At 60.5% G+C, this 115343-nt stretch carries 104 protein-coding genes; 59 read left to right on the top strand and 45 right to left on the bottom strand.

The genetic code is table 11. The features are described 5' to 3' along the window. Window positions 1-253 precede the first annotated feature (253 nt). Both trxA and rho read left to right on the top strand, forming a co-directional pair. Window positions 254-580, top strand: a complete 327-nt coding sequence (gene trxA, locus QQJ86_RS14570) for a thioredoxin TrxA (protein WP_284321685.1) — start codon at window positions 254-256, stop codon at window positions 578-580. A 317-nt stretch (window positions 581-897) separates the two neighbouring features. Further along, entirely contained in the window at window positions 898-2676 is a 1779-nt protein-coding gene (gene rho, locus QQJ86_RS14565; protein WP_284321684.1) for a transcription termination factor Rho, read from the top strand. Between the two features lie 195 nt (window positions 2677-2871). Here rho and QQJ86_RS14560 read toward each other — a convergent pair whose 3' ends face one another. Beyond that, window positions 2872-3213, bottom strand: coding sequence for a zinc ribbon domain-containing protein YjdM (locus QQJ86_RS14560; RefSeq protein ID WP_284321683.1), 342 nt, complete (start codon window positions 3211-3213; stop codon window positions 2872-2874). Between the two features lie 135 nt (window positions 3214-3348). Here QQJ86_RS14560 and QQJ86_RS14555 point away from each other — a divergent pair, with 135 nt between their 5' ends. The 4 genes from QQJ86_RS14555 (at window position 3349) to QQJ86_RS14540 (ending at window position 7678) form a co-directional block, all read left to right on the top strand. Beyond that, complete coding sequence (locus QQJ86_RS14555; RefSeq protein WP_284321682.1) at window positions 3349-4014, top strand: response regulator; 666 nt, start codon at window positions 3349-3351, stop codon at window positions 4012-4014. A gap of 14 nt (window positions 4015-4028) precedes the next feature. Next, entirely contained in the window at window positions 4029-5540 is a 1512-nt protein-coding gene (locus QQJ86_RS14550; protein WP_284321681.1) for a sensor histidine kinase, read from the top strand. A gap of 135 nt (window positions 5541-5675) precedes the next feature. Continuing rightward, on the top strand, window positions 5676-7043 hold the full coding sequence (locus QQJ86_RS14545; protein ID WP_284321680.1) for a glutamate--cysteine ligase: 1368 nt from the start codon (window positions 5676-5678) through the stop codon (window positions 7041-7043). After that, complete coding sequence (locus tag QQJ86_RS14540) at window positions 7040-7678, top strand: LysE/ArgO family amino acid transporter (RefSeq protein WP_284321679.1); 639 nt, start codon at window positions 7040-7042, stop codon at window positions 7676-7678. Before QQJ86_RS14545 ends, QQJ86_RS14540 begins: the two co-directional genes overlap by 4 nt. A gap of 59 nt (window positions 7679-7737) precedes the next feature. Here the strand turns inward: QQJ86_RS14540 and QQJ86_RS14535 are convergent, their stop codons facing one another. Further along, window positions 7738-8199: a DoxX family protein gene (locus tag QQJ86_RS14535; RefSeq protein WP_284321678.1), complete on the bottom strand. Its 462-nt coding sequence runs from the start codon at window positions 8197-8199 to the stop codon at window positions 7738-7740. Window positions 8200-8452: 253 nt separating this feature from the next. Between QQJ86_RS14535 and bufA2 the strand changes: the two genes are divergently transcribed. From bufA2 to QQJ86_RS14510, 5 genes are all read left to right on the top strand, one after another. Beyond that, window positions 8453-8725, top strand: a complete 273-nt coding sequence (gene bufA2 / locus QQJ86_RS14530; RefSeq protein ID WP_284321677.1) for a BufA2 family periplasmic bufferin-type metallophore — start codon at window positions 8453-8455, stop codon at window positions 8723-8725. Window positions 8726-8787: 62 nt separating this feature from the next. Further along, window positions 8788-9636, top strand: a complete 849-nt coding sequence (bufB, locus tag QQJ86_RS14525; protein ID WP_284321676.1) for an MNIO family bufferin maturase — start codon at window positions 8788-8790, stop codon at window positions 9634-9636. After that, window positions 9633-10406: an HvfC/BufC N-terminal domain-containing protein gene (locus QQJ86_RS14520; RefSeq protein ID WP_284321675.1), complete on the top strand. Its 774-nt coding sequence runs from the start codon at window positions 9633-9635 to the stop codon at window positions 10404-10406. The genes bufB and QQJ86_RS14520 overlap by 4 nt, the downstream gene beginning before the upstream one ends. A gap of 58 nt (window positions 10407-10464) precedes the next feature. Further along, the gene (locus QQJ86_RS14515; RefSeq protein WP_284321674.1) at window positions 10465-11421 is read left to right on the top strand and encodes an AraC family transcriptional regulator; all 957 of its coding nucleotides are present in this window, start codon (window positions 10465-10467) and stop codon (window positions 11419-11421) included. Window positions 11422-11592: 171 nt separating this feature from the next. Further along, window positions 11593-12378, top strand: a complete 786-nt coding sequence (locus QQJ86_RS14510) for a FadR/GntR family transcriptional regulator (RefSeq protein WP_284321673.1) — start codon at window positions 11593-11595, stop codon at window positions 12376-12378. Window positions 12379-12450: 72 nt separating this feature from the next. Here the strand turns inward: QQJ86_RS14510 and QQJ86_RS14505 are convergent, their stop codons facing one another. Continuing rightward, on the bottom strand, window positions 12451-13578 hold the full coding sequence (locus QQJ86_RS14505; protein WP_284321672.1) for a glycoside hydrolase 5 family protein: 1128 nt from the start codon (window positions 13576-13578) through the stop codon (window positions 12451-12453). A gap of 111 nt (window positions 13579-13689) precedes the next feature. After that, window positions 13690-14832: an aldose epimerase family protein gene (locus QQJ86_RS14500; RefSeq protein WP_284321671.1), complete on the bottom strand. Its 1143-nt coding sequence runs from the start codon at window positions 14830-14832 to the stop codon at window positions 13690-13692. Between the two features lie 325 nt (window positions 14833-15157). On the opposite strand from QQJ86_RS14500, the gene QQJ86_RS14495 reads away from it, so the two are divergent. From QQJ86_RS14495 to QQJ86_RS14465, 7 genes are read left to right on the top strand one after another with little or no spacing between them, the layout of a single operon-like run. After that, on the top strand, window positions 15158-15871 hold the full coding sequence (locus QQJ86_RS14495; protein WP_284321670.1) for a FadR/GntR family transcriptional regulator: 714 nt from the start codon (window positions 15158-15160) through the stop codon (window positions 15869-15871). Next, window positions 15868-16824 carry a 2-dehydro-3-deoxygalactonokinase gene (locus tag QQJ86_RS14490; protein WP_284321669.1) on the top strand — a complete coding sequence of 319 codons (957 nt, stop codon included), beginning with the start codon at window positions 15868-15870 and terminating at the stop codon, window positions 16822-16824. The genes QQJ86_RS14495 and QQJ86_RS14490 overlap by 4 nt, the downstream gene beginning before the upstream one ends. Next, window positions 16821-17456, top strand: coding sequence for a 2-dehydro-3-deoxy-6-phosphogalactonate aldolase (locus QQJ86_RS14485; protein ID WP_284321668.1), 636 nt, complete (start codon window positions 16821-16823; stop codon window positions 17454-17456). Before QQJ86_RS14490 ends, QQJ86_RS14485 begins: the two co-directional genes overlap by 4 nt. After that, entirely contained in the window at window positions 17453-18601 is a 1149-nt protein-coding gene (dgoD, locus tag QQJ86_RS14480) for a galactonate dehydratase (RefSeq protein ID WP_284321667.1), read from the top strand. Before QQJ86_RS14485 ends, dgoD begins: the two co-directional genes overlap by 4 nt. Before the next feature lie 26 nt (window positions 18602-18627). Then, window positions 18628-19386, top strand: a complete 759-nt coding sequence (locus QQJ86_RS14475; protein ID WP_284321666.1) for an SDR family NAD(P)-dependent oxidoreductase — start codon at window positions 18628-18630, stop codon at window positions 19384-19386. After that, the gene (locus QQJ86_RS14470; protein WP_284321665.1) at window positions 19383-20273 is read left to right on the top strand and encodes an SMP-30/gluconolactonase/LRE family protein; all 891 of its coding nucleotides are present in this window, start codon (window positions 19383-19385) and stop codon (window positions 20271-20273) included. The genes QQJ86_RS14475 and QQJ86_RS14470 overlap by 4 nt, the downstream gene beginning before the upstream one ends. 12 nt (window positions 20274-20285) lie before the next feature. Further along, entirely contained in the window at window positions 20286-21755 is a 1470-nt protein-coding gene (locus QQJ86_RS14465; protein ID WP_284321664.1) for a sugar porter family MFS transporter, read from the top strand. Window positions 21756-21864: 109 nt separating this feature from the next. Here the strand turns inward: QQJ86_RS14465 and dcp are convergent, their stop codons facing one another. The 8 genes from dcp to QQJ86_RS14425 form a co-directional block, all read right to left on the bottom strand. Next, window positions 21865-24075 carry a peptidyl-dipeptidase Dcp gene (gene dcp / locus QQJ86_RS14460; RefSeq protein WP_284321663.1) on the bottom strand — a complete coding sequence of 737 codons (2211 nt, stop codon included), beginning with the start codon at window positions 24073-24075 and terminating at the stop codon, window positions 21865-21867. Between the two features lie 122 nt (window positions 24076-24197). Continuing rightward, window positions 24198-25307 carry a glycosyltransferase gene (locus QQJ86_RS14455; RefSeq protein ID WP_284321662.1) on the bottom strand — a complete coding sequence of 370 codons (1110 nt, stop codon included), beginning with the start codon at window positions 25305-25307 and terminating at the stop codon, window positions 24198-24200. Window positions 25308-25331: 24 nt separating this feature from the next. Continuing rightward, window positions 25332-26474 (bottom strand): adenosyl-hopene transferase HpnH, encoded by a 1143-nt coding sequence (gene hpnH / locus QQJ86_RS14450; protein WP_284321661.1) that lies wholly within the window; start codon window positions 26472-26474, stop codon window positions 25332-25334. Window positions 26475-26615: 141 nt separating this feature from the next. After that, complete coding sequence (gene idi, locus QQJ86_RS14445) at window positions 26616-27215, bottom strand: isopentenyl-diphosphate Delta-isomerase (protein WP_284321660.1); 600 nt, start codon at window positions 27213-27215, stop codon at window positions 26616-26618. Beyond that, window positions 27208-29490 carry a hydroxymethylglutaryl-CoA reductase, degradative gene (locus tag QQJ86_RS14440; protein ID WP_284321659.1) on the bottom strand — a complete coding sequence of 761 codons (2283 nt, stop codon included), beginning with the start codon at window positions 29488-29490 and terminating at the stop codon, window positions 27208-27210. The genes idi and QQJ86_RS14440 overlap by 8 nt, the downstream gene beginning before the upstream one ends. Window positions 29491-29584: 94 nt before the next feature. Continuing rightward, window positions 29585-30676, bottom strand: coding sequence for a mevalonate kinase family protein (locus tag QQJ86_RS14435; RefSeq protein ID WP_284321658.1), 1092 nt, complete (start codon window positions 30674-30676; stop codon window positions 29585-29587). Beyond that, the gene (gene mvaD, locus QQJ86_RS14430; RefSeq protein ID WP_284321657.1) at window positions 30676-31704 is read right to left on the bottom strand and encodes a diphosphomevalonate decarboxylase; all 1029 of its coding nucleotides are present in this window, start codon (window positions 31702-31704) and stop codon (window positions 30676-30678) included. Before mvaD ends, QQJ86_RS14435 begins: the two co-directional genes overlap by 1 nt. A 55-nt stretch (window positions 31705-31759) precedes the next feature. After that, window positions 31760-32305, bottom strand: coding sequence for a DUF2147 domain-containing protein (locus QQJ86_RS14425; protein WP_284321656.1), 546 nt, complete (start codon window positions 32303-32305; stop codon window positions 31760-31762). Window positions 32306-32387: 82 nt separating this feature from the next. Between QQJ86_RS14425 and hpnI the strand changes: the two genes are divergently transcribed. The 5 genes from hpnI (at window position 32388) to QQJ86_RS14400 (ending at window position 38028) form a co-directional block, all read left to right on the top strand. Further along, the gene (gene hpnI, locus QQJ86_RS14420; RefSeq protein ID WP_284321655.1) at window positions 32388-33539 is read left to right on the top strand and encodes a bacteriohopanetetrol glucosamine biosynthesis glycosyltransferase HpnI; all 1152 of its coding nucleotides are present in this window, start codon (window positions 32388-32390) and stop codon (window positions 33537-33539) included. A 74-nt stretch (window positions 33540-33613) separates the two neighbouring features. Continuing rightward, window positions 33614-35041 (top strand): hopanoid biosynthesis associated radical SAM protein HpnJ, encoded by a 1428-nt coding sequence (gene hpnJ / locus QQJ86_RS14415; protein WP_284321654.1) that lies wholly within the window; start codon window positions 33614-33616, stop codon window positions 35039-35041. Between the two features lie 121 nt (window positions 35042-35162). Further along, window positions 35163-36002, top strand: a complete 840-nt coding sequence (gene hpnK, locus QQJ86_RS14410; protein ID WP_284321653.1) for a hopanoid biosynthesis-associated protein HpnK — start codon at window positions 35163-35165, stop codon at window positions 36000-36002. Then, the gene (locus tag QQJ86_RS14405; RefSeq protein WP_284321652.1) at window positions 35999-37024 is read left to right on the top strand and encodes a flippase-like domain-containing protein; all 1026 of its coding nucleotides are present in this window, start codon (window positions 35999-36001) and stop codon (window positions 37022-37024) included. The genes hpnK and QQJ86_RS14405 overlap by 4 nt, the downstream gene beginning before the upstream one ends. Next, window positions 37021-38028, top strand: coding sequence for a ferritin-like domain-containing protein (locus QQJ86_RS14400; protein ID WP_284321651.1), 1008 nt, complete (start codon window positions 37021-37023; stop codon window positions 38026-38028). Before QQJ86_RS14405 ends, QQJ86_RS14400 begins: the two co-directional genes overlap by 4 nt. Before the next feature lie 136 nt (window positions 38029-38164). Here the strand turns inward: QQJ86_RS14400 and hpnA are convergent, their stop codons facing one another. Then, window positions 38165-39145 (bottom strand): hopanoid-associated sugar epimerase, encoded by a 981-nt coding sequence (hpnA, locus tag QQJ86_RS14395; RefSeq protein WP_284321650.1) that lies wholly within the window; start codon window positions 39143-39145, stop codon window positions 38165-38167. 395 nt (window positions 39146-39540) lie between these two features. On the opposite strand from hpnA, the gene QQJ86_RS14390 reads away from it, so the two are divergent. The 7 genes from QQJ86_RS14390 (at window position 39541) to QQJ86_RS14360 (ending at window position 48907) form a co-directional block, all read left to right on the top strand. Continuing rightward, window positions 39541-40710: a phytoene/squalene synthase family protein gene (locus tag QQJ86_RS14390; protein ID WP_284321649.1), complete on the top strand. Its 1170-nt coding sequence runs from the start codon at window positions 39541-39543 to the stop codon at window positions 40708-40710. After that, complete coding sequence (shc, locus tag QQJ86_RS14385) at window positions 40707-42680, top strand: squalene--hopene cyclase (RefSeq protein ID WP_284321648.1); 1974 nt, start codon at window positions 40707-40709, stop codon at window positions 42678-42680. The genes QQJ86_RS14390 and shc overlap by 4 nt, the downstream gene beginning before the upstream one ends. After that, window positions 42677-43414, top strand: a complete 738-nt coding sequence (locus tag QQJ86_RS14380) for a phosphorylase family protein (protein ID WP_284321647.1) — start codon at window positions 42677-42679, stop codon at window positions 43412-43414. The genes shc and QQJ86_RS14380 overlap by 4 nt, the downstream gene beginning before the upstream one ends. A 21-nt stretch (window positions 43415-43435) precedes the next feature. Continuing rightward, window positions 43436-43801 carry a copper resistance CopC family protein gene (locus QQJ86_RS14375; protein ID WP_284321646.1) on the top strand — a complete coding sequence of 122 codons (366 nt, stop codon included), beginning with the start codon at window positions 43436-43438 and terminating at the stop codon, window positions 43799-43801. 112 nt (window positions 43802-43913) lie between these two features. Then, on the top strand, window positions 43914-45569 hold the full coding sequence (locus QQJ86_RS14370) for a copper resistance D family protein (RefSeq protein ID WP_284321645.1): 1656 nt from the start codon (window positions 43914-43916) through the stop codon (window positions 45567-45569). A gap of 134 nt (window positions 45570-45703) precedes the next feature. Next, a complete protein-coding gene (locus QQJ86_RS14365; protein ID WP_284321644.1) occupies window positions 45704-46609 on the top strand; it encodes a polyprenyl synthetase family protein in 906 nt (301 codons plus the stop codon). A 147-nt stretch (window positions 46610-46756) separates the two neighbouring features. Beyond that, a complete protein-coding gene (locus QQJ86_RS14360; protein WP_284321643.1) occupies window positions 46757-48907 on the top strand; it encodes a site-specific recombinase in 2151 nt (716 codons plus the stop codon). Window positions 48908-48979: 72 nt separating this feature from the next. Here QQJ86_RS14360 and QQJ86_RS14355 read toward each other — a convergent pair whose 3' ends face one another. The 3 genes from QQJ86_RS14355 to QQJ86_RS14345 form a co-directional block, all read right to left on the bottom strand. Beyond that, on the bottom strand, window positions 48980-49330 hold the full coding sequence (locus tag QQJ86_RS14355; RefSeq protein WP_284321642.1) for a hypothetical protein: 351 nt from the start codon (window positions 49328-49330) through the stop codon (window positions 48980-48982). Window positions 49331-49391: 61 nt separating this feature from the next. Then, the gene (gene bioD, locus QQJ86_RS14350; RefSeq protein ID WP_284321641.1) at window positions 49392-50066 is read right to left on the bottom strand and encodes a dethiobiotin synthase; all 675 of its coding nucleotides are present in this window, start codon (window positions 50064-50066) and stop codon (window positions 49392-49394) included. Then, entirely contained in the window at window positions 50063-50767 is a 705-nt protein-coding gene (locus QQJ86_RS14345) for a TMEM175 family protein (RefSeq protein WP_284321640.1), read from the bottom strand. The genes bioD and QQJ86_RS14345 overlap by 4 nt, the downstream gene beginning before the upstream one ends. 77 nt (window positions 50768-50844) lie before the next feature. On the opposite strand from QQJ86_RS14345, the gene QQJ86_RS14340 reads away from it, so the two are divergent. Further along, window positions 50845-51336: a GAF domain-containing protein gene (locus QQJ86_RS14340; RefSeq protein WP_284321639.1), complete on the top strand. Its 492-nt coding sequence runs from the start codon at window positions 50845-50847 to the stop codon at window positions 51334-51336. Window positions 51337-51407: 71 nt separating this feature from the next. Here the strand turns inward: QQJ86_RS14340 and yihA are convergent, their stop codons facing one another. After that, entirely contained in the window at window positions 51408-52064 is a 657-nt protein-coding gene (yihA, locus tag QQJ86_RS14335) for a ribosome biogenesis GTP-binding protein YihA/YsxC (protein WP_284321638.1), read from the bottom strand. A 320-nt stretch (window positions 52065-52384) separates the two neighbouring features. On the opposite strand from yihA, the gene QQJ86_RS14330 reads away from it, so the two are divergent. From QQJ86_RS14330 to QQJ86_RS14310, 5 genes are all read left to right on the top strand, one after another. Then, complete coding sequence (locus QQJ86_RS14330; protein ID WP_284321637.1) at window positions 52385-53197, top strand: c-type cytochrome; 813 nt, start codon at window positions 52385-52387, stop codon at window positions 53195-53197. Between the two features lie 115 nt (window positions 53198-53312). Further along, window positions 53313-54212: a thiol:disulfide interchange protein DsbA/DsbL gene (locus QQJ86_RS14325; protein WP_284321636.1), complete on the top strand. Its 900-nt coding sequence runs from the start codon at window positions 53313-53315 to the stop codon at window positions 54210-54212. A gap of 91 nt (window positions 54213-54303) precedes the next feature. Then, complete coding sequence (locus QQJ86_RS14320; RefSeq protein ID WP_284321635.1) at window positions 54304-54963, top strand: thiol:disulfide interchange protein DsbA/DsbL; 660 nt, start codon at window positions 54304-54306, stop codon at window positions 54961-54963. Between the two features lie 120 nt (window positions 54964-55083). Then, the gene (locus QQJ86_RS14315; RefSeq protein ID WP_284321634.1) at window positions 55084-55866 is read left to right on the top strand and encodes an endonuclease/exonuclease/phosphatase family protein; all 783 of its coding nucleotides are present in this window, start codon (window positions 55084-55086) and stop codon (window positions 55864-55866) included. Then, window positions 55863-56288, top strand: a complete 426-nt coding sequence (locus QQJ86_RS14310; RefSeq protein ID WP_284321633.1) for a hypothetical protein — start codon at window positions 55863-55865, stop codon at window positions 56286-56288. Before QQJ86_RS14315 ends, QQJ86_RS14310 begins: the two co-directional genes overlap by 4 nt. Here QQJ86_RS14310 and QQJ86_RS14305 read toward each other — a convergent pair. After that, window positions 56199-57797, bottom strand: a complete 1599-nt coding sequence (locus QQJ86_RS14305) for a glycoside hydrolase family 17 protein (protein WP_284321632.1) — start codon at window positions 57795-57797, stop codon at window positions 56199-56201. The genes QQJ86_RS14310 and QQJ86_RS14305 overlap by 90 nt on opposite strands. A gap of 163 nt (window positions 57798-57960) precedes the next feature. On the opposite strand from QQJ86_RS14305, the gene QQJ86_RS14300 reads away from it, so the two are divergent. The 3 genes from QQJ86_RS14300 to QQJ86_RS14290 all read left to right on the top strand — a co-directional run bounded on the left by QQJ86_RS14300 (window position 57961) and on the right by QQJ86_RS14290 (window position 62385). Then, complete coding sequence (locus QQJ86_RS14300) at window positions 57961-60054, top strand: transglycosylase SLT domain-containing protein (RefSeq protein WP_284321631.1); 2094 nt, start codon at window positions 57961-57963, stop codon at window positions 60052-60054. A gap of 131 nt (window positions 60055-60185) precedes the next feature. Further along, window positions 60186-61136 (top strand): complex I NDUFA9 subunit family protein, encoded by a 951-nt coding sequence (locus tag QQJ86_RS14295; RefSeq protein WP_284321630.1) that lies wholly within the window; start codon window positions 60186-60188, stop codon window positions 61134-61136. Window positions 61137-61158: 22 nt separating this feature from the next. Then, the gene (locus tag QQJ86_RS14290; protein ID WP_284321629.1) at window positions 61159-62385 is read left to right on the top strand and encodes a multifunctional CCA addition/repair protein; all 1227 of its coding nucleotides are present in this window, start codon (window positions 61159-61161) and stop codon (window positions 62383-62385) included. Between the two features lie 40 nt (window positions 62386-62425). Here the strand turns inward: QQJ86_RS14290 and QQJ86_RS14285 are convergent, their stop codons facing one another. The 5 genes from QQJ86_RS14285 to QQJ86_RS14265 form a co-directional block, all read right to left on the bottom strand. Then, entirely contained in the window at window positions 62426-63634 is a 1209-nt protein-coding gene (locus QQJ86_RS14285) for a class I SAM-dependent methyltransferase (RefSeq protein ID WP_284321628.1), read from the bottom strand. After that, on the bottom strand, window positions 63631-64392 hold the full coding sequence (tatC, locus tag QQJ86_RS14280; protein ID WP_284321627.1) for a twin-arginine translocase subunit TatC: 762 nt from the start codon (window positions 64390-64392) through the stop codon (window positions 63631-63633). Before tatC ends, QQJ86_RS14285 begins: the two co-directional genes overlap by 4 nt. After that, on the bottom strand, window positions 64379-64741 hold the full coding sequence (gene tatB / locus QQJ86_RS14275) for a Sec-independent protein translocase protein TatB (RefSeq protein ID WP_284321626.1): 363 nt from the start codon (window positions 64739-64741) through the stop codon (window positions 64379-64381). Before tatB ends, tatC begins: the two co-directional genes overlap by 14 nt. A gap of 330 nt (window positions 64742-65071) precedes the next feature. Then, window positions 65072-65323 (bottom strand): Sec-independent protein translocase subunit TatA, encoded by a 252-nt coding sequence (tatA, locus tag QQJ86_RS14270; protein WP_284321625.1) that lies wholly within the window; start codon window positions 65321-65323, stop codon window positions 65072-65074. Window positions 65324-65412: 89 nt separating this feature from the next. Next, on the bottom strand, window positions 65413-66099 hold the full coding sequence (locus QQJ86_RS14265; protein ID WP_284321624.1) for a lipid-binding SYLF domain-containing protein: 687 nt from the start codon (window positions 66097-66099) through the stop codon (window positions 65413-65415). A gap of 271 nt (window positions 66100-66370) precedes the next feature. Between QQJ86_RS14265 and hemH the strand changes: the two genes are divergently transcribed. Together hemH and QQJ86_RS14255 are read left to right on the top strand one after the other, a co-directional pair. Further along, window positions 66371-67426, top strand: a complete 1056-nt coding sequence (hemH, locus tag QQJ86_RS14260) for a ferrochelatase (protein WP_284321713.1) — start codon at window positions 66371-66373, stop codon at window positions 67424-67426. After that, complete coding sequence (locus QQJ86_RS14255; protein WP_284321623.1) at window positions 67426-68286, top strand: alpha/beta fold hydrolase; 861 nt, start codon at window positions 67426-67428, stop codon at window positions 68284-68286. The genes hemH and QQJ86_RS14255 overlap by 1 nt, the downstream gene beginning before the upstream one ends. 71 nt (window positions 68287-68357) lie before the next feature. Here the strand turns inward: QQJ86_RS14255 and QQJ86_RS14250 are convergent, their stop codons facing one another. The 5 genes from QQJ86_RS14250 to QQJ86_RS14230 are packed head-to-tail and all read right to left on the bottom strand — an operon-like array spanning window position 68358 to window position 72654. Then, window positions 68358-69533 (bottom strand): ABC transporter permease, encoded by a 1176-nt coding sequence (locus QQJ86_RS14250; RefSeq protein ID WP_284321622.1) that lies wholly within the window; start codon window positions 69531-69533, stop codon window positions 68358-68360. Then, window positions 69530-70264 carry an ABC transporter ATP-binding protein gene (locus QQJ86_RS14245; RefSeq protein ID WP_284321621.1) on the bottom strand — a complete coding sequence of 245 codons (735 nt, stop codon included), beginning with the start codon at window positions 70262-70264 and terminating at the stop codon, window positions 69530-69532. Before QQJ86_RS14245 ends, QQJ86_RS14250 begins: the two co-directional genes overlap by 4 nt. Next, the gene (locus QQJ86_RS14240) at window positions 70261-71841 is read right to left on the bottom strand and encodes an alpha/beta fold hydrolase (RefSeq protein ID WP_284321620.1); all 1581 of its coding nucleotides are present in this window, start codon (window positions 71839-71841) and stop codon (window positions 70261-70263) included. Before QQJ86_RS14240 ends, QQJ86_RS14245 begins: the two co-directional genes overlap by 4 nt. Window positions 71842-71848: 7 nt before the next feature. Further along, complete coding sequence (locus QQJ86_RS14235) at window positions 71849-72046, bottom strand: helix-turn-helix transcriptional regulator (RefSeq protein ID WP_284321619.1); 198 nt, start codon at window positions 72044-72046, stop codon at window positions 71849-71851. Window positions 72047-72051: 5 nt separating this feature from the next. Next, window positions 72052-72654 carry a hypothetical protein gene (locus QQJ86_RS14230; RefSeq protein ID WP_284321618.1) on the bottom strand — a complete coding sequence of 201 codons (603 nt, stop codon included), beginning with the start codon at window positions 72652-72654 and terminating at the stop codon, window positions 72052-72054. Window positions 72655-73165: 511 nt separating this feature from the next. Here QQJ86_RS14230 and QQJ86_RS14225 point away from each other — a divergent pair. From QQJ86_RS14225 to QQJ86_RS14210, 4 genes are all read left to right on the top strand, one after another. Next, window positions 73166-73696, top strand: a complete 531-nt coding sequence (locus QQJ86_RS14225) for a fimbrial protein (protein WP_284321617.1) — start codon at window positions 73166-73168, stop codon at window positions 73694-73696. Between the two features lie 95 nt (window positions 73697-73791). Beyond that, the gene (locus QQJ86_RS14220; protein ID WP_284321616.1) at window positions 73792-74535 is read left to right on the top strand and encodes a fimbrial biogenesis chaperone; all 744 of its coding nucleotides are present in this window, start codon (window positions 73792-73794) and stop codon (window positions 74533-74535) included. 23 nt (window positions 74536-74558) lie between these two features. Further along, a complete protein-coding gene (locus QQJ86_RS14215) occupies window positions 74559-77309 on the top strand; it encodes a fimbria/pilus outer membrane usher protein (protein ID WP_284321615.1) in 2751 nt (916 codons plus the stop codon). A gap of 11 nt (window positions 77310-77320) precedes the next feature. Further along, on the top strand, window positions 77321-78430 hold the full coding sequence (locus QQJ86_RS14210) for a fimbrial protein (protein ID WP_284321614.1): 1110 nt from the start codon (window positions 77321-77323) through the stop codon (window positions 78428-78430). A 79-nt stretch (window positions 78431-78509) separates the two neighbouring features. Here the strand turns inward: QQJ86_RS14210 and QQJ86_RS14205 are convergent, their stop codons facing one another. After that, window positions 78510-78908 (bottom strand): hypothetical protein, encoded by a 399-nt coding sequence (locus tag QQJ86_RS14205; RefSeq protein ID WP_284321613.1) that lies wholly within the window; start codon window positions 78906-78908, stop codon window positions 78510-78512. A gap of 435 nt (window positions 78909-79343) precedes the next feature. Beyond that, window positions 79344-80090, bottom strand: coding sequence for an FAD-binding oxidoreductase (locus tag QQJ86_RS14200; protein ID WP_284321612.1), 747 nt, complete (start codon window positions 80088-80090; stop codon window positions 79344-79346). Window positions 80091-80189: 99 nt separating this feature from the next. Between QQJ86_RS14200 and QQJ86_RS14195 the strand changes: the two genes are divergently transcribed. From QQJ86_RS14195 to QQJ86_RS14185, 3 genes are all read left to right on the top strand, one after another. Continuing rightward, the gene (locus tag QQJ86_RS14195; protein WP_284321611.1) at window positions 80190-81140 is read left to right on the top strand and encodes an ABC transporter ATP-binding protein; all 951 of its coding nucleotides are present in this window, start codon (window positions 80190-80192) and stop codon (window positions 81138-81140) included. Then, window positions 81137-81916: an ABC transporter permease gene (locus QQJ86_RS14190; RefSeq protein ID WP_284321610.1), complete on the top strand. Its 780-nt coding sequence runs from the start codon at window positions 81137-81139 to the stop codon at window positions 81914-81916. Before QQJ86_RS14195 ends, QQJ86_RS14190 begins: the two co-directional genes overlap by 4 nt. 72 nt (window positions 81917-81988) lie before the next feature. After that, window positions 81989-82708, top strand: coding sequence for a pseudouridine synthase (locus QQJ86_RS14185; RefSeq protein WP_284321609.1), 720 nt, complete (start codon window positions 81989-81991; stop codon window positions 82706-82708). Window positions 82709-82741: 33 nt separating this feature from the next. Here the strand turns inward: QQJ86_RS14185 and QQJ86_RS14180 are convergent, their stop codons facing one another. Then, the gene (locus QQJ86_RS14180) at window positions 82742-84292 is read right to left on the bottom strand and encodes an MDR family MFS transporter (protein ID WP_284321608.1); all 1551 of its coding nucleotides are present in this window, start codon (window positions 84290-84292) and stop codon (window positions 82742-82744) included. A gap of 77 nt (window positions 84293-84369) precedes the next feature. Here QQJ86_RS14180 and QQJ86_RS14175 point away from each other — a divergent pair, with 77 nt between their 5' ends. Then, complete coding sequence (locus QQJ86_RS14175; RefSeq protein WP_284321607.1) at window positions 84370-85071, top strand: TetR/AcrR family transcriptional regulator; 702 nt, start codon at window positions 84370-84372, stop codon at window positions 85069-85071. 232 nt (window positions 85072-85303) lie between these two features. Here QQJ86_RS14175 and iolG read toward each other — a convergent pair whose 3' ends face one another. Together iolG and QQJ86_RS14165 are read right to left on the bottom strand one after the other, a co-directional pair. Further along, window positions 85304-86311: an inositol 2-dehydrogenase gene (gene iolG / locus QQJ86_RS14170; RefSeq protein ID WP_284321606.1), complete on the bottom strand. Its 1008-nt coding sequence runs from the start codon at window positions 86309-86311 to the stop codon at window positions 85304-85306. Continuing rightward, complete coding sequence (locus QQJ86_RS14165; protein ID WP_284321605.1) at window positions 86304-87170, bottom strand: MurR/RpiR family transcriptional regulator; 867 nt, start codon at window positions 87168-87170, stop codon at window positions 86304-86306. The genes iolG and QQJ86_RS14165 overlap by 8 nt, the downstream gene beginning before the upstream one ends. Before the next feature lie 191 nt (window positions 87171-87361). Here QQJ86_RS14165 and QQJ86_RS14160 point away from each other — a divergent pair, with 191 nt between their 5' ends. From QQJ86_RS14160 to QQJ86_RS14120, 9 genes are all read left to right on the top strand, one after another. Next, window positions 87362-88402 (top strand): sugar ABC transporter substrate-binding protein, encoded by a 1041-nt coding sequence (locus tag QQJ86_RS14160; protein WP_284321604.1) that lies wholly within the window; start codon window positions 87362-87364, stop codon window positions 88400-88402. A gap of 15 nt (window positions 88403-88417) precedes the next feature. Continuing rightward, window positions 88418-89563 (top strand): ABC transporter permease, encoded by a 1146-nt coding sequence (locus QQJ86_RS14155; RefSeq protein ID WP_284321603.1) that lies wholly within the window; start codon window positions 88418-88420, stop codon window positions 89561-89563. Window positions 89564-89573: 10 nt separating this feature from the next. After that, a complete protein-coding gene (locus tag QQJ86_RS14150; RefSeq protein WP_284321602.1) occupies window positions 89574-90371 on the top strand; it encodes an ATP-binding cassette domain-containing protein in 798 nt (265 codons plus the stop codon). Window positions 90372-90390: 19 nt separating this feature from the next. Then, on the top strand, window positions 90391-92334 hold the full coding sequence (locus QQJ86_RS14145; RefSeq protein WP_284321601.1) for a bifunctional 5-dehydro-2-deoxygluconokinase/5-dehydro-2-deoxyphosphogluconate aldolase: 1944 nt from the start codon (window positions 90391-90393) through the stop codon (window positions 92332-92334). Beyond that, window positions 92331-94226, top strand: a complete 1896-nt coding sequence (gene iolD / locus QQJ86_RS14140) for a 3D-(3,5/4)-trihydroxycyclohexane-1,2-dione acylhydrolase (decyclizing) (protein ID WP_284321600.1) — start codon at window positions 92331-92333, stop codon at window positions 94224-94226. The genes QQJ86_RS14145 and iolD overlap by 4 nt, the downstream gene beginning before the upstream one ends. After that, window positions 94216-95133: a myo-inosose-2 dehydratase gene (gene iolE, locus QQJ86_RS14135; protein WP_284321599.1), complete on the top strand. Its 918-nt coding sequence runs from the start codon at window positions 94216-94218 to the stop codon at window positions 95131-95133. Before iolD ends, iolE begins: the two co-directional genes overlap by 11 nt. Next, window positions 95130-95927 carry a 5-deoxy-glucuronate isomerase gene (gene iolB, locus QQJ86_RS14130; RefSeq protein ID WP_284321598.1) on the top strand — a complete coding sequence of 266 codons (798 nt, stop codon included), beginning with the start codon at window positions 95130-95132 and terminating at the stop codon, window positions 95925-95927. Before iolE ends, iolB begins: the two co-directional genes overlap by 4 nt. A gap of 24 nt (window positions 95928-95951) precedes the next feature. Then, the gene (locus QQJ86_RS14125) at window positions 95952-97475 is read left to right on the top strand and encodes a CoA-acylating methylmalonate-semialdehyde dehydrogenase (RefSeq protein WP_284321597.1); all 1524 of its coding nucleotides are present in this window, start codon (window positions 95952-95954) and stop codon (window positions 97473-97475) included. Between the two features lie 282 nt (window positions 97476-97757). Next, the gene (locus QQJ86_RS14120) at window positions 97758-99071 is read left to right on the top strand and encodes a carbohydrate porin (RefSeq protein ID WP_284321596.1); all 1314 of its coding nucleotides are present in this window, start codon (window positions 97758-97760) and stop codon (window positions 99069-99071) included. A 135-nt stretch (window positions 99072-99206) separates the two neighbouring features. Here QQJ86_RS14120 and QQJ86_RS14115 read toward each other — a convergent pair whose 3' ends face one another. From QQJ86_RS14115 to QQJ86_RS14105, 3 genes are all read right to left on the bottom strand, one after another. Then, complete coding sequence (locus tag QQJ86_RS14115) at window positions 99207-101636, bottom strand: protease pro-enzyme activation domain-containing protein (RefSeq protein WP_284321595.1); 2430 nt, start codon at window positions 101634-101636, stop codon at window positions 99207-99209. A 675-nt stretch (window positions 101637-102311) separates the two neighbouring features. After that, window positions 102312-103010 (bottom strand): ArsR/SmtB family transcription factor, encoded by a 699-nt coding sequence (locus QQJ86_RS14110; protein WP_284321594.1) that lies wholly within the window; start codon window positions 103008-103010, stop codon window positions 102312-102314. A gap of 26 nt (window positions 103011-103036) precedes the next feature. Next, the gene (locus QQJ86_RS14105; RefSeq protein ID WP_284321593.1) at window positions 103037-103987 is read right to left on the bottom strand and encodes a LysR family transcriptional regulator; all 951 of its coding nucleotides are present in this window, start codon (window positions 103985-103987) and stop codon (window positions 103037-103039) included. Window positions 103988-104077: 90 nt separating this feature from the next. On the opposite strand from QQJ86_RS14105, the gene QQJ86_RS14100 reads away from it, so the two are divergent. Continuing rightward, complete coding sequence (locus QQJ86_RS14100; protein WP_284321592.1) at window positions 104078-105025, top strand: NAD-dependent epimerase/dehydratase family protein; 948 nt, start codon at window positions 104078-104080, stop codon at window positions 105023-105025. Between the two features lie 65 nt (window positions 105026-105090). Here QQJ86_RS14100 and hrpB read toward each other — a convergent pair whose 3' ends face one another. The 9 genes from hrpB to QQJ86_RS14055 all read right to left on the bottom strand — a co-directional run bounded on the left by hrpB (window position 105091) and on the right by QQJ86_RS14055 (window position 115331). Then, a complete protein-coding gene (hrpB, locus tag QQJ86_RS14095; protein ID WP_284321591.1) occupies window positions 105091-107592 on the bottom strand; it encodes an ATP-dependent helicase HrpB in 2502 nt (833 codons plus the stop codon). A gap of 122 nt (window positions 107593-107714) precedes the next feature. Then, window positions 107715-110114, bottom strand: a complete 2400-nt coding sequence (gspD, locus tag QQJ86_RS14090) for a type II secretion system secretin GspD (RefSeq protein ID WP_284321590.1) — start codon at window positions 110112-110114, stop codon at window positions 107715-107717. Between the two features lie 3 nt (window positions 110115-110117). Further along, window positions 110118-110846, bottom strand: a complete 729-nt coding sequence (locus QQJ86_RS14085; RefSeq protein WP_284321589.1) for a general secretion pathway protein GspN — start codon at window positions 110844-110846, stop codon at window positions 110118-110120. Next, on the bottom strand, window positions 110843-111505 hold the full coding sequence (gene gspM / locus QQJ86_RS14080; protein WP_284321588.1) for a type II secretion system protein GspM: 663 nt from the start codon (window positions 111503-111505) through the stop codon (window positions 110843-110845). The genes QQJ86_RS14085 and gspM overlap by 4 nt, the downstream gene beginning before the upstream one ends. After that, window positions 111502-112665, bottom strand: coding sequence for a PilN domain-containing protein (locus QQJ86_RS14075; protein ID WP_284321587.1), 1164 nt, complete (start codon window positions 112663-112665; stop codon window positions 111502-111504). Before QQJ86_RS14075 ends, gspM begins: the two co-directional genes overlap by 4 nt. Beyond that, a complete protein-coding gene (locus tag QQJ86_RS14070; RefSeq protein ID WP_284321586.1) occupies window positions 112662-113537 on the bottom strand; it encodes a type II secretion system minor pseudopilin in 876 nt (291 codons plus the stop codon). Before QQJ86_RS14070 ends, QQJ86_RS14075 begins: the two co-directional genes overlap by 4 nt. Continuing rightward, the gene (locus QQJ86_RS14065) at window positions 113534-114274 is read right to left on the bottom strand and encodes a prepilin-type N-terminal cleavage/methylation domain-containing protein (RefSeq protein ID WP_284321585.1); all 741 of its coding nucleotides are present in this window, start codon (window positions 114272-114274) and stop codon (window positions 113534-113536) included. The genes QQJ86_RS14070 and QQJ86_RS14065 overlap by 4 nt, the downstream gene beginning before the upstream one ends. After that, window positions 114271-114744: a type IV pilus modification PilV family protein gene (locus QQJ86_RS14060; protein ID WP_284321584.1), complete on the bottom strand. Its 474-nt coding sequence runs from the start codon at window positions 114742-114744 to the stop codon at window positions 114271-114273. The genes QQJ86_RS14065 and QQJ86_RS14060 overlap by 4 nt, the downstream gene beginning before the upstream one ends. 143 nt (window positions 114745-114887) lie before the next feature. Further along, a complete protein-coding gene (locus tag QQJ86_RS14055) occupies window positions 114888-115331 on the bottom strand; it encodes a GspH/FimT family pseudopilin (protein ID WP_284321711.1) in 444 nt (147 codons plus the stop codon). Between the last annotated feature and the right edge of the window lie 12 nt (window positions 115332-115343).

Below are 115343 nucleotides of genomic sequence, written 5' to 3'. Positions count from 1 at the left end.
AGGATGGCTACACCCCTCCGGCATAGGTGAAGCGGCTTGTGAAGCGGGCTTCACCTATGCCGGCCGGGCGGTGGCTGGGGTGCCCTTGAATCGCTTGAATCGCGTCCCGACTTACGCTGGAATGAAAGACATGCCGCAACGGCACTGACTCCACTTCCCGGATCGACCCGCGCCCCATGGGCACTTCCACTAGTGTAACTGATGATTGGCACGCGGTCTTAACCCCACCCCGCCTTAGCCCTGGAGACCCACGGTGAGCGAATTGATTACCCATACGAGCGACGACAACTTCGACCAGGAAGTGCTGAAGTCCGATACACCCGTATTGCTGGATTTCTGGGCCGAATGGTGCGGCCCCTGCAAAGCCATCGCCCCGGCGCTGGACGAGCTGGCGAAGGAATATGACGGCAAGCTGCGCGTGGTGAAGCTGAACATCGACCACAACCAGAAAACCCCCCGCACCTATGGCGTGCGCGGCATTCCCACGCTGATGGTGTTCAAGAACGGCAAGGTGGAAGCCACCCAGATCGGCGCGGTGAGCAAGGGGCAGCTCAAGCAGATCATCGACAAGACGATCTGAGAGTTTGTCTATGGCCTATGAGTGGCTCACGTTGTGTTTGAGCGGTCGTCAGGTGGTAGCGCGTGGCGCAGCGCCAGACTGGCTGTCTGGTCAAGCCGCGCGCTGCCGCATGGCGACCGCTCAGGCGCAACGCGAGTCGCTCATGGGTCATAGGCGGACTCTGAGAACCGTCGCATAAACCGTCGCTGCAGCCGCCCTTTACGGCGCTGCGCGACGGGTGTTAGATTCCTTCCCATCGGGGCTGTCCGGCCCTCTGCGCGTTCCGCGCAACGCTCGTCCTCCCTCCTGTCATCAACGGCGCCCCGTGAGGTTTGCCCGTGTCCGATATCGAAAGCAAAGATTCTTCCGACGCCATTCGCGCCGACTCAAAGCCTGTGACTGAAACGCCTACCCGTACTCGTTCGCCACGCCGATCCGCCGCTCCAGCCGGTGAAGCAAGCCCGCCTAGAGAGAGAACCAGCGAGGCGCCGGCACCCGCCGTCGAGCGCCAGCCCCCTCCCGCCGAAGCGCGCTCCGAGGCCCCCCCTGCTTTTTCACCCACGCAGGAACCGCTGCGCTACGGCAACGGTCAGAGCAGCGAAGCGCAGGAGCCGCGCGACAACGCCCAGCAACAGGGTGGCAACGGCAATGGCGGCGGGCAGCAACAGAGCCAGGGCCAGCATGGCCAAGGCAACGACCGCCGCAATGATCGAAACGACCGCAACGACCGCAACCGCCGCCGCCGTCATGAGCGCGGCCAGCGTCCGCAGGGTCCGGGCGGTGGCGGCCCGCCGCGCAATCCGCATGGCCTGCCGGTGGATGACGAAAATGCCGACATCGGCAGCAACGACCGCGTCATCAACCTGACTGAGCTTAAGCGCAAGAATCCGATTCAATTGCTGGAATTCGCCGAATCGCTCGGCATCCAGGAAGGCGTCGCGCGCCAACGCCGTCAAGACGTGATCTTCAACATCCTGAAGGCTCACGCCCGCTCGGGCGGTGGCATCTGGGCCGAAGGCGTGCTGGAAATTCTGCAGGACGGCTTCGGCTTCTTGCGTTCGGCCGACGAGTCGTACCTGGCCGGTCCTGACGACATCTACGTGTCGCCCAGCCAGATTCGCCGCTTCAACCTGCGCACCGGCGACTACATCACCGGACGCGTGCGTCACCCGAAGGAAGGCGAGCGCTACTTCGCGCTGCTGAAGGTCGACGACATCAACGGCGATCCGCCGGAAGCATCGAAGAACAAGATGCTGTTTGAGAACCTGACGCCGCTGTTCCCGCGCAAGGCTTTCCACCTGGAACGCGGCAACGGTTCGACCGAAGACATCACCGCCCGCATTCTCGACCTGGTCGCGCCGATCGGCCGCGGCCAGCGCGGCCTGATCGTGTCGCAGCCGAAATCCGGTAAAACGATGATGCTGCAGAACATCGCGCATGCCATCCAGTACAACCATCCGGACGTGCACCTGATCATCCTGCTGGTCGACGAGCGTCCGGAAGAAGTCACCGAAATCGCCCGCACCGTGCGCGCCGAAGTGATCAGCTCCACCTTCGACGAACCGGCCGTGCGTCACGTGCAGGTTGCCGAAATGGTGATCGAGCGCGCCAAGCGCCTGGTCGAACATAAGCGAGACGTTGTGATCCTGCTCGACTCGATCACCCGTCTAGCCCGCGCCTACAACACCGTGGTGCCGAGCTCCGGCAAGGTGCTTACCGGCGGTGTGGATGCGAACGCACTGCAGCGTCCGAAGCGCTTCTTCGGCGCCGCACGTAACGTGGAAGAAGGCGGCTCGCTCACCATCATCGCCACCGCGCTGATCGACACCGGCAGCAAGATGGACGAGGTGATCTACGAAGAGTTCAAGGGCACCGGCAACATGGAAGTGCACTTGTCTCGCCGTATCTCCGAGAAGCGCGTGTATCCGGCCATCGACATCAATCGCTCCGGCACGCGCCGCGAGGATCTGCTGATCGAACCCGATCTGCTCGCCAAGATCTGGATCCTGCGCAAGCTGTTGCATCCGATGGATGAACTGGCTGCGATGGAGTTCATGCTCGACAAGATGAAGAACACCAAGTCGAATGACGAGTTCTTCAATTCGATGAAGCGTTGAGCATTGTGTAAAAGCTCTCACGAAAAAGCCGCCTACAGGGCGGCTTTTTCGTTAAGCAGGATGACCACCTTTACCTTGCCGTCATCCCATTGGCGAAAGCTGGGATCCAGTGACTTTTCCACATCAAAGGCGCTGGACCCCAGCTTTCGCCAATGGGGTGACGACACTGTAATTACTTGAATCCGCTCTAGCCCCTCAAGCCTTCTTCAAAAAGCAGACCTTGAGCACCAGATCCTTGATCTTGTCGGAATGCCCTTCAATGTGTTCCGAATCGCCATCGATCAAGCGGATGTTGCGGATCACGCTGCCCTGCTTCAGCGGAATCGACGCGCCCTTCACCTTCAGATCCTTGATCACGATGACGCTATCGCCGCTCTTCAGCACATTACCGTTCACGTCGCGCACGATCTGCTCGGCTTCTTCATGGGCTGTGGCTTGCTGCAGCCATTCATGCCCGCAATCCGGACAAATGTAGAGATCGCCATCGGGATAGGTGTGTTCCTTGCGGCAAATCGGGCAAGCAGGGATCTCGGACATGGGGCACGGCGCTACTGATTTTTAGGGTGCGCATTGTAGCGCCCGGTCGATACGGTCTGCGGTTGCTCCTATTACATGACAGATAAATGCGGCATTAGCTGATAGGATTTTGCGACCTAATACTTCGTCGGTCGTATGCGCATACTGCTCGTTGAAGACGATCCCTTGGTTTCCGATGCCATCGTGCGCGGCCTGGCTACCGCTGGCTACGTAGTCGACCCGGTAACCGATGCCGAATCCGTACAAAGCCGCCTGGACGTCACCCACTACGATCTCGCCATCGTGGACCTTGGTCTGCCCGGCGAAGATGGCTTGACCCTGGTGCGTCGCCTGCGCCGCGATGGCAGCGCGTTGCCGCTACTGATCGCGACGGCACGCGATGGCTTGGACGATCGCGTCAACGCGCTGGATCTGGGCGCGGACGACTACATGGTCAAGCCTTTTGCCCTGCCCGAACTGGCGGCGCGTTGCCGTGCACTGATCCGCCGTGCCACCGCTGCCACCGCCAACGAAATGGTGGTGGGACGCCTGCGCATCGATCTTGCCGGCCGCCGCGCCATCGACGACGGCGGGCGTGTGCTCGAGCTCACCCGCCGCGAATGGTCCATCCTCGAATGCCTGGCCCATCACAGCGGCCGAGTGGTGAGCAAGGAACGGCTTATCCAGGCCATCGTGAGCTGGGACGAGGAAATCTCCGGCAACGCGATCGAAGTACACGTGTCCCGTCTGCGCGCGAAACTGGGCGAAGCCGCCACTGTGCGCGGTATACGTGGCCTGGGATATCGCCTCGACGACACTTAAGACGCAGCCGGCGCATGTCTACGGGGTCCAAACTCAGACGCGCGCCGAGTATTCGCGGCCGCTTGCTCGGCTATCTGCTGCTGCCGTTGCTGCTGCTGCTGATCCTCAGCATTTGGGCGGATCATCGAACCTACGTCACCCCGATGTACGACGCCTTCGATCGCGCACTCTCGCGTGCGGCGGCGGCGATTGCGGCGCATCTGAAACGTGCGCCAGATGGGCAAATTTATCTCGAAAAACCCGATTTCGGCCCGTTGCCACTGCATCCGCCCGGCACGGAACCACCCCCGGCGGCGCCGCCTCCTGACGATATTGGCGAGAGGCCGCCGATGGGTTTCGATCCCAACGGCCGGCCAACGGTATGGGCGCACTTGTTTCCCGGCGCACGGGACAACTTTCTCTATCGCGTCAGTCTGCCTGATGGCCACACCCTGGCTGGCGATCAAAACCTGCCGATCGCACAGGGCACCGGCACCCTCAGCTATACCGACGTCACCTACGAACAATTGGCGCTGCGCGTCGTCAGCTATCGCACGCAAGTGAGTGGCGAGCCGGTCATCGTCACTGTGGGCGAAACCGTGCATCGCCGCGATCGTGGCGTGCGCCGGCTGGATACGGTCATTGGCATAAGCGATGGCATCCAACTCGTACTGGTGCTGGGCTTGTGCCTGCTGGGCATCACTGTCGCCTTGCGTCCGATCAATCGCCTGCGCGAACGGATCACGCACCGGCAACCGCAATCACTGCAGCCGCTGCCGCTGGAACCGATTCCGAACGAAGTGCGCCCGCTGGTGCAATCGCTCAACACGCTGCTGCTGACAGTGCGCGACGCGGCGCAGGCTCAACAGCATTTCCTCACCAACGCCGCGCATCAATTGCGCACGCCGCTGACTGGCCTGAAGGCGCAATTGGAAGTCCTAGGCAGCGAAACCAGCGACGAAGCCCAGCAGGAGCGCATCGCACGCCTGCAGGACAGCGTGGATCGCCTGGCGCACACCGCCAACCAGTTGCTCGCCCTTGCGCGCGCCGAACCTTCCGCGCACAACCCCGGCGATTTCGCCGACGTGCAGCTCGAAGCATTGATCGGCACCGTGGCCGATTCCATGCTGGATCGCGCGATCGCACGCAACATCGACCTGGGTGCGGAATGCGAGCCTGCCCAGGTGCATGGCGTGCTTTGGCTGCTGCATGAATTGCTGATCAACCTGCTCGACAACGCCATCCGCCACACGCCGGACGGCGGCCGCATCACGCTGCGTTGTGGTCGACACGACGGCGCCGCCTATTTGGAAGTGGAAGACAGCGGCCCCGGCATTCCCCCTGCCGAACGCGAGCGCGTGCGCGAGCGTTTCTATCGTGCTGCCGGCAGCGACGGACAAAGCAGCGGCCTGGGGCTGGCGATTGTCGAAGAAATCGCCCGCAGCCATCGTGCGCGATTCGAAATCCTGGATGCTCATGAAGGGACAGGAGCGCGGATGCGCGTGACATTTCTGGAAGCGGGCGATGAGGAACAGGGAACAGGCTAACGATTCGCGCTGAGGCCATCTCGACGCTGTCTATTCTTTAGCTGTACCGTCCCGTACAATTTTTTCATCCCCGCCCCCTTTTTGCGGCGTTGCACTGCCTCCATAGTCGGGGGCTCTTCCCGTGAGGCTTGCCCCGTGTCCATACCCAGTGCCGTCAAAAGCACCCCGATCTACGGTCGCCAGCAATTGATCGACTATCTCGCTGCCGGCGAAAAGCCGCACGAAGCGTGGCGCATCGGCACCGAGCATGAGAAGTTCGGCTTTCGCACCAACGATTTAAGCCCGCCGACATTCGAAGGCGAGCACGGCATTCGTGCGTTGCTCGAAGGCATTGCCGAACGCTACGGCTGGGACATCGCCCGCGAAGGCGAGATACCCGTGGCGCTGATACGCGACAAGGCCAACATCACGTTGGAACCGGCCGGCCAGCTGGAGCTTTCCGGCGCGCCGCTGGAAACCATCCACCAGACCTGTTGCGAAGTGAACACCCACCTGGAAGAAGTGCGCTCCGTAGCCGATGGTCTCGGGCTCGGCTTCCTGGGCATGGGTTTCCAGCCCAAGTGGCGACGCGATGAAATGCCGTGGATGCCCAAGGGGCGCTACAAGATCATGCGCGAGTACATGCCCAAGGTCGGTTCGCTCGGCCTGGACATGATGACCCGCACCTGCACCGTGCAGGTGAACCTCGATTTCGAAAGCGAAGGCGACATGGTGCGCAAGTTCCGCACCAGCCTCGCCCTGCAACCGATCGCCACTGCGCTGTTCGCCGATTCGCCGTTTACCGAGGGCAAGCCGAACGGCTATCTGTCCTATCGCTCGCACGTGTGGACGGATACCGACGCGGATCGCACCGGCATGCTCGATTTCGTCTTCGAAGACAGTTTCGGCTACGAGCGCTATGTCGATTACATGCTCGACGTGCCGATGTACTTCAGTTACCAGGATGGCCACTACATCGATCTGGCCGGCAAGGATTTCAAACGCTTCATGGCCGGCACGCTCGAGGAATTGCCTGGCGTGCGCGCCACCATGAAGGACTGGGGCGACCACCTCACCACCGCCTTCCCCGAAGTGCGCCTGAAGCAGTACCTGGAAATGCGCGGTGCGGATGGCGGCCCCTGGAATCGCCTGTGCGCACTGCCGGCCTTCTGGGTCGGACTGCTCTACGACGACGAGGCGCTGTATTCGGCCTGGGAACTGGTGAAGGATTTCACCCGCGAAGAACGCCATGCCCTGCGCGATGGCGTGCCGAAACACGCCATCAAGCTGCCGTTCCGCGGCGGCACCGTGCGCGACTTGGCGCGCGAAGCGCTGCGTATCGCCGCACATGGACTCAAGCGCCGCCATCGGCTCAATCGCAACGGCGTGGACGAAAGCATCTTCCTCGAACCGCTGATCGAAATCGTGGAAGCCAACCAGACACCTGCCGAACGCAAGCTGGAGCTGTTCCACAGTGAATGGAACGGCAGCGTGGACCCCGTCTTCAAGGAGTTTGCGTATTGATCGCAGCAGCCTCTTCGCACGCACCGCTTCTCGCCGGGCTGCTGCTCGGCGCTTCGCTGATCATCGCGATCGGGGCACAGAACGCCTTCGTGCTGCGGCAGGGCTTGCTGCAATCGCATCGGTTTCCGGTAGCGCTGTTTTGCGCACTATCCGATGCCGTGCTGATTGCGGCCGGTGTGGGTGGTTTAGGTGCGGCCGTTGGACAGCACCCGCGACTACTGATGGTCGTGGCGTGCGTGGGTGCGTTGGTGTTGGCGTGGTACGGCATCAAGGCATTGCGGCGTGCCTTCCATCCGGAAGTGCTTACTGCCGACGCGCATAACGATACCGGCAGCGTATGGCGGGTGCTTGCCACGTGCGCTGGTTTTACCTGGCTCAATCCACACGTCTATCTCGATACGGTGCTGCTGATCGGCAGCCTGGCCGCGCCATGGCCCGCACCGTGGCCGCGTGCGTTTTTCGGCATCGGTGCAGCCACAGCTTCGTTCATCTGGTTCTTCGGCCTTGCATATGGCGCGCGCCTGCTGGCGCCGCTGTTCCGCAAGCCGATGGCGTGGCGCGTGTTGGACGTGCTCATTGCCTTGGTGATGTGGGGCATTGCAGGCAAGCTGCTGCTTTCGTTCCTTGAGCATTGACGTTGGGTTACCCCCGGATCAAGTCCGGGGTAACCCAACCTACGTCACCGCGTCACCGATCACTCGTACGTGCGGATGTGTAGCCAGCGCGCAATCAGCGTATCCAGGCTCACCTTCCCCGGCCCCGCGATCAGGAACCAGAAAAAGATCAGCGAGTAGACCACTTCGTCGGCTTCGACGTAGTCGTCCAATCCCATCAGGTTGGTCGATACCACCAGCGTTACCGCCACGATCATGTTGATGATCATCGGGATGGTGACCAATCGGGTGAACAGGCCCAGCATCAGCAGCAGTCCGCCGACCAGCTCCGTCCAGGCCGACAGGGCCGCGCTGAAAGCCGGATGAGGGATGCCCCAGCCCACGAAGCGCTGGGTGAAACCATCCAGGTTATGCACCTTGGCGATGCCGGTTTCCAGCCAGAAGTAGCCGAATACCAGCCGCACCACCAACGGACCCAGCCAGCGCCAAGCATGCAGGATGCCAAGCAGACGCGAAGCGGTCGTAGCCACGTAATGACGCATTGCACATATTCCTGCTCTTGAAGTAAGCGCATGATGCGCGGGCTCGCCCACGCCCACCATATCCAGACGTCCAGACTTTCTTGCCAGGCATCCACTGGACGATCGGGCATAAATGCGGGATGCACGGGTGCAGCGACCGATGGATCGGAGCAGCACAATGTGAGGCGTCCGGAATCGCAGTTCCCCTGCGTGGCGGACGAATTATTTCCCCTGTGCCGCCTTGCGGCGTCTACAACTTCTTGGAGCCATAGATATGAACATCAAGACAGTCAATGCCAGCGCCATGGCCGTAATGGTGGCCGGTCTGTTCGCCGCCGCTGCAGTTTCGGCCTCACCAGTCGGCAGCACACCCGCCGGCGACAACGCGATGGTCAAGTGCGTGAATTCGTCCTCGTGCAAAGGTCAGGGCGCCTGCAAGCAGGCCACCAATTCGTGCAAAGGCCAGAACTCGTGCAAGGGCCAGGGCTTCACCATGCAGAAGACTCAGGCTGATTGCGAAGCAGCACAGGCTGCCGTGAAGAAGTGATGTGACGTCACTCTCCCTCTCCCTTTCGGGGAGAGGGAGAGGTGCCGACAACGAGCCATGCCATGACAGCAGCACGCACCCACGCACTCCCCTACCTCGGTTATGGACTTGGCCTGCGCGTTGAGCACTACGAAGCACTGCTCGAACAACCAGCGCAGGTCGAATGGCTGGAAGTGGTATCGGAAAACTACATGGTCGACGGCGGCTTGCCGCTGGTGTGGCTCGATCGCTTCCGTGAACGCTATCCGCTGGTGATGCACGGCGTATCGATGTCGATCGGCAGCACCGATCCGCTCGACGAAGACTATCTCACGCGACTGGCCGCGCTGGCGCAACGCGTGGAACCGGCCTGGGTTTCCGATCACCTTTGCTGGACCGGCGTGCAAGGCATCAACCTGCACGATCTGATGCCGCTGCCGTATACGGAAGAGGCGCTCGACCACGTCGTCGGCCGCGTGAAGCAAGTGCAGGATCGCCTCAAACGCCGCATCCTGCTGGAAAACGTTTCGAGCTATGTGAGCTTCGCGCAATCCCAGCTCACCGAATGGGAATTCCTCGCCGAAGTCGCCGAGCGCGCCGATTGCCTGCTTTTGCTCGACGTCAACAACGTCCATGTCAGCGCGATGAATCACGGCTTTTCGTCGCTGGATTATTTGCGCGGCATCCCCGTTTCGCGCGTGCAGCAGTTCCACCTCGCCGGTTACGAACAAGGCGAACGGCTGATCGTCGATACGCACGATGCACCTGTTTCCAACGCTGTGTGGGATCTCTATCTGGAAGCAGTGCGCCGTTTCGGCCGTGTTTCGACCATGATCGAACGCGACGATCACTTCCCGCCGCTGGCCGAATTGCTGGCCGAACTCGAACACGCCCGCGCGCTGGCCGAACCCTTGTTGCGGGATGCAGCATGAGCACGTTGCAAGCCATCCAGCAGCAGATGCAGCAAGCCGTGCTTACTGCACAAACCTCACCACTATCCTCTGTCCGCAGCGATGCCATTGCCGACGTACACAGCCGGCTGGCGGTTTATCAGCATGGCTACCGCATACGTCTGCGCGACGCCTTGAAGAACGAATTTGTCGGGCTGAGCAGCATGGTCAGCCGTGGCTTTGATGCGTTGCTCGATACGTACGTGGAAACGCATCCATCCAACCATTTCAACATCCGCTGGTATGGCACCGGTTTGGCAGGCTTTCTGGAAAACAAGCGCCACGACAAACCGCAGCTTGCCGAGATGGCCCGGCTGGACTGGGCCATTTCCACCGCGTTCGATGCAACCGATGAACCGAGCATCGACATAACGCAGCTTGCAACCATTCCGCCGGAAGCATGGGCGACCCTGCAATTGGTACCGCAAGGCAACCTGCAAGTGCTGTCCTGCGCGTACAACGTGGATACCTTTCGGCGCGCGGCTGATCATGGAACCACGCGGCCACACCTGCGCCGCTACGCAAAGCCTCGCCGCATCCTGGTGTGGCGCCATGCCATGTCAATCCACTATCGCCGGCTGGAGGAGGACGAATCGCAGGTGCTGACCGCTGTCCAGCGTGGCGAATCCTTCGCCACGCTATGCGCCATCCTCGCCGAATATCACGGCGAAACCGCCGCCATGAGCCGCATGGTGGCACTCCTGCAAGCCTGGGTCGGGGCCGGCCTGCTGCGTGACCTGGGGACGATGTAACCGCGGCAATGCTTCGCCCGAATAGCTGGCATAGCGTCCAGCACGGAAGTATTGCCTCATGTACATCGAGCATACCTGCACTTTCTCCAGCGAAGCCTGTTCACCACGGCTGGAACCGGCCCTGGAAGCGCTGCTCAATCAGTCGATGCTGCGGGTCGACGTGATGGACGAGCTGTATCAATGCGGCTCCCGTTTCATCGACGAACCGCGCTTTCCATATGGGGTGTTCCACCTGATCGGCGCCGGCCAGTGCGAGGTCGAAAGCGACGTGCTGGATGCTTCCCTGCTGCTGGAACCTGGCGACCTGGTCGTATTTCCGCACGGTGATCCGCACCAACTGCGCGCCACGCCGAACGGCGACATCCGCAGCACCAGCATGATTTGCGGTGAACTGCACTTTTCCAGCCACGCCCAGCATCCGCTCAAGCACGCCCTGCCGCCCTGTTTCGTCGTCCGCGCCGCTCAGGCCGATATGCTGTTTCGCAACCTGTCGGCCATGATGATCGCCATCACCGGAAGCGGCGTACCCGGTCGCCAGGTGCTTTTGAACAAGCTGGCCGATACCCTGTTCACGCTGGCGATCTGCGACTACGCCCAACGCAACGCCGACCGTCGCGGTCTGTTCACAGCGCTTGGCGACGCGCGCATCTGCAAGGTGCTGCAGGCCGTGCACCAGCACCCCGGACATCCATGGACCATGCAGGCCATGGCCTCGCTTGCGTGCATGTCGCGCTCGGCCTTCGCCGAGCGTTTCGTGCAATTGATGAAGATGCCGCCCATGCAGTACGTCACCCAGTGGCGAGTCAGTGTTGCCGAACGCCTGTTGCACGACCGGCAGTTGTCGGTGGCCACCATCGCGGAACAACTGGGTTACCGCAGCGAGGCTGCATTCCGGCGACTGTTCAAACGAGTCAGCGGTATCTGCCCGGGCCGCATCCGTGCCTCCGTAAACCTTTACCCCGGCATCCCGTTGCACTCGCCGACAGCCGGCCGTTCGTTGCGCCCCGCTGCCTGATAGGTCCTTCACATCAGCCGGTTGTAGCCGCTTCCTGGAAACGTGTCATCATCTCCGTCAGAGTTGAAAAAACCGCTCAGACTGGCGCAGTTCCGCTGCGATTATTGAACGGTCTGGTTTGTCTATCGGGCGGACCCATTCCACGGTGTGGCACTGAAGGAGATCGGCTGAATGGCATCTTTTCGAGGCGGCAGGGATGGCAACGCCACCAGAACCGCTCGTCCCGTGCTTTCGCGGCGCATTCGCAACGGCGCAGGCCCCATGACGGCGCGCAATCTGCATGGGCACGTCGTGCAGGTGCTCGGGCAGCGCATCGTCAGCGGTGCGATCAAGCAAGGTGAAGTGCTACCGCCCGAAGCCACCATGGCCGAAGAGATGGACGTAAGCCGCACCTCCCTGCGCGAGGCGATGAAGGTGCTATCGGCAAAGGGACTGGTGGAAGCGCGGCCCAAGGTCGGCACCCGCGTACGCGATGCGCGTTTCTGGAGCCAGCTCGACGCAGACGTGCTGGCATGGCGCTGCGCTTCGATGCCCACCGCGGACTTCGTGCAGAAGCTCTCGGAGATGCGCGAGATCATCGAACCTGCTGCTGCGGCGAGCGCAGCCAGCCACCGCAGCGTCGCGCAATTGAAGCGCATGCAGACCGCTTTCGACGCCATGGAAGCGGCCCACGATCCGGAATCCTGGACCACCGCCGACATCGATTTCCACGAAGCGATTCTCGCCGCCACCGGCAACGAACTGCTGATTTCGCTGTTCTCGGTGATCGAAACCGCGCTGAGCAGTTACTTCACGATGTCAGCGCATACAGCAGTCAATTTTAAATACTCGCTGCCACAACATCGCGCGGTGCTGCAGGCTATTCGCGAGAAGGATTCCGAGGCGGCACACAAGTCGATGCAGAAGGTGATTTCCGATACGAAGGAAAACCTGAGCAGTAAGCGTCGGAAAGTGTGAATGCACGTAAGGTTGGGGTTTGCACTCCAACCTACGAGAGCAGGGTCGAATTCAACGTTCACCGCACTGCGTTCATGGCATGACGGCATTCGCTGGCACCACGCCCTTCGGTGCAGCGCTCAACGCACGAAAGATATCTGCTTCGCGTTGGCGATACGGCGTACCTTCGGGATTGAACAGATCGTGGAACCAGATCACTGGCGGTTGCAGCGTGTACGGTTTCTGCCAGGAATCCCACGGAAAAATCGTCTGCGTCTTGCCTGACACGAAACCCCAGTTGATCATGCCCACGTCGAGTTTCTTGCCAACCGGCGTCACGCCATCCACGGTCGAGCCTGCGCTACGTGCCATGTATTCTGTGCAGATCAATGGACGGCCATACGTGCGCAGCTGCTGCACGCGACGCAAGAAGTCTTCCGGGAATTCGTAGTTGTGGAACGTGATGATGTCGGACTGGGTAAGCTGCGTCCGCTCGATCGCATTGAGTTCGCCGAGCTTCGACCAATCACCGTCATGCCACATACCGCTGGTCAACGGCTGAACCGGATGCTGGCTGCGCGCCCAGGCGAATACCTGTGGCAGCAACTGTTCGACGCGCTGGAATTTGTCCTTGGGCTCCTGCGCCGCGTAATTGCCACCGCCGTCGTTGTCTGGCTCGTTCCATAGGTCCCAGGCAAGAATGCGTTCGTCGTGCGCGAAGCTGCCGACGATATCCTTCACATAGGCTTCCAACTGCGGATACTGCGAAGGATCATCCAGCACCTTCGTGCCTGGCGCCTGCACCCAGCCGGAGTTGTGCACGCCGGGAATGGGCGGATGCTGGGGTCCGAGCGCGGGATCGGGATCCCAGCACGAGTCGAACAGTACGAAGATCGGCTTGATGTGATGCTTCGCGGCGATCGTCAGGAACGTATCGATGCGCTTCTTGAAGCCTTCGCGATCCTGATCCCACAACAGGTTGTGCAGGAACACGCGCATGGTGTTCATGCCTATGCTTTGCGCCCAGCCAAGCTCCTGATCGATGCGCGCCGGATCGAACGTGACGCTCTGCCACATTTCCAGCTCGTTGATTGCGTTGGAGGGAATGTAGTTGCTACCGACCGGCCACGGCTGCTTTGCATACCAGGCATTGGCTTGAGTCGTCGTCCAGCGCTTCGTCTCCGCGGCATGCACCACGGAGACGCCGAGCAGCAGCGCCAAAGTCAGGCACCCTAGCCGTCTCGTCCGCATCATTGGCATCCACCCTTTGATTTTTTGCAACAACGGTCCAGCGCGTTACTGCCTCACTGCCGATTCGGTTTGACCCGATTCTTATTTCCCAGTGTGATCGATGCCGAAACGGTAGACGATCACGTTCCGATAGATTTGCCCCGGCGCCAATCGCGCCGAACCGAAATCCGGATGATTGGGTGTATCCGGAAACAGCTGCGGCTCCAGTACGAAGGCATCGCCTTGGCGATAAACGTGGTGGTCTTTGCCTACCGTTGTGCCGTCGAGGAAGTTGCCTGAGTAAAACTGCAAACCCGGCTTGCCTGACCATACCGTCATCACGCGGCCGGATTGTGGATCCTCTGCGCGCGCCACGACGTGCGGCTCGATTTCCTTGCGGCTGAGCACCCAGTTCATGTCATAGCCATGGCCGAACAACAGCTGTTGCGAACTGCCGTCGCGAATATCACGGCCGATCGGCTTGGCCATGCGAAAGTCGTAAGGCGTACCCGCTACAGGAACCATTTGGCCAGTCGGTATCGCCGCTGCATCGCTCACCGGCGTGATTGCGTCGCCTGGAATCATCAACGCCTGATCCATCACCGTGCCGGAACCCTCGCCCGCAAGGTTCCAATACGTGTGATTGGAGAGATTGACGATGGTCGGTTTGTCCGTGGTTGCGAGGTAGCTGATCTTGAGCTGGTTATCGTCGCTCAGCGTGTAGTTGGCCTTGATCGTCAGCGTGCCTGGATAGCCCTGATCGCCATCCGTGCTGACGTATTCCATCGTTACGCTGGGCTGCGCGCCGGCCTTTACGTCGAGCACCTTCCACACCCGCATGTCGAAACCCTTCGCGCCGCCATGCAGCGAATTCGGGCCTTCATTCAAGCTGAGACGATATGACTTGCCGTCCAGTGTGAATTTGCCGTGCGCAATGCGGTTGGCATAACGCCCCACTGTGGCACCGAAATATTGGCGGTGATCGAGATAGCCCTGCAGCGTGTCGTAACCGAGCACTACGTCGGCGAGTTTGCCGTTGCGGTCCGGCACCCACAGGGATTGCAACGAAGCGCCGTAGCTCATGACGCGCGCACGCACACCATGGCTATTGGTAAGCGTCACGATCTGTACGTCCTGACCATCCGCCGTGTGACCGAAGGAAGCACTGGTCGCCTGGCCGGCCATCGCGGCAAGCGGCATAGTCATTGCCGCGAAGATGGAGCCGAACAGGACAGCAGGTTTCACTAAGCAAATCCCCTTGCGAAACCAGGCAGCCATTTGGCCTGTCGCTTCTGAGCATATTGTATGATTATATAGACGAGCGGCCACTGGAACTTTACGCGCTGCAGCATGACCGTCGAAAGAAGACAGCGGGGACGTGATGGTTGGGGTTCGCATACTTGAGGTTGGTGTTGAGGGTGTTGAAAACACAGGTGTTATAAGCGAGCGAGATGACAAATAAGCCATCCCGCCCACGCGTTGAAGACATCTGTGATCGGCAAACCGTACGCAGCAGCACTTTCGCATTGCAACACAATCTTCTCCTTTCCGTCACCGAATACGAGAGCCCATGAGAGTTGCCAACGCCCGCAATTTGCACGGCCATGTCACCCAGCAACTGGGGATAAGGATCGTGAGCGGCCAGCTCCAGCCGGGCGAAGCACTACCGCGTGAAGAGGCCCTTGCCGAGCAAATGGAAGTAAGCCGCACCGCGCTGCGCGAAGCAATGCGTGTGCTGTCTGCCAAGGGCTTGGTCGAGGCGCGCCCGAAAGTGGGTACGCGTGTGCGCGAGGAACGTTACTGGCATCAGCTCGATGCCGACGTGCTGGCGTGGCGCTGTGCCTCCATGCCGCCGGCGGATTTCGTGCAGAAGCTGGGGCAGATGCGCGAAATCTTCGAGCCCGCCGCTGCGGCTTTTGCTGCGCGTCGTCGCGACGCTGCACAGCTCAAGGAACTGGAATTGGCCTATCGCGCCATGGAAGCCTCACGCAACACCGACGAATGGGCGGAAGCGGATCTGCAATTCCATGAGGCCGTGCTGGTCGCCACCAACAACGAATTGATGATCTCCTTGTTTTCCATCGTGGAAACCGCTTTGGGTTCTTTTTTTGTGCAGTCCGCACGCAAAAGCCGCGATTTCAAATACTCGTTGCCCTATCACCAACAAGTATTTGAAGCGATCCGGCGGCGTCAGCCTGAGGTGGCGCGTGACGCCATGCAGAAGATGATTGTGGATTCGCGCGCCAACATGACAGGCAAGCGCCCCACAAGGAAATCGGCATGAAGGCGGACGTGCGGCTGATTGGACTCGATTGGGGCACCAGCAGTCTGCGCGCTTATTTATATGACGCTGACGGCAAAGTGGTGGCCTCGCGTCGGGAAGGATGGGGTATCCGTCACCTGCCTGAAGGTGGATTTACCGCGGCATTGCATGCGGTGACGGCCGATTGGCCCGCCTGCCGGATCGTCGCTGCCGGCATGGTCGGTAGCCGCCAGGGCTGGCTTGAAGTGCCTTATGTGGACCTTCCGGCTGATGCCACAAGCATCGCGCACGGCATGCTGCGCTTGGACGCTTGTGATAGTCACGAACTGTGGATCGCGCCTGGTCTGCGCCGACATGTACCTGCCGACGTCATGCGCGGCGAGGAAACGCAGATCATCGGCGCGCTCGCCTTGCAGCCGCTTTGTCAGGCGAACACACGCTTCGTATTGCCTGGCACGCATAGCAAGTGGGCCACCGTCGTCGATGGCCGCATCGTCGCATTCGACACGGTGATGACAGGCGAGATGTATGCGCTACTGATCAAGCACTCCATTCTCGGCGCCGGGCTGCCTGACTTCGCCGCATCATCGTTTGTTGAACGCGCCTTCGTTCGCGGCGTGCATACGGCGCGGGACAGCGGCGCGGAAGGTGTATTCGGCCGACTGTTCTCGACGCGTGCGCTGATGCTGGCTGGCGAACTGGCCGCGACGGATGTTCCTGATTTCCTGTCGGGCCTGCTGATCGGTGAGGAATTTCGCATTGCCCTGCAACGCGACAACGGCGTGATTGCACCGCTGTGCTTGATCGGCGAAGCAGCGCTTTGCCAGCGCTACACCTTGGCAGCGCGACAATTCGGCTATGCCGTACCCGCTGTACTCGAAGATGCCTCCGTACAAGGGTTATGGCAGTTGGCCTCTGCCGCAGGCCTGCTTACCGACGCAAGACTTCATTCGTATTCCGGAGTAACACCATGATTCGCGCGTGGCTTGATTCCCTTCCTCTGGTGGCGATTCTTCGCGGCCTTCGGCCGGAAGAAGCGGTCGACATAGGGCGTGCACTCGCTGCGGAAAGCTTTACCGTCATCGAAGTACCGATGAATTCGCCGGAACCGCTGGACAGCATTCGCGTGCTATCGGCGGAACTGGGGCAGCGCTGCCTGATCGGCGCGGGGACAGTGTTGCAGCCCGAGCAGGTGTCGCAAGTCGCTGCCGCAGGCGGCCGACTGATCGTGATGCCGCATGCGGACACGCGCGTGATCACTGCTGCCAAACGCGAGGGCATGTATTGCATCCCCGGCGTCGCCACGCCCACCGAAGCCTTCGCCGCGATCCAGGCCGGCGCCGACGCGATCAAGCTGTTCCCTGCCGAACAGCTGACGCCGATCGTGCTCAAGGCATGGCGCGCGGTGCTGCCGCGAGATCTGGCGGTACTGCCGGTCGGCGGCATCACGCCAGAAACCATGGCCCCCTATATCGCCGCGGGCGCCAACGGCTTCGGCCTCGGCTCCGCGCTCTACGCACCCGGCCGCACTGCGGACGACGTCGGTCGTCGTGCCCGTGCTTTCACCCAAGCCTGGAAGACTCTCGCTCAAGGAAATAACGCATGAAGATCACCCGTCTCACCACCTTCCTCGTTCCGCCGCGTTGGCTGTTCGTACGCATCGACACCGACGAAGGCATTAGCGGTTGGGGCGAGCCAGTCGTGGAAGGTCGCGCGCATACGGTCGCAGCGGCCGTCGACGAACTGTCCGATTACTTGGTCGGCAAGGATCCGCGCCACATCGAAGATCACTGGAACGTGATGTATCGCGGCGGCTTTTACCGCGGCGGGCCGATCCTGATGAGCGCGATTGCAGGTATCGACCAGGCGCTATGGGACATCAAGGGCAAGCATTTAGGTGTACCTGTGCATGCTTTGTTGGGCGGACCGGTGCGCGATCGCATCCGTGTGTATTCGTGGATCGGCGGCGATCGTCCCTCCGATACGGCCAAGGCCGCGAAGGACGCCGTTGCGCGTGGTTTCACCGCGGTGAAGATGAATGCCACTGAGGAAATGCATTTCGTTGATACGCACGCCAAGGTGCAGCGTGTACTGGAGAACGTGCAGGCCGTGCGCGATGCGGTAGGTCCGGACATCGGCCTCGGCCTGGATTTCCACGGCCGCGTGCACAAGCCGATGGCCAAGGTGCTGATGCGCGAACTGGCGCCGTTCAAGCTGATGTTCATCGAGGAACCGGTGCTTTCCGACCATCTGGAATGCATCCCCGAGCTCGCCTCGATTTCGCCTGCACCGATCGCACTGGGCGAGCGCCTGTATTCGCGCTATGACTTCAAGCGCGTATTCACCACCGGCGGCGTCGATATCATCCAGCCTGATCCCTCGCACGCGGGCGGCATTACCGAAACACATAAGATCGCGATGATGGCGGAAGCCTACGACGTGGCGCTGGCGCTGCACTGTCCGCTGGGCCCGATCGCGCTGGCGGCCAACCTGCAGCTGGATGCGATGTGCCACAACGCCTTCATCCAGGAACAAAGCCTGGGAATTCACTACAACGCTGGCAACGACCTGCTCGATTACATTACCGATCGCAGCGTATTTGCCTACGAGAACGGTTATGTTTCCATGCCGACCGGACCGGGGCTGGGTGTCGAGGTGAACGATGCCTACGTCGCCGAACGCGCCGCCGTGGGACACCGCTGGCGCAATCCGATCTGGCGTCACGACGACGGCAGTGTGGCCGAATGGTAATTTCTTCCAAGAGACCGAACACATCCATGTTTGCCACCTATCCCAGCTTGGTCGACCGCTCGGTGCTGATCACCGGCGGCGCTACCGGCATCGGCGCCGCGTTCGTTGCGCATTTCGCGCAGCAAGGCGCGCGCGTGGCTTTTTTTGATATCGACGAAAAAAGTGCGGCGGCGCTCAACGCGTCACTGACGGATGTTCGCCACGCGCCGTTGTCCCTGCCCTGCGACGTCACCGACATCACGGCATTGCGCAAGACGATTGCCGCAGCCAGCCAGGAAATCGGTGCGTTCAGCGTATTGATCAACAATGCCGCCAACGATCGACGCCACCGCCTGCAAGACACCACGCCGGAAGAGTTCGAGCAGAGCATCGCCGTAAACCTGCGTCATCAATATTTCGCGACGCAGGCCGTGGTGCCTGGCATGCGCGAACTCGGTGGTGGCTCGATCATCTGCCTGGGCTCCACTGGCTGGATGATCAAGAACGCCGGCTATCCGATGTATGCGATGGCAAAGTCGGCGGTGCGTGGCTTGGTCAACGGATTGGCACGTGAACTTGGCCAGGATCGCATCCGCATCAATGCACTGGTCCCCGGCTGGGTGATCACCGAGAAGCAGCGCGAGTTGTGGCTGGATGAAGCGGGTGAAGAGGAAATCCGCCGCAAGCAGTGCATGCCCGGTCATCTCGGTGCAGATGATCTTGCACGCGCGGCATTGTTCCTTGCTGCCGATGACAGCCAGATGTGCACGGGCCATGACTTCATCGTCGACGGCGGCTGGGCATGAGCCTGCAAGCGTCTCTGGTGCTGGATGCGCAAAACACGCTCGGTGAAGGTGTGACGTGGTGCGCGCGCAGCCAGTCGCTATATTGGACGGACATCCATGCCTCTGTGCTGTGGCGCTATCGCCCAGCAGACGACAGTACACATCATTGGCCGATGCCCGAGCGTCTGGCTTCGTTTGCACTATGCGAAGACGATGGCTGGCTGCTGCTTGGACTCGCCAGCGGGCTTGCGTTCTTTCACGAAGCGAGCAGCAAGCTGATCCGCATTACCGACGTCGAAACCGGTTTGCCGACACGCCTCAACGACGGCGCTTGCGATCGGCAGGGGCGCTTTGTGTTCGGCACACTGCACGAACCCGTTGGTGGTGAAGCGCGGCGCGCAGCTGGCGCTTTCTACCGTCTGCACGCCGACCTGCAGCTCGAGCAACTGCCGCTGGGCCACGTAGCCATCAGCAACAGCATTGCCTTCAGTCCTGACGGCGCGACGATGTACTACTGCGATTCGTGGACGCGCGTCGTGCATCGCTGCAGTTATGGCGATAGCGTGACGGGGCCGCAGGTACATATCGATCTCTCGCACCAGCAAGGTGAGCCGGACGGCTCCGCAGTAGATAGCGAAGGCGGCTTGTGGAACGCTGAATGGGGTTCCGGCCGTGTGGTGCGCTACGACCGCAACGGCAAGGAAGATCTCATCATCACCGTGCCAGCTAGCCAGCCGACGCGCGTCGCTTTCGGTGGCGAACGATTGAATACGCTTTACATCACCAGCGCCCGCGATGGTCTTTCTGCGGAAGCGTTAGCAAAAGAACCGCATGCCGGCGGGCTGTTCGCCGTCGAGGTGCCCTTCACCGGCATGTCCGAACCACGTTTTGCAGGCCGGCCCACGTAAGCCGGCTTTTTTATGCGTTGGGAAGAAGATGAAGACATCCGCACAACGCAACCGACCGGGGAGTCATTCATGAGTGCCAATACCTATTCACCACCTGTTACCACGCACGCGCATGCCAAGCCTCACGCCAAAGCCACCGCCATATTCACTTGCGTGCTCGCCGCGCTTGCGGGGTTGATGTTTGGTTTGGATATTGGCGTCATTTCCGGCGCTACGCAGTTCATCCAGCATGACTTCGGCGTCTCCGACCATCAGATCGAATGGATCGTCAGCGGCATGATGTTCGGTGCAGCGGTTGGCGCTTTGGCAGCCGGCTGGATGTCGTCTGCGCTGGGTCGCAAGCGCTCGCTGATTCTCGGCGCCGTGCTGTTCGTGGCCGGATCGCTGCTGTGCGGATTCGCCTGGTCGCCCGAAACCTTGATCGCCGCACGCGTGGTGTTGGGCCTGGCGATTGGCATTGCCACGTTCACCGCCCCGCTGTATCTGGCCGAAGTGGCGCCGGAGTACATCCGCGGCGCAATGATTTCGCTGTATCAGCTGATGATCACCATTGGCATCCTGGTGGCCTTCCTCTCCGACACTGCCTTCAGCTACAACGGCAACTGGCGCTGGATGCTGGGCATCATCGCGATTCCCGGTGCGCTCTTCCTGTTCGGCGTGATGTTCCTGCCGGACAGCCCACGCTGGCTGTTGATGAAGCAGCGCGATGCGGAGGCGCTGGACGTGCTGCAGCGTCTGCGTGGCAATCCCGAAATCGTCGAACGCGAAGCGAACGACATCCGTGAACAGCTGCGCACGCCGCAGCGTGGCTGGCATCTGTTCCAGGAAAACAGCAATTTCCGCCGCTCCGTCGGCTTAGGGATTCTGTTGCAGCTGATGCAACAGTTCACCGGCATGAACGTGGTGATGTACTACGCGCCGCGCATCTTCAAGGACATGGGCTACGACACCTCCGCGCAGATGTGGTTTACGGCGATCGTGGGCCTCACTAACGTGCTGGCGACCTTTATTGCTATCGGCCTGATCGACCGCTGGGGCCGCAAGCCTATCCTCTATACCGGCTTCACCGTGATGACGATCGGTCTTGGCGTGGTCGGCTTCATGATGGGCACCGGCACGACGGCACACGGCGCACAGCTGTTCACCGTGGGCATGCTGCTGGTCTTCATCGTGGGCTTTGCGATGTCTGCCGGTCCGCTGATCTGGACGTTGTGCTCGGAAGTGCAGCCGCTGAAAGGACGCGATTTCGGCATTGGCTGCTCCACCATGACCAACTGGATCGCCAACATGATCGTTGGCTTTACCTTCCTGAGCTTGCTCAACAGCATTGGCCACACCGCCACGTTCTATTTGTATGCGGCACTCAACGCGGTCTTCATTGTGCTGACTTTCTGGCTGGTGCCGGAAACCAAGGGCATCACGCTGGAGCAGATTGAGCGCAATCTGATGAGCGGTAAGCGGCTGCGCGATATCGGCAACTGATAGGCTTTATCTTTTCGTAAAAGGGGAACTCTAGGCCGACAAATCGGCTCCCCACAAACAAGAAGGGCCGGCGTAATGCCGGCCCTTCTTGTTATATAAGCCGAATCGCTTACTTCGTCGGCTCTTGCTTCAACCCACGATTGACCAGCATTGGTTCGATGCTCGGATCATTGCCGCGCCAATCCTTGTACAGCTTGGCCAGTTCTTCCGTATTGCCACGCGAGAGGATCATGGCGCGGAAGCGATCACCATTCTCGCGAGTCAGGCCGCCGTGATCTTTGAAGCCTTGGAAAGCATCGTCGGCAAGCATCTGCGTCCACGAGTAGGCGTAATAGCCAGCTGAGTAGCCGTTGCTCCAGATATGCAGGAAGTAACTGGAACGATAACGCGGCGGCACGTAGGAGAGGTCGGTACCGTCTTTCTTCAATGCAGTGGTTTCGAAGGCATCGACATCTTGCTTCGGCTCATCGGCGGTGAGCATGTGCCAGTTCATGTCGAGCATGGCTGCGGAAACCAGTTCGGTCATGTCGTAGCCCTTGTTGAACAGCTGGGCCTTTTTGATCTTCTCAACCAACTCTTGCGGCATCGGCTGATGCGTCTGGTACTGCTTGGCGTAGTTGGCGAACACCTTCGGATCGAATGCCCAGTGTTCGTTGAACTGCGAGGGAAATTCGACGAAGTCGCGCGCGGTCTGCGTGCCTGACAGCGTCGGGTATTGCTCGTCAGCAAACAGACCGTGCAGGCCGTGGCCGAACTCGTGGAACATGGTGATCACGTCATCCGTCGACAGCAGCGCCGGCTGACCAGCAGCGGGCTTGGTGAAGTTGGCGACGTTGTAGATCACCGGCTTGGTGCCGAGCAGCTTGGACTGCTGCACGAAATTGTCCATCCACGCGCCACCGTTCTTGTTGTCGCGCTTGAAGTAGTCGAAGTAGGCCAGCGCCATCGACTTGCCGTCCTTATCGAACACTTCGAACACGCGCACGTCGGGGTTATAGACGGGGATGTCCTTGCGTTCCTTGAAGGTGAGGCCGTAGAGCTGGTTAGCCGCGTAGAACACGCCGTTCTGCAGCACGTTATCCAGTTCGAAGTACGGCTTGATCTGCGATTCGTCGATGTCGTATTTCGCCTTGCGCACTTCTTCGGCGTAGTGCTCCCAGTCCGACGGCTCGAGCTTGAAGGTCGGTTGCTTGAGCGCAGCCTGGTCTTTGTCGATTTGCTTTTGGATGTCGGCAGCTTCCACCTTGGCGCGTGCGACGGCTGCCGGTGCAAGCTTCTCCATGAAGCTCATCACGGTCTCCGGCGTCTTGGCCATCTGGTCTTGCAGCGTCCATGCGGCAAAGTTGGGGAAGCCGAGCAGCTTCGCCTGCTGCGCGCGCAACTGGGCAAGGCGCGCAACGATGTCGCGCGTGTCATTGGCATCGCCCTTCTCGGCGCGTGTCCATGAGGCCTGGAACAGTGCCTGGCGCGTGGCGCGATCGGTCAGATCCTGCAGCAGCGGCTGCTGGGTTGTGTTCTGCAGCGTGAGCACCCACTTGCCATCGAGATGGCGATCCTTCGCGGCCTGTGCGGCGGCGTCGATGTCCTCATTGGAAAGGCCAGCCAGCTTGCTCTTGTCGTCAACCACCAAGGCACCCGCCTTCGCGGCAGCCAGTAGCTTGTTGTTGTACTGCGCCTGCAGCCCGGCAGCTTCCTTGTTGTAATCCTTGAGCTTGGCTTTGTCAGCGTCGGACAGCTTGGCGCCTGCCATCACGAACTGGCGATACACCACTTCGACCAAGCGCTGGGATTCCGCATCGAGCTTGAGCGAATCGCGCTGGTCGTAGACGGCCTGGATGCGCTGGAACAATTTGCCGTTGAGATGGATCGCATCCGAATGCGCTGCCAGCTTCGGCGCTTCTTCTTCCTGCACTTTTTGCAGTGTGTCGTTGGTGTTCGCTGCGGTGACCGCATTGAACACCGCCATCACGCGGTTGAGCAGCATGCCGGATTTCTCCAGCGCCACATACGTGTTCTCAAACGTCGGCGCCTCAGGATTGTTGGCGATCTTGTCGACCTCGTCCTGTTGCTGCTTCATGCCCTCTTCGATCGCCGGCTGGTAATCGCCATCCTTGATCTTGTCGAACGGTGGTGCCTGGTACGGCAGCGTGCTGGCGGTGAAGAATGGATTGTTCACCTGTGCCTCCGTAGCGGCCGTGGTCGAGGCTTTGGCTGGAGCGGTGCTGGAAGCAGCCGGCGCATTGCCGTTTTCGTTATGGGATTGCGAACAGGCGGCGAGCGCAACGGACATGGCGATCGCAAGAAGACGGAGACGAGGCATAAAGGCTCCCCAAGGAGTGGGCCGCCGGTAGGCAGGCACGTGAAAGATTAGCTCCCGACTGTAGCCAGAGCCTTCCCATCTTCCAAGCCTGCCGGACGGCACAGGGGGCCGTGGAGAGCACCTCAAGTGCTGTAGGTACGGTCCTTCCAGCGCGAACGGACGCCGCGCCAGTAGCGGATCGCGGAACTCCAGGTCATGCCCAGGTACAGCACGGCGCCGAGCGGCAGCAGCAGCGCCCAGGCCAGGCGCATGTGGTAGTAGCGCAGCATGGGCAGGTAGCTCAGCATCATCGCCACCAAGGCGATCAGGCCCAGTCGCCAGGTAGCCGGTGACGCCAGCAGCACGAAAGGCAGGCCATAGGCGATGGCAAACAGCGCCGTAACCACTACCAACAACAGCGTGGAATAGCCGAGCTGGGTGAAGGCTGAGCGCGCGACCATGTCGTGAATGGAACCCAGGCTGCCGTAGGGGCGCAGGCTCACCACGCCACGGCTGAGGCCGAGCCAGATGCGGTAGCCGGCATTCTTCACCTGTCGTGCGAGCGTGCAATCGTCGATCAGCGCATTGCGCAGGCTGGCGAAGGCGCCTGCATGCTGCAGCGCTTCGGTATCGACCAGGATGCAGCCGCCTGCAGCCGCGGCAACCAGGCGCGATGACGAATTGGAAACCGAAAACGGGTACAGAAGCTTGAAGTAGTAGACGAACGCCGGCAGCAGGAGGCGATCCCAGAAGCTGGTCCGCCGTAGATCCGCCATCAGCGATACGAAGTGGCGATTCTCGCGTTGCTTGTGCGCGAGCAATGCCGGTAGCAATCCCGGCTGCAACTGGATGTCTGCGTCCAGCAGCAAGGTGATTGGCGTGTGCACGTGCGCCTTGCCCTGCTCTAGCGCCCACAGCTTGCCTGCCCAGCCTTGCGGTAGAGCCTGACCGCTGATCACACTTACATTCGGGAAGGAGGCGGCGATTTTTGCCGTGTCGTCGGTGGATTGATCATCCACCACGATTACTTGCAGGCCATTGCCTTGTGCTTGCAGGCCGGCAAGCGTGAGGCCGATGACATCGGCCTCGTTACGTGCGGGAATCAGTACCGTAATCTGGCTGAGGTCGACCGACCCGGTATGCGGGTCGGCCTCGATGCGCTCACGGGTGCTCCAGGGTCGCCACGGTACCAGCAGCAAACCCACCCACATTAGCGCCGGCAACGACGCGGCAACCCATTGCACTATGCCCATCGTTGTCGACGCTTTCTTTGACGCTTAATGGTTCGCTTCGGTACCCGTCTCTGCGCTGCGGCGCTGGATCGAGCTGATCGGAATGTGGATCGCGGTGGCGTCAGCGCGATTGCCGTACTTCACCGGCAGATCCGGCGCCATCGGGCCATCGGTGCGCGGACCGAACATCGACACCTTCAGCGCCTTCAAGGGATGCGCGAACATGTCGTTCACGGCCGTACCTTCGAACCCGCAGTGCGCCATGCAGTTGTCGCACTTCGGATTGATGCCTACACCGTATTTCTCCCACTCGGTGTCTTCCATCAATTCCTTGTAGGTCTTGGCGTAGCCTTCATCGACCAGCAAGTAGCACGGCTTCTGCCAACCGAAGATGTTGTAGGTCGGGTTGGACCACGGCGTGCACTGGTAGCTTTGATTGCCCGCGATGAAATCCACGAACATCGCCGACTGGTTGAACGCCCACTTGCGCTTGCGTTCCTTGCCAATCTTGAAGATGTCGCGGAATAGCTGCTTGCTCTCGGTGCGGCCCAGGAACACGTCCTGGCGCGGTGCGTGCTGATAGCTGTAGCCTGGCGACACAGTGATGCCTTCCACACCCAGTTCCATCGCATAGTCGAAGAAGTCGGCGACTTCTTCCGGCGGCTCGCTGTTGAACAGCGTGCAGTTCACCGTCACGCGGAAGCCCTTCGACAGCGCCAGCTTGATTGCAGTGACAGCTTTCTCGAACACGCCATCCATGCACACGGACTTGTCATGTTGCTTCTCGAGGCCATCCAGATGCACGGACCAGGTGAAGTACGGCGACGGCTTGTATTCGTCGATGTGCTTGGGCATCAGGATCGCGTTGGTGCACAGGTACACGAACTTCTTGCGCGCGACGATGCCTTCGACGATCTTCGGCAGATCCTTGTGGATCAGCGGCTCGCCGCCGGGAATCGAAACGACCGGCGCATCACACTCGTCCACCGCAGCCAGCGCCTGTTCGACGCTCATGCGCTTTTGCAGGATTTCCTTCGGTTGATCGATCTTGCCGCAACCCGCGCAAGCCAGATTGCACTGGAACAACGGCTCCAACATCATCGCCAGCGGGTAGCGCTTTTGACCGCTCAGCTTCTTCTTGATGATGTATTGAGCGATGGTGGTCTGTTGAATAAGAGGGATACCCAAGGGATTTCTCCGGAATGTCAGTACGCCTGATGCTGGCTGCCGGACTAGGCGGGCGCTTGCAATGGCGGCGTTGGAAATCTTACCTGTTCAGTACAGTATAAGTCACTCGAACGGGACGGCATGGCCAGCCCCGCTCGGCCGTTAACCTTTGAGCGGTGCGAACACTTCGGGATGTTCGCGACGAATCCGTTCCCACTCGATCTTGAACCAGGGCGTGAAGGCTTCAGGTTTCGCTGCGATCTCCGCGTCCAGCGCATCCGGTGCGATGTAGTGGAGACCTGAAATCTCATTCACGTTCACCGTCGGCGCATCGTTGCTGCGACCGGCATACACCCAGCACAGCTCGTGCTCGGCACCGTCCGCATCGAATTGCGCCTGGTACTCGAACTTGAACAGGTACTGCAGCGGACAGGCCAGCCCCAGTTCTTCCTTCAAACGACGATGGATCGCGGTGTCGATCGTTTCGCCACGGCGCGGATGACTGCAACAGGTGTTCGACCAATAACCCGGCCACAAACGCTTGCCCGGTGCACGCTGCTGCAGCAGCAATTCGCCTTTGGTGTTGAACACGAACAGCGAGAACGCGCGATGCAACGTGCCCTTGCCGACGTGCGCCGATGCCTTGTCGAGGAAACCGATCTCGCGATCGTCACTATCGACCAGCACCAACGGCTCGTCGTCGAACGACACCACCTCATTGGAATCACGCCACTCCTGGCGTTCCAGTTCTGTGTTATCCAATGTCGACCTCCATCGCCTGGTAGCCGGCATCGCGAATCGCTGCCGCTACCTTTTCGCGGTTCTGCGGGCACAGTGCGACGATCGAACCGCCGCCACCACCACCCGTAAGCTTGGCGCCCAGCGCGCCATGTTCGCGCGCGATTTGCACCAGTTCTTCCACTTCCCAGCTCGATACGCGCAACGCGTTGAGCAGGCCGTGGCAGATGTTCATCAGATCACCCAGGCGTTCCAGATCGTATTGCTGCATCGCCTCCACGCCTTGCAGCGTGAGTGCGTCGATCTGCTGGAAGATGCCGTCGTACAACGCAGGATTGCGCTGCCACGCCGTACGTACCTTGCCGACCGTCACCGCGGTAAGGCTTTCTTTGCCGCTGATGCCGATCACCAATGGGATGCGCTTGGGCAGATGCAGTTCCTGCACCATCGGCGCTTCGCCCTTCTTGCCGGCGCGCTTATACAGCAGAGGCTTGCCGTAGGTAGCAACCGTGTTGTCGATGCCCGAGGCCGAACCGTGCGCAACTTCCTCGCAGCGGAAAGCCAGGGCATTGATCTCTTCATCGCTCAAGTTCAGCTTGTAGTGCTGATCGAGCGCACGGATCACGGCGACAGCCATCGCCGCCGAACCACCCAGACCCATCGCACGCGGCACATTCGGGAACACTTCGATACGCATCGAGCGATCGGTGAGCTGCAGCTCATCAAAGATGATGCCGAGTGAGCGCTGGAACGAATCGCGGTGCGCCGGATCGCGGTGCAGGCGGTATTCCACGCCCCAGCGCGGAATGAACATGTCGACGCCGCCTGACTTGGTGTCTTGCGCCACTGCACGCACCGCTAGCGGCACTGGCGCGGCTACGGCATGGCTGCCATACACCACTGCGTGCTCGCCGAGCAGGATGATCTTGCCGTGACCGCAAGCACGGTGATCGACCGATGGATGCTCAGCCGTTGTGGCCGGCACGCCGCGCGACTCCTTGCGCACCTGTTCGACGATCTCCTGCGCCTTCCAGATCTTGATCTCGCCAGTTTCCACCAAGCGCTCCACGACCGTGTCGAAGATTTCCGGCGTGGCGCCTGCCGCCACGGCAACGCTGCGTGCATGCAGCGTCATGTGACCCTGCTGAATACCTTCGGTGACCAGCGCGCGCAATGCCGAGAAGTTCTGCGCGAGGCCCACCGCACCCATGATTTCGGCCAGCTCGCGCGCAGTCTTCACACCGAGCAGGCGCAGATTGAGCGCCACCGTGGCATTGGACTGCAGCGGACCGCCGACCGTGCCGACCTTCATGGGAATGTCGAGTTCACCGATCAGCTCGCCCTTCTCACCCTTGTACCAGCGCGTGAGCGACGTGTAACGGCCACCGCGCGCGGCATAGGCATGTGCCGCCGCTTCAATCGCGCGCCAGTCGTTACCCGTGGCGAGCGCCACGGCATCCACGCCGTTCATGATGCCTTTGTTGTGCGTGGCTGCGCGGTACGGATCGATGCTGGCGAATTCGTTTGCGAGCACGATACCGTCGCGAACTTCCTCACCTTCGAAACCTTTGCCGGTGAGTTGGTCCGCAGGAATCACGCAACGCGCGCGCACCATCGATCGGTCGGTAAGGTTGGACAGGATGCGCAGAAAGACGCGCCCGCCGGTCATCGTTTCCACCAGCGAGGCGATGCCTTCGCACATGGTATTGACCAGGTTAGCGCCCATCGCGTCGCGCGTATCGACCAGCAGGTGCAGCACCAGCATATCGCCGCCTTCTGGGCGCGGATGCACGTGCACTTCCAGATCCTGTGCGCCGCCGCCGCGCGCCACCATCTGCGGGTGCAGGCTGTTGGCGAGGTTGAGGATTTCATCCTTACGCTGCAGCAGCGCCGATTTGGCGTGCGCCAGATGCGGCACGTCCACCACCTGTACCTGGCCGATCAATACCGGTTCTGTGCTTTCAACGGTGAAGCCACCAGTGCCGCGCACCAGTTTCGCAGCGGATGAAAGCGCAGCAACGATGGAGGGCTCTTCCACCACCAGCGGCACGATGTAATCGCGGCCGTTGACGAGGAAGTTGAGACCAAGACCAACCGGCAGACCCATCACGCCGACGACGTTCTCGATCATCTTGTCGGCTTTGTGGATCTTCAGCGTGTGCTCGCCGGAGACGAGCGCTTGATAATCCTCGGCCGACAGCCAGCCACGCTCATGAATGATGCGTACGCGGTCGGATACCGAGAGTTTGTAGAAAGCGGGAAATCGGGACCGTTCGGCACTCGAAGATTCGGCGCTCATAGCCTTAAGCACTCCGTGATAGGTCGAAAGTCACAGGCTCTGCGTTACGACTTGGCATACGGCACACGCGCCATAACGCAGTGGGGGGCTGTGATCACGTCAAAATCCTTGCGGGGGAAAAGGTCGCATCCGGGCGCATATGGCAACTAACCCCACAGGAATCAAGCCCCAGGGGTACGACGTGCATACCGGCCGAAACAATGACGCGTCCAAATGTCGCCAACCTTTCCGCGTTTTCGGCAAAAACAACTCCGAAGTCGCCGCCCGCGCCGCAAGGCTTATAGCTGACATCGGTGCCGGAAGCCATATCGGCCAGCTGTTTTTGTGCGGGAGAATAGATTTCCAGACCACACGCGGCACCAAAACGCTGCAACCCCAGGGCGTATTCTTTTGTAAGGCCAATGAAAGATGGCATGTCCTGCCGCTTCAGCGCATCGATCGCAGCCACGGAAACGGTGCTCAGTTCGTTCATATGCGCGGCATATTGGTCCGCATGGCCTTGACGCCATTGCGCCAGCCGCAGCAACGAATTGCTGGTGGACACGGACTGGCCCGACCACACGAACAGGCAATGCAGGCCATCCGTCGACATGGCTTCGTAAGTGGGCTCGCGCGCCTGACCAACCAGCTGATAGCCGATCAAGCCACCCGCCACGCTTGCCGCCACATCGACACCACTGCCGCGGCCACCTTGCCAATCGCCATGCATGTGCAGCAGCCGGCGCATCCATTGCGTGCGATCGGCGATCACCTCATCGTGACCGGCATACGTTGCCAAGGCTGAAGCAAGCGCCACGGTCAGCGCGGCGCTCGAACCAAGCCCGAGCTTCGAGACGCCGTCCGTATGAAAGAAGCCGGACGTATCAAGATGCAGATCGAAACCTTTGCCCGACGTCGGCACGAGGCCTTCGCGCAGCATGCCATGCCACACATGATCGACCAGCGTCAGCTTGGCCTTGCTTGCTTCATCGCACTGCCACTGCCACTCGCCGTTCTGATCGATCAGTGCACGCGCGCCGTGGATGCCAAGATCGGGTGCATACACGTCGCATGCATGATCCTCGCGCGCAACGATACGTACGTTGGCGCGACGATCCACGGCCTGTACCAGTGCGCGCGCGCCTTCCAGTACCGCGTAATCGCCGAGGAGAACCAGCTTGGCGGGAGCGCTGGCGGTGACTTCCATCACGCCTCCACGAGATCCGCGGCGATCGCGCGCGCGCCTTCGCCCAGACCGGTATCGAGCACTTCAAGTACGCCAGGCACATCACGCAGTGCCGCTTTCACCTGCTCGATGGCCGACGGTGCGCACACAGCCTTTACTTGGGGGCCTGCATCGACGGTAAAGAACACCGGCACGCCTTGCTGACGTAATGCACGCACGCGATGCATGCACTCCACCGTTGCACCGTTCCAGTAAAGCAAGCCCGGCTGCGCGGCCAATGCCAGCGCGTGCATCTTCAGGCAGCTGTATTCGGAGATCTGCGCCAGCGCGTCGAAATCGCGCGCAAGAATCGCATTGCGCGCCACGCTCAAATCGGCTTCTTGCGTATCGATCCATGCGGATTGATACGGCGAGGTTTCCGCCGTGCGACGCATACCCTCGGTGGAGCCTACTTGCTTGGCTGCCGTGGAAGTAATCGCCACGGCAACACGCAACGGCCATGCTTCTGAATCCAGCAAGGGACGCGCGACAGAATCGGCCCCATCGGCGAGCTTGCCGTGCGCCCATTCCACGTAGCCGCCAAAAATGGAACGCGCTGCGGAACCGGAGCAACGGCGTGCCAGCACCGACTGCTCTTCCAGACTCAAATCCAGACCTAATGCACGTGCGCCGGCATGTACCAACGCCGCAAAACCCGATGCAGAAGAAGCCAAGCCGGCAGCGGTAGGAAAATTGTTGCGGCTCGCGACTTCAGCACCGTAGTCGACCCCGGCACACGCGCGCAGCAAATCAAGGCACTTGGTGATGCGCTTGGCTTCGGCCTCATCACTGCGGCCGTTGAGGCTGACCTGATCCTGCTTCTGCCCCGGCACGAAGCGCACGTCGGTGCGCGTCCACAGGCTATCCAGCGTGATGGAGAGGGAACCGACCACGGGCAGGTTCAGCGCAGCATCGCGCTTGCCCCAGTACTTGATCAGGGCGATGTTGGGCTGCGCTTGGGAAGCAGCACGCAATTCACCGGATGCATCGGTGCGTGGTTCGCAGGTCATGACGTCTCGCTGGGGAAAGAAACTCGGTACTCGTTCGTATGGACAGCCGGATGCGTTACTTGTCCGGCGTATCCGGCACGAACGGCAATTGGCCTGAAGCGGGCGTCCTCATGGTGACCCGACTCCACACGGTACTGCCGCCGAACAGGCTGATACCGATGTAGCCATGCAGCTGCAACCGGTTCAGGCTGCGCAGCCGAACCCAACAATTATAAATGCGGCCATCGTCCGAGTTATAGACATGGCCGTGCTCCCACTTTTCGCTGTCCGGCTCGAACTTGAGGCCGGTAAGTAACCTGAGCCCGGTCAACGGCCTCGCACGCAGGGCCGGATTGGGGTTATTGCGATCGGTAACGATCTTGCCATTGAGCGCCGGGCCATCCTCCGGGCCGTAGGTATCATGCAGCTGCCAAAGGATGTAGCCCTGGTATTCGTCACCGACCTGTTCGATGTGGATGACGGCGTCGCGGCTTTCCACCAGCCAATCACCGACGATGTCTGACGGTGTCGGCGCATAAGGGGCCGCATTGCCATGACCAGAGAGGCTGCACAACAGCACAAAAACCAGCGCACCCGCCCACGTACGGCATCGCCCACTCATCGCGCGCCCTCTTGCATGATCGAGGAACGGCCCCCATGTGGGCACGCTTCGTGTCGACTGATTGCCGGTAGCATTAACGTCTATGTCCTTGAGTTGGTTGGTCGACACCTTGCCTCGTGCATTAGGCATCGCACTCGCATTTGCCGCGACAGGCTATGCCTGGGTCGCGCTATGGGCTGCGATGAAAGGATTGCGAAAGGCACGCCAAGCTCCCACTGCCAACCCGCCGCAGCCGGCGAGTGTACTCAAGCCGCTGCATGGTGCCGAGCCCAGGCTGTACGAAAACCTGCGCAGTTTCTGCCTGCAGACGCATCCGGATTACCAACTGGTGTTCGGCGTGCGCGATCCGGATGATTCGGCTATCGCCGTGGTCGAGCGCCTGCGCCTGGAATTCCCGCAGCGTTCCATCGCCTTGGCCGTCGATCCGCGCGTGCATGGCGCGAACTTCAAGGTCAGCAATCTCATGAACATGCTGCCGCATGCACAACATGATTTGCTGGTGCTGGCCGATGCAGATATCCATGTAAGGCCCGACTATCTGACGCGTGTCACCGCACCGCTGGCCGATCCCGGCGTGGGTATCGTTACCTGCCTCTACTACGGCATCCCAACACCTTCGTTCTGGTCGCGGCTCGGCCGTCTATTCATCGACGACTGGTTCGCACCTTCCGTGAAGCTTTCACATGCATTCGGTTCCACGCGCTTTGCATTCGGCTCGACCATTGCCCTGCGTCGCGATGTGTTGCAGACGATTGGCGGTTTCGAAGCACTGCGCGACACGTTGGCCGACGATTTCTGGCTGGGCGAGCTGACCCGCCGCGCCGGATTGCGCACGGTGCTGTCGGATGTGGTCGTCGGCACGGATGTCGGCGAAAGCAAGCTGAAAGATTTGTGGTCGCACGAACTGCGCTGGCTGCGCACCATCCGTTCGATTGCACCCGCCGGTTTCGCCATGACGTTTGTGTGTTTTACGTCACCGTTATTGCTGCTGGGACTATCCCTGGCACCAGGGCCGATCACCGCGGGGTTAACTCTGCTCGGTGGCGCCGCGCGGGTTTTGCTACACTTTTTGCAGCGGCGCATCAGCGATCAAGCCTTCGCCTGGCATGAAGTCCTGTTGATTCCCCTCCGCGACACCTTATTGCTGATGGAATGGGCAGCCGCCCTCGCCGGTTGGCAGGTAAGATGGCGCGGTCAGGTATTGCATGCACGTGGCGACGGTTCAGCGCCGTAGACTATTTAGCCGATTGAATGTCTGAACTATCTGCTGTCCCCGGGCACTGAACGCCCCCGCAGGAGTCTTCCGTAATGAAAACGCTTTTTCTGCAAGCTCCTTCCTTCGATGGCTTTGATGGCGGCGCCGGTTCGCGCTACCAGGCCAAACGCGAGATCAAGAGCTTCTGGTATCCCACCTGGCTGGCGCAGCCGGCGGCAATGGTCCCCGACTCGCGCGTGCTCGATGCGCCTGCCGACGAGATCTCGGTGGAAGACAGCTTGAAGATCGCCGAGGGTTACGACCTGGTGATCATCCACACCAGCACGCCTTCGTTCCCCACCGATGCCAAGTTCGCCGAGCTGCTCAAGGAGCGCAAGCCGAACGTACTGATCGGCCTGGTCGGCGCGAAGGTCGCGGTGGACCCCACCGGTTCGCTCACCGCATCACGCGCGATCGATTTCGTGGCACGCGAAGAGTTCGACTACACCTGCAAGGAAGTAGCCGAAGGCCGTCCGTTCGAAAGCATCACCGGCATCAGCTACCACTTGGCTGATGGCACCGTGCAGCACAATCCGCCGCGCGCGATGATCGAGAACATGGACGATCTGCCCTTCGTGGCGCCGATCTACAAGCGCGACCTGAAGATCAGCAATTACTTCATCGGGTATCTCAACTATCCGTACGTGTCGATCTACACGGGTCGCGGCTGCCGCTCCAAGTGCACGTTCTGCCTGTGGCCTCAAACGGTCGGCGGCCATCGCTACCGCACGCGCTCGGCCGCGAACGTGCTGGCCGAGGCGAAGTGGATCAAGGAGAACATGCCCGAAGTGAAGGAGCTGATGTTCGACGACGACACCTTCACCGACAGCTCCAACATGGAGCGCGTGCATGAGATCGCGCGCGGCCTTGGCGCCATGGGCTGGACCTGGTCCTGCAACGCGAAAGCGAACGTGCCCTACGAGTCGCTGAAGATCATGAAGGAAAACGGTCTGCGCCTGTTGCTTGTGGGTTACGAGTCGGGCGACGACCAGATTCTGCACAACATCAAGAAGGGCCTGCGCACCGACATCGCGCGCCGCTTCACCGAAGACTGTCGCAAGCTCGGCGTCACCATCCATGGCACCTTCATCCTTGGCTTGCCGGGCGAAACGAAAGAAACGATCGACAAGACGATCCAGTTCGCCAAGGAAATCAATCCGCACACCATCCAGGTGTCGCTGGCGGCACCGTACCCGGGCACCTCGCTGTACAAGCAGGCGGTTGAGAACGGCTGGCTGAAGGAAAACGAAGCGGTCAACCTCGTCAACGACAAGGGCGTGCAGTTGGCGCTGATCGAATACCCGCATCTGTCGAAGCAGGAAATTTTCCACGGCGTGGAGAAGTTCTACCGGGCTTTCTATTTCCGCCCGTCGAAGATTTGGGAAATCGTGAAAGAAATGCTGATGAGCTGGGACATGATGAAGCGCCGTCTGCGTGAAGGCGTGGAGTTCTTCCGTTTCTTGCGCGCACACGAAGCCTGATCCATCCGTCATTCCGGCGCCGACCGGAGTCCAGTCAGGGAACGCGACGTTTGCGGTTTCTCGATACTGGATTCCGGCCTGCGCCGGATTGACGTTTTAAGCGGGACACTTTTTAGACACCGTGCCAATCTCTGCCACGCCAACGACGCGTCCGCGCCTCATCGTCACTGCCGACGATTTCGGTTTGCATGAGGCTGTCAACGAAGCCGTGGAACGCGGCTATCGCGACGGCGTGCTGCGCGCTGCAAGCCTGATGGTCGCAGCGCCAGCCGTTGCCGACGCCGTGGCGCGCGCCAAACAGAATTCCGGCCTTGCCGTAGGGTTGCATCTGGTACTCGCCGATGGGCGTGCGATGCTTTCACCATCGCGTATTCCCGACCTGGTAGATGGTCAAGGCATGTTCGATTCGAACATGGTGCGCAACGGTTTTCGCTTCTTCTTCCTGCCTCATGTGCGACGTCAGCTTGCCGACGAAATTCGCGCACAATTCGAAGCGTTCGCGGCGACCGGGCTGAAGCTCGATCACGTCAATGCGCACAAGCATTTCCACCTGCATCCCACCATCCTCACACTGATGCTGACCATCGGACGCGAATACGGCGTGCGCGCCATCCGCCTGCCCTCGGAGCCCGGCATGGGTCCGTGGCTGAAACCATGGTTGGCGCTGATGCGTTGGCGGCTGGATAGCGCGGGCGTTGCCTACAACGATCACGTGTTCGGCCTCCGCCATAGCGGCGGCATGGACGAGACGGTGATGCTGGATATTTTGCGCAAGCTGCCAGATGGCCTGTCCGAGGTCTATCTACACCCGGCCTCGCACGGGCACATTACCGACAGCATGTCCGCGTATCGGCATGCCGACGAACTCGCCGCGTTGCTGTCGCCGAGCGTGCGCAAAGTGATCGCCGAACGCTACCAACTCTGCGATGGCTTCTCCGATCCGGCGGCGGTCACAGCATGAACATGAAATTGCTCAGTTATATCGCCGGCATCCTCGGTTTGGGTGTCGCCATCGCGCTGGTGGCGCATCAGGGTTGGGGCGAAATCGCCGCAGCCATCGATCGCGCCGGCTGGCCATTGCTGTGGTTGCTGCCGTTCCATGTACTGCCGCTGTTGTTCGACGTCATCGGCTGGCGCGTATTGATCGCACCGCGCGATCCGCAGCGGCAAGCTACGTTGCCGTTTCTCTTCTGGGTGGCCGCCATCCGCGAGGCCAGCAATCGCCTGCTGCCAGTGGCAAACATCGGCGGCGAGATCATCGGCATACGATTGGTGAAATGGCGCGGCATCGGCGGTGCCGCTGCTGCGGCCAGCGTGATCATGGAAGTGTTGCTGACCCTGGTGAACCAGTATCTGTTCACCGCGCTGGGCATCATCCTGCTGATCGAGCTGACGCAAAGCATCAGTGCCTTCAGCACGGTGATCTCCGCCCTCGCCGCGAGCCTGCCGCTGCCGATCTTCCTGATCATCATCCTGCGCCACGGCAAAGTGTTTTCGCGCCTGGAAGGCTTCGCGGAGAAATTGCTGGGCGGCCGTTCCAAGCTCACTGAACTCATCGACGGCACGAATCTGGATCTGGAGATTCGCGAGCAATATTCGCACCCGCTGCGCCTCATCGTGGCGACCGGCTGGCAGTTCCTCGGCTACGTGGTGGGCAGTTTCGAAACCTGGCTGGCGCTGCATTTGCTCGGCTATCCGATCAGCGTATGGGATGCGATTGCGATTGAAGCCGTCACGCAGGCGCTGCGTCACATCATTTTCGTAGTGCCAGCCGGCCTTGGCGTGCAAGAAGGCGGATTGGTGCTGTTCGGCAACATGATCGGCCTGCCGGCAGAAGCGGCCGTTGCGTTGTCGCTGGTCAAGCGTATGCGCGAAGTGGCGTTCGGCGTGCCGGCACTGATCTCCTGGCAATGGGCCGAAACGCGCAGGTTGTATGCGGGTTCTTCCACCCGGGTCAGCCGTCCATCTGAAGAGAACCAATGATGACGTTCGAACACGACGCTTTTGACCCAGAAGCACTAGTGCCCGGCTATCACGAGCCGGTGCTGCCCGAAGGGGAGCCGGATGCAGCCACCATCGCCGCATCCGAGACGCGCACGCGGCGTTGGTCGAGCAATGAGCGGGAACGTCTCAAGTACGGCTCGAACATGCACAAGCAGATGATGTGCCGCATGTTCGAAGAAACCTTCAACCCGTATCGGCCGTCGGTGCTCAAATGGCCGACGCTGGATGAAGCGGCCCTGCATCGCATCACCTCGCTGCCGATCTGGGATATCGCCGTGCAGACCGAGGGCAAGGCCCGCCTGCGCATGGCTGCCTACGCGCGCACGATCACCGATCCGGAGATGCGCAACGCGCTGGCGCAGAACGCGTGGGAAGAAAACCGCCACAAGGAAGTGCTTTCCAAGATGGTGCAGCACTACGGCATTCCGCTGGTGCCGGAGCCGCCGTACGAATATCCGAAAGACCCGGAATGGGCCTATCTGGTAACGGGTTACAGCGAATGCATCGATAGCTTTTTCGCGTTCGGCTTGTTCAAGGTGGCACATGATTCAGGCCTGTTTCCGCCCGAACTGATCGACACCTTCGAGCCGGTGATGCAGGAGGAATGCCGGCATATCCTGTTGTTCGCCAACTGGGTGGCGTGGCATCGCAGGAACCTCAACCTGCTCCAGCGCATCGCCTTCGAATGGAAAGTATTCCGCGTGTGGTGGTTCCTCGGGATGGAACGCATGGAACTCGCCAAGAGCCTGGATGGCGACGGCAACGAACACGCGCAGGATAACAACTTCACCGTCACCGGCGCGCAGTCCATGACGGAGCAGGATTTGAGCGTGGCGGAGTTGATGGCAACGTGTGTCAGTGAAAACGATCGCCGTTTTGCAGGCTACGATCAACGCCTGCTGCGGCCGACTACGATGCCGTTCCTGGTGAAGTGTGCGTTGCCGGTATTGCGGTTTTTCGAGCGGCGCAAGCAGAAGAAATAAACCTACGGCGTAATCCACACGGGCCGTCATTCCCGCGGAAGCGGGAATCCATCCTCGCTTTTCGCATCAGAGAAAAATGGATTCCCGCTTTCGCGGGAATGGCGGCCCGTGTGGGTTATTGAGCGAGCAGGCAACTTCAGTGCGACTGCTGCTGAAACCACCGCACCGCATCTTCCAGCGCCAAGCGCGCCGGCCGCGCTGTATACCCCAGCTCACGCTCTGCCTTGGCGCTGGTAAAAAACATGCGTTTCTTGGACATGCGCACTTCTTCGACCGTAGCGATCGGATGCATGCCGGTCACCCTGGCCCAGGCTTCGGCAACATAAGCCACCGGCATCACCGCTGCGTGCGGCAGACGCACCTTCGGCGGCGAGCGCCCGGCGATATCGGCGATCTCGGTCAGCACTTCACGCAGGCTCATGTTGAAACCGCCGAGGATGTAGCGCTCGCCGACCACGCCGTGTTCGTGCGCCAGCCAATGCCCCTCGGCCACGTCTTCCACGTGCACGATGTTGAGGCCGGTATCGACATAGGCCGGCAGGCGTCCTGCCATCGCGTCACGCACGATGCGGCCGGTGGGCGTGGGCTTGATGTCGTACGGACCGATTGGCGTGGACGGATTGACGATCACTACCGGTGTGCCTTCCGCCGCGAGCTGCCGGGCCACTTCCTCGGCCAGAAACTTGGAGCGCTTGTAGTGGCCGATCATGTCGTCCACGGTGACCGGCGTGGTTTCACCGCCAGGTGTGCCGTCCTTGGGAATGCCCAGCGTGGCCACGCTGCTGGTGTAGACGATGCGCTTTACGCCAACACGCTTGGCCGCTTCCAGAATCGCGCGCGTGCCATCAACATTGGCGCGGTAGAGTTCCGAAGGATCAGGTGCCCACAAGCGGTAATCGGCGGCAACATGGAACAGCGCATCGCAGCCATCGCAAGCGGGCAGCAAGCTTTCCGGCCGGGTAAGGTCGCCTTCGACCACTTCCACGTCCAGGCCCTGGAGATTGCTGCGACTCGAGCCCGCACGCGCCAGCACGCGGACGCTGTGGCCGTCGCGCAACAGACGGCGCGCCATCGCCGAACCGACGAATCCGGTGGCTCCGGTAACCAGCGCTCTCACGATGCAATCACCCTGATGACGAACCATGGCGCGCAGGGAACGAGAACACGCGCCTTCGAAGAAGTTGGGATGGTCATCCGGCGATTATGGATGAAAATCGCATACCGATGCTGCAGCGCTCGGGTCGGCGCACACCGTCCTTCCGTCGCCATCCTTTCATGAGCATTTCAACGCTGAGGGTCTGAGCTGCATCTTCTGGAACGATGCAGACTTGTCCATGCACCCTATGTGCTTCAGCATATTGCGATGCCCACCCCACCCTGCCAGCCCCGAGCCAGCCGCATCGTGCGCATATCATCCAAGCCATCTGCCCGCGTAAACGTCGCGCATGGAACCAACATGTCGGATTCGTACCCGTATGGGTGTGTCATAATTCCGGTGCTCGAGGCATATCCATGATCGAATTGAACCCTGCTACCGCCGGCACCGAACGCGCGAAGGCCGACACTTACCAGGACGCGATCCTGCCGAAGGTGTCCCGAACTTTTGCGCTGACCATCCCGCAGCTTCCACCGGAGCTGCGGCGCGCCGTCGCGAATGCTTATCTGCTTTGCCGCATCGCGGACACCATCGAAGACGAGCCGGCACTGTCGGCCGAGCAAAAGCGCGCGTTCGAAAACGCGTTCGTCGATGCGGTCACCGGTGATGCCGATGCACAGGATGTGGCGGACGAAGTCGCACCGCTGCTGTCGAACAGCACGCTGGAAGCCGAACGCGATCTGATGCAGCAGCTGCCGCTGGTGCTGGAAGTGACGCGCAGCCTTTCGCCGTCGCAACAGACATCGATCGTGAAATGCCTGCGCATCATGTCGCACGGCATGCACGACTTTCAGCGCAAGGCCGGCCTGCAAGGCCTGCCGACGCTGCATGACCTGGATCGCTACTGCTACTGCGTAGCCGGCGTGGTCGGCGAAATGCTCACCGAGCTATTCGTCGATTTCGAGCCACTGCTGGCGCCACACCGCAACACCATGCTGCGTCTGGCCGTGTCGTTCGGCCAGGGCCTGCAGATGGTGAACATCCTCAAGGACCAGTGGGAAGACCGCACACGCGGCGCTTGCTGGCTGCCGCAGGACATGTTTGCGCTTCACGGCGTGAAGCTCGCAACGCTACAAGCAGGCAAGCAGAATGCCGGCTATGCGGCCACCATGTCCGAGCTCGTGGGTATCGCACACGCGCATCTGCGTCAGGCGCTCGATTACACCCTGCTGATTCCCACCAAGCACGCCGGCATTCGCCGTTTCTGCCTATGGGCCATCGGCATGGCGCTGCTCACGTTGCGCAACCTACAGAACAATCTCGATTTCTCTGCCGGCACGCAGGTCAAGATCTCGCGCAAGGCGGTGGCACGCACCATCCTGCTTACGCGTCTGCTGGGCAAGTCGAACGCCGGCCTGCGCTGGCTGTTCGCCACGACCGCACGCGGCCTGCCGCTGACCCCGCTGACGGCCGAATGGAGCGAACCCTCCACGCCCGCCCGCACCTGGCCCAAGCGCTCCATCCCGCACATCGTCGATCTCGCGTGGCGCGAACCGGCTGATGTACAGGAAGTACAGCATCAATGAATTCGTTTACACACAAGACGACCACGACCACCACCGATCTTTTCCAGAACGCCGCCGCGAGCGGACTGGATGATGCGATCGAACGTGGCCGTGTCGCCTTGCTGGCGCGTCAGCACCAGGATGGCCATTGGTGCTTCGAGCTGGAGTCCGACTGCACCATCACCGCCGAATACATCCTGATGATGCATTTCATGGATGACATCGACGATGTGCTGCAGGAAAAAATGGCGCGCTACTTGCGCGCCACCCAGGTGAAGGACGGACACGGCGGCTGGCCGCAATATCACGGTGGCGCGCTCGACCTGTCGGCCACGGTGAAGGCGTATTACGCGCTGAAGGCAGCGGGCGACGATCCGGAAGCCGAGCACATGCGCATCGCGCGCAAGGCGATCCTTGCGCAAGGCGGCGCCGCCAAGGCCAACGTGTTCACGCGCATCCTGCTTGCGCTGTTCGAACAGGTACCGTGGCGCGCTACGCCGTACGTGCCGGTGGAAATCATGCTGCTGCCGCGCTGGTTTCCGTTCCATATCGACAAGATCTCGTACTGGGCGCGTACCACGCTGGTGCCGCTAACGATTCTGTGCTCGCTGAAGGCCAAGGCAGCGAATCCGCGCAAAGTGCATATCCGCGAGCTGTTCGTCACGCCGCCGGAGCAAGAACACCACTATTTCGTTCGCGGCGGCCTGCTCAATCGCACCTTTCTTGTATTGGATAAGATCGGTCGCTTCGCCGACCGCTTCATGCCGAAGTCGATTCGGCAGCGCGCCGTCAAGAAAGCCGTGGATTGGTTCATGCCGCGCCTCAACGGCGAAGATGGCATCGGCGCGATCTTCCCGCCGATGGTCAACAGCCTTGAAGCGATGGCTCTGCTCGGTTATCCGAAGGACCATCCTGCACGGCAAACCTGCCTGCGTTCGATCCAGAAGCTGGTGGTGCATCGCGACGACGGCTCAGCGTACTGCCAGCCTTGCGTATCGCCGATCTGGGACACCGTGTGGAGTGCGCTGACGCTGATGCATACCAGCGATGGCGCGCAAACGCAGGGTGCCATCGACAAGTCGATCGACTGGCTTGTTTCGAAGCAGGAACTGGAACTGAAAGGCGACTGGGCCGTGCGTGCGCCGGATCTGGCACCAGGTGGCTGGGCATTCCAGTACAACAATGCGTACTACCCGGATATCGACGACACCGCCGTCGCCGCGGCGCTGTTGCATATCCAGGATCGTCGTCGCGGCGAACCCGGCCGCCATCGCATGAACATCGATCGCGCCATGGACTGGATGATCGGCCTGCAATCGAAAAACGGCGGTTTCGCTGCGTTCGATGCAGACAACACGTACTACTACCTCAATGCGATTCCCTTCGCCGATCACGGCGCCTTGCTCGATCCGCCGACCGAAGATGTATCGGGTCGCATCGTTGCAGCGCTGGGCGTGGTGGCGCGTCCACAAGATCGCGAAGTGCTGCGTCGTTGCATCGACTATCTGCGTACCACGCAGTTGGAAGACGGCAGCTTCTGGGGGCGCTGGGGCAGCAACTACATCTACGGCACCTGGAGTGTGCTGGCCGGCATCGCACTGGCGGGCGAGGATCCGCAGCAGCCGTACATCCGCAAAGCAGTGGAATGGTTGCGCTCGCGCCAGAACGCCGACGGCGGCTGGGGTGAAACCAACGATAGCTACATCGATCCGGCTTTGCGCGGCAGCAACCATGGTGCGAGCACACCGCAATCCACGGCGTGGGCCTTGCTCGCGCAGTTGGCGGTGGGCGAAGTGCATGCGGAGTCGGTGCGTCGCGGCATCGATTTCCTGCTCGCCAACCAGCACGCCGAGGGCCTGTGGTTCCACCCCTCGCACAATGCGCCGGGCTTCCCACGCGTGTATTACCTCAAGTATCACGGTTACACCGCGTACTTCCCGCTATGGGCGCTGTCTCGCTACCGTCAGTTGCAGCAATCGGCCGCGGCTTGAGCACGAACGCGGCCATTCGCGCCATCGGCATCGTCGTCGCGCTGGCATCGGAAGCCAAAACACTCACTTCGCACGCCGCAACGCCAGGCAGCATCACAGCACTGACTAACGGCGCCGCGCTGTGCATAAGCGGCATGGGACCGAAGGCTGCGCGCCACACTGCGGAAGCATTGGTTACAGCCGGCGCAACTGCGTTGGCCGTGTTCGGCGTAGCAGGAGCGCTCAACGACCAACTGCACAACGGAGCGCTGTTCTGTCCGGAACGCGTATTGGATGACGAAGGCCGCGCGTATGTGACGGATTCCACTTGGCGCGCCAGTCTGCAACAGCAGCTCACTGCCGCTCCAGCGCCGCTCCATATGGAAGGCGCCCTGCTCAGCGTTACCTCGCCGTTGCTGACCTCCGCAGCCAAGCGTGCCGCTCATCAGCACTACACGGCGTTTGCAGTAGACATGGAAAGCGCCGCCGTTGCGGCGATTGCCCAGGAGCATGGCCTGCCGTTCGTCGTGCTGCGTGCCATCGTCGACGAAGTGAACGATGCCATTCCTGAAGCACTGAATGGCAGCGTCGATGCCTGGGGGCGTCCGCGCCCATGGCGTCTGATGGTGGCCTTTTGCCAGCAGCCGTCGCTTGTGCGCGAGCTGCCCCGACTATACTCACGTATGCAACGCGCCACGCAGGCGTTGCGCGCCGCCGCCGAAGCGACGGGGCCGACGCTGGGCTGGCATCGCTAATCCGTCTGGAGAACTCCCACCATGTCCTCGCATCGTTTTGGATCCTTCCTGGTCGCCGCCGCGTGCGCATTCGTCAGCATGGCAGCCTCTGCGCATGCCATCCTGCTCGACAGTACGCCTAAGCCGAATGGCACGCTGGCTGCCGGCCACGTGCAGATGATGTTCAAGTACAACAGCAAGATCGACCAACACCGTTCGCGCCTTGTGCTGATCGGCCCCGATAAGACCGAAACGGTGTTGACCATCGTTGCCGACAGCAAGAGCAATGAACTCGACACCAGCGCCGATCTGACGCCGGGCGCATACACGCTGCGCTGGCAAGCACTTGCACTGGATGGTCACATCACGCGCGGCGATCTGCCGTTTACGGTGGTGGCGAAGCAGTAATCCTGCGCCTAACTGCGTAGGTTGGGTTAGCGCAGCGTAACCCAACAATACCGCCGCTTCGTTTTAGAAATGTTGGGTTACGCTGCGCTAACCCAACCTACCGGGCATTCCCGTGGAACTTCTCGTCGACATCTTTGGCTACCTCAGCATCATCCTGCACGGTTTCACCATCGTCGCGCAGTCGATGACGCTTGGCGGCATCCTGTTCCTGGTTTTCCTCGTGCGCCCCTTTGCGCATCTGTTGCCGCAAGGCGCAGATCTGGAACGGCGCGTAGCACGATTGACCATCTACAGTGCCATCGGCCTGATCCTGGCCGAAATCGCGGGCGTCGGGCTACAAGTGGCCGTGGTGAAGTCCACCGTCGGCCTTACCTTCCTTGATGTCATGCAGGCACCGTTCGCGATTGCGGGCACGATCAAGACCGTGTGCGCATTACTGCTGATTCCATGCCTGGGCGAACGCATGTCCCGCGGGTTGCTGGGTGCCGTCCTGCCGCTGCTGCTCGGCGCCGCGGAACTCACCGCGGCCACCTTCACCACGCATGCATACGCGCGCCTCGACAACAACGTGCTGCTGCTGTTCGTGGAAGGACTGCATCAGTTCGGCGCGGCCATCTGGATCGGCGCGATCCCCTGCTTTGTGCTGGCGCTGAGCAAATTGCAGAACGTGGACAGCTGGCGTGTCGTCGGCGCACGCTTTTCGCGCATGTCGATGATCGGTGTAGCCAGCATCATCATCTCCGGCACGATCATGAGCGTGTTTTACATCGGCGATGTGCAAGGCTTCTACGGCACCGCGTACGGCGTGATGGTGGGTGCGAAGATCGCGATGTTCGTCGCGCTGCTGCTGCTCGGCCTGGGCAATCTGCTGGTGACCGAGCGGCTGCGCAAGAATCAGGATGCATCCGTGATTCGCCTGCGCCGTTTCGCTGAAGTGGAAATCGGCATCGGCTTCACCATCTTCTTTGCTGCGGCATCGCTGACGTCGGTACCACCTGCCGTCGATCTCACGAATGATCGCGTCACGCTGCACGAAATTGCCGTGCGCAATGCGCCGGCATGGCCTCGACTCACTTCACCCGATCACGATCAGCTCGCTGTCTCGCAAGCGCAGGCACAACTGGACCACGAAGCCGAGCAACGTCATCAGGCCGCTGCACAAGCCATCATTCCGGGCTCCGGCGTGCTGGCGCCGCGCAACGCCGAGGACATTGCCTGGTCCGAATACAACCATCACTGGGCCGGCATCTTCGTCTTGGTGATCGGCCTGCTCGCCTTGCTCAATCGCGCGGGTGTGCGATGGCTCAGACACTGGCCACTGCTGTTCTTGCTGATGGCGGGCTTTCTGCTGGTGCGCTCGGATCCCGAAGTATGGCCGATGGGCCAGGAAGGCTTCTGGGCAGCGTGGCGTGATGTGGAGGTGGCGCAACATCGCTTCTTCGTAGCGCTGATCATTATGTTCGGCCTATTCGAATGGGCGGTGCGCACGGGTCGCTTGCACAGCCCGAAGGCGGCGCTGGTATTCCCGCTGCTGGTGTCGGTAGGCGGCGCCATGCTGCTCACGCATAGCCATCAGATTTCGAACGTGAAGGATCAATTGCTGATTGAGCTGACCCACACGCCGCTGGCGCTAGCCGGCGTCTCATCGGGCTGGGCGCGCTGGTTGGAGCTGCGCCTGCCGGGCCGCGGTGGCCGTATCGCGGGCTGGGTATGGCCGATCTGCTTCATGCTGGTGGGCGTGATCCTGCTCTGGTATCGGGAAGCTTAGGGATGACCTGACCCATTCCGCGCAGGCGGCATGAGTCAAGGCATCCCTTACCTTCGCGATGCTAAAATTGCAGTCTGTCTGCCCAAATTAGGGGCATACCTCACGTTCCCTACCCGCTTCTGATCGGATTTCGAATGAGCCTTACGTCCCCCGCCGAGATTTCCGCTTTCGCCGATCGCGTGCCGGCCTATCTGCAACGGCTGGAACGCACCACGGACGCTCTTCTCGCGCCCGCCGCCACCGATCCAGAGCGGCTGCACCATGCCATCCGTTATGCCTGCGAGGGTGGCAAGCACCTTCGCGCATTGATGGTGTACGCCGCCGGGGAAGCGTTGGGCGTGGCTGCCGAAAAGCTCGATGCCGCAGCCTGCGCGGTGGAACTGATTCACGCCTATTCGCTGGTGCACGACGACCTGCCCGCGATGGACAACGACGATCTGCGCCGTGGCCGCCCTACCGTGCACAAAGCGTATGACGAAGCCATCGGCATCCTGGTCGGCGATGCGCTGCAAACATCCGCTTTCGAAGTGCTGGCCAACACCATGGAACTCGATGCAGAGCAAAAAGTGCGCATGATCCGCGCGCTCGCACATGCCTCCGGTTCGCTGGGCATGGTCGGCGGCCAAGCCGTAGATATGGCCTCGGAAAACAAGACCCTCACGCTCGCGCAACTGGAATCACTGCATGCCCGCAAGACCGGCGCGCTGATCCTGGTCACCTGCCAGTTGGCTGGCATCGCAGCCAATGCTTCCGAAGTGACCACGCATGCGCTGGAGCGTTATGGCAAGCGCATCGGCCTGGCGTTCCAGATTCAGGACGACGTGCTCGACCAGATCGCCGACACCGCCACCCTCGGCAAAACCGCCGGCAAGGATCTGGCTGCGCACAAATCCACGTTCCCGTCCCTGCTGGGGCTCGAGCAAGCCAGGCAGCGCGCGGATGCTTTGTTCGACGAGGCGCGCGCAGCGGCCCGCGGCCTGTCCGGTCACGCCGAACCGCTGCTATGGCTGGCCGACTACATTCAGCAACGCAAGCATTGACGCGTAGCGCCCCCCTGCGTGCCGCAGGGGTGAAAGCCGATATCGCGTAAATCGGAGCTTTTGAGACAAAGGACTGTCCCGTTCGCAGCCAGATGTGGTAACACCTGACCTTGCGCGAATGAACAACGACAGGAAGGATGTTGACCGATGTTCACTTCTATCGCGAAATTCTGGCGCAAATGGCGTGATGCGCTAAGCACGGGCCGGCAGATCGACGCGCTGCTGGCACACGCCGATCCGCAAGCGGAACTGGCTGCACGCAATGAATGGCTGATCGAGATCTCGCACTGGCTGCATCGCGGGGGTGCCGTCGCCAGTGGCGAAGCGGCACAACAGGATCAAGTACCGAAATATCCGCCGCATGTGCGGTTGCGCTATCTGCTGCAACTGCTCGATCGCAATCCCGAATGGAAGGTGCGCGTTGCGCTCACCCTACAGAGCATCCTGCGCGATATGGATGCGATGGCGTTGTTGTGCGATTCGGGCATGCCGGCCCACTCCGGCTTCACCGGTGCGCTACTCGAACGTCTGCAGGATTCCTTGATCCCGCCCGCACCGAACAGCCGTGATTTGTCGTCCCTGTTCTCGCTGATCTTCCCTTCCGCTGAAGATGCGCAATGGGTCGCCGCACTGCCGCGCGAATTGCTGGAGAAGCTGAGCGAGCTATTTGCCTATCGAGCATCGACCCAGGGCGAAGTCATCGCTGCAGAAGCCCCACCATCAAGACCCTACGCACGTCTCTCGCTCGAACTGCAGGGCGCTCTTCACAATCTCATCGGGCAGATCGGCTCGACTGGCTTGTCGAAAGCGATTCGCACGCGCCTCAGCGAGCAGCGGCTTGATGCCTTGCCGTTCTACAAACTCCCTCGCGCGATGCTCGCTGTCGAAACGGCCGCCGAACGCGATGTCGAGGCAGAAGCACAGCGCCAACCGCATCGCATCAGCCAGACGCTGCTGCAGGAAGTGAACTATCTGCGCGCACTGTTGGACGAATGCGTTCGTTCGCTGCGTGATGTGCACGCACATCTGGATGAGAACGGTGTCAGTATCGATATCGTGTTCCAGCTCGAACGGATGCGCGCACGCATCACGCGCACTGAACGATTGCTCGAAGCCTGGCTGGCCATTCGACAGCATGGCGACTCGGCCCAGCCTATTGCCAGCCTGTTTGCCGATCTCATCGCGGCCAACCATGCCAGCCACAGCGTCGGTAGCCTGATACGAAGCAATTTTTCGCTACTGGCGCGCAAGGTGGTCGACCGCAGCGCACAGGACGGCGAACATTACGTTGCGTATGACCGCAAGAATTATCTGCATATGTTGTGGGCGGCTTTCGGCGGCGGCTTGGTGATGGTTGCAGCGGTCTACATCAAGTTCTTCATCTTCAGCCTGCACATGCATCCGATGGTCGAAGGCTTCTTTGCAGGCTTCAATTACGCCATGGCGTTCCTGTTGATGCATTTCCTGCATTTCACGCTAGCCACCAAACAGCCGGCGATGACCGCACCGATGCTGGCGCAGAAGCTGGATGGAATTGGCACACCGCAAGGTATGGACGATTTCGTGCAGGCGGTAGTGGCCCTGATCCGTACGCAGGCAGCAGCCATTTTCGGCAACCTGGTGGCCGTGTTTCCGCTGTGCCTAGCCCTCCAGTTGATCGCTCACTATCTGTTTGGCGTCAATCTGATGAATCCGGACAAAGCCCACGCCATCATCCATTCGTTTTCGCTGCTCGGCGCCACGCCGGTGTGGGCCGCAATGACCGGCGTGCTGCTATGGGCGTCGAGCTTGCTGGCCGGATGGGCCGACAACTGGTTCGTGCTGCATCGCCTGCGCGATGTGTTTTCCTATAACCGCCGCTTGCGTTTCGTACTGGGTGAGCGCGGCGCAGTACGGTTTGCGAATTTCTCGCAGCGCAATGTCGCCGGCGTCATCGCCAATTTTTCGCTGGGGATGATGTTGGGGCTGGTGCCAGCGATTCTCACGGCCTTTGCACTGCCATACGAAGTGCGCCACGTCACTGTGGCAGCTGGCTCGATCGGTACGTCGATCGGTGTGCTCGGTCGCGCTGCATTCGCCTCGCCCGAAATCTGGTGGTCGCTGGCGGGCACAGCGGTAATGGCCATGCTCAACGTGGCAATAAGTTTCACGCTGGCATTCCAGATGGCCCTGCGTGCCAGACCCATGCAGCGCCGCGCTCGGCGGGAAATCAACCACGCGCTTTGGCGTTACATACTCACCAACCCGCTGCAGCTGGTGTTTCCGGTGCGTTCCAAGGTTGCTGCTGATGCGGCGTAACCCCCTCTACACCGTCATTCCCGCGAATACGGAGGCGCTTTCGCGGGAATGACGGCCATGCAAGTTACGCCATCAAGCGGGACGCACGTCGTGCAATTGCCAGGATGCGCCGATCAGCCAATTCAAACGCTGACGCAAGATGCTCATCGGCAAATCGCTGATCACGCTCACTTCAGTGTGCAAGTCCGCGACCTTGGCCGTCACCGTAGCGAGTTGATCGGTGATACCCAGTCGCTCGTCCACACTATCGGGATCAGGCTGCATGACGCGCCAGCGCTGGAACAGCAGCGGGCTACGCAAAGCTTCCTGCAAAGCGGCAGCTAGATCGTTCGGACCAGCACCGCTGTAGCTCAGCGAGGAATCAGTGCCGCGCGCGTGCGCAAGATCATTGATTTGCAGGTAGTAGTGACTACGGTTGGTCATCGGTTCCTCCCTTTTTGGTGACCGTTCCTGACATAGAGGGCCTGGCAGCCCTTGCTTCCCCTTAAAAACGCAGCGCTGCCTGGTCCAACAGGCTCCACGCTCGTTCCGGCGGCATGCCATACGGCAGGAGCCCTAAGCAGGGTGCCGGCAGCAACGCATGCAACGTGGCGATATTCTCCTCGATCGCAGCCATCTCTGGGTCGATGCAGTTCCCAATCCAGCCGACCAGCCGGCAACCATCCGCCTGGATGGCCTCAGCACTGAGCAGTGCATGATTGAGGCAGCCAAGCCGTAGCCCCACCACCAGCACCACCGGCAACCCCCAGGCCTTGGGAAGCTCCGAGGCGAGCAAGCCCGGTGCCAATGGCACTCGCCAGCCGCCCACGCCTTCGACCACCACCATGTCGTAACGCGTGGATAGTTTCTGAAACGCCGCGTGCAGCGGCGGCAACGCAATCGTCACGCCGGCGTGAGCAGCGGCCAAGTGGGGAGACAGCGGTTCACGCAAGGCGACGGGATTGATCTCTTCGTACGCGGGCGCAGGCCTGCTCGCGGCCTGCAGCGCCAGCGCGTCCTCATTGCGCAGACCGTGTGCGGTCTCGACACAACCGCTCGCGACCGGCTTCATACCGCAGACGCTCAGGCCCGACGCGCGCAAGGCGTGAATCAACGTGCAAGCCGCATGGGTTTTACCGATGCCAGTGTCAGTGCCCGCCACGAACAGCGACGAGCTCATGCAGCACTCGCCCTGGCTCGTTTCGCCCAACGCCCTGCTATCCAGTACATCGGGCTCAACAAGATATAAAGGCACCCCGGCAACGCCGTCCATGCCGACGTCTCGGGAATGACCAGCGCCGCAAACAATGAGAGCAAGGCCACGTAGATCGAGCCTGTCTGCGTGTAGAAAGACTGGCGTGCTTCGATCCGCTCCGCATGCGACATATGTGCCTTGCGCAAGCTATGGCGATAAAGGCCTGCAAGACACGCTGCCATGCAGGCATAGGCCAAGCCGTAGCAAATGTAGAGTGCTTTCACTTCGTGCACGCTGTTGATGGTCGGTGCACCCGACAATTGCTGATGCGCGAAGGCCGCATAAAATGCACTGAACATCGCCTGGAACAACATGTTCAGCGGATAAACGAAAATCAACGCGAAGAACACCAGCATCAGACTCAACATCATGCTGGTCGTGTCGTGCAACCGGAAGCGGTCTCGCCAACGTACATGGCGGTGCCAGAAGATCATCAGCGTGGCGAAGCTGCAGGCAAAAGCCGGAATTCGGTCCAGCGCCTGCAAAAGATCGTGCAGGTTGTGCGGCACTTCGGCCCCCGCGATGGCCAGCACGCTTACCGCAAAAGCGAAGGCCGCGTCGATGAAACCATCCAGCCGGTGCGCCTCGACACGCCCATTGTGCGCAGCATCGTGCTGCTCGCTCATAATCGATTCCCCTTGTGCCCAGGCCGCGGACAACCCATCTTTGGCCAGTCAGTCTGCAGCAATCGAGTCCATACGTCATGTTCGAGATCAAAAACGCCCTGGCAACTAGCAAGCCCGAGCTATATGCCGACCTGGCGGACCAGGCCCGCGGCATGCTGGCCGGCGAACCCAGCCTCATCGCCAACGCAGCCAATTTCGCGGCCCTGGTGTTCCACAGCCTGCCCGACTTCAACTGGGCCGGCTTTTATCTCTATGACGGCAAAGAACTGGTGGTTGGACCGTTCCAGGGCAAGCCGGCCTGTATCCGCATTGCACTTGGCAAAGGTGTATGCGGCACCGCGGCACAGACGCGCCAAACACAGATTGTGCGTGACGTGAACGATTTCGACGGTCACATTGCCTGCGATGCGGCATCGCAGTCGGAAATCGTGGTGCCGCTGGTGAAGTCCGATGGCACGCTGCTGGGTGTGTGGGACGTGGACAGTCCGTCCATCGGCCGCTTCGACGACGAAGATCGTGCAGGCATGGAAGCGTTGTGCGCGGTATTCATGGAAGCCGTCAACGCGTAGATTGGGGTGCAAACCCCAACACTCGTATCCGCATACATGGCGATGTTGGAGTTTGCGCTCCAACCTACGGATCAGTCGCGCTGTGCGACGATGGCGCGTTCATGGCCTTCCAGCAAATTCATGACGGCAGCGCGCGCCTCCTCCACACCCGTGCCGTCTGGCGCTGAAAACACCTGCATCGTCACCGGTGTGTTCGCGCCAATCTGATTGCGCAGTGCAGTCAGCGCTTGGCTCGCCTGATTGCGCGACAGCTTGTCGGCCTTGGTCAGCAGCACATGGCACGGCAACACGGTGGCGAGGCAGAAGTCCAGCATCATCCGGTCGAACTCCTTCATGGGATGACGGATGTCCACGATCAGTACCACGCCACGCAGGCTGCGGCGCACGTGCAAATATTTGTCGATTTCATGTCGCCAGTGGTCCCGCAGGGCATCGGGCACCTTGGCGTAACCGTAGCCGGGCAGATCGATCAGGCGCGTTTCCAGTGGCTGCGACGTTTCACCGCGCACCACCACAGGCAAAGAAAAGGCGACCATCTGCTGCGTGCGCCCCGGCGTTTTCGAGGTGCGCGCCAGACTCTTCTGGCCGGTCAATGCATTCAATGCGCTGGACTTGCCCGCGTTGGAACGGCCGGCGAACGCCACCTCGGCGCCTTCGTCGGCAGGTAGTTGCTGGATGCGATGGGCGGCAAGCACGAATTGTGCGCCCTGCAGCGGATTGATAGGCATAGACTGGTTTGACCGGCTTGGATGGGGTGGGGATAATTTAAGGATGCTCTGATTCGTTCTGCATAGGTGGCAGCGGCCCTGTCTGTTCGCAGGTCACAGGGCCATCGGCGCACGCGGGGAGGGTACATGGATGTACCCTGCCTTGAGGAGCGAGGAAGGCAGACTGGCCGTCTGTCGAGACGATGGACCGAAGAGATGCGAACAGACAGGGTCGGTGACGCCTACGCAGAATGGATCAGATCATCCTTTAGTTCTGCCAGTCACGGTACGCTGAGGGTGCGCACCGTACGTCAATAGCAGTATTTCCTGGAGGCAAGTGTATGAGTTTTCGGCTCGCCGGTTGCCGGCCCGCTGTCTTGAATGCAGTAGCCCTGGTTGTTGCTCTTTCCGCCAGCGTCGCGTTTGCGCAGAACACCAAAGCCCCGGCCGCCACGAAAGCCCCGGCCGCAGCCGCCTCCACCACCAAACCCGCCTCTGCAGCCACCGCGCCGGCCGCCGCAACGCCTACCGCCGCAGCTGCGCACGATGACAACTGGATGATGTCCACCAAACCAGGTGACGCCACGTCCGGCCAGGGCAAGGCTGCCGCATGCGGTGCCTGCCACGGCATGGACGGTAACTCCACCGATCCGCAGTATCCGAAGCTCGCTGGACAGCACGAGATGTATATCGCGCACCAGTTGCATAACTTCAAATCCGGCGAGCGCCAGAACGCCATCATGCTCGGCATGTCCACGCCGCTGTCCGATCAGGACATGCGCGACATTGCGGCCTATTTCGCCGGCAAGCAGCCGCTGCCCGGCGTGGCCGATCAAGCGTTGGTCGAACGCGGCCAGAAACTCTATCGCGAAGGTGATCCGGATCGCGGCATTCCGGCCTGCATGGCGTGCCACAGCATCGACGGCCGCGGCAATCCCGGTGCGATGTATCCGCAGCTCACCAGCCAGCATGCACAGTACATCGAAGCCAAGCTGAAAGATTTCCAGAGCGGCACGACCTGGGGCCACGAGGCTCACGCCCAGATCATGCCGACCGTCGCCAAGAACCTTGACCCGCAGGACATCGCGGCGCTGGCCAGCTATATCGAAGGCCTGCACGTCGCCGACCATGGCACGGCCGCTGCATCGCCGTAACTTCCTGTTGGCCGCGTTGTCCCAGGGAGGCCCTGGTCCATTTTCCGTCGATGACACCCACGTAAAATGGATCAGAGCGTCCCCATTCCCTGATTCATCGACTTTGAGGCCAACCATGCTGAAGCGTTTGTCTTTCCTTTGTGCGGCGCTGATTGCGCTCGCCGCCTGCAGCCAAAACGGTACCGATGCCTCGGCGCCGCAACCGGCTCCGGCCCAGACATCCGCCCCTGCCACCCCGGCCTCGACTGCGAAGCCGGCACCGGCCAGCACCACGCAAGCACCGGCCGCCGCCTCCACCGCAGCGGCTTCTGCCAGCACCGCAGCAGCACCAGCTGCCGCTTCGACGGCCACCGCAGCCCCACAGAAACCCTCAGCGCCGGCCGAGCCCTTCGTCGACAACGGCAAGTGGGTGGAAGGCAAGAACTACTTCACCATCGAGCCGCAACAGCCCACCGGCAATCCGGACAAGATCGTGGTGACGGAAGCGTTCTCCTACGCCTGCCCCGCTTGCAATGCGTTCCACACCACGGCCGATCAGCTCGAGAAGAGCTTGCCGTCGAATGCGGTGATGACTTATTTGCCGGTATCGTTCCGTCCGGATGAAAACTTCCCGTTGTTCCAGCGCGCCTATTTCACCGCCAAGGCATTGGGTGTGGTCGAGAAGGCGCATGACGCCATCTACGACGCAGTGTGGAAGAGCGGCGAACTGGCTTCCGACGATCTCGCCACCGGCCGTCCGAAACCGCAGTCCGCATGGCCGACGATCGACAACGTGGCGAAGTTCTATGCCAAGTACGGCGTCGATCCCACGCAGTTCGTTGCGGTGGCCAACTCCTTCAGCATCAACACGCAGATGAAGCGCGCCGACGACATGGTGAAGGCATACGGTGTGGATGGCACGCCCAGCATCATCGTCAATGGCAAGTATCGCTTCACGCCCGGCAGCGCTGGCGGCTACGCGCAGTCGATCGAGCTGACCAAATGGCTCGTCGCCAAAGAAGCCGCAGGCAAGTAAGCACGAATGCACAGCGCCCGATCCGCCGGGCGCTTTTTGTTTAATCTCAAAAAAAATCGTTGACGAACCTTGTCATTGCACAGGTAAAAACATGTTCAAGACCGCCCGATACCGCATCACCGCCCTGCTTTGCGGTTTGCTGTTGACCACCGCTTGCAGCGCCGCCGGCCCCGATGCCGCGTCCGCGCCTTTCACCGACGGTAACCAATACGTCACCCTGCCGGCGCCTTATCAGCGCGACAACAGCAGCGGCAAGGTCGAAGTAGTGGAAGTGTTTTCCTACGCGTGCATTCACTGCGCCGAGTTCTCCACCTATGCCGACGAGCTACGCAAGTCGCTGCCCAAAGGCGTGGAATTCAAGTTGGTGCCAGCACCGTTCAACGACGCCTGGGTGCCGTTCGCACGCGCTTATTACGCCTCCAAGAAGCTGGGGCTGCTGGAACAGACGCACGATGAACTATTCAAGGCGAAGTTCAAGGAGCAGTACCCGATCAACTCCATGGACGAGATCGCCGATTTCTACGCTCAGCACGGCGCAAACCGCGAGCAGTTTCTGAAGATCGCCAACTCGCCCGAAGTGGATGCACAGATCAAGAAAGATCTCGCACTGATCCAGACGTGGGGTGTGGACGGTACGCCGACCATCGTCGTCGACGGCAAGTACCGCAGCGCCAACATCAAGAGCTTCCCCGAGCTGGTGGATCTCACCAAGTTCCTGGTGCAGCAAGAACTGAGCGCCAAGCAGAAGTAATCGCCTGAGATGGGATGCTCTGATCCTTTTCAGAGCATCCTGCAATGCGGCTTTCACAACCGCCGCATCGAGAACCTTTAGGATGCGCTGATCTTTTCAGAGCGGCCCCTACGCAGGACCATGACCCGCGCCCCCGCCAAGCATCAACGGCTGCGCCTCCTCAGCTGCAATATTCTGGCGGGAGCCAGCGTGCAGCGTTACCGCCAGTACGTCACGCGCAGCATCAACGCGGTGCTGCCGGCACGCAGCAAACTGGATAATCTCGACCGCTTGGCCGAACTGCTCCCACAGTTCGACGTGGTCGGCTTGCAAGAAACCGATGCGGGCAGCCTGCGTTCCGGCTTTCTCAATCAGACACGCTATCTCGCCGAAACCTCCGGCATGCCGTACTGGAGTCATCAGCCCAATCGGCCGCTGGCGCAGATTTCGCACACGGCGAACGGCTTGATTTCCCGCTTGGAACCGTTGCGGGTGATCGACTATCCCCTGCCTAGCCGCATTCCCGGACGCGGTGCGCTCGTGGCGCACTTCGGCGACGATGCGCACGGGCTAGCGGTGGTTGTGGCGCATCTTTCGCTCAGCGCGCAGGCACGCGCCAAACAACTTGCCTTCATCGCCGAAGTGCTCCAGGACCATCCACACGCGGTGCTGATGGGTGATCTCAATACCGACCCGCATAGCCCGGAGATGCGTCACCTGTTCGCACATTCGAGCCTGCAACCGCCCGAACACCCTGTGCCGACCTTTCCGAGCTGGAAGCCGCGGCGCGCGCTCGATCATATTCTGGTGTCATCGGACATCCGCATCGAAAAAATGTGGACATTGCCGCAGGCGTTTTCCGATCATCTGGCATTGGCTGCAGAAATCCAGCTTCCCTCCGCTTCCATCAAAACGCATCGATGACTGCAAAAAAGCGTTTCATTCCCGTTGCACTGCCTTGGCTGCTGATCGTGATCTTCGGCTTGTTGGCCACATGGTTGCGGTATGGCTTCATCGAGTCACGTGCGCTGGGGCATGTTTGCGAAGATGGCAATCCTCCCAGCTGGTGTTGGGCTCGCGAGCTGATCGTGATCGGCTTCAACAGTTACGGCTATGGCATCGCAGCGATCATCGCTACCGTGTTGGCGATGATCGGGAAAAAGCCATGGCTCGCAGCGCTGGCCGCAGCAATCGGTGCGATCGCTCTTATCCTTTACTGCTACTACGCCGGCGCTATCGCATTGTTGATCGGCTGCCTACGCCTCTTGCGATTGCAAGCTAACCGCATGACAGCGCCAAGCCACCCAGACAGGCACGGCAATCGCCAGATTCAGGCCCAACCATAGCCAGGTCACTTTGCTCATGCCGGCTTCGTCCAGCACAGGCATGATCGCGAGCACGGGGCCCACACACGCCATAAAACGTTGCTCTGCCGACGGCATGCGCAGCTCATGCGTGAGCAGGCCAAACACGCCGTATGCAACGCAAGGAAGCAGGAACAGGCCCATCGGAAAATCCATATAGCGGCCGTCAAAGGCGAGCAGGATGTCGTACAGCACCAGCGCGAACAACGCGCCGAAGCGCCACCACTGCGCCGGTTCGGAGTGGTCGTGATGATCCGCCAGATGCGCAGCGATGCGCCGCGACAACGCCGTTGCAATGGCAAGCCCGCCGGCCAGGCACAATGCCGACAGCAACCACTGCCACCATCCTTCGCATGCAAACATCATCTGCCGCAGTTGCCATGCCGCTGATGTGCCGGCAGCAAAGCCGGCCATCAGCAAAGCCAACCATCCCCTGATCCCACGCCAGCTGCGATGCCAAGTGCCAACCACGGCAAACGCCAGGGCACACACTGCACCAGCCAGCCAACCCAGCCACCAATGCGGCTCCTCGGTGACCGGCCCAAGCATCGGGAATTTCGGCTGTGCATCCGAATCGAAGATGCCCCAATAGCCACCGACCGTACCTTCCTGCGCACGCTTCCACGGCTGATCGAAGGCTTCGATCACGTTGTAGGGCATGTGCACATCGGCGGCATAACGCAGGAACGCGCGGAGGTACAGCGCTTCATCCACCACGCTCGGTTCGGCAGAACGACGAAGACGCCCCGCACTAGGCCAGCCGGTTTCGCCGATCATCAATTGCTTGCCGGGAAACACGTGCTGCATGCGCGTATACACGTCTTCCACATGATGCACGGCATCGATGGCCGGCACCGGATTGTTTTCCCAGTACGGCAGAATGTGGATGGTGACGAAATCCACCACGCTCGCCATTTGCGGATAGCGCAACCAGTTTTCCCACACGTCGGCATACGTCACCGGAATCATCGACGGCACTGCCGCGCGTACGCGCTGGATGTATTCGGTCAACCGCTTGGGTGAAAGATCCCCGCGCAGCAGCACTTCGTTGCCGACAACGATGCCGCGAATCGTCTTGGCATTCGCATTGGCCGTGGCGATGCCCAGCTCGATCTCCTTCTCGTTCTGCTTCGGAGAGCCACCCAGCCAGATGCCCATCAACACTTGCATGTGATAGCGCGCAGCAATCGCCGGAACCGCCGCAAGGCCATTGCCCTGCGAATACGTGCGCACACAGTCGAAGCGTTGCGACAGCGCGCGCAAGTCTTCGTCGATGCGCTCCGGCGTCATCACGAAGTGAATGTCATAAGGTGTTTCACCCGGCCGGCGAAACGGCGCGTAAGACACGCAGGCAATGCGTGCGGATGGCGCATCCGGCAAAGGGACCGCACGGCCGATCTGCCACCACCACGCAAGGCCAGCCACCGTGGCCAGGATCAACGCCAGCCAGGCGAGTCCGTAATGAGCTGCGTTCTTGGACGGAGACGGCATGCGGGTCCTGTAGGCGTGCTGCGGCCGAAACGCGAAAGCTTAGCAGCGAGGAACACTACGCAGCGCATATCCAGAGGGGCCTTACGCTGTGAGGAAGCGTTCAGGACACGGAAAACCCATCCGCTACACTTGCCAAGGATTATCCGCAGGATCTGGAGCTCCCATGGCCTCGCTAGCCGTATCGCGCCTCGGCCGTTATCTGTTGACCGTCATCACCGGCGGAATGCTGGCCGGCGCGGTCGCTGCACAGTCGGATAGCGCTTCGTTGGAAGCGCAACGCGCCGCCTTCAAGCAGGCTTACGCCGCCGCCAGCCAGGGTGGCGATGGCTGGCGCTCACTCGCAGGGAATCTGCAGGACTACCCGCTTTATCCCTATCTGCAAGCGGCCTCGCTGGAACACGATCTGCAGCAAGTGGATCGCGCAACCGTAGACGCCTATCTGCGGCAATACCCAGATCTGATTCCGGCTAACGACCTGCGCCGTGATTTCCTGCAGGAATTGGCGCGCCGGCAGGACTGGACCAACTTCGTTGCGATGTACCAGCCGGGACTCGGCGATGCGCTGAGCTGCGACGCACTGCAGGCACAACTTGCGGGCAGCGCCAAGCTGGATTTCAACCGCGACCTGGCCACACTGTGGGCGACGCCCGCGTTGCCTTCAGCCTGCGATCCGGTGTTGCAGACTGCGTACGATCAAGGCTTGCTGACGCCCGCACGCATCTGGGCGCGCATCGATGCGGCTGTCGATGCCGGCAAGCCTGGCACGATTTCCAGCATGGCCAAATGGTTGTCGCCGGAAGACGCTCAGACGGCGCAGAAGTTGGTTCTTGCGCTCAATGATCCAGCCGCCGCCGTGACTGCCGCCAAGCAATGGCCGGATACGTCACGCACACGCCAGGCTGTCACGCTCGCGCTGGCACGGCTGGCACATCGCCAGTCGAATACGGCCGACACCGCCTGGCAAACCTTGCAAGGTCGCTTTCATTTCTCGCCCGAGCAGCGCGATCGCGTCCTGAATGCGCTGGCGCTCTTCCACGCCACGGATTTCGACGACAACGCGCTTGCACGACTCATCAATCTGCCCGCTTCCGCCCAAACGCCTGCGAGCCGCGAATGGCGCGTTCGCGTGGCCTTGGCCGAAAAGAACTGGCAAGCCGTCCTGGACGCCATCGCTGCTTTGTCACCGACGCAGCGGGATGATGACGAATGGCAATATTTCCGCGCACGCGCGCTCAGCGAACTCGGCCGCAGCGAAGAAGCGCAGCGCGCATTCGCCAGCGTGGCCGAGCAATCCAGCTACTTCGGTTATCTGGCGGCGGATCGCGAAAGCGCACCGTACGCGTTGTGCAGTACGCAGTTGGCTGCGAATGAACAAGCACAACAAGCAGTGCTGGCGACACCCGGTATGCAGCGCGCGTTCGAACTGTTCGCCGTAGACATGCCCAAGCAGGCACGCCGTGAATGGAGCCAGGCGCTGGCCAATGCAGACGCACAGACCATCCGTCAGGCGGTAATCCTGGCCAACGAACGCGGCTGGTACGACCGCGCGGTATTCGCGTTCAACAACGGCGACGCCTTGCACTTCTACACGCTGCGTTTTCCGCTCGCCAGCCAGGACGGTGTAGTGCCGCAGGCTCAGCAGGCCGGCATCGATCCTTCCTGGGCCTACGGCATTCTGCGCGTGGAAAGCGCCTGGATGACCGATGCGCAATCGGGCGCGGATGCACGCGGACTCATGCAATTGCTGCCCAGCACAGCGGCCACCGTGGCACGCCGCAACGGCCTTGCATGGAATGGCGGTGACAGCCTGTACGATCCCGCCGTCAACATCGCGCTGGGCACACGCTATCTGGCGCAGATGGCCGAACGTTTCGATGGTTCACCTTGGCTGGCCAGCGCCGCCTACAACGCCGGCGCAGCACGGGTGAATCAATGGGTCGATGCACGCAGCCAGCTGCCACCCGATCTTTTCGTCGCCACCATCCCCTTCAAGGAAACCCGCGAGTACGTGGCGCGCGTGATGTACTACAGCGTGATCTACGACTGGCGCCTGCACGGCACCGCCGCGCCACTCTCCACCCGCATGCTGCCCATCGGCCAGCCGTATAGCCGTCTGGATCCGCCGGACGCACGGAAAGACCTGACCTGCCCCGCGCCCAAGGTGGTGGCTGCATCGTCCGCCCCAGCGCCTGCTGCAGCCGCCCCCGCGGCAACGACATCGACGCACAGCGCACCGGCCAAGGACAAAGTGCACTAACTGCGCATCCCTCCTGCCCGGAAGTGAGTAACATCTTCCCCAGGTGACCTCTCACCTCGACTCTCTCTCCCGTTTTTGATTCATAGATGGCGAGAGGGAGCTGGCCTACCGCAGCCAGGAGGATTTTCGCCATGACCACCCAACATATCGTCATCCTCGGCGGGACCGGCTTTGTTGGCAGCTATCTGGTGCCTCGCCTTGCCGCCGACGGGCATCGTATTGCTCTACTCTCGCGCAATCGCGAACTGCATCGCACGCTCGCGGTGTTGCCCAGCGTTTCCATCCACAGCGCGGACGTCTATGACGACGCTGTCTTGAGGCATCACTGCGAAGGTGCCGATGCGGTGATCAATCTCATCGGCATCCTCAACGCCAGCGGCCGTCATACGTTCCAGCGCGCGCACGTGGAGATGGCGCGACGCCTGATCGACATCTGCAAGACGGCTGGCGTGCAGCGCTTGCATCAGATGAGCTCGTTAAAAGCTGGGCAAGGCCAATCGCAATACCTGAAAACGCGCGGTGAAGCCGAAATGCTGGTAAAGAGCTCGCCACTGAACTGGACGATCTACGAGCCGAGCGTGATCTTTGGTATCGGTGATGGACTCGTCACCCGTTTCGCCAAGCTGTTGCGCAGCATGCCTGCGCTTCCTCTGGCACGCGCAACCTCGCGCATGGCACCCACGTACGTGGGCGACGTCACCGAAGCCATCGCGCGCTGCGTAGCGGATGAAAAACTGTCCTCGCGTCGCAGTTTCGAATTGTATGGCCCCGATGTGCTCACGCTGGGCGACATCGTACGTGCCATACGAGATACCGCCGGACTTCGCACACCGATTATCTCGCTACCCGACAGCCTGGGCCGCCTGCAAGCGCACGTTGCCGGCATGCTGCCCGGCAAGCCGTTTTCGCCGGACAATTTCCTTTCCCTCGGCACTGATTCGGTCGGCATGGTGGACGGGTATGCCGCGCTCGGTGTTACACCGCAGCCATTCGTTCGCTCGCTGCCGCGAATCATCCAGGGCACGCCGCGCCAGCAGCGGCTGGACTCAGCACGACAAACCTTCCGCCATCGAGGTGCATAAAGCGGCCATGGCACAATAAGGCATGCGTACTTACCTGGTCGGCGGCGCGGTCCGTGACAAACTGCTGGGACGCCCCGTGATCGACCACGACCACGTCGTAGTTGGTGCGCGTCCGGAAGATATGCTGGCCCTCGGCTATCGACCCGTGGGCAAGGATTTCCCGGTCTTCCTGCACCCCGAAACCAACGAGGAATTCGCACTCGCCCGTACCGAGCGCAAGATAGGGCGCGGCTACCATGGCTTCACCTTCCACGCCGATCCCGAGGTCACGCTGGAGCAAGACCTCGCCCGGCGCGACCTCACCATCAACGCGATCGCGGAAGACGAGCAAGGCAAGTTGGTCGACCCTTACGGCGGTGCGCGTGACATCGAACTGCGCATTTTGCGGCATGTTTCCCCCGCCTTCGTGGAAGACCCTGTGCGTCTGCTGCGCGTGGCGCGTTTCGCAGCGCGTTTCGCACCACTCGGTTTCACGGTTGCCGACGAGACCATGACTCTGCTGCAGCAGATGGTGCGCAACGGCGAGGTCGATCATCTCGTGCCCGAGCGCGTATGGGCGGAAACGCGCAAAGCGCTCGGCGAAGCACAGCCTTCTGCTTATTTACGCGTGTTGCGCGAGGCTGGCGCACTGGCGGTACTGTTTCCGGAAATCGATGCGCTGTACGGCGTACCGCAACGCGCCGAATTCCATCCCGAAATCGATACCGGCATCCATCAGGAAATGGTGTTGGATGCAGCAGCCAAACTGGCGCCTGGCAACGACCTGATCGGCTTCTGCGCACTCACCCACGATCTCGGCAAAGCGCTCACGCCGAAGGAAGAACTGCCCCGCCACGTCGGTCACGAACATCGCGGCGTAAAACCACTGCGCGCCCTGGCCGCGCGCTTGAAAGTACCCACTGAATACGCCGAACTCGCCGAACTGGTGTGCCGCGAGCACCTCAACTGTCACCGTGCGTTCGAACTCAAACCTGCGACGGTGCTGAAACTGCTGACGGCACTCGACGCGCTACGCCGACCGGAACGTCTGCAAACCTTCCTAACGACCTGCTTGGCTGACAAGCGCGGAAGGCTGGGTCACGAGCAAGACGACTATCCCCAAGCAGCGTATCTGCGTCTTGCACGCGACGCGGCTGCGTCCGTCACGTCTGCGCCGTTTGTAGCGGAAGGGCTGCAAGGTCCCGCAATAGGAGCAGCCATGGAGAAGGCGCGCGTGCAGGTGATTGCAGAGACGAAAACAAGCCGCTGACGGCAGTCCAATGAAGCAACACGCGTGAATTATTTAAGCGCTACAAACGTCCGCCCTGGTCCGCCGCCAGAAGATCGACAGGCAACGGCAAGGCCGCCAACCCACGCGCGAACAACATCGCCTGGAAACGGTCGCCCATCTGATCGGGCATAGTGAGTTTTCGAACTTGCTGTGCGAGGTGATGACGGGTGGTATCGTCGGCGGCCTGCTCATAAGCGCGCTCGAAGACATCCTGCAAACCAGCGCTGATCAGGAATTGTGCTTGAGACAGATACGCTGCCACGTCGAAACCGGCGCTGTTGCCTGCTTCAGCTAATGCAGTGAAGTCGACGGACGCGGTGAGATCGTTAAGGCCCGGAAGGAACAGCGGATCGTTGTGCGCGCGATGGCGGTAATGCGCCATCAATGTGCCGTCTTGTCGTTCCGGCAGATAAAACTCACGACGGACATAGCCGTAGTCGATGAAAAGCATCAACCCCGCTTCGAGCGACCCGGCGATGGCCTGCATCCAATAGGGCAGCTGCGGGAGAATTTCCGAGCGATAGCCGTCCTCGAATTCCCGACCGAGATCACGTTCGACATGACGTACCGCGCTGGCTACCAGTGCATCAGCGGGTCGATCCACGCGCAACAAACGTGCTTCGCCGTCGAGTGCCACATGCTCTTCGTAAATCTCGCCGTGGCGGATCACGAAACGCGTAGTCGGCAATGCATCGATCACTTCATTGGCGAACAGGATGCCGCGCCAATTCTCTTCAGGCGGACGGTCGATCCATGCAACGCGCGCCATGACGTCTGCTGGCAGCACTGCACCGAGACGCTCGCGCTGGCGTTCGCGCAGATCGGCGCTCGGCTCCAGAATCAAATAGCGGCGCGGTAGCGCATCGTTTTCCGATAGCGCCAGCAATGCGGCCTCGGCAAAGGCACCACTACCGCCACCAAGTTCGAGGAAATCCGCGTCGCCGCCCAACATGGCCAGCACGGGCTGCACGGCATGGGCGACGCAGCGCGCAAACAGATCACCTAACTCCGGCGCGGTAACAAAATCGCCAGCCTCACCGAACTTAGTCTTGCCGGCACTGTAGTAACCGAGCCCAGGCGCATACAAACAGCGCTCCATGTACTGCGAAAACGGCATCGGGCCGTGTGCGGCGATCGTTTCACGCAAGTGCTGCAGAAGGCGTTCGGAATGGGCGAGCTCGTCAGCAGCCGGCTCAGGAAGACGGGACGTCTTAGAGGGATTCATCATGGATGGGACGGCGCATCCGCCGCATTCGGCTTCAGCAGCCAACGCACGGCGAGAATGCCGATTTCGTAAAGCAGGCACATGGGAATGGCCAGCATGATCATCGAGGTGATATCCGGCGGTGTAACCACGGCAGCGATGGCAAACGCACCGACGACCGCGTAGCGCCGCCCCTTGCGCAACTTGTCGAGATCGACGACACCCACGGCCGCCAGCACCACAACAGCTACCGGTACTTCGAAACACAGGCCGAAGGCGAAGAACATCAGCATCACGAAATCAAGGTAATGCGTGATGTCCGTCATCATTTCCACGCCTTGCGGCGTGACCGCCGTCAGGAAGCGGAACGCTGCTGGCAACACCAGGAAATACGCAAACGCACCGCCGATGTAGAACAGGATCAGCGCTGCCACCAGCAATGGTCGCGCCAGGCGCTTTTCGTGTTTATAGAGACCGGGGCTCACGAACGCCCACAACTGATACAGGATCACCGGCATGCTGATAAACAGCGCCGCGTAGAAAGCCAGCTTCAGTGGAGTGATGAACGGGCTGGCGACTTCGGTGGCGATCAAGTGCGCGCCTTCCGGCAAACGCGAAACCAACGGTGCCGCGAGCCATGCATAAAGACGGTTCGCAAACGGCACCAGCGCAGCCAACACGATGGCTAGCGCAAGAATCGCCTTGATCAAGCGCGAACGCAGCTCGAGCAGGTGCGAGAACAGGCCTTCCTGCAAATTTGTTTCGGAATCAGGCGTCGCCATGAGGTGTTTCCTTGGTCGCATCGGCGGACGCGAGTTCCTTTTGCACGTCAGCGATGCTGTCACGCACTTCCGTAGTCGTGGCGGCAACTTGTTCGCGCGTATCGCGAGCGGCTTTGTTCATCTCGGCCTGCATGGCTTCGGCACGCGCTGCCGCCTCGCGCGCAGTGCGCTTGAGTTCTTCGATTTCCAGTTCACGCTCCACTTCGGCGCGCACGCTCTCCCAGCCCGAGCGCAGTCGGCGCATCAAAGCGCCTGCCGTGCGCGCAGCCTGCGGAAGTTTTTCGGGGCCGAGCACGATCAGCGCGATCAACGCCAGCAACATCAGCTTGCCGAGGCTGATCTCGATCATGAAGACAATCCTTGGGATGCTCTGACCAATTCTACGTAGGCGTCACCGTTCCTGTCTGTTCGCAGATCACAGGGCCATCGGCGCACGCGGGGAGGGTACATGGATGTACCTGGCTTTGAGGAGCGAGGAAGGCAGACTGGCCGTCTGTCGAGACGATGGACCGAAGAGATGCGGACAGACAGGAACGGCCCGGAGGGTGATGACCAGAAGGCCCGCATGCTGCGTCGCGCAGCTTGAAAAGACGGCCAGTCTTCCCTGCGCCGCGCAACGCACCCTGCGAGCCTTCTGGTCATCATGCCACCCACGCAGAATTGGTCAGAGCATCCCTACTTACTTGGTTTCGCTGGAATCGCGCTGCTGCTGACCGGTCGAGCTACCGGTGCCGAGCGGCGGATCGGCCTGCAGCTTCTCCTTCTCCTGCGCCTTGCGCTTTTCCTCGTCCTCGTCGCCCTGCATGGCCTTCTTGAAGCCGCGCACGGCGTTACCGAGGTCGGAGCCGACCCGCGTCAGCTTGCCGGTACCGAATACCAGCAGAATGATGACGAGCAGGATCGCCCAATGCCAAATGCTGTCCAAACCCATGAGAACCTCGTTGCGGAGTCCTGCCATCTGCGCCTGCGGGAGTGCAGGCGCCGGCCTTCCGTAATGTGAAGGGCGCGCGTCGCGCAGTCCTACTTCGAAGTGTACTCCTCCAGGGCGTCACGGAAATGCACGACCGCCGCCGGAACGTTACCTACCCCGCCTTCGAAGATGCGCCGCGGGGTGATGCCCTGGCCATAGACCTGTGCGTTGGCGTCGTAGTCGATCTTGATCACCGAACCATCCAGCGCCACGCCTGCAAACAGGCCGCGGGCGCGCGAATAGGAGTAGATCTCCGCCTTCAGCTGCTGGTCCGTGGCGGCCGATGCTGTGCGGCCTACCGGACCCGCTGCCGCGGAGGCATCCGCGCCTAGCGTGAACTTGCCGTTGACGATGTTATCCACGCCGCGCTGCGTGCGGAACACCAGCACCACATCGGTCTTGGACACGCCGATCTGGAAACCCACGCTGCCACCGCCAAAGGAGATGAAGCTGGGATTGGACCAGGTGCCGTCCGGATTCTTCACCGAGATCAGACCTTCGCCGCGACGGCCGCCGAATACGAAGCCGACCTTCAGCACGTCGGGAATGACGGCGATGGCGCGGGCATTGCGCAGCAGATCGGTCGGGATGGATTTGTCTGGTGCCTGCTCGATCTCGTTGAGCACGCGCACGGCACTTTGTGCGCGCTGGTCCGGCGTATCGTCCGCAGCATGCGCGGCAACCGCAGGCAGCAGCGCAAGGGCAACAAACGATAGACGACGCAGTACTTTGAACATGGGCAGCTCCGGATTCTGATAACTGGATCGTGATCGGGGCGATGATACCGGCTTCGCACGAAACACTAGAGCCTATTTACGATTCCTGTGTGGTTCGCGTTGTGCTTGAGCGGTTGTCAGGTGGTGGCGCGTGGCGCAGCGCCAGACTGCCTGTCTGGTCAAGCCGCGCGCCGCCGCATGGCGACCGCTCAAGCGCAACGCGGGCTGCGCAGGGATCGTAAACAGGCTCTTGTGGCAGACTGGATCGGCTATTCCGCCGCTATCGCCTTCGATGCCACGCAGCCACTATACCGGCCTTGCCGGCCCATCCTACGACCAACCTGCCCAGGCTGGCGTATTACTTGTGAACCTCGGCACACCGGACGCCCCCACGGCACGCGCGCTGCGACCGTATCTGGCCGAATTTCTGGGCGACCCACGCGTCATCGAATATCCGCGCTGGCTGTGGTGGCTGATTTTGCATGGTGTGATCCTGCGCATTCGACCAGCACGCTCCGCGCATGCTTACGCACGGATCTGGACGCCGGAAGGTTCGCCGCTACGAGCGGGTTCGGAAAAGCTCGCCGCCGCTTTACAGGTCAAGTTGCGTCAGCTCGCACAGGGCCCGATCCGGGTGAGATTGGCCATGCGTTATGGCGAACCATCGGTACGCAAGCAAATCGAGCAGATGCAGCGCGATGGGGTACGCCGTCTGCTGGTGCTGCCGCTGTATCCGCAATATTCGGGCACATCGACCGGCTCGGTGATCGATGCAGTGGCTGACACAATCAAGCAGCTGCGCTGGCCGCCGGAACTGCGCATCGTCAACGATTACCATGACGACGACGGCCACATCGAAGCGCTTGCGCAATCTATCGAACGCTGGTGGGCCCAGCACGGCCGCGGTGACAAGCTGCTGCTGTCGTTTCATGGCATTCCGCAGCGTTACGTCGATGCCGGCGACCCCTATTTCCACCAGTGCAATGCCACCGCACAAAGCTTGCGCAAGCGGCTCGGACTGGATGAATCGCAGCTCGTTCTGAGCTTTCAGTCACGCGTAGGACGCGAGCCTTGGCTGCATCCCTACACAGACGAAACCGTGAAACGTCTCGCGCGAGAAGGCATCAAGCGATTGGATGTTGCCTGCCCTGGCTTCGCCGTGGATTGCTTGGAAACGCTGGAGGAAATCGCCATGCAGAACAGCGAGTTCTTCACCGCGGCCGGCGGCGAGGCGTTGCGTTACATCCCAGCGCTCAATGACAGCGACGAACAGGTGGGCAGCCTGGCATCCCTGGTGTTGCGCCACGCCCAGGGATGGCCCGAATTTTTGCCAGGCGGGAAGACCTGATGAAGGCACACGCTCCGATAGAGCAACGCATTACTCTTTCCCATCACCTTGCGCTTACCGCGCAGATCTGGGGCGCAGCCGATGCGCCGCCACTGCTGGCCTTGCATGGCTGGCTCGACAACGCTGGCAGCTTCGCTCTTCTCGCGCCGAAGCTGGCCGAGCGATTCCGCTTCATCGCGCTGGAATTGCCTGGCCACGGGCATTCCAGTCATTTGCCGGCAGGCATCAGCTATCACTTCGTCGATTACGTCAGCGCGGTGATCAATGCAGCCGATGCACTGGGACTTGAGCGCTACACCTTGCTCGGCCATTCGCTGGGCGCGGGGATCGCCTCGCTGGCGGCAGCTGCCACGCCGCAACGCATCGACCGCCTGTTTCTGATCGAAGGGCTCGGCCCATTGGGCGACGATGGCTCCCATACCTTGCAGCGCTTTCGCGATGCCTACACCGCACCAGCCACGAGCGGCAAATCGCTGCGAGTGTTTACGAGCGTGGAGCAAGCGATCAGCGCACGCACCGTGGCCAGCGGTCTGCGTACAGATCTGGCGCGTCCCATCGTGGAGCGCGGCATTGCTGCAGTCGATGGCGTCTATCGCTGGCGCAGCGATTCGCGCCTGACGCGACCTAGCGCAGTGCGCCTGGCAGAAGCGCAGATCCGAGCACTTATCGCCGGCATCGAAGCACCTACTGCACTCTTGCTATCCAGACCGGTTACGCCGTATCTGCCAAGCGCGATGATGGAAGTACGTGCACAGCAAGTACCACGTATCGTCACGTCATACATGGATGGCGGACATCATCTGCATCTGGAGCGTCCGGACGACGTGGCCGCATGGCTGCTCGAGCAATCGTTGGGTTAGCGCAGCGTAACCCAACAATGCCGCCTCGAATCTGTTGGGTTACGCTGCGCCAACCCAACCTACAACACCGTTTACGCTGAAATAGCCAAACGCTCCGAGCGATAGACCCACGCCGTAATCAAGATCACCAGCATCGCCACGACCACACCTGCAACCACGCAGTGCGACATCTGCATCGCCGATACAGACTCACCGCGCAGCAGGCGCATGATGCCCACCTGCTGCCCAAGCAAAGGTATGTCATACATCCAGTCGGCAACCTTTACAGGCATGATGGACAGCAGCATGGTCGGAATGATCGGCACCATCATCAGGATGCTTTGATAGGTCTGTGCCTCGCGATAGCTTTTCGCAAAGGCCGCCACCAGGGTTTGCAATGCAGCAAGCAGCATCACCAATGGCAGCATCATCAACACTACCCGCCAGGCGAAGGAAAATCCCAGGTCAATGACCATGCCCAAACGCTCGGCCGGCATCAACTTGCCGGATACAGCAAATGCGGCCACGCTGATGAACAGGCTCATCAGCGAGAACGTACCTATGGCACCAAGCTTGCCGAGCAAAATCTTCCAGCGCGCGACAGGATTGGCAAACAACGGCTCCAGCGACTGCCGCTCACGCTCACCGGCAGTCAGATCGTTCGCCAGGGACATGCCCCCTACGAGTACGGCAAGCACGAAGAAGTAAGGCAGAAATCCAAATATCACGATCGCACGGGATTGCGGCGTGGACTGGTCGCGCTCGTCAACCGATAACGGCGCCATCATGGTGGGCGAAAGACCGCGCGCCACCAGTCGCATCACCCCTTCGCGTCGGCTGTAACTTTCCAGCATGGACTTTAGCCGCCCAACCGAGCTATCGCTGTCTCTTTGCGAAGAGTCGTAGATCAATTCAACCTGGGACGTCTCGCCCTTGCGCCAAGATGTACCAAAACCCTGGGGGATGCGCAGCACCGCATCGGCGTCGCGGTTGCGTACGGCTGTTTCAGGATCGTCGATGGCCTGCAACGGCACCAAACCTTGCTGCCTGAGTGCCGCAATCAGGTTTGGCGCATATTGCGCGCCGATCACGGGCACCTTGATGGGCTGATCAGCCTTGTTTAGCTCACGCGTAAGCGCGGTGTTCGTGACCATCATAAACAGGAACGGCCCCAGCAGTGGACCGAAGATCAGCGCACTGAGAACCGTGCGCCGATCGCGCAAATTTTCCTTTACTTCCTTGAAGAAGACGGTAAGCGTGGTTTTCATGCCGCCAACCCCTCTTCACTGCCGATGATCTTCACGAAGGCATCCTCCAGATTGGCTTCGCCGGTTTGCGTGCGCAGCGCGTCGGGCGTGTCATCGGCCACGACGCGGCCGTGCGCAATCACCACGATGCGATCGCATAGCGCCGCCACCTCCTGCATGATGTGACTGGAGAAGAGCACGCAACGCCCTTCATCCCTCAAGCGATGCATGAACTGCCGCATGCTGCGAGTAGCCATGACGTCGAGGCCATTCGTAGGTTCGTCCAGAATCACGTTCTTAGGATCGTGTATCAGCGCACGCGCGATGGCCGTTTTCACGCGCTGGCCTTGTGAAAAACCTTCGGTACGCCGGTCGGCGATATCCTCCATGTCCAGCGCCTTGATCAACTGTTCACGCCGTGTGCGGATCAATGATTCTTCCATGCCTTGCAGTCGCGCGAAGTAATCGATGTTTTCGCGCGCAGTAAGGCGCTTGTACAACCCACGCGCATCGGGCAACACACCGAGTCGGCGGCGCACGGCTTCGGCATCGCGTGCGACATCGATGCCATCAACCAGCACCTGCCCGTGATTGGGCTGCATCAGTGTGTAGAGCATGCGCAAGGTGGTGGTCTTGCCAGCGCCATTCGGACCAAGCAAACCAGTGATTTCACCATCACGCGCGACGAAGCTAACGCCGTCTACGGCCTTCACTTCACCGAAATGCTTGTGCAGATCCTTCACTTCGATCATGGCGACGCTCCATTGAAATCGATGAATGCTGGCGTGCTGCCCAATTTGTCCAGGCACCGGGCGTCCAGCAGTTTGGGATCGGGCTTGTCGATGAACTTGCCGAGCAGCTGTGGCATGCAGCCACGACTGAGCAAAGAGTGGCCCTGGCCCTTGAAGATCAGCTGTCGTCCATCGGTGAGGCCCGGCAAAATCTGCTCGCCGTAGCGGGGTGGCGTAACCGGATCGAACTCACCGGACAGCAGCAGGATGGGCTTGTCGCTCTTCAGCGGCGCATGGAAATCAGTGGGGCGCGTGCCATGCGGCCATACTCCGCACTGCGCCTTCAGCGCATCGACCAGATGGTTGCCGAGCATGGTGTTCTGATCCTGCGGTTGCGGTTGCAACAGATCGGCATCTTCGCTGCAGATCACGCTCATGGACATGCCGTTGTTCATGTCACCGCTTAGATCACCGTTGAGAATCTTCGCCTGCCCCAGCAACGGACCGACGTCGCCATGTGCCGCGGCATTGATCGATAGCGGCAACAGTGCTGCGGTCTCCGGCTGATACGCAAACATGCGCACCACGCTGGCAAGCGAGAATTCGCTCAAAGGACGCTCCACGGTTTCGTACGTTTCGGGATCGCGAAAGCTGACCTTGTGGGGATTCGCGCGCAGGGCATCACGCAGCTGATAAAGCGTCTGCATGGAATCACCGAACCGTTGCTTGCATGCAGGGACGGCCGTGCAGTTGGCGAAATTCTTCTTGAGCGCGTCATCAAGATCGCGCGCGAAATCTTGACCGAGCACCAACTGGTTGGGCACTACCGAATCCAGCACCACGCTACGCACGCTGTCCGGATAGCGCTTCAAGTATTGCTGTGCCATGCGCGTACCGTAAGACACACCGATCAGATCGAGCTGCGGCGATCCCAGTGCCTTGCGCACATCCTCAAGATCTTGTGCCGCGATGGTCGTGGTGTAGTACCGCGGATCGGCCTTCTGACGCACTTCATCAAGGCATGCGGTGACGCTCTTGCGCACCTTGTCCAGGTCCAACGTGAATGCATTGTCTTCGGACGAAGCCTCCTCCGCATTCTTGCAACTCAGCGGATTCGAATGGCCCGTGCCGCGCTGATCCAATAGCAGCACATCGTGATGCTTGCGTACCTCCGCAAATGCAGGAGCTAAAATCACCCATCCCTCGGTCGCGGCTTCACCGGGCCCACCCGCGAGCAGCGTCGCCATATCGGGTGCAGGCACCTGTGCATCGCTGCGTGCAATGGCCAGGTTCAGCCCAATGCGGCGGCTGTGCGGATCATCGCGATTCTCTGGCACGTCGAACGTGGTGCACCACGCCTGCGCCCGTGCGCCACTACCCGGACGGCCAAGCTCGCACGGCTTGAACGTAAGCGTTCCGCGCTGCCATGTGCGCGCAGGCTGCGATGGTTCCTTCGTCTCGGTCTGCGTGGTGATAGGTGCTGAGTCCGCCGAAGACGTGGCGGCAGGCTCCTCATGATGCCAATGCTGATAAGCCAGCACGCCCACTGCCGCTGCTGCAACAACGATGCGAAAAACAGTTCTCGCCTTCAAGGCCATGTCTCCCTCACTCCTCTTCGGGCACAAAAATCATTTCGATCGGCATGCCGAACAGGCGTGCGACCTTGAACGCCAGCGGTAGACTCGGATCGTATTTTCCGGTCTCGATGGCATTGATGGTTTGTCGCGATACATCCAGCTTCTGCGCGAGCTCGGCCTGCGACCAGCCGCGCTCGGTGCGCAAATCACGCACAAGGTTATTCATGACGATTATTCGCTGCGATATTTGCGCTTGTACCAATGCACGGCCATAAACAGGAGACCGCATACGATGAAGGCACCGCCGGTTCCATACACGAATCCCAGTTCACGTTCGTTTACATGGCCCGTAAGCGGCACGCCAGCGAAAAGCAGGACGACGCCAAACAGCATCAAGAACACGTACGGCTTGATGCTGAGCTCCTCGTCGCAATACATGCTTCCTCCGTAACTGCGTATCAGTCGCCAGCGCACCAAGCCGTAGCAGAACACCATCGCCGGATACACCCAGAGCAAGCTCGATCCATCCAGTTTCACCACACCTGCGGTAACCAGAAAACCCGCCACGAATGTCAGCGCGCTGACCACCGCCGTCGCCGTACTTAACGCAACCAAATGTGTGTGACGCTCCAGTTCATCGCTGTTGCGGATGAGCCGCGCCATTTGAGCGATGACGTAGAGCACCGGCACCGTGGGCGCCACCGCCAGCAGAACCTTGAGCGGCAAGCTCGTCGTCTTGCTCACCAGCGGCCAGACGAACATGATGAAAACGGTATAGATCGCCATCGCGATCAACACTCGCGGCTGGTATTGCTTCAATGAAAACCGAGGCATGGCCGCTCTCCCTCAAGCTGCCACTCGGCGCAACGGCCAAGTACGAGCGACAGGACCCCGACCGAAAAGAATCTCGCTGTAACGGCGCATCATCCACTTCCCCTAATGCATGTAAAGCACGCTTTACATAGCCTAGGCACACACCAGGGCTATGTCAAGGGTGCTTTACAAGTTCGCCGTAATTTCCGCGTGGGTCGCGTAGTCCTGTTGACACCCCGTGTCACTTTTTGACCAAGCCCCTGCCAATCAGGAGATGCAGTTCACATTTTTTCCTGACAGCCCGTAGGAAAAAGCCGCGAAATGTGTAAGGCATGTGTAGGAAATCAGCCGGTTTTCCCGGACAATGTGATAGGGGTCACGCTTTGGCTTGATTGTTGCTGAGTCCACACGAGGCGTGGGCCTGCCCGTGAGGGGGCGGGAAAACGCCCGGCCCACCGTAAGCGCTTTTTTTACCGAAACGCTGCACCTAGTCCTACACACGCAACTCAAACAATACCCAGGAAAAATTGCAATGAAGAAGACTTTCCTCACCGCCGCGCTGTTGGCTGTTTGCAGCTTGGCAGTTGCTCCGGCCTTTGCGTCGGATGGCACCATCACGATCACCGGCAAGGTTGTCGCCAACACTTGCACGTTCAACGTCAATGGCAGCGGCAGCGCCAGCAGCACCGTTCAGTTGCCCGTAGTCTTTACGACAGCCTTGAATGCAGCCGGCGCCGTTGCCGGGAAGACCCCGTTCACCATCGCGGTGACCGGTTGCGATTCGAACCTCACCAGCGTCCAGGAACAATTCGGCGGCTCCAACATCGATGCCACAACCGGCAATCTCAAGAACACCGCTTCCGGCAACAATGTCGAAGTGCAGCTGCTCGCCGGCACTGGCGCCGGCACGGTCATGAATCTCAGCACCGGTACCAACTCACCGGTAGGAACGCTCTCTGGCGGCGCCGTGACGCTGAACTTCCAGGCCCAGTACTACGCCACTGCCGCCGCTACCTCGGGCTTGGTGAGCACGACCGTAACGTACACGACGCAGTACCAATAAAAAAATCGCAGAACGGACACGCTGCGGCGAGAGCAATTGCTGCCGCAGCGTAGTTCCTGCGCGCCCGCCATTCGTTGATCCTCGAGAGTCTGTCCATGAATACCCTTATCCGCGCTGCCCGCGTGGGTCTGCTAGCCATGTGCCTTTTCGCAGGTGCTGCGAATGCCAGCGTGCTGATCACCGGAACGCGCGTGGTGTTCCCGGCCCAGGATGGCGAAGTCACCGTACGGCTGACCAATGACAACGCTCATCCAGCGCTGGTCGAAGCGTGGATCGACAACGGCGACCCCAAGTCCACACCGGACAAGGTCACCGTGCCGTTTCTGATCACGCCTCCGCTGTTCCGCATGGAGGCGCACAAGGATCAGGACCTGCGCATCATTTCCACACCCGCTCAATTGCCGAGTGACCGTGAGTCGTTGTTCTGGCTCAACGTGCTGGAAATACCGCCCAAGCCCAGCGCACAAGAGTCAGCTGGCAAGAACCTATTGCAGTTCGCGATCCGCTCGCGGCTCAAGCTTTTCTACCGTCCTGCACATCTCCCTGGCGATGCGCAGACGGCACCCGGGAAAGTGACCTGGAAGGCTGTCGCCGATGACCAGGGCTACGCCCTGGAAGTGCACAATCCCACGCCCTACCACGTCACCATCGTCAAATTGTCGGTGGATGTCGATGGCAAACCTTACAGCGCCGACATCGGCATGGTCGATCCGCTTGGCTCGCTGCGCCTCAAGATCAAGGGACTGACGACGTCACCGGCGTCGGGTTCGTCCGTCGCCTATGACATCGTCAACGATTACGGCGCAACCGCTTCCTTCAAGGGCAGCGTCTCGCCGTGATCCGTCGTCGGCACACATTTCATGTGTCCACACATGGGGTGTGCCGCCAGATTTTGCTTTGCGCGGGAATTGCCGCTGCACTAAGCAGTTGGACGAGCGCCTACGCCGCTCCCGCCGCTGCATCACCCGATGCATCCGCCGCTGCCAGTGGCGCGGACGCCAGTGCCAGCAGTGGCTACGCCGACTTCGATCGCAGCCTGCTGGCCGGCGCCGGACAGAACACCACGGACCTGGCTCGCTTCGAGCACGGCAACCCTGTGCTTCCGGGCAGCTACAACACAGACGTGTACCTCAATAATGTCTGGGTTGGCCGCAGCGACGTACGCTTCGCAGCCCCTTCCGCGAACGTCAGCGCTACACCGTGCATCGATCGGAAGTTCCTGGACCAATTGGGTCTGCACCCGGCAAAACTGCCCGCTGAGACCCTTGCAAACCTGAGCGATTCGAAGGCCTGTGTGAGCATGGGCAGTCTGATCACAGGCGCGACCGCGACGTTTGACATGACGCAGCTGCGTATCGACATTACTGTGCCTCAGGCTTACCTGGGGCAGGCGGCGCGCGGCTACGTCAACCCGGAATACTGGGACGCCGGCGTACCGGCCGCGCTGTTGAACTACAACTTCAACACCTACCGCAACAGCAGCCAGGGCCAAACACAGACCACCTCGTATCTGGGGTTGAATAGCGGTCTCAATCTCGGCCCCTGGCATTTTCGCGAAGACGCCACTGCCAACTGGCAATCGGCAACTGCCAGTACACCATCCCGCCGTCAGTGGCAAAACATCAATACCTACGTTCAGCGCAACCTGTCTTCACTGCGCGCGCAACTGACGGTCGGCGATAGCTTTACGGATGGCGCAGTCTTCGATAGCTACGGCATCCGCGGCGTACAGCTGGGTACCGACGACCGCATGCTGCCGCAGTCGTTGCAAGGGTATGCGCCCATGGTGCGCGGAGTCGCGCAGACCAATGCCAAGATCACCGTACGTCAGAACGGTATGGTGATCTACGAAACCACCGTGTCACCCGGTCCGTTCTCGCTCAGCGATCTCTATCCAACCGGTTATGGCGGCAACTTGCAGGTAACGGTGACGGAAGCTGACGGCCATGTGAGCACCTTCTCTGTCCCGTACGCCTCAGTGGCGCAGTTGTTGCGCCCCGGCATCACCCGTTTCGACATCGCTGTCGGCGAGCTGCGCGATGCAACGATCCACGACAAGCCGGCCGTGCTCCAAGCTACGGTGCAGCGTGGCTTCAATAATCTGCTGACGGGATATGCCGGCTTGGCAGGCTCACAAGGCTACGGTGCACTGCTGGCGGGTGCTGCGATCAATACGCGCTATGGCGCATTCGCGATGGACGTCACCCAGGCCAACGCCCATATCCCGGGTTATTCGACGCAGTCAGGCCAAAGTGTGCGCCTGACTTACAGCAAGATCATCCCATCGACACAGACGACTCTGTCGGTCGCCACTTATCGCTATTCCACTGGCGGCTTTCTCAGCCTGACTCAAGCGGAAGAAGCTCGCAGTTACGCGCGCCAGGGCATCAACGCCTTCAATGTCACAACACAGCCGGTCGTGCAGACGATCGATGGCGTTCCGGTACAGAGTGTCTTGACGCCAGCCCAGCAAGCGGCTCTCACAGGAAGCGCGTTCACCACCAATCCGATTATCTCCTCTACTGGCGTGGAACGGCAGCGCAGCAATTTCACGCTGTCACTCAATCAGCCGCTGGGACACACCGGTGGTTCGATCTACGCCAACGTTGCTGTCAGCGACTATTGGAATCGGCGCGGCAACAACACGCAGTTCCAGGTCGGCTACAACAACCACTTTCGCCAGCTTAGCTATAGCATCTCCGCGACACGTTCGGTGGATCCGCTGGGCCACTACGACAACGCGTACTTCGTGAGCTTCACGTTGCCGCTGGGCCACAACACGCACTCGCCTAGCTTTACGCTGAACTTCAATCACGATCAGCAGACCGGCTCACAGACTCAGGGGATGCTCACTGGCACGCTGGGCAGCGATAACCAGTTCAATTACAGCGCCACAGCGACGCACAGCAGCAATACTGGCGGCAACGCCGGCTCGGCGAGCGTGGGTTATCGCAGCCCGTATGCAGTGTTCAATGCCAGTTACGGCGACGGCAGCGGCTATTCGCAGGCATCGTTGAACGTGAGCGGCTCCGTGATCGCACATCCGGGTGGCGTCACATTCGGCCAACCGCTCGGCGACACGGTCGGCATTGTGTATTTGCCGAACGCCGCCGGTGCGCGCATAGCCAATGCTCCTGGTGCACGGGTCGATCACTTCGGCTATGCGGTGGTGCCATACCTGACGCCTTACCAGCTCAATACCATCCAGATTGATCCCAAGGGATTGCCTCTGGACGTGCAACTCGATGCCACGAGCGCGCAAGTCGTACCCTATGCCGGCGCGGTGGTCATGCTGAAATTCAAGACTGAGAACGGTCGCACGCTCATCGTCCAAGCCAGCCTGAAGGACGGCCAGGCATTGCCGTTCGGCGCGGAAGTGTTCAACGAGAAAGGCCTCTCGTTGGGCGTGGTGGGTCAGGCTGGACAGATTCTATTGCGCGGCGTCGATCAAGCCGGGCGACTGACCGCACGCTGGCAGGACGACAAGGGAACGCAACAATCGTGCTCATTCGATTATCGGCTTGACTCAAAAGACAAGCAGAAGCAAACCTCAAAGCAATACGAGCAGTTCACTACCGTCTGCGCGATGACTGTCGCCGCCGCGTACCATTGAAGGAGCGACGCATGAGACACGATCTACTGACCTCATATGCAACCAGGGGCATGTCGGCGTTACTGCTCGTCGTTGGTCTGCTGTTGATGGCTATGCGCCCCGCGGAAGCGACCCAGTCCCCCACATGCACCGCGTCACCCACGAGCCAAACGATCACCATACCGACCGTTGCCATTACGCCTGGGCAAAGCAATGGCCCCATTGGTTCGGCAGCGCAGGCAACCATTAGCGTTGATTGCCAACAGGCTTATGCCAACACGCCTAATTATTACGATAGCTTCAATGCACAAACCGGTCAGCTGGCAGCTCTCGATTCAACCAATTCCCCTCTCGGTGGGAAAGGCATCCTTTTCCAGACCAATGTCCCTGGAATTGACGTCCTTCTGACTGCACAGACTGTTCAAGCGAGCAGCGGAAATAATGGCCCCAATGGAACTCCCGGTTGGTCCATAGGAACGATCAACTGCAATTTCAACAATGGCATTGAAACCTGCACTCCAAATCCAGTTTCCGCAACGTTCACAGCGCAGCTCTACAAAACCGGACCGGTTTCGCCTGGCACGATAACAAGCCTTAATCTGCTGCAGATTTTCGAAACCGACACGGTTGCCACCCCACCCGCAGGATGGCAAGGTACGATTTTCTACAGTGGCGCTTCATCTTCATTCGGCACGCTCACGTTGAAGCCGGTGACCGTGTCCATGAGTACCTGCAATGTCGCAGCAGGCTCTGTCAATCTCAGCGTCACATTGCCAACTATTGACCTCAACGCATTGCCGACCACTGGCTCCGTGGCAGGCAAGAAATCTTTTCCCATCCAATACACCTGCCCGTCAGGTTGGGCGCTCTACATGACCATGAGCACAACCAATCCTGCATCGGCGACTGGCGTGATCGCGCCATCTGCAACTTGCTCTGCAGGCACACCCGCCTCGAATGTCGGCATTCAATTGCTGCAAAGCAATCAGCAGCCCGTGCAATTCAATACCGCACAGTCGGTCGGTAACTCGCCCAACGGCACGCTCAATCTCACTTACTACGCGCAGTACTACGCAACCAGCTCGCCCATTGGCGCAGGTCAAGTCTGCGGCACTGCCACGTTTACGATGTCTTATCAGTGAACGTTCGACACAGCAGGCTGGATACGCACGCAAATTAGGGCTCAACTTTTGCGTGCCACCTGCCGATAAATCTGGAGTGCTACTCGTAGGTTTGTGTTACCAACATGGGATTCGCCGAGCCAGGCTGGGCAGCGCGGACATAATTGGCGAAGTAGTTGAGCACGCGGTCGGATTCCGAACCGGACAGATGCACGACATCTACCTCGTAAGGGCGAGACACGTTCGCACTTGTTGTTGCAGCTGTAGTCGCGGCGTTAGAGCAGCTTCGTTGAAGCGATGGACCAATCTGAGCAGCGCTGACCACCAGATTCAGGTCGCCAGCCGTATCCGCAACACTGCAGGTTGGTTCCACGACGGCGCCAACGAACGTGATCGTTCCGCCCTCGATAGTTCCACCGCCACCTGCCCTCACGACAGGTGCTGCGAACACCATCGCCACGGAACAACCCACCAGAACAAGCCAACGCGCACCACGCATAACGCTGCCCTCCACCGGTATCTGCGCAAGTCGCGCGTACCTGAAAGCACCATCGGCTGCGATGTATCTGCGCTTGAGAGCGTCCGCCTAGTCACGTTATGAAAATGCCAACGCCATCACATAAGTTATGCGATCTGGCCGCCAAAAAGCCCACGCGAGTGCTTCATGACGGCAAATGTGTAGATGGCGTGAATTCTTTGTAAAACAGATGGTTGAGTGGCTATTTGCGGGCGTTGGCTTTTCGTCGCGAGGAAACTGGCCGCTGTGCGCGCTGCTTCACCGTCCAGAGGGCATTGGACGGTTGTGCAAGTAACGCCTTAGGGCTCGGAAACGTCATGACTATGACGTTTGCGCGGTGCGCTTCATCCTCGCAGTAGCTTTATCGGCAAGAATCCGACGCGCTTTAGCTATTGCGTGAAAATTTTTTGCGTGCGATCAGCGCGACGAGATGTACTTCTCACGACGGATCTGCGGAATCGGCAAACCGAATTCCTTCAGCGCATTGAATCCGGCATCGACCATGTTGGGATTGCCGCACAGGTAGGCGATGTCGCGAGTGGCGGAGGGCTGCAGCTCGGCGAGCACGCTTTGCACGTGTCCCGGCCGATCGTTGGGACGCGGCACCGTACGTGGCTGACGGCTGAGGCAGCCGTAGAACGAGAAGCCCGGATGTGTCTGCGCGAACGCTTCGAATTCTTCGCCGTAGAGCAGCTCGGTTTCGTTGCGCGCGCCATACAGCAACACGACTTCGCGATCGCCTTTCGCCAGCAGTTTTTCGAACGCGGGCAACATGGCCCGATAGGGCGTTACGCCCGTGCCAGTAGCCAGCAACAGGTAACGCGGGTGCGTATCGGCGTCTTGCAGGCAGAAGCGCCCATAGGGACCGCTCGCTTCGATGGTGTCGCCGATATTCAACCCGCTGAGTAGCTTGGTAGCTGCACCGCCGTCCACGTAGCTGACCGCGATCTCGATGCGCTGCACGGGCGAATGGCCGTCGCCCACGGTGGCGACGGAATAGCTGCGCTTGGTGGCCGTGCCGTCGTCATAGTGGAAGTGGATCTGCAGGAATTGGCCGGGAATGAGGGCAAGCGGCTGTCCGTCGGCGCGTTCGAAGCCCAGGTGGCGCACGGCGGGCGCAAGCATGTGGCTTTCGACGAGGCGCAGAGTGAAGTGTTCGGCCATGCAGGATATCCACCAGAGAAACAGTCAGTACGTCCGGCCGAACAGGTCGTCCGGACAAGGCCCGCTATAATACGGGGCTTAGACCCCACGGTGCAGCCCATGTCCCCCACCCCAGCACTCGTTGTCGAAAACCTGCGCAAGACCTACGGTAACGGCGTCCAGGCCCTCAAAGGCATCAATCTCACGGTACAACCTGGCGATTTCTTCGCCTTGCTAGGCCCTAACGGCGCCGGCAAGTCCACGCTGATCGGCATTCTTTCCTCGCTGGTGAATTCCACCGAGGGCGATGCGCGCATCTTCGGCGTGTCGGTGAACAAGCAACGCAACGAAGCGATGAAGCTGATCGGCCTGGTTCCGCAGGAGATCAATTTCAATCAGTTCGAAAAGCCGTTCGACATCTGCGTGAACGAGGCCGGCTTCTACGGCATTCCGCGCAAACTCGCCGCCGAGCGCGCCGAGAAGTATCTGAAGGAACTGCGCCTGTGGGATAAAGCGCAGGAGCAGGCGCGCACGCTGTCGGGCGGCATGAAGCGCCGCTTGATGATTGCGCGCGCCATGATGAACGAACCACGCCTGCTGATTCTGGACGAACCTACCGCAGGCGTGGATATCGAAATCCGTCGCTCCATGTGGCAGTTCGTCAGCGGCATCAATGCGGCGGGCACCACGGTGATTCTCACCACGCATTACCTGGAAGAAGCCGAACAGCTCTGCCGCAACATCGCCATCATCGATCACGGCACCATTGTGGAAAACACATCGATGAAGTTGCTGTTGTCGAAGCTGGACGTGGAAACCTTCGTGTTCGACGTGAATAACATGCCGGCACAGTTGCCGAATCTCCCTGGCATTACGTTCCGTCGGGTCGACGATCACACCTTGGAAGCGGAGATGCCGCGTACACAGGCGATGAACGCGCTGTTCGATGCGCTCACCACGCACGGCATCACCGTGCTCTCAATGCGCAACAAGACCAATCGCCTGGAAGAGCTGTTCGTGCGTCTGGTAGAAAACGGTCGCCAAGAACAACCGAAGGAGAAGGTGGCATGAGCATCATGTCCGGCAACATGGTCGCACTGCATACCATCGTGCGACGCGAGATCGTGCGCATCATGCGCATCTGGACGCAGACGCTGATTCCGCCTGCGATCACCATGACCCTGTACTTTGTGATCTTCGGCAAGCTGATTGGCAGCCGCATCGGCAACATCCAGGGCGAATTCAGCTACATGCAATACATCGTGCCTGGCCTGGTGATGATGAGCATCATCACTAATAGCTACGGCAATATCTCCAGCTCATTCTTTGGCGCCAAATTCCAGCGCTCGGTGGAAGAGATGCTGGTATCGCCGATGCCGAACTGGGTGATCTTGCTCGGCTACGTGACCGGTGCCGTTGCACGCGGCCTTGTGGTGGGCCTTCTAGTGCTGTTGATCGCGCTGTTCTTCACCCATCTGCAGGTGGCGCATATTTTCGTCACATTGCTTTCGGTGCTGTTCGGGGCCACGATCTTTTCGCTGGCCGGTTTCGTCAACGCGATCTACGCCAAGAAGTTCGACGACATCGCCCTGGTCCCCACCTTTGTGCTCACTCCACTCACGTATCTGGGTGGCGTGTTTTACTCGGTGAACATGCTCAGCGAACCTTGGCAGGCGATTTCGCGCATCAACCCGATTCTATACATGGTCAATGCGTTCCGCTTTGGGGTGCTCGGCATCAGCGACGTGCACATCGGCGTGGCGTTCGGGGTGATGCTGCTGTTCGTGATCGGGCTGTCTTGGATTGCGCTGAATTTGCTCAAGCGCGGCGTGGGGCTGCGTTCGTAACAATAAGCTGGAGTTTCCGCGGGCCTGATCCGGGGAAACTCCAACCCGCAATGCGGCGACACCATTCGAATCATGCGCGTCAACAAATACATAAGCGAAGCCGGCCTCTGCTCTCGCCGCGAAGCGGACGAACTGCTGTTGGCAGGCCGCGTCACCATCAATGGTGAAGTTGTCACCACGGGCGCCAAGGCTTTGGAAGGTGACGAGGTGCGCGTCGATGGCGAGATCGTCCGCGCCCGCATCCTTGCCAGCACGCCAGCCGCCAAACGTGCGATCTACATTGCGCTGAACAAGCCAGTCGGAATCACCTGCACCACCGATCAAAGCGTAAGCGGCAACATCGTCGATTTCGTCGACCATCAGGAGCGCATCTTCCCGATTGGACGGCTGGACAAGGATTCAGAAGGGCTGATTCTGCTGACCAGCAACGGCGACATCGTCAATGAGATCCTGCGCGCGGAAAACCATCACGAAAAGGAATATCTCGTCGCGGTGAACAAACCGGTTACTGATGAATTCCTCGCAGCCATGGCCAAAGGTGTTCGTATTCACGGCCAGATGACCAAGCCGTGCCGCACGCGCAAGATCGCCAAGTTCGGCTTCGCCATCGTACTCACCCAAGGCCTGAACCGACAGATTCGCTTGATGGCTGCTGAGTTCGGCTACCGCGTAACCCAGCTTCGCCGGGTACGCATCATCAACGTCAAGCTCGGCCACTTGAAGCCGGGGCAATGGCGTAATCTCACCGATGCGGAATTAAAAGGGCTGCTGCCCCATCGCACCCAATGGTAAGTTTCGTGCGTACACGCTGCGTCTTTGCATTTATCAATGCCGCTTGCGCAGCTGCACATCCCGCATCAACCAGGTCAGCCCAAACGCCAGCACCATGATGCCGGCGGCAATCGCATACATCTGATGCAATGCATCGCCAAACGCCTTCAGGTAGATGTGGCGCACCGCATCAGGAAGATGATGCACACCATCCACGCCCATCGAATGCGGTAATACCGTGTCATGCGGCAGCGCATTCTCCAGGCGCGCATGCAAACCATTGGCGAACAGAGCGCCAAATACCGCAACACCGATGGAACCACCGATAGAGCGAAACAACGTGGCACCGGATGTCGCCACGCCAATGTGTTTGAAGTGCACACTGTTCTGCACCGCCAAGATCAGCACCTGCATCACCATACCTAGTCCCAAACCAAGCAGGCAGATGTAAAGGTAGAGATAGCCGATGGGTGTATCGTTGTTGAGCGTGCCCAGTAGCGCCATCGCAACGGATGCGAGCAGCGTGCCGGCGATGGGGAAGACGCGATATCTGCCGATACGGCTGATGATGCGACCGCTCGCAATGGAGCTCACCGTGATGCCGCACATCATCGGCAGCAACTGCATGCCCGCTTGCGATGGTGTGGAATCCTTGACCACCTGCAAGTAGAGCGGAAGGAAGGTCATCGCGCCAAACATCGACATGCCGACGATGAAGCCGATCAGGCAACTCAGCAGGAAGGTTCTGTCCTTGAACAAATCCAGCGGGATGATCGGTTCGGAAGCATGTCGCTCCTCATAGAAAAAGCCGATCAGTGCCACCAAGCCGAACGCCAGCGTGAACCACAACTGCCCCGACGACCACGGCAGAATCACTCCGCCTTGCGAGGTGAACAGCACGATGCAGGTCAGTGCAGCTGCGAGAAACGCCGCGCCCATGTAGTCGATCTCGTGCTTGATGTGCGCAGTGTGCGGCCTGAATACGGCACCGATCACCAGCAGCGCGAGAACGCCGAGCGGCAGGTTGATGTAGAAGATCCAACGCCACGACAGATGCTCGACCAGGAAGCCACCCAGTAGTGGCCCCACCACGGTCGCCAGTCCGTAGATAGCGCCGAACATGCCCTGGAAGCGGCCTCGGTCGGCCGGAGGAATCACGTCGCCGATCACTGCCATTGTCACGACCAGCAAGCCACCGCCACCGAGGCCTTGCAAGGCACGCATCAGAATCAGCTGAGTCATGTTCTGCGCCAGGCCACACAGCGCCGAACCGATCAGGAACAGCACGATCGCCGCCTGCAATACGATCTTTCGGCCGAACAGATCGCCGAATTTTCCGTACAGCGGCACTACGATGGTGGAGGTGAGCAGATAGGCCGTCACCACCCAGGACAGGCTTTCCAGGCCGCCCAGTTCGCCTACGATGGTGGGCAACGCAGTAGAGACGATGGTCTGGTCCAGTGCAGCCAGCAGCATCACCAGCAACAAGGCGGAGAACAGCAGCCGGATCGGCGGATGTTCCGGCTGCGGCGCTGGCGTTGGTGCGCGGTGTAGTTCAACGTCCGTATCGGGACGTTCCATACGAAGGGAGGAATCGGCGCTCATAGGCAGCCCAATTGAAATTAATTGATGATTTAATTAATATAAAGTGTACTCCGCAGTTCAGTCAAGGAGGCGAACCGATGGTCGCGCGGACCACTGACAAACCTTCCGCACGTAAGCCGAAAACCGCTGGCAAGCAGAAAGCCGAACCGCGTCGTCCGGGCCGTCCGTCCGGATCGGCGAACAAACAGGAGCAGCGCAGTCGCCTGCTCGATACAGCGATGAAGCTGTTCGCCGAGCAAGGCATCGCCGAGACTCCGCTTTCCGCCATCGCGCGCGAAGCAGGCGTTACGCCAGCGTTGATGCACTACTACTTCAACTCACGCGATCAATTGCTGGATGCACTGATCGACGAGCGCATTCAGCCGCGCCGCGCCGCACTCGGCGAAATGTTCAACTCGAATGCCCGTGACCCGGTCACCGTGATCACGCATGTTGCGGAACACCTCATGCAAACCTGCGCGGAGCATCCATGGTTTCCCGCGCTATGGATGCGCGAGATCATCAGCGACAACGGCATGCTCCGCCAGCGCGTCATCGAACGCCACGGCAAGGTGCATTACGAGGGCGCCGTCGATCGCATTCGGCAATGGCAGGCACAGGGCAAGGTCAATCCGCATATCGAACCCACCCTGCTATTCATATCGATCTTCGGCCTTGTCGTGGTGCCGTTGATCGCTTCGAAAACGTGGAACAACGATCCGATGAAGCACAAGTTCAACCCGGAAGACATCGCTCGGCATGCGATCGCATTGCTGGCGCGCGGGGTGAGCGTGGCGTAGGTTGGGGTGCAAACCCCAACATTTCATGCACGTGTGGATCCCAATGTTGGGATTTGCACCCGACCCTACGCATTGACTAGCGACGAGCCTCATTCCACTCGTCGCCCCAGCGAAAGCCGGGGCCTAGCGACTTGAGGTTGAAAGTCACTGGGTCCCGGCCTTCGCCGGGACGACGAATTCAAAACAATCAGCATTTCTAAGATTCGACACTAACCAGGTCGGCGCATCGAACCTAAATCGAACACTCGATAGCCCTGCCCTCACGCCACGACTGCGTAGCCACCTCAGCAAGCTCCAATGCCTTGATGCCATCCTCGATGGTGGTACGCACCGATGTGCCGTTTACCACTGCGTCAAAGAAATGCTCAATCTCCAGCGCATAGGCCGAGCGATAGCGCTCCAGGAAAAATGCTTCCGGCTTGTCGCTACTGATGACGTTATCGTTCCATACGACGACTTCCGTAGGACGCACATTACCGGCCTGCAATAGACCCTTGCTGCCGAGCACCTCAAAACGTTGATCGTAGCCGTACGCAGCACGACGCGAAGTGTTGATCTGGCATAGCGCACCATCGCGCGTACGCAACGTGACAGCCGCGTGCGAAATATCGCCTGCTGCAGCGACGTCCGGCATGTTCGGGCAGCCGCCAGTGGCATGCACGCTGACTGCTTCACCGCCGAGAATCCAACGGAAGATATCGAAGTCGTGAATCAGCATGTCCTTGAACACACCGCCCGAGTGCGCGATGTATGCGGCCGGCGGCGGCGCGGGATCGCGGCTGGTCACGATCAATACTTCCGGTGTACCGATCTCGCCTGCGTCCAACCGCTGTTTGAGCGCTGCAAACGTAGGATCGAAACGACGCTGAAAACCGATCATGCAGATAACGCCTGCTTTCCTCACGGCCTCCGCGCAGAACCGTGCTCGCTGCACGTCCAGATCCACCGGCTTTTCACAGAAGATGGCTTTGCCTGCTGCCGCAGCGCGCATGATCAGATCGGCATGCGTATCGGTGCTCGAACCAATCACCACCGCACCGATAGCTGGATCGGCTAGCACCTGCTCCACCGTCGCAACCTTAGCGCCGTGTTTCCCCGCCAGTGCCTCGGCAGAGGGCTGATGCACGTCCACCACATAGCGCAATTGCGCGCGTGGGTGCCGGACGAGATTGGCGGCATGGATGTTGCCGATACGTCCGGCGCCAAACAGCGCGACGCCGATGCAGCTTTTATCAATCATCGTATTCTCCGGGATGAATGGTCTCTTCGACTTTCAACTCAAGCTTGTAAGCCAGCGCGACAAACAGCGCCTGGCATAGGCAAATGGTGCTGGTGAGCGCGCGAAATGCGAACGCGCTGCCTTCATTCACCAGCAAGGTAATGTGCGCCTCACGCCCCAACGCACCCAGCGCGCTATCGGTGATCGCCAAGACCTTCGCCTTGTGCTGATGTGCGATGCGGCTGCAGTACAGCGTTTCCTTGCCATAAGGCGGATAGCTGATGGCAATCAGCACGTCGTTCTTGCCGATGCTGCGGATCTGCTCGCGATACATGCCGCCCAGACCGCTCACCAGATGCACACGCTTATGCGTGTGCTGCAGCGCGTAGACGATATAGCTGGCGATGCTGAAGGTGCGGCGCACGGCTACCACGTAAATGTTCTCGGCCTTCACCAGCAGGTCGACAGCTGCCTCGAACTGCTCCGCATCCAACGATTTGGCCAACTCATCGAGTCCCACGCGGCTGGCATCAATAAAGCGCAACGCCATGTGCGATGTAGGCAGGTTGCCATCGCCCTCAGCGATCACCTTGCGGATGCGCTGCTGATAACTGCGCGCGGTTGTCACACCTTCGGTGTAGTCGTGGCGGAACACCGCCTGCATCTCGCTGAAACCGGAATAGCCGAAACGCTGCGCAAAACGCACCACCGCCGACGGGTGCACATCGCAGCCCGACGCGATTTCGTTGATGCGCTGGACCATGATGTTGGCCCGCTGCTTCTCCAGATAGCTGGCCACGTTCTGCAGTTGTCGCGGCAGGGTTTCGAATTCGCTCGCTATGCGCTGCAGCAGCTCGTCGACTGCGCTCAGTGTGCCCATGCAGGCCGTCCGATGGATGTCTGAGCTCCATCGTAGCGCCGCATGGAAAATTATTTCCATATTTTTTTATTGTGCAATGCAAGTTGCAATACGGGAAACGGCGTTCCTATGCTCGGCAACCGGCGCCAGCCCTCGGCGCATGTTCCTTTCCGGCTGACGCGCTGCGCCGGTCGTAAAAACCTGGAGATGCTATGCGTACGCGATGGATCTCGACTTTGCTGGCCGGTGTGCTGACTGCCGCCACGGCGACTCACGCATTGGCAGCCAGCGGGCCACAAGCGAGCGAACGGTACGTGCTGATCAGCCACGCGGCCGACTCGGACGTGTGGTGGAACACGGTGAAGAACGCTATCAAGCAGGCAGCCGATGATTTCGGCGTACAGGTCGATTATCGCAATCCACCCAACGGCGACCTGGCCGATATGGCGCGCTTGGTCGAGCAGGCCGCTGCACGCAACTATGATGGCGTCGCCTTCGACATCGCCGATTTCGACGTACTGTCCAAGCCTGCGATGCACGTTACCGCCAAGCGCATTCCCTTGATCACCATCAATTCCGGCACCGCACAGGAAAGCCAGAAGCTCGGCGCGATCATGCATATCGGCCAGCCGGAATACGAAGCAGGTAAGGAAGCAGGCGAACGCGCCAAGGTGGCGGGTGTCAAATCGTTCGTATGCGTCAATCACTATTCCACCAACGCCGCATCCTTTGAGCGTTGCAAGGGTTTTGCGGATGCACTCGGCGTCGACGCGCGCAAGTCGATGATCGATTCCGGCGTGGATCCGACCGTCGTGGCGAGCAAGGTGAGCGCATATCTGCGCAACAATCCAGGCACGCAGGCCATCCTGGCTCTGGGTCCCAACTCAGCAGAACCCAGCTTGCAGGCATTGCAGCGGATGGGTTTGGCCGGCAAGGTCTATTTTGCCACCTTTGATCTTTCCAGCGTGATCATCGACGGCATTCGCAAGGGTTACATTAACTTTGCGATCGATCAGCAGCCGTATTTGCAGGGCTATATGTCGATCGCTGCGTTGGTGATCGCGCACGGGGACAACACGCGCGATGCCGCCGCCATCATCACCACGCTGAAGGCCAATCCGAAGTTCCAGGCACGCCTGAAGGATTACGGTCTTGATCCGGTCTACACCAAGGATGGGGTCAGCTCGGGCCCTGCTTTCGTCACCAAGGACAACGTCGATACGGTCGCTAAATACGCGGGCCAGTACCGTTGATGACGGAGATGCTTCATGAGCGCGACGACTTCCCCCATGCAGGCAACTACACCGGAGAGCAAGGCAGCCGTGCAAACCGATGAGCGCGTACGACGCCTCTCGCCCTGGCGCGGCTTCATCAGCCGCCCGGAATTTGGCTCCATCGCTGGCACGGTGCTGGTATTTGCGTTGTTCGGCATCTTTGCCGGCGACTCGGGCATGTTTCATCTCGACGGCGTGATGAACTGGGCTCAGGTTGCCGCCTATCTCGGCGTTATCGCGGTGGGCGCATGCCTGTTGATGATCGCGGGGGAATTCGACCTCTCCATCGGTTCGATGATCGGCTTCGCCGGCATGATGATGGCGGTACCGTCGATGTTCATGCATTGGCCGATGTGGCTATCGGTGCTGTTCGCTTTCGCCGGCTGCATGGCGCTGGGCTGGCTGAACGGTTATCTGGTCATGCGTACCAAGCTACCCAGCTTCATCGTCACGCTGGCCTTCATGTTCATCCTGCGCGGCTTGACCCTGGTGCTGTCCACGTATTTTTCCAACAGCACTATTGTCAGCGGCGTGGGTGACAAAGTAAGCAGCGATCCCGTAGTGAGCACGCTCTTTCAAGGCAGCACGCTGCACGGCTTGTTTACATGGCTGGCGCAGATTGGCCTCATCGACAAGCTGCCTGATGGAGAGCCCATCGTCGCCGGCATTCCGAAAGTATTGCTGTGGTGGCTGGTGATGGCCATGGGCGCTGGATTCGTGCTTTCTCGCACGCGCTTCGGCAACTGGATCTTCACCGTCGGCGGCGATGCGGCAGCAGCTCAAAACGTGGGTGTCCCTGTGCGTCGCGTGAAGATCAGCCTGTTCGTCTTCACCGCATTCTGCGCTTGCCTGTTCGGCGTGCTGCAGGTGGCCGACGTTGGCTCCGCTGCGGCAGATCGCGGCTTGCAAAAGGAATTCGAGGCCATCATCGCGGCCGTCATCGGTGGCGCGCTGCTCACGGGCGGCTACGGTTCCGTGCTCGGCTCCTGCTTCGGCGCGTTGATCTTCGGCGTCGTGCAGATCGGCATTTCCTACACCACGTTCGATTCGGATTGGTACCGCGTGTTTCTCGGCGCCATGCTGTTGCTCGCGGTGCTGTTCAACCACTACGTGCGCTTGCACGCGACCCGCAGCAAATGAGGGTATCGCCATGACCGGCAACGACGATTACATCATTCGATTGGAGAACGTCAGCAAGTTCTTCGGCACGGTGATTGCGTTGCAAGACGTCACGCTGCGTCTGCGTCGCGGCGAAGTGCACTGCCTGCTTGGCGACAACGGCGCAGGCAAATCCACGCTGATCAAGACGCTGGCAGGCGTGCACGAACCCAGTAGCGGCCACTATCTGGTGGAAGGCCAGGAGGTGCACTTCAAGTCACCGCGCGAAGCACTGGATCACGGCATCGCCACGGTGTACCAGGATCTGGCATTGGTGCCGCTGATGAGCGTGGCACGCAACTTCTTTGCCGGACGCGAACCCATGCGCAAATTGTTCGGCCTGATTCCCGTGATGGATATCGAGCATGCCGCACGGGTTTCTGAAGAAAAATTGGCAGAGATGGGCATTCACGTTCGCTCGCCGCATCAGGCGGTCGGCACCATGTCCGGTGGTGAGCGCCAATGCCTGGCGATCGCGCGTGCGATCCATTTTGGCGCGAAAGTGCTGATTCTGGACGAACCCACCGCCGCACTCGGCGTGAAGCAAAGCTGCAATGTGCTCAAGCTTATCCATACCGCGCGTGCACGCGGTATCTCGGTGATCTTCATCACGCACAACGTGCATCACGCTTATCCGATCGGCGACAGCTTCACCCTGCTCAATCGCGGTCAATCCATGGGCACGTTCACGAAGGATGAGCTCAGCAAGGAAAAACTGCTGGACATGATGGCCGGCGGCGCAGAGATCCAGAGCCTCGTCGCCGAACTGGAAGGACGCGCTGCAGCATGAACAAGCCACGAGCATGACGATGAACGAACGCACTTACGACCTCATCTGTCTCGGCCGCCTCGCCGTGGACCTTTACGCGCAGCAACCCGGCGCGCGCCTGGAAGATGCCTCCAGCTTCGCCAAATATCTCGGGGGCTCTTCGGCCAATGCCGCCTTTGGCGCTACGCGTCTTGGCCTGCGCACCGCCATGCTCAGTCGTGTTGGCGACGATCACATGGGCCGCTTCCTGCTCGAAACGCTCGCTCACGAAGGTTGTGATGTCAGCCACGTAAGCATTGATCATGAACAGCTTACCGCGTTGGTACTGCTTGGCATCAAGGATCGCGACACCTTCCCGTTGATCTTCTATCGCGAAAACTGTGCGGACATGGCCATCGACGAGGCCGACGTCGACGAAGCCTTCATCGCATCCAGCCGCGCGCTGGCGATTACCGGCACCCACTTCTCCACGTCGCGCGTGCATGCCGCGAGCAGCATGGCGTTGGCGTTTGCGCGAAAGCACGGCGTGCGCACCGTGCTGGATATCGATTACCGGCCCGTGCTGTGGGGCCTCACCGGGCGCGGCGATGGCGAAACACGCTTCATCGCCGACACGGGTGTAACAACCCATTTGCAAGCCATACTGCCGCACTTCGATCTGGTCGTCGGTACCGAAGAGGAATTCCATATCGCCGGTGGCAGCAGTGATCTGATCACGGCCCTGCACGCCGTACGCACAGTGACCAAAGCCACGCTCCTAGTGAAACGCGGTGCGCTGGGTTGCAGCGTGATTGAAAGCGCGATTCCCGGCAGCATGGATAAAGCGCCCACGTACCACGGCACACGCGTGGAAGTGCTCAATGTACTGGGTGCTGGCGATGCCTTTATGGCTGGCTTTCTGTACGGCTGGCTGCGCAACGAGAGCATCGAACAAAGTTGTGCCTACGCGAATGCATGCGGCGCCATCGTGGTATCACGCCACGGTTGCGCGCCGGCCATGCCAAGCCGCGCGGAGCTTGAGTACTTCCTCGCTCACGCGGATCGCCTGCAACGTCCTGACCAGGACGAAGAACTGGCGCATCTGCATCGCGTCAGCGTGGCGCGACCGACTTGGGATGATCTGCATATCTTCGCCTTCGACCATCGCAGCCAGTTCTACGACCTGGCGTGCGAGTGTGGTGCGGATGAATCGCGTCTTCCGCGCCTGAAGCAGTTGCTTGTCGAGGCGGTGGCAAAAGTTGAATGCGAACTGGGCCTTGCACATCGAGTAGGTGTACTGATCGATCAGCGCTATGGCCAGGACGCACTCAACGCAGCAACAGGACGTGGCTGGTGGATCGGTCGCCCCGTAGAAACACCCGGTTCCAACCCGCTGGAATTCGAATACGGCCGCTCAATCGGTAGTCAACTCGTGCAGTGGCCGCGCGAACACATCGTGAAGTGTCTGGTGCAGTTCGATCCGGATGGCAGTGCTGAATCGCGCCTTGAACAGGAAACACAACTGCGTACGTTGCATGACGCCGTAAAACAAAGCGGCCACGAATTGCTGCTGGAGGTGATTCCCCCCGCAAACCCAATCGTCAGCGATACGCAGGGCGAACGCGTGCTGCGCGCGATGAAACGCATCTACAACCTTGGTATTCGCCCGGAATGGTGGAAGCTGAAGCCGTTGTCTGCGAATGACTGGAAAGCCATCGACGCACTGATCGCCGAGCGCGACCCCTACTGCCGCGGCGTGGTGCTGCTGGGTCTCAACGCACCATTCGCCGAGCTGGCAGAAGGCTTTGCGGCGGCCGCGCACAGCACAAGCTGCAGAGGCTTTGCTGTGGGTCGCAGCCTGTTCCTGGAGCCTTCCGACGCCTGGCTTCGCAACGAGATCGATGACAACACGTTGATTGACCGCGCTGCACAGCAGTTCGCGAAACTGGTCGCGCTGTGGCAGCAGTCACGTCGCGGCAGCACCACGACGGGAGTGGCCGCATGAGTACCGTGCGGCTCACCATGTCGCAGGCGTTGGTACGCTACCTCACTGCACAAAAAGTGCGCGATGAGGACAGCGGCGAACTGCTGCCGATGTTCGGCGGCGTATTCGCTATCTTCGGCCACGGCAATGTCGCCGGGCTGGGCGAAGCGCTTTATCAGCATCGCCAGCAATTGCCCACGTATCGTGCGCACAACGAGCAAGCGATGGCGAATGCCGCCATTGCTTATGCGAAAGCGCACATGCGCCGGCGCATGATGGCGGTGACCACGTCGATCGGCCCCGGCGCCACCAACCTGCTCACCTCAGCTGCACTGGCACACGTCAACCGTTTGCCTGTGCTGCTGTTGCCAGGCGACATCTTCGTGTCGCGCGCACCCGATCCGGTTCTGCAGCAAATCGAAGATTTTGGCGACGGAACCGTCAGCGTCAACGATTGCTTCCGTCCGGTATCACGTTATTTCGATCGCATCGTGAAGCCGGAACAGTTGCTCACTGCCCTGCCTCGCGCTATGCACATGCTTACCGACGCTGCGTTGTGCGGGCCTGTTACGCTCGCGCTGCCGCAAGACGTGCAGACCGAAGCCTACGACTGGCCGGAAAGCTTCTTCGCCGAGCGCGTGCATACCTTCCGTCGTTTGCCGCCTGTGCAGGAAGACGTCGCCGCAGCAACCGAAGCGTTGCGCCATGCGAAGCATCCGGTGCTGGTGGTCGGCGGCGGCGCGCTGTACGCAAAGGCGAGCGATGCGTTGCGCAGCTTCGCCGAAACCCATGGCGTACCAGTAGCCGAAACGCAGGCCGGTAAGGGTACTCTGGCCTGGAATCATCCTTTGCAACTGGGTCCCGCAGGTGTGTGCGGTTCGACTGCAGCCAATGGCCTTCTGGCTGATGCCGACGTGGTGCTGGCCGTGGGCACACGCCTGCAGGATTTCACCACGGGCTCCAACGCGCTCTACCACCACGCACGTATCATCACGCTCAACGTCAACGGTTACGACGCGCTGAAAGGTGGCGACGTCCAAGTGCTGGCTGATGCCCGGCTTGGCCTCGATGCGCTATCCCGCGAACTCGGCACATGGCATGCCGACCAGGTATGGCGCGTGCGCGCCGAGCGGCTTGCGAAGGAGTGGCGCGGCATCGTCGACGACATCACCTCGCAACGGGAACTACCCACAGGCACGTTACCGTACGATGGCGAAATCATCGGCGCCGTGCAGCGCTCGCACGCCGAGTCCATGCGCGACGACATTGTGGTGTGCGCCGCAGGCACACTTCCTGCGGAGTTGGAAAAGCTGTGGCGCACCGAAACGCCCGGCGGCTACCACATGGAGTACGGCTATTCCTGCATGGGCTATGAGATTGCCGGTGGCCTGGGCGTGAAGATGGCTAAACCCGATCGCGAAGTAATCGTGATGCTGGGCGATGGCAGCTATCTGATGCTCAACTCGGAAATTGCCACTTCCGTCATGCTGGGTCAAAAGCTCATCGTGATCGTGCAGGATAACCGTGGCTTTGGCTGCATCAACCGCCTGCAGCAGGCATGCGGAGGTGCGCCGTTCAACAACATGCTCGACGATTGTCTGCATGGCCCCGATGGTGTTCCTTCCATCGATTTCGCCGCACATGCCCGCGCCATGGGCGCGGAAGCCGAACACGTGCACAGCATTGCCGAACTCGAACAGGCGCTTGCGCGTGCGCGCGCGTCCAAACGCACGTATCTCATAGCGATAGACACCGATCATCGCCGTACTACCGAAGCCGGCGGCTGCTGGTGGGAAGTGGCGGTACCCGAGGTGTCTGAGCGCGAATCCGTGCGAGCTGCACGACATGATTACGAACTCGCCAAAGAAAACCAGCGACCCCATTCAGCACCAGGCAAGCCCCATGGCAACTGATACGTTCAATGTAAAGATCGGCATCAACCCGATCAGCTGGAGCAATGACGATCTCCCTTCGCTAGGTGGCGAAACATCGCTTTACACAGCGCTTACCGAAGGTCGCGAGATCGGCTACCAGGGTTTCGAACTGGGCAACAAGTTTCCGCGCGAGCCCGCCGCGCTGCGCGAACTGATGGCGGGTTATGGGTTAGACGTCGTTTCCGGCTGGTATTCGGGTCGCCTTGTCGAGTGCTCCGTGCAGCAAGAAATCGCCGCGGTTGAATCACATCTGCATCTGCTTGCCGAGAATGGCTGCAAAGTGATGGTCTACGGCGAAATAGCTGGCTCGATCCAGGGCGACCGCTCTGCACCGCTCTACAAGCGGCCGCGCTTCCGCAACGAGGATGCGTTCAAACGCTACGGTGAGCGGCTCACCGCATTCGGCAAGCACCTGCTGAACCACGGTGTTCGGCTGGCTTATCACCACCACATGGGTGCTTACGTCGAAGCACCGGACGATATCGATCGCTTGCTGGCCTACACCGGTGACGACGTTGGCCTGCTGTTCGATAGCGGTCACGCTTATTTCGGCGGCGGCGATCCATTGACCATCCTCACCAAGCACATCCGCCGCGTGTGTCACGTGCACTGCAAGGATGTGCGGCCAGCCATCGTGCGCCATGCGCGCAATCGGCAATGGAGCTTTCTCGATGCCGTGTTGAACGGCGTGTTTACCGTCCCCGGCGATGGCGGAATCGAATTTGGCCCTATCGTCGCCACGCTGCGAGCGCATGGCTATCGGGGCTGGCTGGTGGTGGAAGCTGAGCAGGATCCTGCAGTAGCGCCAAGCTACGCCTGCGCCAGCAAGGGCTATCGCACGTTGCGCGCATTGGTCGACGATGCGTCGCTGCGGGAGGTCGCATGAGCCTGCTAGTCAAAGGACGTTCGAAAGGGCGAGAAATTGTAAAGGTGACGCCTGAATCCGCCGGCTGGAAACACGTCGGCTTCGAAGCCTTCCGGCTTTCGCCGGGTGAAAGCATTCGCATCATCTTGCCCAAGGATCGCGAAGGCTGCTTAGTGGTACTTACCGGCCGCGCGAATATCCACGTAGGCAGCGAATCGTTCGACAATCTTGGTGGCCGCGCCAGCGTGTTCGACGAACGTTCGCCAGATGCCGTGTACGCGCCACCCTGGGCGTCGTTTGATGTCACAGCACACGATGCAGTGGAACTGGCCTTAGCGACCGCTCCCGCGAAGGGAGAGCATTCGGTACGTTTGATTCCCGGCACGAGCATGAAACGTTCAGTCCGCGGTAAAGGTACCAACACGCGCTACGTGTGCGACATCCTTCCGGAAACGGAGCCTGCGGAATCGCTATTGGTAGTGGAAGTGGTGACACCGTCCGCGCACTCCTCCAGCTATCCACCGCACAAGCACGATACCGATAACCTGCCAGTGGAAAGCTCACTGGAGGAAACCTATTACCACCGTATCGACCCACCCCAGGGCTTCGCCTTCCAGCGCGTGTATACCGACGAACGCGACCTGGATGAATCCATGGCTGTCTGCGATCACGACGTCGTGATGGTGCCGCGCGGCTATCACCCGGTGGTGATGCCGCATGGCTACCGCGGCTACTACCTCAATGTGATGGCAGGCCCGCATCGCGAGTGGCATTTCAAGAACGACCCGGCGCACGACTGGCTAATGCCGCGCTGAGATGGAATCAAAGAGGACTACCTCATGTCTGCACAACCTTCCGAACACACCGCGCTGCACGCCATCGGCCATTACATCAACGGCCAACTTCACAACGGTAGCGGTAGCAGCCTGCCGTCTTACAACCCTGCGACTGGCGCGGTGATCGGCGCGGTGGCCATGGCCACGCCCGCCGACGTCCACGCTGCGGTGCAAGCAGCCGAAGCGGCATTCCATGATTGGTCGCAAACGCCGCCACTGAAGCGCGCACGCGTGATGTTCCGCTTCAAGGAACTGATCGAACGCGACATGGACAAACTTGCCGCCGTGATCACACGCGAGCACGGCAAGGTATTTTCTGATGCCAAGGGCGAAGTGGTACGCGGACTGGAGGTAGTCGAGTACGCCTGTGGCATTCCCGAATTATTGAAGGGCGAATACACCGAGCAGATCGCCAATGACATCGACGCATGGACCATGCGCCAACCGCTGGGTGTGTGCGCGGGCATCACGCCATTCAACTTTCCGGCAATGGTGCCCATGTGGATGTTCCCGATGGCCATCGCTTGCGGCAATACGTTTGTACTCAAGCCTTCGGAACGCGATCCTTCCGTGTCGCTTATGCTGGCCGAGTTGCTGAAGGAAGCAGGCCTCCCCAACGGCGTTTTCAATGTCGTGCAGGGTGACAAGGTGGCGGTGGATGCGCTGCTGGATCATCCCAACGTGCGCGCCATGAGTTTTGTCGGCTCTACGCCGATCGCCCAATACATCTACTCGCGCGGCACCGCGAACGGCAAGCGCGTGCAGGCACTGGGCGGCGCAAAGAATCACATGATCGTGATGCCCGATGCCGATATCGAGAAAGCTGCGGACGCGTTGATTGGTGCCGGTTATGGCGCGGCAGGCGAACGCTGCATGGCTATTTCCGTCGCCGTCGCTGTGGGTGATGCCACAGCAGATGCGCTGATGGCGAAGCTCGCGCCAAAGGTGCACGCGCTGCGCATCGGCGATGGCATGAATGCGCAAGTGGATATGGGGCCAGTCATTACTGCGCAGCATCGGGACAAGATCACCGCCTACATTGAAGACGGCATCACGGCCGGCGCAAAACTGGTCGTCGATGGCCGCGGTCACCGCGTCGCCGGTTGCGAGCAAGGCTTCTTCCTTGGCGGCTCGCTGTTCGACCGCGTCACGCCGGACATGCGCATCTACAAGGAAGAAATCTTCGGTCCCGTGCTATGCGTGGTGCGCGCACCGGATTTTGCCAACGCGCTCAAGCTGGTCAACGAGCATGAATACGGCAACGGCACCGCCATCTTCACGCGCGACGGCCAGGTGGCGCGCGAATTCGCGCATCGTGTGCAGGTGGGCATGATCGGCATCAACGTGCCGATTCCCGTGCCGATGGCGTTTCACAGTTTCGGTGGTTGGAAGAAGAGCCTGTTCGGCGATCATCACGCCCATGGCCCTGAAGCCGTGCGCTTTTATACGCGGCAGAAAGCTGTGACGCAGCGCTGGTTGGTTAGTGAAGGCAGCCGCGGGCCGGAGTTTGCGATGCCGACGCATTGAATGTGTGCTTCGGTGGTGCCGTAACTGCATCCATCCAAATCGCGTCGATGATCACGCTTCGTCGTCCCGGCGAAGGCCGGGACCCAGCGACTTACGTATCACCAAAAGGCACTGGGCCCCGGCCTTCGCCGGGGCGACGAATCAGTGTGAGTTCGGTAGGCATGTGCTTACACCACGCATAGCGCCTTTTTCGTATATGTCTGAAAGCATTGCACCAAAGCCCTCGGAAAAATGGGAACTCCAAGACCTAAGTCGTCCCCATCATTTCTGCTGGAGTCCGCAATGGAAATGCCGCATCGTTCGAAGACAGCATCTGCTGTCCGTATTCTCACCGCCCTGCTTGGATTTGCCGCCGCACCCGCTTTCGCCACGAATGATTCGCCGTATCTGTTCGGTGACTGGAACGGTGAACGCACACGTCTCGCCGAACGAGGCATCACCTTCGATTTTGGTTACACGGGCGAAGCCGCGCACAACTTCAGTGGCGGCAAAAAGCAGATCACGCGCTACTCCGATCAATGGTCGTTCGGCAGCACACTCGATCTGAACAAGCTGTGGGGTTGGCAAGGGGGTGAATTCCAACTTGTCGTCACTAATCGCAACGGCCGCAATCTCAGTGATGATGCCGGCCTTGGCGTTTACCAGCAGGTGCAGGAGGTGTATGGCCGCGGCCAGACCTGGCATCTGACCATTTTTGCGCTCACGCAGAAATTCTTCGACGACAAACTTGAATGGCGCGCGGGCCGACTGCCGGTCGGTACCGATTTCGACAGCCTCAACTGCGACTTCCAAAACCTCACCTTTTGCGGTTCCCAACCCGGCAATATCGTGGGTGACTACTGGATCAACTGGCCGGTGAGTCAATGGACCACTACGCTGAAGTGGAACACCACCGACCAGACCTACGTGAAGCTGGGCGCGTATCAGCTCAATCCGCGCTATGTCGACAACACCTGGGCGCGCAGCAATGGCTGGAAACTCAGCTTCCCTGGCGGCACCACCGGTGTCCTATTGCCACTCGAATTCGGCTGGACGCCAGCCATCAATGGCCTGCCAGGCAGCTACAAGCTCGGCGGCTGGTACAACAATGCCGGTGGCGAACATCTCTATTACGACGTGAATAACCAGCCGATTGCGCTCACAGGCGAAGCCCCCTTGCAGGAAAGCGCGCGCCACGGTGGCTACGTTTCGTTGCAGCAGCAGGTCACCGGCGAAGCGGGTGGGAAGGGTCTTAGCCTGTTCTTCAACGCCACCATGGCAGACAGCAGCACGTCACCGGTTGATCGGCAGTTCGCGCTGGGCGCGATGTTCAATGGCCCGTTCAATCGGGCCAAAGATAGGATCGGTGTTGCCATAGGTACCACGCGCGGCAGCAACGAGCTGGTTCGCTATGCACGGCTATATAACGTACTTCATCCCGATGCGCCGACGCCTGTGGCGGACACTTACGAACTCGCCACCGAAGTGTTCTACGACTGGCAGCGCATTCCTTCGCTCAGCGTACGACCGAATCTGCAATACGTGGTCAACCCTGGTGGCGTCACGCAAAACCGTAACGCATTCGTGCTTGGCCTGAAGACCAGCATTGCGTTCTGACGTAAGAATCTGTTCGATATCTAAGCGTGGTTCGCATAGCCGCTGAGAGATATGGAGCAGGCTCTTATAGCAGGGCTGCCGTTACGACAGCCCTGCCCGCCCACAACGTGCATCCTTGCACGCCCCTTTAAGCACTTACTGCGCGTTCAACTTGACCTCACCCACCACGAATGAGGTTTCGTTGCCGTTGGTCCCTTTCTGCGTACCCGTGAACTTCAAGGTGAAGGTCTTGCCGATCAGCGAGCTGACGTTCACCGAATGGGACGCGTATCCCGAATTGGCATTGAGGTTGGAATACGTGGCAAGCGTGGTGGTGGTACTGCCGCTGATCGCCTGCACCTTCAATGTATCGATGGCCGACGATGAGGTCTGCGAAGTATCGATGTGCAACTGATAGGTCAACGTCGCCGTCGTATGTCCGGACGGAATGGTCACGGACTGCGACAAGGTATCCGTATGCGCGACGCTATAGCCATCCAGCCACATGAACCAATTGCCGGTGTACGGACTCTCGCCCGTGCAGTAGTCGGCACTGCTGCTTTGGCTGCTGCAGAGTACGCCCGAGCTCGCCGTCCATGACGTGCCGTTGGTGAAGTCCGGATTGGCGATCACCTGCACGGAGCCACCACCGCCGCTGCTTACCGTTACCGACTGGCTGCTGCTGTTGCTGGCACCGGTGTTATCGGTCACCTTCAGCGTTACGGTGTAGGTACCAGCCGCGGTATAGGTATGGCTGGGGCTGGCCGTGGTCGACGTGCCGCCATCACCAAAGGTCCAGGAGTATGCGTTGATGGTGCCGCCGCTATCCGTGGACGTGTTGGTGAAAGTCGCCGTCAGACCGCTCACGCTGTCCGTGAAGCTGGCAACAGGGCTGCCGCCGCCCGACGATCCACCACCCGCCAGGCTGCTGAACTGGCTGACGTTCACGCTACCCCAGCCAGTGGTGTAGTCCCAACCGGTGCCGGCGGTTTCGCCACTGTTGTTGCCCGAGGTCACATCGTGGAACGCAGCGGCGTAGTTGCTCGATGACGACTGCGCAACCTTGTAAAGCACCGGTGCCGCAAAGCCCAGGCTGGTGCCGTTGGCTTGCAACACATGCGCCCACATACCTACCGCCAGCGGAGCGGCAAGGCTGGTGCCGCCGATTTGCTGGTTAGCCTGGCCGTCCACGTAGACCAGCGCGCCGCTGTTCGGATCGGCGTCGAAGGCAATGTCGGGCACGCCACGATACGTTTGGTTGGTGATGCCGGCCACGCCCTGCTGCCAGCTCGGAATCGGCTCGAACGTGCTAGGGCTGCCGCCGGTCGCGCCTTCGTTCGAGGCGAGCTCATTCCACACTGTTTCGTTCTGCCAGGTGGTATTCGGGCTTGTGAACAGCTCGGTACCGCCCACCGCGGTGACATAGGCCGAACTGGCCGGCCAGCTTGGTGTGACGCCGCCGTTGCCGCATTCATCCGCGCCGGAGTCGCCCGACGAAACGAAGAATGTCTGGCCCTGCGCGACCGCCTGCTTGAAGGTGGTGTCGTTCGAGGCGGCAGCACCGCTCGACTGCGCAGAGGTTTCACACTCGCCAAGCGAGACGTCGATGGCCTTGAGAAGATTGTCCGAAACGACCAGGTTGTAGTCGGTTTGCAGACTGGCATCGGTCAGATCAGTAGCGACGTAGAAGTAGTACTTCGACACACCGGTGAACGCGATGATGTCCTGGCTATCCAGATCCCATTCGCCATCGCCGCTGGTGCTGGTGCCACTGGTGCTGCCTTTGTACGTCACCGCGACGCTCGGATACGTTGCAGCCAGATCGCTTGTGATATTGCTCATGCTGCCCGAAGACACCGAACCGACTGCTACGGACGTTACGTTTGCCATACCGCTGGCGCCGTAGTCCGCTGGGAAATCGGAGGGTGCGTGTCCAACCGCCGAGCCCGACGCCAGCGGATGTACGTTATTGCCGTGCACGACGTTGGGATTGAGCCGCTTCGCAAACACATGTGCCATGTGCACGTTCTGCATGCCTAGCACCGATTTGACGATACCTTGCAGATTGCTGGGAATCTGTACGGGGCTGTTATTGGCAAAGGCATCCCGGCCTTCTTGTGTTTTCACATGCACGAAGGTGGTATTGAAGGCGGCCTGCGCGCTATCCGCGTGCCCGTCGGCCTCCACCAACGCACGATTGGGTGCGATCTTTACATTGGTAAAGCCGGCCTTGGTCAGGTAATCGGCCACTGCTTGCGCCTGCTCCGCCGTGGGTGCGTATTGCGCATTGAATTGCTCGGAGGTCAGTGGCTTGAAGCCGGGCTTTGCAATGTAGCTGTCGAGTTGCTGCTCGTTACGCAGTTTCAGCGTAACCACCGCGTGCATCGGATGCGAAAACTCCAAAGCCCCCACAACGCGATCGGTGCTACGCAAGCTGACGGCGGGATGGAGGTTGACCATGGCGGCAGTGCTCGCCGCTGCGATGTTGCCTGCGTCCGGTAGTGGCTTCGCCTGCACGTAAACAGCGTTGACCGCAACCAGACCCAATGCAACAAGCATGGCCTTGTGACGAAAACGGCTAAACATATCTCACTCCCCAGGATTGTTGAGCACGAGCGAACCTTCTGAGGTCGCGCGTACCTCATGACAGTGAATGTCGCGCTCATACGCGACGCCGTTGGAACAATGCTGCGCTTGCGATCCCCGAGCACCGGCGTGCTGCTGCTCCCCCTGCGCTCCCGTTGCGGGCAGTGCCGATTGCAGCGCTCAAGCGATGCATCCCCAAGAAAGCCCGCATCGCTACGGAATCATTCGCCGCTCATTCCATGCAGCGAATGTTTTCGAAAGTATCGAGCGAAAAATTCAGCGTCAAGCAGACGAGGTGGAACTGCATCGCAGAAAGCGTGCATACGCGAAATTCACCATACTCGATATGCTTTCTCTATCGTTTGAACTCGCCTGCTTCGCCTGAGGACATCTGCGTTTCATTGCGCGGCTATCAAAGAAACCTCTATCGGAGCCGACAAGCAGGCTCTGCATTGCACTCCTTCCGCCGGACTGTGCGTGCAAAATCTTCCCAGCACATCGATTCACGCCATAAACAGGACTAATCGTTGCACGCCCTTATGTCACCGCGCTGCAACTATTTGCGGAAATATGTGCACTGTTTCTTCACGTTTGCACGATCCAATTTGTTGTTTGTTCCATCACACGTGTGAAACACGCACTTACAAGCATGAATGCCCGCTAACGCATGAACATTCACGGATCGATACGCACACCGAGTGCGGCGAGTCTGCGCAAGCCATCCGGCGTCGGCAGCAAGGCGCGATTGCGTGGCGCACGTCGCAACCAACCCGCATCGAGCATGGCGCTGGTGATGGCAACACCCAGTGCGCCGCCCAAATGCAGGCGACGCTCCGTCCAATCCAGGCAGCCGCGTCCATGCAGATGCAGCAACTGTTGCGTCGATGCTGCTTGCCAACCGGCGTGCACCAAGGCGTCAGCAGCCTCGGGAAGCAGACACATGCCATCGCTGTTTGCACGCAACCATCCGCGATGCAGCCACGCTTCGCACAGCGCAACACCGAGTTGTCCAGCGAGATGGCGATAACAGGTGCGTGCACGGCACAGCATGGGGTCTCGTGGAGCGGTCTTGGGTGTCACGCGAGTGGCATGTGGCAAAGCCATGGCTTCCAACCATGCCGCCACATCGTCGTTGGCCAAGCGGAAATAGCGGTGACGCCCCTGTTCGTGCAGGCCAAGCAAGCCGCCATCGAGCAGCCGCTTCAGGTGCGCACTGGCCGTTGCGGCGCTCACCCCTGCAATTTCGGCCAGTTCACCAGCTGGGCGCATCGTGCCATCCATCAGCGCAAGCAGAATCGCAGCGCGCGCCGGCTCGGCCAGCATCGCGCCCAATTCAGCCAACTGGTAACGGTTGAGCGGGCTTGCATCGTTCATGGGCACAGTCTAGCTGCCATGTATCGTCAACGTTTCGTTGGCGCTCGAAGCGAGCGTGCTTGAGCTCGCTTCTTGGTCGACACGGCGGACGTGGCGTAGTCGATCAGCGCCGTGGCGAGATGGTCGTACAGCGCACGCATAAGCGCGCTACGACGCAAGTCCTCATGCATGGCCACCCATGTATCCATATGCAATTCAAAGCTGTCTGCCAATACGCGGAGCAATGCGGGATCGCGCTGCGCGATGCCGCACTGGCAAATGGCGAGTCCGTAACCTGCGCGCAGCGCGGCCAACGCGGCAAGATCGTTGTCCGTGCGCAATGCAAAGTGCTCACGTGTATAGGGCAAGCTTGCCGGCCGCATGCTGCGGATATAGGCCGTTTCACGGTCGAAACCGATCAGCGTGTGCTCAGCGAGATCCGCCAACGCTTTTGGACGTCCGTGCGTTGCCACATAGCTCTTGTGCGCATACATGCCCATCGCGATCTTGCCGATGTTTCTTGCAACCAGCGCATCCTGGGTAGGGCGGCCCATGCGGATGGCGATGTCAGCGTCGCGACGAAGCAGGTTTTCCATTTGATTGGAAAGGGAGAGTTCGATCACTACATCGGGATGCGCCTGACGGAATGCCGCAAGCATGGGCGGCAGAACCTCCACGCCCATCATGTCGCTGGCGGCAATGCGTACCACGCCGGAGATCGTGTCGTGGCGCGTGGCCGCTGCACGCTTCAGCGCGGCTGACGCCGATGCCATCGCTTGCGCATGCGGCAGCAAGGCATGCGCCAGGTCGGTAGGCGACAGGCCCTGCGGTGAGCGGGCGAATAGCGATACGCCCAGCGTTTCTTCCAGCTCGCGGATATGCCGCCCCAGGCTGGGCTGCGTCATGCCCAGCATGCGCGCCGCGCCAGACAGGCTTCCTTCGCGCATGACCGCAAGGAAGGACCGGTACAACTCCCAGCCGGGTTCTTGGGTAGCCATACATATTTGTATAGCAGATCTACATCATTAGGCAATTTTCTTTTGCCTGGAGCAGGGCCAGACTTTCTCCATCCCACGGAGGTCGAAGTCATGCATACATCTCGAACAGTATTAGTGATTGGCGCCAACGGCGGCATCGGCCGTGAAACCTGCCTGGCATTGAAAAGGCATGGCTGGCAGGTGCGTGCCCTGGTGCGAAACGTGCCAACCGAGCAACACGGCATCACCTGGATCCAGGGCGATGCGATGCAGCGTGCGGATGTGCTCGCAGCCGCCAGCGGCGTGGACGTGATCGTGCACGCGGTGAATCCGCCCGGCTATCGCGATTGGGACACGCTTGTGCTGCCAATGCTGGACAACACGATCGAAGCCGCCAAGACAGCCCACGCACGCATCGTGTTACCGGGCACGGTCTACAACTTTGGTCCCGATGCGTTTCCATTGGTACGTGAGGATTCACCGCAGCATCCTCAGACGCGCAAGGGTGAGATTCGCGCAGAAATGGAGCGTCGTCTGGCCGAGGCCACACATGTCGGCGTGCGCACGCTGATCCTACGTTGCGGTGACTTCATCGGGCCGCACGCGGGCAACAACTGGTTCGGGCAAGGTTTGGTGCAACCCGGCAAGCCAGTCACGACGCTTCGCTACCCTGCGGATTACGCGCATCATCATGCATGGGCTTATCTGCCCGATGTAGCGGAAACAATCGCCAAGCTACTTGGGCGTGAGCATGCGCTGGCCGATTTCGACGTCTACAACTTCGGTGGCTATTGGGTGGATGGCCATGCGATGGCAGATGCAGTTCGCCGCGCGACCAACAACCCGCGCATCGCGCTTGGCCGCTTCCCCTGGTGGCTGACTGCACTGGCCGCGCCGTTCATGGAAACGCTGCGCGAGCTGCGCAAGATGCGTTATCTATGGAAAGAAACGGTCCAGCTGGATGATGCCAAGTTGGTGGCGTTTCTCGGTGAGCAACCTTACACGCCGATTGATAAGGCGTTGCACGCGACGTTGGTCGGTCTTGGTTGTGTGAAGTGACTCCATCTTTGCCGCAATTCGTAGGTTGGGTTACCCCGGACTTGATCCGGGGGTAACCCAACGAACTATGTTCCTCTTGGCTTCGCGCGATGCGTCGGCGTAGCAGTCCAGGGATCGTCCGGCCACGGATGTTTGGGGTAACGCCCTTTCAGCTCCTTCTTCACTTCCGGATACGTACGCTCCCAGAATCCGTGCAGATCCTGCGTAACCTGGATCGGACGCCCCGCGGGCGACAACAGGTGCAGCGTGACCGGAACGCGTCCTCCAGCCACACGTGGCGTGTCGGCCAGGCCGAACAGTTCCTGCAGCTTCACGGCCAGCACTGGCGGCTCGCCTGGGCTGTATTCGAGGCGGCGCGTTTGTCCGCTAGGCACGGTCAAGCTGTCAGGCGCCTGGGCATCGAGGTGCTTACGCTGCTCGTAGTCGAACAAGGCGGCGAGTGCCTGGGAAAGCTCATCTTCCGACAGCGCATCGAGTTTGCGCTTGGTTTGTAGATACGGTGCCAGCCAGTTTTCCAGGGTTTCCAGCAAATGCGTGTCTGATACATCCGGCAGCCCAAGTTCTGGCATCCACGCGCGCAGCGATTGCATGCGCAAGCGAAGGCGGCGCGCAGATTCGCTCCAAGGCAGTGCGTCGAGACCGCGTTGGCGAACCGCAGCAAGCAAGGCAGGGACGGCATCTTCCGGCTGCACCGGAACGCTGCGGCGCTCCAACACGATGGCGGCGAAGCGTCTTTCCTCGAAGGCTTCCACTGCAGCGCGCTCTTCGTTCCAACGCACGTTGCGCACGCGCTGGAATTGTCCGGAATAGTCTTCTTCCAACACACGTGGATCGAGCGGCGCCGCGGCGAATATCAAGCTGTCGCGTGCTTCATGTCGAAGATCCAGCACGACCAGCCACGGCTCACCCAGCAGTGCAGTCTGTTCGTGCAAACGCGCGCCGCGGCCGTTGGCGAGGGTGTAGCGCAACGGATTGCTTTCATCCTGACGCGCGATGCGATCGGGAAAGGCATGCAACAACAGATCGCCGACAGCATGACTGTGCGGTACACCGCTAGCGGAGCTGCGCACACCCAGCCGCTGACGCCAGCCTTTGCTGGCTTGTTCAACAGCAGCCAGTGCACCTGCATCCGCGCCATAGCTGGAACCGGTCGCACTGCGCCGGTCCCGCCATGCATGCAGCGCCGTAACACGCGCGCGAAAATCATCGATACGCGCTTGCTCGCCGCGCAGCGGGGAACGAGCTTCCATCAGCGCGAGCAAATCCGCCACCAGCGCATGCAAGGTTTCCGGCGCGCGCAGTGCAGCAGCGCCAAGACGCGGCGTTGCGCCGAGTTCCAGCATGCGGCGGCCCAATGCAGTAATGCGACCTTGCGCATCGAGTGCACCAAGCCGCACCAGCAATTCGCGCGCTTGCGCCAGGGCGCCGGCAGGCGGTGGATCGAGCCAAGGCAACTCTGCGCTGCCCCATGCCGCCAACTCCAATGCAAGTCCCGACAATTCCGCCTGCATGATTTCCGCCGTGCGTGAAGCATCCAAGCGACGGCTTTGCGGCCATAGACGGTAAGCCGCACCTTCCGCGACACGTCCCGCACGTCCTGCGCGTTGATCAGCGGAGGCCTGCGAAATGTTCACCGCCTCTAACCGTGTGAAGCCGGAGTTCGGATCAAAGCGTGGCTCTCGCGCCAAACCCGTATCGATCACGGCACGGATACCTGGCAACGTCACGCTGGATTCGGCCACGTTGGTGGCCAGCACGATGCGACGCATGCCCTCTTCTGCTGGCGCCAACGCAAGCTGCTGCTCGGCCAGTGAGAGCTCGCCGTGCAGCGCGACGACCTCAAGATCATCGCGTTGCAGCGCCTGCATCATGCCTTGCACACGCGCAATTTCGCGGCGGCCTGGCAAGAACGCGAGCACATCGCCTGGATTTTCTTCCAGCGCCTGTCGTGCAACGCGCACCAGATGCTGCTCCGTGCTTTCCTGCGTACGCGCAGGTGGATATTCAATGCGTACCGGAAAGCTTCGCCCCGGACTGCTGATACGCGGCGCATCCAACCATTGCGCAATGCGTTCGCCATCGAGCGTGGCCGACATCACCACGATGCGCAGATCCGGTCGCAAGGTGTGCTGGATATCCAGTGCTAACGCAGCACCAAGGTCACCGGCCAGATGCCGCTCATGGAATTCGTCGAACAGGATCGCACCGATGCCGGTGAGTTCGGGGTCGTCCTGGATCAACCGTGTGAGAATGCCTTCGGTCACCACTTCGATGCGCGTGGCTGCACTCACGCGTGATTCGAAGCGGATCCGATAACCCACCGTTTGGCCAACCTGCTCGCCCAACTGCTGCGCCATGAACTGCGCCGCTGCGCGCGCGGCGATGCGGCGCGGTTCCAGCATCACGATTTTCTTGCCTTCGAGCCACGCTTCGTTGCACAACGCCAGCGGTACCTGCGTAGTTTTGCCGGCACCGGGCGGGGCTTCCAACACCAGGCGTGGCTGTGCGGCCAGTGAGGCGCGGATGTCAGGCAGTAATGGGGTGATCGGAAACAAAGGCGCATTCATGCGCACGATGATAGTGGCCGAGTCAACCCCAGCCCAACAGCAAAGGCGCGTAGGCTGGAGTACCAACCCCAGCAGTGCCATCGATGTGCATCTCGATGTTGGGGTTTGCACCCCAACCTATGTTACCGCCGCAACGGATACTCCAGCGGAGGAGCTTCCTTACCGCCGCGCAGCGGCGCCAGTGACTGGAACTTCTCCTGGTACTCGTCGGTAATCTGCTTGGCGTCTTCGCTGCTCGTAATGACGCGGGGAGTGATCAGCACAATCAGTTCTGTGCGGGTCTTGCTCTTATTAGTGCTACCGAAAAGCTTACCCAGGATGGGAATGCGGTTCAGGCCCGGCACACCGGTATTGCCACCGACGTCTTTTTGCGTGATCAATCCACCGAGCAAGACAGTCTGACCATTCTGCACGCCAAGCTGAGTGGCGATCTGGCGCTGTGAAATCGTGTAATTGCCCTGCGAATTCTGTCCGTTCGTGGCACTGACCTGCTGATCGATATTGAGATAAATCAGACCACCCGGATTTACGCGCGGCTGCACGTCGAGAATCACGCCTGTAGGGATGTATTGCACTTCACCCACGGTGGTGCCCGTTCCTGTGCCTAGCCCCGTGTAATAGGTCTGATTCACCGGCACCTGGTCACCCACCGCGATATGCGCCACCTGATTGTTGAGTACGACCAGCGACGGCGCAGAGAGATTCTTGGTGTTTTGATTGGTCTCAAGTGCGTTGACTGCGACCTGGAATTTCCCGTTCGAGCTCAGGAAGGAATAGAAGAAAGGCTGCCCGCTGTAACTATTGCCGCCATAGGTGTTCTGGTTACCGATACCGCCTCCCAAGCCAGCCATGCGATGCGCATAGGGGTTACCGGGGGTAATAGTGCCGTTGTTGTCCGTCGTTCCGGCCAAGCCTTGCAGATACCACTGCACGCCAAACTGGAAGTCACCCGTAAGATCCACTTCGAAGACTTTCGTTTCGATCTGCACTTGCAGCGGTGGTTTATCAAGCTGCCGAATTACGCCAAGAATCTCCTGCCACTGCGCGGGACGTGCACGCACAAGCAACTGGTTGTTGGCACTGACCGAGCCGATGCGGATGCTGCCGTCCTTGGAGCTGTAGCCCTGGTCCTGGTTTTGCGTGTTGGCCAAGCCACCATTCATGCCGACGCCGCCAACAGCGGTATTACCGCCAATGCCACCGGTGTTGGATGAGGACGACCCCAAGCCGCCATACGAGCTGCCACCCGTGCCGCCTATACCGCTGGAAAGGCCACCAGAAGTCCCGCCCGTACCACCAGTGGTGGAGCTGCCGAAGCCGCCCGCCGTGCTGCCGATGCCGCTGCTATTGCCGCTGGCGTTGTTGCCTACGCCGAGCGTGGTCGCACCACCCGCGCCGGGCGCAACACTGCCGCCGCGATCGGAAGAGCCGCCGCCACCGTCGGTATAGATCTGCGAAAGGTAATGCGCCAAGTCCGCCGCGCCGACGTTGCGCACGTCATACACATAGAGCTGCGGTTCGTTACCGCCACCGAGATCAATCTTGGCGATCCAGTTGCCGATCTCGTTGAGGTAGCTCGGCTGCGTGCTGATCACCACCAGCGCGTTGGTGCGCTTGATCGGAATGAAACGGAACATGCCAGCCAGTGGCGTATCACCTTTCGCTCCGAACATGCCGTCAAGCTGCGGCATCAAGTCTTCGACCGTTGCATGCTGCAAATTGAACACGCCTACCGACGTGCCACGCAGCCAGTCCACGTCGAAGGTACGGATCGTGCGGTTGTAGTTGTCGATTTCATCCGGTGTGCCGGACACCACGATCACGTTGCGCGCGTTGTCGACCAGCAGGATCGAATCGGGGCGCGCGAACGGCTTGAGCAATTTCTGCATCTGGTCCGCCGCAACGTAGTGCAGCGGGAACAAGCGCGCCTGCAAGCCACCGGCCGGCGCCGCCGCGCCAAGGCTCGGCGCAACATTGCCTGCCACGGCATCCTTTTCCGGCATCACGACATAACGGCCGTCGGTTTTCACCAGCGCGTTGTGCGTCCACGACAGCAGCGTTTCCAGGATCGGCATGGCCTGGCTGCTGTCCACTGGCTCGGAGGTGGAGAAGGAAATGTTGCCCTGCACACCCGGCACGATGGTGTAGTTCTCGTGCAGCAGGTCGCCGAGGATCGCCTTCACCACCGCTTGTACTGGCTGGTTTTCAAAGTTGAAGGTGACCGCGCCAGCGCCCGAGGCGGGACGATGTGGCGCAGCCGGCCCAGTCGGCCGCACGAACTGGCCGCTGCCCTGCGTGATGCTGGCTACGGGAGGCGCTGCCTGCGTGTTGCTGAGATTGGTGTTCAGCGGTTGCGGCTGCGGCGCGGGTTTTTCCGTGCCGGCTACCGCCTCGCGTTCCAGATCATGGTTTTCGGGGACCAGCGGCTTGTTGGCCGCACAGCCGCTCAGGAAGACCGCCAACGCGATCGCGCCGATGCGCAGGCCGATGCGTGGGTAGGATTGCATGCGCGTGTGTGACATGTATCAGTGATCTCCCTGATTCCCTGTTTGGTGCTGGGAACGCTGCTTAAGAATGGCAGCTCTTAGTTTTTGCAAGCGCTCCGCCTGCGCATCATTGGGTTGAGCCGGCGGCGGTGGTGGTACCGGCTGCATAAGCATGCCGCCATTGGGTGGCTGAGGCGTTCCTGGCCCCGGCCCTGGCGGCGGGTTCATCGGTACTGCGCCTTCCGGCGCGTTCGCCGACTGCTTCTGGTCTATAGGAGCCCCGGCAGGCAGCTTCAGTTCCGTGCGGCCGCTGGGTGAAGCAAAAATCGCCGAACGCGGTAATACCTGGATCAGCTTCCAGTTGCTATCGGGCAAGGTCGACCCTTCACGTACGCTGACCTGTTTGTCTTCGTCGCCGCCCTTGCTGTTCACGGGGCCGAGCAAGGCCATATGCAAGCCCGGCGTGAGGATGATGCCGGTGAGCTGCAGGTCGCCCAGACTCACGCCTTCGCTGCCGCCGCTTTGCGTGACGATCGGCTTGCGGTCAGCACTGAACAGCGGGTGTTCCCACGTTTGCGCAAAGCTTTGCAGCGGTGGCGGCGTGGGTAGCGTTACGGCATGCGCGGCCGGCAAAGGCGGCACTGGGCGTGGCGGATCCCAGCTCACGCCGCGTCCTGCACCGAACAACAGCGAGAGCAGCGCCACGCCGAACACGGCTGCGGCGGCGCCAGCCATAGGGGTTAGACGGCGCTGGGCGGCAGCGTTCATTCGTCGTCCCCTCCCGGCGTCTGCGTGGTCGCTCCTGCCGCGTTCGCGGAAGCTCCAGCGGGCGCACCCGAGGCATGCACATAGCCGGCCAGCGTGAACTGCACTTCCAGCGGCGCGACGTTCTTCTGCGTGTTGACCAGCGGATTGCGGTACACGCTGAAATCCTGCACGAACAGATACGGCTTGCCTTTTTCGAGCGTGTACAACAGTCCCATCAGCGGCTGCATGTCGCAATGCAGGCTGATGCTGACCACCACTTTCTGATACGGATCGTTCGACGAGCTGCCCGGATTGTTCACCGGCATCTTCTGACTGACTTCGCAGCTGCCTTCCTGCGAGTGCGCGGCGGCATCATCCACCACGCGCTGCATCAGCGATGCAGATGCCGCATTGGGATCGGCTTCGGTGAGGAAGGTGCTGCTATCGGTTTGCGCATGACCGAGTTCGGCAATGCGCTTGAGTAGTTGCGGTTTCTCGGCAATGGCGGCGGCGTAACGGCTTTGCGTATCGCGCAGATCGTCCATCTGGCTGTCGATGTCGCGCAGCGGCGCCACAAACCACCAGTGCAGCAGCAGGAAATACGCCAGCACCAGCACGAGCAGCAGCAAACCGATCGCGGCCATGCGGCTTTCTGCCGGTTTCATGGTCCTCATCTTCATTTGGCCGCTCCTGCAGTGCTGCTCGCGGCAGGCTTGCTGGCCGTGGGCGTGCGCAACTGCGCATCCATGTAGAAGCGTTCCTTGTTGGTGGCCGGATCGCGCTGGATCACACCTTGGAAATTGGCACCGGTAAGCAGCTTGCTGCCCTGCAGGACATCGATCAGCGAAGCAGCTTTCGCGCTCTGGCCTTGTATGCCTACGCGACCACCGCTGCTTTCGACGGTGAAGCGCTCCAGCCAGGTGTCATCCGGGATGCGTGCGGTAAGGTCCTGCAGCACATCGACGATGGCAACGGAATCGGTTTTGCGCTTGGCCAGGAAGCCAGCCGCGCCGGTGCTATCGTCCAGTTGCTTGCGCAATTGCGCGATCTTCTGCGCATCGGCACGCATGTCATCGACCTGCGTCTGCATGGCAGCCAGCGCTTCCTGGCGATTGTGCAGGTATTGCCCGAGGCACAGCACCAGCAACAGTACGGCAGCAACAGCGAGCGCGAGATTGAGCCGGCGCCGCGGATCGCGATGCGCGCGCGCCATATCCGGCGGCAACAGGTTCACGCCGAGCCTTGCATCGCCGTCGCACAGATCCACGGCGTCGATGGCGATACCGGCATTGCGCAGATGTTCGAGCTTGGCATCCACCGCGGCGCGCGGGGCCACCACCAGTTCGGCGGCTATGCGACCGGCTGGCGCAGGTCCCGGCAATTCGCGCAGGTCGTAGTACACCTGGTCAGTGCGGAACGGTGTCTGCCGATCCATCTCGAAGGTGCCGATCTGGCGCAGATTGTCGCGTGCCGCTTCCGGCAGCAGCAGGCGGCGGCGCAGCACAGCCTCGTGTGGCAGGCACAACGCGAGCCGCAAGTCCTGGCGATCCACGTCCGCCACGGCCGCATTCAACAGGGCTTGCTGCTCGGGCGCATCGAGCGCATCGCTCCAGGGAGTCGAGGTTTGCGGCTGTCCACTGCGCCGCACCGACCATTGGCTGTCCTGATGATGCAGCAGGCACCACACATTGCCGCCGCCGAAGAAAGCCTGCCAGCGCGCAGGCAGCAGCGTACGCAGCTCGCCCCACCACCAGGTGAAGAAAGCTGGCAAGGGCGAACCACGCCATGCGCGGCGTGCGCGCTCAAGCTGCGGTCGCAGTGTCTGCGTAGCGGAATTCACTCCCCATCTCCCTCTTGCCAGCGCAACACCGCAAAAGCCTGCGCGCCGGGCCGATATCCTTGCAAGCGTACCGTGGCGCGCAAGATTGCGCGCGTGCCGTCGGCAAGCACGGCTTCCGAACGGATACTATGCGTGATGCCGTTATTGGCGACCAGCCCCGAAGCAGCCGTGGCACCTGCCGCCGCCGGACGCGCGGCGATGATGGCAGCGGCGCGTTGCAGATCCATGCCAGGCACCGAGGCTAACGCAAGCAAAGGTGCGGTATTCGGGTCCGGACTGGCACGGCCCGACCAGATCGTGACGTAGGGCGCAACTTTCGCGTACAAGTCCGGCGTCATGCCGAGCACCATCTGCAACTCCTCCACGCTGGCGAACGGACCGTTACGCGGACCGTAATCACGACCCGCCGCCGAATACGCAGCATTGCGTTGCGACACCTGTTGTTGCGAGACCGGAAAACTGCGCCAGTCGACGATTGCCTGCGTGATCTGACTTGCGCGGACGGGATCGACGCCAGCGTTGCGGAACAGATTGGTCAGCACGTCGGGCGTGGCCGCGTTGAGATCCACCTTGCCGCTTTCCGCTGTCGCGGATACACCGACCTTGGCCTGATCGAACTGCATGGGGTACATGCGCCCGTCGGCGACCCAGCGATCATTGATGCTGGGCGCCTGCAGCGCATAGATCGCGCGCATCACACCGGCTTCTGCTGCGTAATGCGCACGCGCCTGCTGGAACTGGTAATTCGCTTGCAGACCTTCGGTGTGCGCCAGGATTGCGTAGCCGCCAAGCAGAATGGCAAGCAAGGTGCACGCCCACATCACCAGCAGCAAGGCGACACCGCGTTGCTTGCGCCGGAGCGAGCGCATCATGGCCCCACTCCCGGTCCACGCAAGCCGCGCAGCAGATTGCCTGGCCCTTGCAATGCCGCGGCATTCACGCGCAACGGTACGCTCAGCATCGGCCATGCACGGTCTTTGCTGAGCGCCAGTTTGATGACGACGAGGTTCGGCATCGTTGCAGCCGTGTTCCAGCCGTCCTGCCAATCCGTCGGCTGGCCTTGCTGATTCACACCGCGATAGCTGAAGCTGCCGTCGATCACGCCATCGAGCAGCACCTGCGGATCGCCCAGCGGTTTCGGCTTGTCGCCGTTCGGCGGCAGCACGGCCAGGCTTGCGACCAACTGCTTGCCGTGCTCGCCTTTGACCAGTTTCACTTCGATCAGCTGCGGCCCCATGCGTCCGAGATAGCCTGGCAAAGGTGCGACGAAACGCATCGAATCGGCTGCGCCGACGAAGAAGATGCCATTGCCATTCGAATCCATGCCCATGGATTGCGCCATGGCCTGCGCCAGCTCCCGGCGCAGGAACTGCTGTGCGGAACGCACTTCATCAAGTTGCTCGATTTTTACCGAGCCCGCTTGCACAGTGTGCGTGGCAGAGCGCACGCCGGAGTACACGCCGAGTAACAGCAAGGCGAGCAACACGATGGCACCGAGCACTTCGAGCAGCGTGAAGCCGGAAACATGCTTCGGATTAGTGCTTGGCACCCCTCTCCCGAAGGGAGAGGGGTGTAGCTTTTTCGCGCCCGGGCCAGCGATGTCATTCATGACCCAGTACCACCACTAACCCGCAACGTACTGAACCGCGCGGTGTGCTCGAACGGCGCCGAGCCCCAGATCACATCCAGATCCAGCTTGTACATGCGAAACGCATACGGTGTGCCGGGCGGTGCGGTATCTGGCACGGCCCACGGTGTGACCTGCATGCGCCAGCTAAAACGGTTGTCGAAATTGCCTTGGGTCATGCCGGGCTGCAGTGGCTCCAATACGAAACTGGAATCGAGTTTCGAGCGCGCCCACAACGCTGCCTGCGTATAGTCGGAAGCTTTTTGCGAAAGCCGAATCGAACCACCCGCCACTTGCATCAACGCGCCGAACGCGAGCGCCAGCAGCATGATTGCAGCGATCACTTCCAGCAGGCTGAAGCCGCGTGCGTGGCTAGGAGTCTGCTGGGCTTTGGTGGTCGAGGCGAAAATCTGACTACGTGAGGACAGATGTTCGGCGCTTCGCCGGCCCATAGTGGTTCTATGGGCCGGCGAGGCGACGGACATATGGACCACGTAGGCGGCACGCGGGGAGAGTCCATGGACGGACTCAGCTTTGAGGAGCGAGGATTTGCAGCCCGGCCATCCAAAGTCCAGCAGACTCCTCCTCGACGTGTTCACGAGTGCTTGGCCGTATCGAAGATGGTGATCGCACCAGTCAGCCACGACACGTTGACATGCCATTCACGCTGACCGCTGCGCAGCGTGATGCGTCCGCCGGTGGAACTGCCGTCGGGAAAGAAGCGGATGCGTGCGATCTCGCCGCCGGATTGATCACTGGCGGCACTGGTGACAGACAATTCCAGACCTTTCGGCAATTTCACGTCACGCTTGTCCGCACCGCGATATAGCTCACTACGCGTATCCAATTCGAACAGGCTCTGCTGGCCTTTCACGATTGCCTGCGTGCGCGTGGTACGCAAAGAGGCCGCAAGTTCGTTGGCTGCAGCGTTGATGCGCGCACTGGCCAAACCATGTGCTACCGAGATCGATACCGCCGCAGCAGCGATGCCGATCAGGATGATGACGGAGAGCATTTCGAGCAAGGTGAAGCCTTGCATTCGCCTTGCTCC

The organism is Dyella acidisoli, from assembly GCF_030160295.1.
Taxonomy (GTDB): Bacteria; Pseudomonadota; Gammaproteobacteria; order Xanthomonadales; family Rhodanobacteraceae; genus Dyella_B; species Dyella_B acidisoli.
This window is presented reverse-complemented; position numbering and strand designations above follow the sequence as displayed.

What these genes read in the sequence shown, in the direction of transcription:
- QQJ86_RS14560 (WP_284321683.1), bottom strand. Translation starts at nt 3,213, where the DNA reads ATGTCCGAGATCCCTGCTTGCCCGATTTGCCGCAAGGAACACACCTAT.
- QQJ86_RS14555 (WP_284321682.1), top strand. Translation starts at nt 3,349, where the DNA reads ATGCGCATACTGCTCGTTGAAGACGATCCCTTGGTTTCCGATGCCATC.
- QQJ86_RS14550 (WP_284321681.1), top strand. Translation starts at nt 4,029, where the DNA reads ATGTCTACGGGGTCCAAACTCAGACGCGCGCCGAGTATTCGCGGCCGC.
- QQJ86_RS14535 (WP_284321678.1), bottom strand. Translation starts at nt 8,199, where the DNA reads ATGCGTCATTACGTGGCTACGACCGCTTCGCGTCTGCTTGGCATCCTG.
- bufA2 (WP_284321677.1), top strand. Translation starts at nt 8,453, where the DNA reads ATGAACATCAAGACAGTCAATGCCAGCGCCATGGCCGTAATGGTGGCC.
- bufB (WP_284321676.1), top strand. Translation starts at nt 8,788, where the DNA reads ATGACAGCAGCACGCACCCACGCACTCCCCTACCTCGGTTATGGACTT.
- QQJ86_RS14520 (WP_284321675.1), top strand. Translation starts at nt 9,633, where the DNA reads ATGAGCACGTTGCAAGCCATCCAGCAGCAGATGCAGCAAGCCGTGCTT.
- QQJ86_RS14515 (WP_284321674.1), top strand. Translation starts at nt 10,465, where the DNA reads ATGTACATCGAGCATACCTGCACTTTCTCCAGCGAAGCCTGTTCACCA.
- QQJ86_RS14510 (WP_284321673.1), top strand. Translation starts at nt 11,593, where the DNA reads ATGGCATCTTTTCGAGGCGGCAGGGATGGCAACGCCACCAGAACCGCT.
- QQJ86_RS14495 (WP_284321670.1), top strand. Translation starts at nt 15,158, where the DNA reads ATGAGAGTTGCCAACGCCCGCAATTTGCACGGCCATGTCACCCAGCAA.
- QQJ86_RS14490 (WP_284321669.1), top strand. Translation starts at nt 15,868, where the DNA reads ATGAAGGCGGACGTGCGGCTGATTGGACTCGATTGGGGCACCAGCAGT.
- QQJ86_RS14485 (WP_284321668.1), top strand. Translation starts at nt 16,821, where the DNA reads ATGATTCGCGCGTGGCTTGATTCCCTTCCTCTGGTGGCGATTCTTCGC.
- dgoD (WP_284321667.1), top strand. Translation starts at nt 17,453, where the DNA reads ATGAAGATCACCCGTCTCACCACCTTCCTCGTTCCGCCGCGTTGGCTG.
- QQJ86_RS14475 (WP_284321666.1), top strand. Translation starts at nt 18,628, where the DNA reads ATGTTTGCCACCTATCCCAGCTTGGTCGACCGCTCGGTGCTGATCACC.
- QQJ86_RS14470 (WP_284321665.1), top strand. Translation starts at nt 19,383, where the DNA reads ATGAGCCTGCAAGCGTCTCTGGTGCTGGATGCGCAAAACACGCTCGGT.
- QQJ86_RS14465 (WP_284321664.1), top strand. Translation starts at nt 20,286, where the DNA reads ATGCGTTGGGAAGAAGATGAAGACATCCGCACAACGCAACCGACCGGG.
- dcp (WP_284321663.1), bottom strand. Translation starts at nt 24,075, where the DNA reads ATGCCTCGTCTCCGTCTTCTTGCGATCGCCATGTCCGTTGCGCTCGCC.
- QQJ86_RS14455 (WP_284321662.1), bottom strand. Translation starts at nt 25,307, where the DNA reads ATGGGCATAGTGCAATGGGTTGCCGCGTCGTTGCCGGCGCTAATGTGG.
- QQJ86_RS14440 (WP_284321659.1), bottom strand. Translation starts at nt 29,490, where the DNA reads ATGAGCGCCGAATCTTCGAGTGCCGAACGGTCCCGATTTCCCGCTTTC.
- QQJ86_RS14435 (WP_284321658.1), bottom strand. Translation starts at nt 30,676, where the DNA reads ATGGAAGTCACCGCCAGCGCTCCCGCCAAGCTGGTTCTCCTCGGCGAT.
- mvaD (WP_284321657.1), bottom strand. Translation starts at nt 31,704, where the DNA reads ATGACCTGCGAACCACGCACCGATGCATCCGGTGAATTGCGTGCTGCT.
- QQJ86_RS14425 (WP_284321656.1), bottom strand. Translation starts at nt 32,305, where the DNA reads ATGAGTGGGCGATGCCGTACGTGGGCGGGTGCGCTGGTTTTTGTGCTG.
- hpnI (WP_284321655.1), top strand. Translation starts at nt 32,388, where the DNA reads ATGTCCTTGAGTTGGTTGGTCGACACCTTGCCTCGTGCATTAGGCATC.
- hpnJ (WP_284321654.1), top strand. Translation starts at nt 33,614, where the DNA reads ATGAAAACGCTTTTTCTGCAAGCTCCTTCCTTCGATGGCTTTGATGGC.
- QQJ86_RS14405 (WP_284321652.1), top strand. Translation starts at nt 35,999, where the DNA reads ATGAACATGAAATTGCTCAGTTATATCGCCGGCATCCTCGGTTTGGGT.
- QQJ86_RS14400 (WP_284321651.1), top strand. Translation starts at nt 37,021, where the DNA reads ATGATGACGTTCGAACACGACGCTTTTGACCCAGAAGCACTAGTGCCC.
- QQJ86_RS14390 (WP_284321649.1), top strand. Translation starts at nt 39,541, where the DNA reads ATGATCGAATTGAACCCTGCTACCGCCGGCACCGAACGCGCGAAGGCC.
- shc (WP_284321648.1), top strand. Translation starts at nt 40,707, where the DNA reads ATGAATTCGTTTACACACAAGACGACCACGACCACCACCGATCTTTTC.
- QQJ86_RS14375 (WP_284321646.1), top strand. Translation starts at nt 43,436, where the DNA reads ATGTCCTCGCATCGTTTTGGATCCTTCCTGGTCGCCGCCGCGTGCGCA.
- QQJ86_RS14365 (WP_284321644.1), top strand. Translation starts at nt 45,704, where the DNA reads ATGAGCCTTACGTCCCCCGCCGAGATTTCCGCTTTCGCCGATCGCGTG.
- QQJ86_RS14360 (WP_284321643.1), top strand. Translation starts at nt 46,757, where the DNA reads ATGTTCACTTCTATCGCGAAATTCTGGCGCAAATGGCGTGATGCGCTA.
- QQJ86_RS14355 (WP_284321642.1), bottom strand. Translation starts at nt 49,330, where the DNA reads ATGACCAACCGTAGTCACTACTACCTGCAAATCAATGATCTTGCGCAC.
- bioD (WP_284321641.1), bottom strand. Translation starts at nt 50,066, where the DNA reads ATGAGCTCGTCGCTGTTCGTGGCGGGCACTGACACTGGCATCGGTAAA.
- QQJ86_RS14345 (WP_284321640.1), bottom strand. Translation starts at nt 50,767, where the DNA reads ATGAGCGAGCAGCACGATGCTGCGCACAATGGGCGTGTCGAGGCGCAC.
- QQJ86_RS14340 (WP_284321639.1), top strand. Translation starts at nt 50,845, where the DNA reads ATGTTCGAGATCAAAAACGCCCTGGCAACTAGCAAGCCCGAGCTATAT.
- yihA (WP_284321638.1), bottom strand. Translation starts at nt 52,064, where the DNA reads ATGCCTATCAATCCGCTGCAGGGCGCACAATTCGTGCTTGCCGCCCAT.
- QQJ86_RS14330 (WP_284321637.1), top strand. Translation starts at nt 52,385, where the DNA reads ATGAGTTTTCGGCTCGCCGGTTGCCGGCCCGCTGTCTTGAATGCAGTA.
- QQJ86_RS14325 (WP_284321636.1), top strand. Translation starts at nt 53,313, where the DNA reads ATGCTGAAGCGTTTGTCTTTCCTTTGTGCGGCGCTGATTGCGCTCGCC.
- QQJ86_RS14320 (WP_284321635.1), top strand. Translation starts at nt 54,304, where the DNA reads ATGTTCAAGACCGCCCGATACCGCATCACCGCCCTGCTTTGCGGTTTG.
- QQJ86_RS14315 (WP_284321634.1), top strand. Translation starts at nt 55,084, where the DNA reads ATGACCCGCGCCCCCGCCAAGCATCAACGGCTGCGCCTCCTCAGCTGC.
- QQJ86_RS14310 (WP_284321633.1), top strand. Translation starts at nt 55,863, where the DNA reads ATGACTGCAAAAAAGCGTTTCATTCCCGTTGCACTGCCTTGGCTGCTG.
- QQJ86_RS14305 (WP_284321632.1), bottom strand. Translation starts at nt 57,797, where the DNA reads ATGCCGTCTCCGTCCAAGAACGCAGCTCATTACGGACTCGCCTGGCTG.
- QQJ86_RS14300 (WP_284321631.1), top strand. Translation starts at nt 57,961, where the DNA reads ATGGCCTCGCTAGCCGTATCGCGCCTCGGCCGTTATCTGTTGACCGTC.
- QQJ86_RS14295 (WP_284321630.1), top strand. Translation starts at nt 60,186, where the DNA reads ATGACCACCCAACATATCGTCATCCTCGGCGGGACCGGCTTTGTTGGC.
- QQJ86_RS14290 (WP_284321629.1), top strand. Translation starts at nt 61,159, where the DNA reads ATGCGTACTTACCTGGTCGGCGGCGCGGTCCGTGACAAACTGCTGGGA.
- QQJ86_RS14285 (WP_284321628.1), bottom strand. Translation starts at nt 63,634, where the DNA reads ATGATGAATCCCTCTAAGACGTCCCGTCTTCCTGAGCCGGCTGCTGAC.
- tatC (WP_284321627.1), bottom strand. Translation starts at nt 64,392, where the DNA reads ATGGCGACGCCTGATTCCGAAACAAATTTGCAGGAAGGCCTGTTCTCG.
- tatB (WP_284321626.1), bottom strand. Translation starts at nt 64,741, where the DNA reads ATGATCGAGATCAGCCTCGGCAAGCTGATGTTGCTGGCGTTGATCGCG.
- tatA (WP_284321625.1), bottom strand. Translation starts at nt 65,323, where the DNA reads ATGGGTTTGGACAGCATTTGGCATTGGGCGATCCTGCTCGTCATCATT.
- QQJ86_RS14265 (WP_284321624.1), bottom strand. Translation starts at nt 66,099, where the DNA reads ATGTTCAAAGTACTGCGTCGTCTATCGTTTGTTGCCCTTGCGCTGCTG.
- hemH (WP_284321713.1), top strand. Translation starts at nt 66,371, where the DNA reads ATGCCACGCAGCCACTATACCGGCCTTGCCGGCCCATCCTACGACCAA.
- QQJ86_RS14255 (WP_284321623.1), top strand. Translation starts at nt 67,426, where the DNA reads ATGAAGGCACACGCTCCGATAGAGCAACGCATTACTCTTTCCCATCAC.
- QQJ86_RS14250 (WP_284321622.1), bottom strand. Translation starts at nt 69,533, where the DNA reads ATGAAAACCACGCTTACCGTCTTCTTCAAGGAAGTAAAGGAAAATTTG.
- QQJ86_RS14245 (WP_284321621.1), bottom strand. Translation starts at nt 70,264, where the DNA reads ATGATCGAAGTGAAGGATCTGCACAAGCATTTCGGTGAAGTGAAGGCC.
- QQJ86_RS14240 (WP_284321620.1), bottom strand. Translation starts at nt 71,841, where the DNA reads ATGGCCTTGAAGGCGAGAACTGTTTTTCGCATCGTTGTTGCAGCAGCG.
- QQJ86_RS14235 (WP_284321619.1), bottom strand. Translation starts at nt 72,046, where the DNA reads ATGAATAACCTTGTGCGTGATTTGCGCACCGAGCGCGGCTGGTCGCAG.
- QQJ86_RS14230 (WP_284321618.1), bottom strand. Translation starts at nt 72,654, where the DNA reads ATGCCTCGGTTTTCATTGAAGCAATACCAGCCGCGAGTGTTGATCGCG.
- QQJ86_RS14225 (WP_284321617.1), top strand. Translation starts at nt 73,166, where the DNA reads ATGAAGAAGACTTTCCTCACCGCCGCGCTGTTGGCTGTTTGCAGCTTG.
- QQJ86_RS14220 (WP_284321616.1), top strand. Translation starts at nt 73,792, where the DNA reads ATGAATACCCTTATCCGCGCTGCCCGCGTGGGTCTGCTAGCCATGTGC.
- QQJ86_RS14210 (WP_284321614.1), top strand. Translation starts at nt 77,321, where the DNA reads ATGAGACACGATCTACTGACCTCATATGCAACCAGGGGCATGTCGGCG.
- QQJ86_RS14205 (WP_284321613.1), bottom strand. Translation starts at nt 78,908, where the DNA reads ATGCGTGGTGCGCGTTGGCTTGTTCTGGTGGGTTGTTCCGTGGCGATG.
- QQJ86_RS14200 (WP_284321612.1), bottom strand. Translation starts at nt 80,090, where the DNA reads ATGGCCGAACACTTCACTCTGCGCCTCGTCGAAAGCCACATGCTTGCG.
- QQJ86_RS14195 (WP_284321611.1), top strand. Translation starts at nt 80,190, where the DNA reads ATGTCCCCCACCCCAGCACTCGTTGTCGAAAACCTGCGCAAGACCTAC.
- QQJ86_RS14190 (WP_284321610.1), top strand. Translation starts at nt 81,137, where the DNA reads ATGAGCATCATGTCCGGCAACATGGTCGCACTGCATACCATCGTGCGA.
- QQJ86_RS14185 (WP_284321609.1), top strand. Translation starts at nt 81,989, where the DNA reads ATGCGCGTCAACAAATACATAAGCGAAGCCGGCCTCTGCTCTCGCCGC.
- QQJ86_RS14180 (WP_284321608.1), bottom strand. Translation starts at nt 84,292, where the DNA reads ATGAGCGCCGATTCCTCCCTTCGTATGGAACGTCCCGATACGGACGTT.
- QQJ86_RS14175 (WP_284321607.1), top strand. Translation starts at nt 84,370, where the DNA reads ATGGTCGCGCGGACCACTGACAAACCTTCCGCACGTAAGCCGAAAACC.
- iolG (WP_284321606.1), bottom strand. Translation starts at nt 86,311, where the DNA reads ATGATTGATAAAAGCTGCATCGGCGTCGCGCTGTTTGGCGCCGGACGT.
- QQJ86_RS14165 (WP_284321605.1), bottom strand. Translation starts at nt 87,170, where the DNA reads ATGGGCACACTGAGCGCAGTCGACGAGCTGCTGCAGCGCATAGCGAGC.
- QQJ86_RS14160 (WP_284321604.1), top strand. Translation starts at nt 87,362, where the DNA reads ATGCGTACGCGATGGATCTCGACTTTGCTGGCCGGTGTGCTGACTGCC.
- QQJ86_RS14155 (WP_284321603.1), top strand. Translation starts at nt 88,418, where the DNA reads ATGAGCGCGACGACTTCCCCCATGCAGGCAACTACACCGGAGAGCAAG.
- QQJ86_RS14150 (WP_284321602.1), top strand. Translation starts at nt 89,574, where the DNA reads ATGACCGGCAACGACGATTACATCATTCGATTGGAGAACGTCAGCAAG.
- QQJ86_RS14145 (WP_284321601.1), top strand. Translation starts at nt 90,391, where the DNA reads ATGAACGAACGCACTTACGACCTCATCTGTCTCGGCCGCCTCGCCGTG.
- iolD (WP_284321600.1), top strand. Translation starts at nt 92,331, where the DNA reads ATGAGTACCGTGCGGCTCACCATGTCGCAGGCGTTGGTACGCTACCTC.
- iolE (WP_284321599.1), top strand. Translation starts at nt 94,216, where the DNA reads ATGGCAACTGATACGTTCAATGTAAAGATCGGCATCAACCCGATCAGC.
- iolB (WP_284321598.1), top strand. Translation starts at nt 95,130, where the DNA reads ATGAGCCTGCTAGTCAAAGGACGTTCGAAAGGGCGAGAAATTGTAAAG.
- QQJ86_RS14125 (WP_284321597.1), top strand. Translation starts at nt 95,952, where the DNA reads ATGTCTGCACAACCTTCCGAACACACCGCGCTGCACGCCATCGGCCAT.
- QQJ86_RS14120 (WP_284321596.1), top strand. Translation starts at nt 97,758, where the DNA reads ATGGAAATGCCGCATCGTTCGAAGACAGCATCTGCTGTCCGTATTCTC.
- QQJ86_RS14115 (WP_284321595.1), bottom strand. Translation starts at nt 101,636, where the DNA reads ATGTTTAGCCGTTTTCGTCACAAGGCCATGCTTGTTGCATTGGGTCTG.
- QQJ86_RS14110 (WP_284321594.1), bottom strand. Translation starts at nt 103,010, where the DNA reads ATGAACGATGCAAGCCCGCTCAACCGTTACCAGTTGGCTGAATTGGGC.
- QQJ86_RS14105 (WP_284321593.1), bottom strand. Translation starts at nt 103,987, where the DNA reads ATGGCTACCCAAGAACCCGGCTGGGAGTTGTACCGGTCCTTCCTTGCG.
- QQJ86_RS14100 (WP_284321592.1), top strand. Translation starts at nt 104,078, where the DNA reads ATGCATACATCTCGAACAGTATTAGTGATTGGCGCCAACGGCGGCATC.
- hrpB (WP_284321591.1), bottom strand. Translation starts at nt 107,592, where the DNA reads ATGAATGCGCCTTTGTTTCCGATCACCCCATTACTGCCTGACATCCGC.
- gspD (WP_284321590.1), bottom strand. Translation starts at nt 110,114, where the DNA reads ATGTCACACACGCGCATGCAATCCTACCCACGCATCGGCCTGCGCATC.
- QQJ86_RS14085 (WP_284321589.1), bottom strand. Translation starts at nt 110,846, where the DNA reads ATGAACGCTGCCGCCCAGCGCCGTCTAACCCCTATGGCTGGCGCCGCC.
- gspM (WP_284321588.1), bottom strand. Translation starts at nt 111,505, where the DNA reads ATGAAGATGAGGACCATGAAACCGGCAGAAAGCCGCATGGCCGCGATC.
- QQJ86_RS14070 (WP_284321586.1), bottom strand. Translation starts at nt 113,537, where the DNA reads ATGATGCGCTCGCTCCGGCGCAAGCAACGCGGTGTCGCCTTGCTGCTG.
- QQJ86_RS14065 (WP_284321585.1), bottom strand. Translation starts at nt 114,274, where the DNA reads ATGAATGACATCGCTGGCCCGGGCGCGAAAAAGCTACACCCCTCTCCC.
- QQJ86_RS14060 (WP_284321584.1), bottom strand. Translation starts at nt 114,744, where the DNA reads ATGGGCCGGCGAAGCGCCGAACATCTGTCCTCACGTAGTCAGATTTTC.
- QQJ86_RS14055 (WP_284321711.1), bottom strand. Translation starts at nt 115,331, where the DNA reads ATGCAAGGCTTCACCTTGCTCGAAATGCTCTCCGTCATCATCCTGATC.